We start from the raw sequence: 103,535 nt of genomic DNA, 5'->3' as shown, positions 1-103,535 counted from the left end.
ATCTTTTCCGCTAACTTTGAAGTGGTGAACTGGACGGAAAACTCTGAAACGATTGATCTGCCGACTGGCTGAATAGTAGGATGGGATGGCTTTTTTGCACCGGAGTCCATGAAGAACTATGTTATTGTGGATGCAAATATAGTAATTATGAGTAGATTCCAACTATCGATACGATTAATTATCAGGGGTTCTGTGTGTTTTTTTACTTCACAGAGCTCTTTTTGATACCCTTTTGTGCCTTCATGTGATACCAATACAGGATTTGTGGCCTTTCTTTTTTGCCTGCTTTAAAAGGAAAAACGTTGATAAAATAATACTTTTTTCGGTTCAATCCCTTGTATATACATAGGGGAACATAGTTCTTCATGGACTAATCTAAAACAAAATATCATGGCAACGAAAGAACCGAAAAAGCGAAGCGTCGTCGCAACACTAGTAGAAAACAAACTTACCGAGCGCGAAGACGACTTCACAGCCAACATTACCTATGTAGGCCGCCGCAGTATCAATGACCTTTGTTCCATCGCCGCCAAACAGAACGGCAAATACTCGGCATCCGAGTTATATGCGGCCTACGACATCCTGAAGACACAGGCCAAGGAAGAAATGTACTCAGGTGCTACCGTCGAGTTCGGGCTGGCCTACAACGCCCTCGGCGTAGACGGCCCCCTGATCAGCCGCAGTGCCCAGTTCAACCGGGCAGTCAACAGTCTGGTAGTACGCTGCACCCCGCTGGCAGAGCTCCGTCCCGAGCTCGACCTGATAGACGTAATTATTAACGGTGTGAAAGACGGCCTGCCAACCATCGGAACCCTGACCGACGTAGGCAGCAAGACGGTCAACCAGCGGATCACCCCGGGCAACACGCTCAACGGCAAAGGCGACCGCGTGAAGATTGTCGGCACCGAAGACAACACCGTCGGCTTCTTCTTCATCGACTCGACCGACGAGACAAAGATAGTGCCTGTCCCCGAAAGCGTCCTTTCGCGCAACGAGCCTTCCAATTTCTCCTTTATCATCCCCGCCCTGGCCGATGGCACCTACTATCTGGAGATCGCCACACAGTATGGCGGAAACAGTAAAACACTATTAAAGGATGTACGCCGCAGCCGTTTCCCTTACCTGCTCACAGTGGGCGACAGCGGCGGTGGAGGAGGGGACGACCGACCCGAAATCGAGTAACCCCGCTGTTACGACACTCATAACCGCCCGTTTACGATACCCGTAACTGAGCGTTTACGACACCGATAACCGTCCGTTTACGACACCCGTAACCGGGCGGTTACGGCACCCGTAAATTTTCGTTTCCTAAACAATCAACATAATTATCCATTTATGCATATGAAAACAATACGACAACAACTTCGCGCAGCCCCCCGTATCCTCGCCGGGCTGCTTTTTGCTTTTATGGCCGCAATGGCCTCCGTAGTACATGCTTCACCTTCTCCGCCTCTCTGGGATGGCCTACCGGCCGATGTAATCACAAATGCCGATGGCCACGACGGCTCGACCGCTGAAAAAGCGATCCTTATCAAAGACGCCGCCGAGCTGGCTTACTTCGCGCAGCAGGTGAATGCAGGAGGCTTGGAACTTAACGTTACGAAAGGAACCTCAATTGATAACAGTGACGATAAGGACAAAGGCTTCGCCGGCCTCTACTTTGCCCTTTCCAACGATATTGATCTCGAAGGGCATGACTGGACACCGATAGGAAGCGGTTATAATTACTTCCGTGGCCATTTCGATGGCGACGGGCATACTGTAAAAGGGCTGAAGGTGAATATTCAGGCATCGACTAATGTATACGCCGGATTATTCGGCCACGTGGTAGACGGTACGCTCCGCAATCTGGGCGTATGGCTGGCGCCGGATGGGATAGTGGTTTCTTCTTCAAGCGTATATAACGTCTGTGCCGGAGGACTGGTAGGACGTATATATGGTAACGGTTATACTACTGTCGCTATCCGCAACTGCTACGTGGAAGCGGAAGGGAACGGGGCGATCAGGATAACGGGAAATGGCAATCTCATGGCCGGAGGGATAGCTGGGGAGACGATTTCTGCCGGTATTAGTACCTACCTTATCACCCATTGTTACGCAACCGTGGATGTGGAAGCGAAGAGCAACGGGGGGGGTGTTCAGGTCGGTGGCATTGCCGGATCTGCCATAGATATTTCCTATGCCTATGCCACAGGAAAGGTGGAGGGACGTGCTCATGACTACTTATTTACAGGCGGTATCTGCGGGGCGGTTTTTGCTTCAATAAAAAACTGTCTGGCCCTGAATAAGGAGATTAGTTGTATTACGACTGGCGGGGGAGATGAATATAAGAACCGCATAGCAGGTTTTGCCAGCACTTCAGATTCCTTCTCCGACAACTACGCCACCCCCGGTATGAAGCTAAACGGCCAACCTGCCACCGGCGGTGCAACCGATAACAATAACGGAGCCGACACCTGGTCTAACAAATTAAAGAACGACCTGGATCCCTCCTCCGATAACGAATGGAATAACGCCTGGATATGGGAGGACGGAAAACTCCCGCAGTTGAAGAAGCTGGTAGATGCCGGGATGAACACATATGGCGACGCGCTGTCCGGACAAACGCCTTATTCGGTAGAAGACTACCTTTCCTTGTCCTGGAAGGATGCGGCTGCTAAGGAAATAGAGAATACAGGGGACGGCGACGGTTCTTCCCCCGGCAACCCCATCCTTATCAAAGACGCAGCCGAGCTGGCCTATTTGGCACAGCAGGTGAATGCAGGAGGGAATTTAAATCTTACTAATGGAGGAACTTTCCTGAACAACGACGGTTTTCCCGGTATATACTTCGCCCTCTCCGCCGACATCGACCTCGAAGGGGGGAACTGGACGCCGATAGGAAACTTCTATAATTCTTTCAAAGGCCACTTCGATGGTAGGGGGCATACTGTGAAGGGGCTGACGGTTAATGGTAACATGTTATACGCCGGATTATTCGGCTATGTTGTAAATGGCACGCTCTGTAACCTGGGTGTCAGCCTGCATGAAGATGGGATAAAGGTTAGTTCTGCTGGTGGAGTCTACGCCGGCGGAATTGTCGGACTGCTACAAGGATCTTCCGGCGATGTCTCCCTACGAAATTGTTACGTGGTAGGAAACGGGAAAGTGGAGGGAACATCAACAAGTAGTGATAGTTCTGTAGGAGGAATAGCAGGAGCGGTAGTGATCAGCGGATCTGGTACCGCTTCCTTCACCCATTGTTATGCAACGGTCGCTGTGGAAGCGGAAGCGGCTAACGGATGTGTAGCTGGCGGTATCGTCGGAAGATTCAATGGAACCCTTTCCTACACCTACGCCACCGGAAGCGTGAAAGCAAACGGAGGAGAAAGACAATATGCCGGAGGTATTTGCGGAATTAAAGGCGTTGGAGACTTAACCCACAACCTCGCCCTGAACAGCGAAGTGGCGGTTGAATCCGGCTCCGATTGCCACCGGATAGTTGGTTACGATGCTTTGGATGGTTTTCCTACTCCCGGCTCAATCTCTTCCAACCACGCCCGCCCCGCCATGTTGTTGAACGGCCAGCCTGTTATCTCCACCGACGCCAGTGACCGGAACGGCGCCACCACCACCTGGTCTAACAAATTAAAGAACGACCTGGATCCCTCCTCCGATAACGAATGGAATGACGCCTGGATATGGGAGGACGGAAAACTCCCGAAGTTGAAGAAGCTGGTAGATGCCGGGAAGAACACATATGAGGGTGAGCTGTCCGGACAAACGCCTTATTCGGTAGAAGACTACCTTTACTCGTCCTGGGCGGATGCGGCGGCTGATAGAATAGAGAATACAGGCGACGGCGACGGTTCTTCCCCCGGCACCCCGATCCTTATCAAAGACGCAGCCGAGCTGGCCTATTTGGCACAGCAGGTGAATGCAGGAGGGGATTTAAATCTTACTAATGGAGGAACTATCCCGAACAACGACGGTTTTTTCGGCAAATACTTCGCCCTCTCCGCCGACATCGACCTCGAAGGGGGGAACTGGACGCCGATAGGAATCGATAGTTATGGTTATGGTTATTTCAAAGGCCACTTCGATGGCAGGGGGTATACTGTGAAGGGACTGACGGTTAATGGCGAGATGTCATTCGCCGGATTATTTGGCCGTATTGTAAATGGCACGCTTTGTAACCTGGGTGTCAGCCTGCATGAAGATGGGATAAAGGTTAGTTCTGTTAATGGAGTCAACGCCGGCGGAATTGTCGGAGTGCTACAAGGATATACCGGCGATGTCTCCCTACGAAATTGTTACGTGGTAGGAAACGGGAAAGTGGAGGGAACAGGAACATCAACAGGTAGTGTTAGTTATGTAGGAGGAATAGCAGGAGTGGTATTGATCAGCGGATCTAGTACCGCTTCCTTCACCCATTGTTATGCAACGGTCGCTGTGGAAGCGGAAGCGACTGACAGATGTGTAGCTGGCGGTATCGTCGGAGGGTTCAGCGGAATGTCCAGCAGAATCCTTTCCCACACCTACGCCACCGGAAGCGTGAAAGCAAACGGAGGAGAAAACCAATATGCCGGAGGTATTTGCGGATTTAAAGGCGATGGAGACTTTACCCTAACCCACAACCTCGCCCTGAACAGCGAAGTGGCGGTTGAATCCGGTTCCGATTGCCACCGGATAATTGGTTTCGATGGTTTTCCTGATCTCGGCTCAATCTCCTCCAACCATGCCCGCCCCGCCATGTTGTTGAATGGCCAGCCTGTTACCTCGACCGATACCGACAGCTTCGACGGCTCCGATACCTGGCTCGATACCTACAAGGCCGACCTGGGCGGAGACCCCGCCAGCGATAACAGTTGGAAAAGCGGTAACTGGACATGGACGGATAGCAATCTCCCCCAACTCCGCAGGGTGATACTCGATGCTGGCGGCAACGTTACCGGTTACGGTGAGTGGCAATCCTCCACCCAGCCCAACCTGCCCGCAAGCAGCTTCCTGACAAATAAGCCCGCACCGACACCGCCGCCGGTGGAACCCGATCCCGAGCCCACGCCGCCGACGGTCTACTACACCGTCACCCTTCCCGCCGTGGAGGGCGTCATCACCGACCCTGCCGCCGGTACGTACGAAGTGGAGTCGTGGAGTACCTTCCGTTTCTACCTCACGCTTGACGCGGACTATTCGGAGTCGCAGCCCGTCATCACCACCAGCCGCTACGAAACGCTCGCGCCCCGCAGCAGCGACGGAGCCTACCAGGTGAAGTACGTCCGCAACGACGTGGAAGTCTACATCGACGGCATCGTGAAGAACCCCGACCCGGTGGCCAACGAAACGATAGAAGCCGGGTATCCGAAGGTTTGGAAGTCAGGGAATAACTTGCATATGCAAGCCGTTACCGACGAACCGGGCTATATCTATACCGCCGACGGCAAACTGCAAACGGTATGCCGTCTGATAGCCGGAGAGATCAGGACTATTCAGCTTCCGGCCGGTATCTATTTTGTACGAATCGGGAATGAACGGTTTAAAGTAATCTTGTAACTAATTATCCATTTATGCATATGAAAACAATACGACAACAACTTCGCGCAGTCCCCCGTATCCTCGCCGGGCTGCTTTTTGCTTTTATGGCCGCAATGGCCTCCGTAGTACATGCTTCACCTTCTCCTCCCCCCTGGAATGGCCGACCGGCCGATATAATCGTGAATGCCGATGGCCACGACGGCTTGACCGCTGAAAAAGCGATCCTTATCAAAGACGCCGCCGAGCTGGCTTACTTCGCGCAGCAGGTGAATGCGGGAGGATTGAAACTTGACGTTGCGAAAGGAACCTCAATCGATAACGGAGAGAAGGACAAAGGCTTCGCCGGCCTCTACTTTGCCCTTTCCAACGATATTGATCTCGAAGGGCATGACTGGACACCGATAGGAAGCGGTTATAATTCCTTCCAGGGCCATTTCGATGGCGACGGGTATACTGTAAAAGGGCTGAAGGTGAATATTCAGGCATCGAATACTGTATACGTCGGATTATTCGGCTGCGTGGTAAGCGGTACGCTCCGCAATCTGGGCGTATGGCTGGCGCCGGATGGGATAGTGGTTTCTTCAAGCGAAGATCACCTTCTCTATGCCGGAGGACTGGTAGGAGGTATATATAGTAGCGATTATACTACTATCGTTATCCGCAACTGCTACGTGGAAGCGGAAGGGAACGGGGCAATCAGGATAACGGGAAATCGCTATCTCAGGGCCGGAGGGATCGCTGGGATAAGTAGTGTCGGCCTTATCACCCATTGTTACGCAACCGTGGATGTGGAAGCTAAGAGCAACGATAGTTTTGTTCAGGTCGGTGGCATTGCCGGATATGCCCAGGATATTTCCTATGCCTATGCCACAGGAAAGGTGGAGGGACGTGGTTATAGCAACTCATTTACAGGCGGTATCTGCGGGTTTGTTTTTGCTTCAATAAAAAACTGTCTGGCCCTGAATAAGGAGATTAGTTGTATTACGACTGGCGGGGGAGATGAATATAAGAACCGCATAGCAGGTTATACCAGTTCAGGTGTCTGCTCCGACAACTACGCCACCCCCGGTATGAAGCTAAACGGCCAACCTGCCACCGGCGGCACAACCGGTGACTATAACGGCGCCGACACCTGGTCAGACACATTCGAGACTGCCCTGAAAAGTAACCCTTCCCCGGATAACGGTTGGGAAGAAGCTTGGACATGGACGCCCGGCCAACTCCCGCAGTTGCGAAAGGAGAATGCCGACGGCAACGGCTATAGCCAAGAACCGGTCCGTGGCCAGACCCCTCGCAAGGCAACCGACTACCTCGTATCCTTACCTTGGAATGGCTCAGCCGCTACTCAAATAGAGAGCACAGGCGACGGCACCTTCGACAACCCCATCCTTATCGGAACTGCCGCCGAGCTGGCTTACTTCGCGCAGCAGGTGAATGCAGGAGGCTTGCAACTTAACGTTGCGAACGGAACCTCAATTAATAACAGTGACAATAAGGACAAAGGCTTCGCCGGCCTCTACTTTGCCCTTTCCAACGATATTGATCTCGAAGGGTATAACTGGACACCGATAGGAAGCAGTTATAATCCCTTCCAAGGCCATTTCGATGGCAGGGGGCATACTGTGAAGGGGCTGACGGTTATTGGTGACATGTCATACGCCGGATTATTCGGCCGTATTGTAAATGGCACGCTTTGTAACCTGGGTGTCAGCCTACATGAAGATGGGATAAAGGTTAGTTCTGTTGCTGGAGTCCAAGCCGGCGGAATTGTCGGACTGCTAATTGGACTTTCCGGCGATGTCTCCCTACGAAATTGTTACGTGGTAGGAAACGGGAAAGTGGAGGGAACATCAACAGATTATATGAGTCATGTAGGAGGAATAGCAGGAGCGGTAGTGGTAGAGGTAGGAGATAATACCGCTTCCCTCACCCATTGTTATGCAACGGTCGCTGTGGAAGCGGAAGCGACTTACACATGTGGAGTTGGCGGTATCGTCGGAGTGTCCAATGGAACCCTTTCCCACACCTACGCCACCGGAAGCGTGAAAGCAAACAGAGGAGAAAACCAATATGCCGGAGGTATTTGCGGATTTAAAGGCGATGGAGACTTAATCCTAACCCACAACCTCGCCCTGAACAGCAAAGTGGCGGTTGAATCCGGTTCCGATTGCCACCGGATAGTTGGTTACGATGGTTTTCCTGATCTCGGCTCAATCTCCTCCAACTACGCCCGCCCCGCCATGTTGTTGAATGGCCGGCCTGTTACCTCCACCAATGCCGATGACCGGAACGGCGCCCCCACCTGGTCTAACAAATTAAAGGAAGACCTGGATCTCTCCTCCAACGAATGGAATAACGCCTGGATATGGGAGGACGGAAAACTCCCGAAGTTGAAGAAGCTGGTAGATGCCGGGAAGAACACATATGGCGACGCGCTGTCCGGACAAACGCCTTATTCGGTAGAAGACTACCTTTGCTTGTCCTGGAAGGATGCGGCTGCTAAGGAAATAGAGAATACAGGGGACGGCGACGGTTCTTCCCCCGGCAAAGCAATCCTGATCAAAGACGCAGCCGAGCTGGCTTATTTGGCACAGCAGGTGAATGCAAGAGGGGATTTAACTCTTACTGATGGAGGAACTATCCGGAACAACAGCGGTTTTCTCGGTATATACTTCGCCCTCTCCGCCGACATCGACCTCGAAGGGGGAAACTGGACGCCGATAGGAGGCGATAATCCTTTCAGAGGCCATTTCGATGGCAGGGGGTATACTGTGAAGGGGCTGACGGTTATTGGTGACATGCCATACGCCGGATTATTCGGCTATGTTACAGGTAGCACGCTTTGTAACCTGGGTGTCAGCCTGCATGAAGATGGGATAAAGGTTAGTTCTGTTGATGGAGTCTTCGCCGGCGGAATTGTCGGACTGCTAAATGGATTTTTGGGCGATGTCTCCCTACGAAATTGTTACGTGGTAGGAAACGGGAAAGTGGAGGGAACATCAACAGATGGTCAAAGTTATGTAGGAGGAATAGCAGGAAGGGTAATTCCCGAAAGAGATAATACCGCTTCCCTCACCCATTGTTATGCAACGGTCGCTGTGGAAGCGAAAGCGACTAACGCATGTCGCGCTGGCGGTATCGTCGGAGCATTCCAAGGAATCACCCTTTCCTACACCTACGCCACCGGAAGCGTGAAAGTAAACGGAGGAACAACCCAATATGCCGGAGGTATTTGCGGATTTAAAGACGATGGAGACTTAACCTACAACCTCGCCCTGAACAGCGAAGTGGCGGTTGAATCCGGTTCCTATTGCCACCGGATAGTTGGTTCCTATGCTACCGATGGTTTACCTTTTCCCAGCTCAATCTCTTCCAACTACGCCCGCCCCGTCATGTTGTTGAACGGCCAGCCTGTTACCTCGACCGATACCGACAGCTTCGACGGCTCCGATACCTGGCTCGATACCTACAAGGCCGACCTGGGCGGAGACCCCGCCAGCGACAACAGTTGGAGCAGCGGCAACTGGACATGGACGGACAGCAATCTCCCCCAACTCCGCAGGGTGATACTCGATGCTGGCGGCGACGTTACCGGTTACGGTGAGTGGCAATCCTCCACCCAGCCCAACCTGCCCGCAAGCAGCTTCCTGACAAATAAGCCCGCACCGGATCCCGATCCCGATCCCACGCCGCCGACGGTCTACTACACCGTCACCCTTCCCGCCGTGGAGGGTGCCATCACCGATCCGGTCGCCGGCACGTACGAAGTGGAGTCGTGGAGTACCTTCCGTTTCTACCTCACGCTTGACGCGGACTATTCGGAGTCGCAGTCCATCATCACCACCAGCCGCAACGAAACGCTCTTGCCCCGCCTGAGCGACGGAGCCTACCAGGTGAAGTACGTCCGCAACGACGTGGAAGTCTACATCGACGGCATCGTGAAGAACAACCCGGTGGCCAACGAAACCCTGGCGACCGTCCCCGCCACTGTCCGCGTCTTCGGCAGTGCCTTGTCGATCACTGTCCCGCAGGCCACGACCGCCATCATCTTCGACCTGGCCGGACGTCCGCAGCGCAACCTTCGCCTGCCTGACGGCGAGACGCGTGTGGAAGGTTTGCCTTCCGGTGCCTACATCGTCAAGTTTGAAAATGGGGAAGTGGTAAAGGTGATAGTAACCCGTTCCCGTACATAGCAAAAACCCCGCGTCTGTAACAGGCGCGGGGTTTTTCTTCTCTTATATATCTTTTACCTTCAACACATTGTAAGACGTCCCGATATCATACACATCACTTCCGTCCACTTTCTTGATATACTTCACCACGCGGATGGTGACAGGCAGGATCAGTACTTCATAAAGCGATTTCAGTACGGCCTGTGTCCCGATCATGATCAGCAGCTCTCTGGGCGGTATCAGTCCGAGGAAAGCGATCGGGAAGAAGATCAGTGAGTCGGCACTTTCACCCGCCAGTGTCGAAACGATGGCACGCAGCGAGAAGTTTTTCCCTTTGGAAGCGATCTTCATCTTGCTCATCACATACGCATTGAGGAACGAACCCACCAGAAACGCGATCAGGCTGGCAATGGCGATACGCGGCGCCATCCCGAATACGAAGTTGAACCCTTCTTCCCCTTCCCAGAACGGGGCGGCGGGAAGCATAACGGCCAGTTGGGCGAACCCGATCACGAGGAAATTCGAGGCAAAGCCGCTCCAGATAATCAGGCGCGCCTTTTTAAATCCCCATACCTCGGCGATACAGTCGTTGATGATATACGAGATAGGGAATACGATCAGCCCGGCAGTGGCAGTGATGCCGAATACCTGGACTACTTTGGTTTCCAAAAGGTTGGAAGCGACCAGGCATATATTGAACAGGATGCCCAGCAGCATGAAGGGGATTGAAACAGTTGTCTTCTGCATAATTCTTGTTTTTTACGAGGTTTATCAAGCACTCGGGAAAGCCGGGGCTTTCCGTATCAGGTCTTTTAATTTCGGGGGCAAAGATAAGTATTTTTTTAGAACCGGTGTGCATAGGTCAGGCCTATTGCATGTTTATAGTTCACCGGGTCGTATACATTAAATATATGGTAGCGGTAATACAGTTGCAGCGAGTTCTGTTTGTTTATCTTGTAGTCGCTTCCGGCGGACAGGCGTATCCGGTCGGCATGCATCCGCCCCTGGTACCCCGTATCGTTGAATACCTCGGCATAGGCGAAAGGGCAAATGCCTGTCTTCCGGATCTTGTAGGAGAGGGTGAGCATGCTGCGGAGATAGTTCTTGGGATGCTGGCCGCCTGTTTTGTATGTGCTCTGGAAACGTTCGCGGAGCGACAGGGTGAAGTTGCCGACCGGGTAGTTGGCCGAAGCGTAGACGTAGTAACGGTTCCGCAGCTCTTCGGATGCTTTATACCGGCAGAGCAGCATGTAGGCGATGCCTGTCTTGAAGTAGCGGTTGAAAGTGTAGTTCACCTCTCCGGTGGTCAGGAACCACTCCGCCTGCCGGAAGTCGCTTTGGGGACGTATGTCTTCTTCCACCAGGAAGGAGAAGCGGCGGTATATCTTCCCGGATAAACTGACCTTGAATGCCATTCCCGCCCCGTCCATGGCAGCGATAGGAGAGAGGGCTGTCGCGAAGAAGAGAATGCATAGAAGAAAGAAACGATTTCGTTTGAAATAGCTTTTCATAGGAATATGATGTGTTTTTAATTTAGATTTAGGGCAAAGATAAGGATAAAAGAATTATTTTTGTATCTCATGTAACTTAATAAAATCATGTTATGAAGAACTTTAAGAAATGGCTGATGCTGGTTGTGTGTGCATTGGCTGCCTCCTCTCTTTTAGGCCAGGAGAAAGATTGGGCCAATTTTGGCCGGTATGCCGAACTTAATAAAACGGTAGAACTCCCATCTAAAGTGGTATTCATGGGAAATTCGATTACGGAAGGCTGGTGGAATAACGATTCGCTTTTCTTTAAGAACAATGGCTTTATCGGCAGAGGTATCAGCGGACAAACGACGGCGCAAATGCTGGTGCGGTTTCGTGCAGATGTAATCAATCTCAAACCGAAGGCTGTTGTAATCCTGGCCGGGACCAATGACATTGCCCAAAACAACGGATATATCTCTCAGGAAAATATACTGGGAAATATCATATCTATGACCGAGTTGGCAAAAGCAAACCATATTGATGTGATTCTTTGTTCCGCCTTGCCGGCCTATGATTTCGGTTGGCGTAAAGGACTGGAACCTGCCGATAAAATTATCGAACTGAATAAAATGATTAAGGCTTATGCAGACCGTAACGGCTTTACTTATATTGACTATCATTCTCAATTGACGGATGGGCGAGGAGGTTTGCCGGAGAAATATTCCAAAGACGGCGTGCACCCTACTTTGGACGGATATAAGATCATGGAAAAGATACTTCTTCCGGCACTGAGTGGTTACTAACCGGATTATTTTGCTATATTTGCTCCCGAATTATAAAAACAGTTTTTTGAAAACACTACTTTCTACATCTATAAGTGCTTAATAACAGCCTATAACTCTTTATAGGCTGGCCACTTCAATTTTCCGGATATACATCTTTATCCGGACCTTATTATTATATCCTTTTTCATATAAAAATTGTTCCCATAAGGGAGCATAGTAACCATTTAATATATTATAGTCATGAATTTAAACGACGTGCAAGTCAGAAGGGCTACTTCTGACGATTTTAACGATGTAATGAACGTTGAACGACTCGCTTTCGGTGAAGATGACGAGGCCGTACTGGTGGAAGATCTTTTGGCAGATCAGACAGCAGAACCTATCGTCTCGTTGCTTGCCTGTTATCAGGGGGAGGCCATAGGCCATATCCTTTTTACAAAGGCCTCATTGGGGGGGAGCAATCCTTCACCTTCTGTTTATATCCTGGCTCCTCTGGCCGTAAAGCCGGAGTATCAAAAACAAGGTCTCGGAGGTTTGCTGATCCGGGAAGGCCATCGGATATTGAAGGAGATGGGAGTGGAGATGGTTTTTGTGCTGGGGCATAAAGAGTATTATCCCCGTCATGGTTTTAAAGGAAATGCAGAAGCAGCCGGTTATCCGCCTCCTTATCCGATTGAAGATATCTATGCTGATTGCTGGATGTATCAATCCCTTACTTCGGAAGCAGGGGATGTCCCTAAAGGAAAGGTAAGATGCGCTGACGCAATGGACAAGCCGGAGTATTGGCGTGAATAAAGAGAAGAAGGACTGTATCAAAAGACTTTTGATACGGCCCTTTTCATATATACTTTTTGTCTTTTATTCAATCTCCAATACCGCTGGGCAATGATCTGAATGCACGGCATCATTCAGAATATAAGCCGATTTCAGCAACGGTTTTACCGGTTCGCTGACCATGCAGTAATCGATACGCCAGCCTTTATTGTTTTTACGGGCATTGAAACGATAGCTCCACCATGTATATTGCTGCTTTTCCGGATTGAGATGGCGGAATGTGTCGATAAATCCCGCATCCAGGAACCGTGTCATCCATTCGCGTTCTTCGGGAAGGAAACCGCTATTGGTCGCATTGCGTACCGGATCATGAATGTCTATCGGTTCATGACAGATATTATAGTCGCCGCAAAGAATCAGATTCTTACGTGTTTTCTGTAATTCCACTACATACTTCTGGAAATCTTCCAGCCACTCCATTTTAAAGGCCTGGCGTTCATCACCACTGGTTCCGGAAGGATGGTAGACACTGACAATTGATAGGTCACCATAATCCGCACGGATAAAACGGCCTTCGTTATCATATTTCTCTATGCCCATTCCCGTTTCCACATGATCGGGTTCCTGGCGGGTGAGGATAGCTACTCCGCTATAACCTTTCTTTTGGGCACTGAACAGGTAAGGTTTATAACCTGAATCCGCAAAGGCATCTGCCGGGAACTGATCCGGCTGAAGTTTAGTTTCCTGCAGGCAGAGTACATCGGGCTGCTCTTGTTTTAACCATTCCGGAAAGCCTTTTCCCACAGCGGCGCGGAGGCCGTTTACATTGTATGTTATTATCTTCATATAACAGCTCTTTTAGATCGTTTAATAGGAATCCAAAGATACAATTTAACGGTTGGATGTGCTAATTTTACCGGAGAATTCTATTTTCCGAGGAAATGTGTTTCCAGATACAGGGTGAATTTATCTTTATACTGATTACCTATAGGGATATATACGTCTTTTCCGAAGATGATGCGGTTATTCGCTACGGCTGTGATCTTGGATAAATTCACCATATAGGAACGGTGTACCCGCATAAACTTATCCAGAGGAAGCCTTTCTTCCAGTAACTTCATACTGAGCAGGGACATAACCGGTTTCTGGTCTTCCGTAAAAATACGTACATATTCGTTCTGGCTTTCGATGTATATTATTTTATTCATATCTATGCGCACCATTTTATAGTCCGCCTTGATATAAAGAGCATTATTTTCAGGTTGGCCGTTTTCTTCCTTTACCGGAGGCGGTGAAGGAGGGGCATTCAGCAGTTCCATTTGCCGGAGCGCTTTATTGGCCGCTTTCAGGAAATCACTGTATCCGAAAGGCTTTAGCAGATAGTCGATGGCATCTACCCGGTAGCCTTCGATGGCATATTCGGAATAGGCGGTGGTGAAGATTACCAGCGGTTTCTTTACCAACGATTTGATAAAATCCATCCCACTCAGGTCCGGCATGTTTATATCGGCAAAGATCAGGTCGACAGGCTGCGAGGCAATCACGTCCAGCGCTTCGAGTGCATTGGAGCAGGCTTTCACCAGTTGGAGAAAAGGGACCTTGCTGATATAACCGGTTATTTGCGTGAGCGCTAGCGGCTCGTCATCAATGGCTATACATCTTATCATGATTGTATGGGTATTAGCAGTAAAACACGATATTCATTATTCTCACTCTTAATTTCCAGCGTATACTTATTATCATACAAAAGGCGGAGCCTTTTCTTCACATTTTCAAGACCGATACCTTTATGCTGTTCGTTGGCATTATCGAAACTGCTGTTGATTACCAAGCATTCCAGCTCATTATCTTTTATTTCCATAGAGAAATGGATAAATGATTTTTGCTGGTAGCTGATGCCATGCTTAAAGGCGTTTTCAATAAACGAGATAAACAATAGCGGCGGAATCTGTATATTGGGCACTTCTTCCGGCAACGAGACCTGAATCTCCACCTGGTCGGTATACCGGAGTTTCATCAAACCGATATAATTATTCAGGAAACCTATTTCTTTGGCCAGCGGAAGGGTTGGTTGGGCGGCATCATACAGGATATAACGCATCATCTTCGACAATTCAAGCACAGTCTCTTTCGCTTTTTCCGTATTCAGGTCAATCAGCGCATGGATATTATTCAACGTATTCATAAAGAAATGCGGGTTTATCTGATGTTTCAGATACTCCAGTTCAGTTTGCAGCGTATGTTTTTCGAGTTCCTTCATCCGGTGTTCGTCGCGTATGGATTTGAACAATAGCTTGATGGCGACATTTATCCCGAGTACCAGGATAGCAGTCAGAATATAATTTACCACCGGAGAGATTACACCCGGCATCAGCCATAACGGAGGACGCATCGACTGATGATGAGGCTCCTGCATCGACTGGCGGGGAGGCTCTTTCTCCATCGGAAATTTACGCATTTTCTCATTCAGCGGAGGACGGTCCATGACGAACTCACGAGGCGGACGCTTTCCCGGGTCTCCCGGCCGTTTAAACCGGACAAACGGGTTCAGGGCAAATATCAGACAGACGGTCATCAGAGTAAATAACAGGTAAAGCCACGACTTTTTCCGTATCAGCAACAACGGGATCAATACGTAATTGTTGATCAGGAAAAGGATGAAGAAAGGACAGATCATCTTCCAAGCGCGGAAAATATCGTTCCAGTTGATCGTTTCCCCATTATATTTATGTTCCAATAACGGAGAGACGAGAATAACTACCCAGATAATCAGGTAGATCAGATTCTCCAGTATCTTTTGTCTTTGTTCCTGTTTTTCCATTCCCATCAGAATTTATATGAATATCCTGCTCCAATCATATGTTTGCCATTCCCTTCATCATCATCTTTAAAATTGACATAGCGGTAGTAGAGTTGCAAAGAATTACGTTTGTTCAGCTTGTATTTGCTTCCCGCTGTATATTTGAGTTTATTCATCTTGTTTCCCTGCGGGTCATTCAAGGTGTTATATAACTCGACGGAGGCAAAAGGTTCGAACTTGCAATTCCTTATATCGTATTCCACTTCCAGGCGGCTTCGAAGATACAGCTTAGGATTGGCCCGTTTGCTTGTTTCTTTCACTCCGACACGGTAGGTACTCTGAAAACGCTCCCGTAAAGATACGGTAAAGCGGTTAAAACGGTAAGAACCGGTGGCAAAAAAATAATACCGGTGGCGTACTTCCCAACCTTTTGTATCATGATTGTAGTTGATCAGGTTGTAGGCTCCGCCCAGTTTCAGGAACTTCCAGGGTTTGTAACTTAATTCGAGCGTAGTCGAGAAACGGTCGACTTCACTCAGGTTGTCACGCAGGCGGAAGTCTTCTTCCAGCGACAGGTTTAATCTGGGGATGATCTTTTTCGTTATGTCGACACTCAGGGAGGAGCCGAGGTCATCCTGTGCCGAGAGCTGATTGACGGCCAGCAGGGATATTATGAGAAATATAGTCTTCAGGTGTTTCATAAATAATCTGTTTAAAAGAGGTTATTCTCCCTCCCGCGGGAAACGGGTTACTGTATCGACCGAGTTGATTTCGCGTACGTCGGATTCATAATAGACCTTAATGAAGGCGGCATCGCGCAGGAAATCAATATGTCCGATCTCTATCTTCCGGATATCCAGTCCGGTACGGTTGCGAAGGTCTGCCATCAGTTCTTCGCGCTTCTCCGGAACGATCAGTTGGATTTTATCATACAGGATCAGTTTACAGGAGATATGTTTTAGCCAACGTTCGCTTTCCAGCAGCCAGGTGACAAGGATAAAGATGCAGTTCGTCGCAATCAGTTCCGCATAACTGATCTGTACGGACAGAGCATTGATGACAGACAGGGCAATGATAATGAACAGGTAAGTCATTTCGCGGATAGGGACCGATTCCGTGCGGTAGCGGATAATCCCGAAGATAGCAAATATACCCAGTGCAAAACCGATTTTTAATTTCACGCTTCCCATCAGAATAATCAGGAAAAAGACGCTGACATTAATCAGGGAGAATGTGAAATAGTAATCCCTTCGGCGGCTTTTGGGATAATAAAAGAAGTGGATGATCAGTCCGACAACCACAAAGTTGAAAAGAAAGCGAAGGATCAGTTGTGTGAATGCCTCCGTATCCATGACAGGAGAACCCATCAACTGCGCTTCCTCTACGATATCAAAGAATGTATCCATAAGAATAGTTTGCTAGTTTATTTATTTGAGTAAGTTTCTTTTTGAAGCGGTTGCGTTTGGCATCCGGATTAGTCAGGAGTGTGCCCAGGCAATATTTACTGATGCTGACCGGATGGATATGCAACTGCGAAAGACAGGCTTTGGCATGGGAAGGGATGTTGCCGTCCTGCTTCAGTTCGATGATAACCAACCCGGGCAGCGATTGTTCTTTGCCGGAAGAGAGGTTACGGAAGGAGAGGCCGGTATCTATCGTCAGCCGTTCTGTTTTCTCTCGGTTCACCAGCGTGATGCGGTCGAATAGGTTTTCTACCTGTAATCTTAAATCATCCAACTGATAAGAGGCATGTTCACACAGGAACAGTTTGGCTTTCGTCAGAAGCCAGGCATTTATGGAAGGGAGGGGCATCCGTACTTTCCGGGTTCTTCCTTTGTTGTTTTTATCCTTTATTTCGAGGAAGGTCTGAGAGGAGTCCATGTAAGAACGCATACGTATTTTCTCACGGGTTTTATGTCCATTTTGATGGGCGAGGTACATGGCAAGTCCTGGGGTGTCCAGATAGACTGTCCGGTAAGGGCTGATCCGATTGCTGTTTATTTCCTGTACATAGTAGTCTTTTTGCAGCAGTATCAGTAGCTGTGCCAGCTGATCGGTAGTCGTGGTGAACTTCGTATCTATCCGGTTCATTAGCCGGACGCCCTCCATCTCAGCCAGGGAGATGGAGGGAAAGTTTTCCAGAAGAGAGTAGATAACCTTTTCTTTCATATTGCCTTTCGGACTGATAGTTATACTTGTTACATTTTAGTTTCAAAAGTAGAAGTAGTATTATACAATGAAAAAAATAATCAGTGAAGTAGAGGATTTATTCAATGAAATCAGTTTACAGATAAAAACGAGCTGTTTACTGATTCTTTTTTAACGGGATAGGAAAGAAGGATATTTTTGAAGGTCAAAAAGTCAATGTATTATAGTAATAGATATAACAATGTATATGATAAAGTATAATGTAATAAAAAGCTGTTTATTTATGGTATCCCTGGTTATGCCAGTGCTCTCTTTGCCGGCTTGCGGGACGGATAATATCTCTTCCGGTGAAGAAACGAAGGCTGTTCCCGATGATGAAAAAGACCAGGTGGAAAACTCTGACTTCTCCAGTACGGTTACCATCTCTTTTGATAATACGGTAAACATATCCAATCCGATGGCGGATAACGGTGTATCGGTCCAGGCCAGTGGCGATCAGGTAACGATTATTTCGACGGCGGAGGAAATCGAATATATCCTTTCCGGCTCGACCGCCAATGGCATGGTGAAGATATACAGCGATTATAAATTCAAGCTGACCCTCAACGGACTAACTATCACCAATCCATCCGGCCCCGCTATCAATATCCAATCCCATAAACGCGTTTTCGTGCAATTGAACGAGGGTACTCAAAACACATTAACCGACGGCTCTTCCTATGCAACAAACGGTAGCGAAGACCAGAAAGCCGCTTTCTTCAGCGAAGGACAGCTTATCTTCAACGGAAACGGCACACTGACCATAAACGGAAATAACAAACACGCCCTTTGCAGTGACGATTACGTACGTATCTACGAAGGCACTTTCAATCTCACCAGCAAAGTATCCGACGGCATCCATACCAACGATGCCGTAATCATAGACGGCGGAACCCTGACAATCAATGCTGCCACCGACGCTATCGAATGCGAAGAAGGATATATCCTTATTAAAGACGGCAACATCATAATCATCAGCGGCGACGAAGGCATCACCACCTCCTATGAAGGTTCCGACTCTTCCATCAACCCCTATATGGACATTGATGGCGGCACGATCAACATAACAACAACCGGCACCTCCGCCAAAGGCATCAAAAGCCTGGGCAACCTCACCATCAACGGGGGAGATATCCGCATAAAAACCTCCCGCTCCGAAGCCGAGGGCATCGAAAGCAAGAAAGAACTGACCATTAATGACGGATACATCATCGTCGAGGCATACGACGACTGTATCAATGCCGCCACCTCCATCGTTATCAACGGCGGCGATATTTATTGTTACAGTACGGCAAACGACGGTGTCGATTCCAACGGTACGCTCACCATCACCGGCGGCATCGTCATTGCCATCGGCACTTCTTCACCGGAAGAGGGCTTCGACTGCGACCAGAATACTTTCAAAATAACAGGCGGCACCCTCATCGGCATCGGCGGAAGCACCAGCACACCGACCTCTAACGTATGTACCCAACCTTCATTGATCTATGGCGGAAGCGGTACGCAAAACACATTATTCCATATAAGTGCCGCAGACGGGACAGACATACTGACTTTCAATATCCCGCGCACGCTCCAGCAAATGACGTTGTTATTCAGCAGTCCGGCATTGAAATCCGGTTCCGGTTATACGATCCATACCGGAGGGACTGTCGCCGGTGGCACTGATTTTTACGGGCTTTATTCCGGTGCAACCTACTCCGGCGGCACACAGGCCGCCACCTTTACCACCAGTTCGATGGTAACGACCATCGGCTCCTATTCCGGTAGACCAGGAGGCGGTGGCGGAGGCGGCAGACCGGGCGGCTGGTAAAAAAACTTCCGTTTTATATACTCCGAATGTAAATGAATCCTACATTTGTAGCGGCAAAAAGAAAATTACATTAGGAAAATACAGAATGGAAGAAAATAGTTTTGAAGCCCGTTTGCTTCATACGCCTTACGAGAAGCCGGACGCCTATGGCTCATTGGCAATGCCGGTCTATAACACTGCTGCTTACGAGTTCGAATCGGCGGAAGCGATGGAAGCCGCTTTCTGTGGCCGTACGTCCGACCATGCTTATTCGAGGATTACGAATCCGACCGTACAATATTTTGAAGATCGTGTGCTGTCCGTTACCGGAGCCATGAGTGTCACCGCCCTTAATTCCGGTATGGCCGCCATTTGCAACACGTTGATGACGATCGGGCGTGCAAAAGCCAATATCGTCACTTCCCCGCATCTGTTCGGCAATACCTGGTCATTGATGAAGACGACGCTGGCCGCCTTTGATATCGAGGCACGTTTCTGCAACCTGACCGATCCCGACGAGGTCCGCGCCCATATCGACTGCAACACCTGTGCGATCTTTCTCGAAGTGATTACCAATCCGCAGTTGGAAGTGGCCGACCTGAAGATGTTATCTTCTATCGCAAAGGAGGCGGGAGTACCTTTGATCGCCGACACGACGATCGTTCCTTTCTCCGTCTTCCACGGAAAAGATTTCGGTATAGATATCGAGATCGTATCCAGCACCAAATATATCTCCGGCGGGGCAACAAGCATAGGAGGTCTGATACTTGATAACGGGACCTTCGACTGGAGCCATTTTATCACACTGAAACATTGGTATGAACAGTTTGGCGAACGCGCTTTCACCGCCCGCCTCCGGAAGGAGATACACCGGAATCTGGGCGCTTATATGACTCCGCAGGTCGCCTACATGCAGACGCTGGGACTGGAAACCATGCCCCTCCGTTTCGAACGGCAGGGAGCAACTTGCCTGGAACTGGCTGGCCGGCTGCAAACGCAGGAAGGTATTGTGTCGGTCAATTACACCGGCCTGAAAGATAATCCTTATTATAAACTGAGCACTGCCCAGTTCGGAAAATATCCGGGAGCCATGCTGACATTCGACCTGTCTTCCCGTGAGGCTTGCTTTGCCTTTATGAATCGCCTGCAACTAATCTGCCGTGCCACGAACTTGTTCGACAACAAGACATTGGCTATCCATCCGGCAAGCACCATCTATGGCAGTTTCACCGAAATGCAACGGCAGGAAATGGATATCAGCCAGCAAACAATCCGCCTGTCAGTCGGACTCGAACCGGTCGACGATTTGTATAACGACATTAAACAGGCTTTAGCCATACGCTGATGCGGACGCTTATCATAGCCGATAACCAGGATATCACCAAAGCCGGCATCCTTTACCTGAGCGACAGGATGCCGGACCTTGGCCTTATGACCGAGGCTGCCGACAAACACGAGCTGCTTCAACTCCTCCAACAGCATCCGCAGGCTGTCATAATCCTCGACTACACGCTTTTCGATTTGACGGGTGCCGACGAACTTCTGATCTTGCAGGAACGTTTCAAACAGGTCTCCTGGATACTTTTCAGCGATGAACTGAGCGAAGATTTTATCCGCCGCATCCTCTTCAGCAGCGAGGCTTTCAGCATCGTCTTGAAAGATGCCCCGTCAGCAGAAATACGTGCGGCCCTGCAATCGGCTTTACATTCCGAACGTTTTATCTGTCAACGGATTCATAACCTGCTTTCAGAAAAGAAAATAGTCCATGAACCCAAAGAGCACCCCGTACTGACCTCGACAGAGAAAGAAATACTGAAATCCATCGCTTTAGGCAAGACAACCAAAGAAATTGCCTCCGAGCGTTTCTCCAGCATCCACACCATCACCACCCATCGCAAAAACATTTTCCGCAAACTGGAAGTAAATAATGTGCACGAGGCAACCAAATATGCCCTGCGCGCAGGGATAGTCGATGCAGCGGAATACTATATTTAGAAATAATTGAACTATTTACTGTATTGTTATGGCGACTGGTTGTATCTGGCTCCCCTCTTGAAAGGGGGTAGGGGGTGTGTTAAAGCCAGTCAATAAAACAAGCCTTGTTACAGGTTTATTTGCCGTCTGCAATAGTCAAGTAACTCTGATTATGGTGGTTGTGTAGGCGGAATATGACACACCCCCTTCCCCCTCTCGAGAGGGGAGCCAGGTACAACCAGTCACTATAAATAGCTCATATCTGACAATAACCAAAACATTCATATCCCCCCAAAGACCTCTTAATTATGCCTTTGCTGAATTTTAACAAATGGAAACCCCTCTACAATGCCTTTTAGAGGCATGCTGTATTATAAAATAGACTTTTTTGATGATTTGAAAAAACGTATTTGGTGATATGTATTTCAATGGATATATATCATTTTATATATGACTAGATTTAACGATCGTTTTTTCTAGTCACAAATGACGTTATTATTTTTTACATATCAAAACATTAATAGAATTATTTTGAAATTATATAAACCTATCGTTTAATTGAATATCAATCAAAGTATAAAATCAATAGTGTTAATTTGTGTAAAGTTGGTGATAGTTAAAATGACTAGAAAAAACGATCGTTTATTCTAGTCATTCTTAATAATAGCAAATATGAATGATACTATAAAAAAGCAAATTCAAAAAACAAAAAATGCGGTTTTTACTCACTCACCTATGAACATTTCTATAAAAAACATGGGTGATATTACTTTTCCTCTAAGCAGAGTTGCAAAAACCACGGTTTTTAATAAGATGTTTATGGAAAACAGTAAGACAATCGCAGTTTATTTAACATTTCCCTTATGCACAATACTAAAAACGATGGTTTTTGACCGTATGCGCAAGGATTATTTGTCAGAAACGATGGTTTTTGATGAAATGCGCAATGACAACGCACTGACACCCGCGGTTGTCAGAATTACATATCAAGCTGACGCATTAGTATCTATATTATAAACATTAAAACAAATGCATTATGGCCACAATTCAGAGTGTTCCTAAAACGAAGTTTACACAAAGCGAATGGTTGAACTTCTGTATTTTTATCGTCAATTATTTAAATGCTTCTAACTTCTCCGTCCTGAAGTTCGATAAAGAATCGAAATTATTTAATGCGAAGGTAGATCAATTCGATGGCAGTCTCAACAAAATCAGCAAAGCCGATTATTCATTGAGATCGAAAGAGTTGAAGAAAAAGATAAATGCTTCGCGTATAGGATTCTACAATCTTGTTAAAGGTGAATTATCCAGTGAAGACGCAGAAACTGCCGCTGCTGCCGCCATCATATTCGAGGTATTGAAAAAATATACCAATATGGGACGGATGAAATATAATGATATCCTGAAATTCCTCAATAACCTGATCAAAGAGTGTGAATCGGATAAATACAAGACATATATCGAAAAATTAAACCTCATGAAACGCGTTACCGGACTCAAAACATTATACAATGAAGCGATGGAACTCGAATCATCCCTATTTGACGATGAGGGCCTGAATAAGCGCAAGCGTAAAGCAACCATCACCCGTCTGGAATTGAATGACGCCTACGAAAAACTGGTGAAGCGCCTGAATGCGTTGGCTCTTATCGATGGCGATGCAGACTATCTGGAACTCTTTGGCTGGTGGAATGCCTTGATCGATAAATACCGTACCGTTATTTCCAGCCGCATCGGAACCGGCAAGGGCGGTAAAACCGATGACGGCGAAGAGGCGCAGCATGACCCCGATAGCGGTACTGAAGAAGGTGGCGGCAGCGGTGGCGGAGATCGTCCTGAAATAGAATAAATAAGAGAAAAGCATATGAAAATAAAAAATTGTCTATTTGGAATAATAATGGCTATAGTTTTATCGGGTTGCTACAACGATGATAAACTATGGAATGCATTGGACGAACAGGAGCAACGCATCGAAGCCCTGGAAAGTTGGCAGAAAGTAATGAACAGTAATATTGAAGCATTACAAAGTCTGGTCGACGGACAGGATTACATCACCAAGGTTACACCTGTTACTTTGAACGGTGAGGTCGTAGGTTATACTATTACATTCAAAAGCCAGTCACCCATTACCATTTATAATGGTGAAAAAGGTGACAAAGGCGATAAAGGCGATCAGGGTATCACAACCGATGTACCTGTCATCAGCGTCATCCGGGAGAAAGACGGGAATTGGTACTGGACGCTGAACGGTGAATTGCTGAAAGATGCGGATGGAAACTCCATACGTGCCAACGGTCAGGACGGCAAGGACGGACAAGACGGAAAACCCGGTGAAGACGGAAAACCCGGACAAGATGGAAGTTCCGGACAGGATGGTGCACCCGGACAAAATGCTCCGAAACCGGAATTAAAAACAGGAAAAGAGCTTATGGATGAGGGACTTGCCAAAGACTTAATTCCAGATGCAATCTATCTGAGTGTAGATAATAAAAAATCGTGGACAAAGGTTTCGGGCAACGATGGAAATGATGGAAACGATGGCGACACGATGTTTACGGAAGTAGATATCAAGACAAGTACGGATTATGTCATTTTCCATTTGGCAGGCGGAAGCCAGATAAAAGTTCCCACCTGGACATGGGCAGAATCAGTCAATCAGATATTGAATTCTATAAATGATGAAATAGAGGCCTTCCGGGTTTTGATTAGTGGAAAAATCTTTATTACTGACATTTCTGAAACGATCCATCCGAACAATCCGGACATAAAAGGACAGAAGATCAGTTACCAGGAAACAGACGACAATGGCACTTTATCTGACGAAATAAAATATGCTTACATCTGGGATGGTGAGAAAGGTAAATCAGGCGATACCCCACAAATAACCGTCGCTAAAGATGGAGACGATTATTATTGGAAATTAAACGGAAACTGGCTGACTGATCCGGATACCGGAGAGAAAATCCGTGCAAATGGCCATGATGGAATTTCTGCCGCTGCTCCTTTGTTGAAGTTAGGCAGTGACATAACGACAGGAACGATCAATCCCGAACCTAAAGAGAACAGTGCTTATTATTTGAGCATAGATAATGGAGCAAACTGGCAAAAAGTGACCGGAGATAAGGGAGATACCGGAGACAAAGGCGATACGGGTAGTACCGGTCCGGCAGGAACACCAGGTAGCGATGCCAACTGTATATTCAGTAGTATCAATAAAGATAATGCTGACTATGTTGAGTTTACTTTAGCAAATGGCAGTACTTTCCAGGTTTCCAAATATAAGAATCTTTCATTGAACATTACTACTGCTGATCGTGATTTTGAAGGTGACTATCCTTCTATCAGTTATACTATAGAAGGAGCAGATAAAGCAGGTGCAAAAGTTTCTGCAATGGTAGATAATAGTTGGAAAATTGTTTCAGTAACGGATACGGAAGTAAAAGTAAAAGCTGTCGACGGAACTTCTGCAAACTTATTGCTTTTTCTTATTGATAAGAATAATCAAACTTATACTTATAGATTAGAACTGAGTTTCAAGGCTAAGACCATTACTCCTAATGATGATACTCAGACTTTAAATAAGGGAGAATATCTGATAAAAGGCGACGGAACAGAAACACATGGACAAATTATTATAAAGGATGATGCTATTGTCACTCTGAGTAATGTGAATATAAAAATGAATACTGAGGAGGCACCTATTAAAATAGAACAGGGTACTCCTGTTATTCTTCTTACCGGAACAAATAAATTGACAGGTGATGGTGGAATATTCTTAACAAATGAGAATGCTAATATTATTATAAATGGGCAGGGTTCACTTATCATAAGAAATCCTTTTGATGATACATATGGAGCTGGAATAGGTTCCAATTCTAATTGTACATGTGGTAATATAACAATTCTTAATGGAACATTAGATATTGAGGGAAATAGCAATGCAGCTGGAATAGGTTCAGGAAGTTGGCTTTCTAGTTGTGGAGATATAACAATATCAGGAGGAACAGTCACTGCTATAAGTAAGGGAAATTGGGAGTGGGCTTATGCCATCGGATCGGGACGTAGATCTTCCTGCAGAAGTATAACTCTTTCTGACTGTATTTTATATCTGAATAAAGATAGTAAAGGTTCATCATATATAGGAGCCAGCACAATTACTCCCGATCCCAATAATCCCAATGCACTGACCGCAGCAAATGTCAAGTTATATAAAGATGGAGTATTATTCAATGATCCCAACCCATAACACTTCCATCCTTTTTTAAACCATATCTTCCCCAGTCTTTACAATCTCGACCTTCAAAGTCTTGTGGAAAGGCGTAAAGCGGGAGATAACCATCACCACAATCGCAAAGATGAGCACGTAGCCGATGATCGTTTTCAAGGCAAGCAACAGGCTTTGCGATTGCAGGATGGTGTAAAAGCTGTTTGTCGCCAGTTGCACGGCATCCGTCATGCTATGTCCCTGTGCCAGTGCATTATTGAGTGACTGGTTGTATTGCTGTGCTGCCAGCGGGTTATCGAGGCGCATATTCTCCGACAGGATCGCCATATCCCGCAATTGCAGGCGGTAAAGCATATTATTGAAGAAGGCCGACGACAGGGCAGGTGCTATCACCGAACGGCAGGTGATCAGGAAAAAGGCATTATATATCATCAGCTTCGGATTCATATCTTCCACCGCATACACACCGAAAGCGATAAACAAGATCATCATTCCCATTCCCCGGAGAAACATCGGAAGATATAACATTTCGTACCTCCCGTCCGGTGTGATCCCGAAATAGAGGATAGCCAGATAGATCACATAACACAGCATCCCTCCGGATATCAGTATCCTGAAACGCCACCGTTGCCAGCGGAACCACCAGAAACAGATCACCGCCCCGCAGATAAACCCCGGCAGCATCCATAGATTCAGAAAGTTGGCATGTACGCTGTCTACCCGTATGATATTATTCATATAACTGGTCACCAGCGAACTGGTGGAAGAAAAGAACATCACCAGCATCATGAAGAAATAGCCGATCAACGCCTTGCTGCTGTTCAGCACTTCCAGTTTCAGATACGGATTTTTCCGCGTCTTCTGCCGGAACAGGAATAACCAGACCAACACCGGCAGCGACAACACATACACCGTGATTTTAACGGACGAAAACCAGTCGAGTGTCTTCCCGTAGGTGGCCGACCAGATGGTGAAAAGCAGGATGGAGGCCATGAGCAGGATACTTTTCCAATCTATCTCTTTAAAAGGAAAATAAACGGGACGCCTGGCATACCGGAAGAACATCAGGATAAAAGAGATGGCAACCAGCAAGAGCAGGATAACGAAGTAATACATATACTGCCATTGGTAATAATAGGCCAACTGTGCCGTGACCGCCATCGAGACCTGGCCTGCCGAGAACACGATCGGGTAGAAGTAAGCATAAAATTCGCTGCGCACATTCTGCGGACTGAAAAGCGGACGTATCATCAGGATGATCTCCAGCATGGCGAAACCTTTCAGAAAACCGATAAAGAAGCTGCATACGATAATGATATCCATCTGGTTCACCTGCGCACAGATAAAGCTGAGGATCACCTGTAACAGGAGGTCGATCAGCAGGATCGTTTTAGTAGTCACAACCGGACGCACTTTCGGGATCAGCGGATAAGCAACCGCCATTCCCGCCGATGTCGCATAGTAAGCCATGCTGATGTCTTCGCTCAACACACCCAGCGTTCCCGAAACTTCGGTGATAGTCCCGGTATAGGCTCCGTTGATCAGGATGATCGGCAGCATGACGGTAAAAGCCGTAACGATCCCCAGCCAGCGGGGGACCCAGGGGCGGATAGGGACATTCAGGGGTGTTTGTGTAGCCATTATGCTGTATTATTCAATGTCTTTTCAATGCTTCCGTTTCCACCATCATGCCGGCACGGAGCAGGTTCATGTCTTCGGGCGAAACGTCTGTCAAGTCGATGCGCACAGGGATGCGCTGTTGTATCTTGACGAAGTTGCCGGCAGAGTTATCGGTCGGGACGAGGGAGTATTTGGAGCCGGTCGCTTCGGAGATCGCCGTCACGGTGCCGTGGAAAATGCGGTCGTCTACGGCATCTACTTTGATGCGTACTTGCTGGCCGATGTAGATATGGCTGATTTGTGTTTCCTTGTAATTGGCAGTTATCCATTTGTCGTTGTTGCGGACGAGGTAGCTGAGGGTTTGTCCGGCTTGAACCAGTTGTCCGGTTTCCAGTGTGCGGCGTCCCATGTATCCGTCGAAGGGGGCGGTGACGACTGTATACGACAGGTTGAGCTGCACCATCTCCAGGTCGGCTTCTTTGCGCAGGATGGCCGCCTTCACACTGCCGCTTTTCTTGCTCGTCTCCGAATATTGCGATTGGGCGGCACTCTTTTGGCGGAGCAGGGATTCGTAACGGGCTTTCATGGCTTCGTATTCAGCCTTGACCTGTTCGTATTGCTGTTGCGAGACGGACTCTTCGGCCAGGAGGTTGGCATAACGTCGATGGTCCTGTTCGAGTTGCCGAAGGCGGGCTTCCGTCTCGGCGATATTTGCCTCCTGTACGCTGATATTCACCTGGGAGGTTTCGATGCCGGAACTTAGTATGTCTTTAGAGGCCTGGGCGTCGAGGAGGGCGGCTTCGGCATCTTTCAGCTTGATACGGTATTCCCGGTCGTCGAGGATCAGAAGGGTGTCGCCTTCCTTTACCTGCTGGTGCTCGGTGAAACGGACTTCCCTGATGTAACCCGGTACGCGGATATTGACGGGGGTGATATATTGATCCACTACGGCGTCATTGGTGATTTCGTAGTTGACATATTTCCAGAAGTAGTTGACCGTCCATGATATGCCGCCGAAAGCGAGCAGGATACATACGGTGTTGAGGGTGATATTCCTTATTTTCAGTCTCCTCAGTTGTTTTCTTTTTCTATCTAGTCCGGACATATTTGTCTGTTTTTAATTGAGTTATAAATTGCCGCACGCATGCATCAGTTGATAATAACTGTAGATGGCCTCGGTGCGTGCATTGGTCAGTTGCAGTTCGGCTTCAAGCCTGACGCTGCTGGCATCGAGCAGGTCGGTCAGGATGGATAGCTGGTTGAGATAACGGTTGTTTACGATACGGTAGTTCTCCTCCGCTTGCCTGACCGACAGGATCAGTGCCTGTACGCGGTCGAGCGCTTCGTGATGCCTGATCCAGGCGCTTTTGACATTAATACGGATATTCTGGTGGATTTGTTCTTCCTTATTTTTTTGGATATTGACAACTTGTTTTACCTCATGCATCTTGTGTTTATTCTGATAGAGAGATGACAGGTTGTAGGAGAGGCTTAAAGCGATATTCCAGTTGTTGGAGAAGACGTCTTCCATCGTAGTGCTCAGCGGGCGTGCCAGGGTATTGGCGGCACGTATCGAGAGTGAAGGCAGATAGTCGGCTTTTGACAGGAATATATCGTTTTCGGCCAGCTTCGTATTGTAGCGGGCGATCTGTAATTCGGGATAGTTGAGGTAAGCCTGTTGGACGTAGGCATCATAGCTTTCCAGTGAAACAGCCGTGTAAAGCAATGCCGTGTCGGGTTGCAGGAGGAATGTTTCATCCAGTCCGAGCAGGACGTCGAGTTGCTGGGAGACGATTGCGATATTGTCGTCTGCTTCGCGGCAAGCCAGCTGGTCGTTGGTAAGTTGCAGTTCGCTACGCAACTCGTCGTTGCGGGTGACGATACCTTCTTTCTTCAGGCGGCGGATATCCTCAAGTCTGCGGGTGGACTCTTCCACGTTACGGGCAAATACATCTTTTTGTTTGTAGAGGCTGAAAAGGTCCATATACTGACGGAGCAGGAGCAGTTTGACTTCGGCTTTGCTACTGGCAGAATTGAGTGCTGCAATCTGTTTCTCCAACGAGGCACGTTTGATATTATAATGTATTTTACCTCCGCGATAGATGGGTTGGGTTACTTCTACATTATAATTATGTGACCAGTCGGGCAGGTCGGGATGAATCGGTTGCGTCAGTCCCTGACGGAAGACGGTGGACTGTCCGATGTATCCGGTCGTCGCACCGATACTGATACCGGGCAGGCGGGCCGTTTGCGCTGTTTTTTCCTTGTCGGCAGCGACGACTTCCTGCATGTGGGAGGCTTGCAGACGTAAGCTGTTTTCCGTACCCAGGTGGAAGAGTTCGTCGAGGGTAAGAGAATAAGCCTGTTGGGAACAAGTCGCAACAGGCTTTCCTATAAACAGTAACAATAAAAAACTATATTTGATCAAATATCTCATTCAGTTTGCTTAGATGTTTCATACAGGCTTCCATATGTTTGGTGTTCATTTGCTGCCCGACTTGGGTGTACATGTCTTTCAGGAGGGATTTGATCTTGGCGGCTACCTTTTCTCCTTCGGGGGTGAGGTATATTAGTTTATTACGGCGGTCGTTACAGTCTTCCTGCCGTATAACCCATCCTTTCTTCTCGAGATTATTGATCAGGTTGGTGAGGCATGCTTTGTCTTTCGCTGTTTTTTCGGCCAGCGATTGTTGGCTGACTCCCTGTTCTTTCCACAAACAATGCATTACCTGAAGCATTTCAAAGGTCATATCGACGTTGTTGCTTTTCAGTATTCGCTGAATGGTCTGGCGGAATGTCATGCGTGTCCTTAATACTAGTAGATTAAGTTCGTGAGCTAATTCACTATCTGTCATACTTGCTGTTTTTATCGGCGCAAAGATAGATATTTATCGGATATTAGTCAAATATTTGACTAATTATGTGTGAAAAACTAAGGGAAAGAAGCTGTTTTTGACGTCCTCATAAATGTTTTCGAGGGCCTCATAAATATTCACGAGGGCGTCAAAAACATTTATGAGGCCCTCGTGAACAGAAATTATAGCGGATATTCTTCGAATGCATATAATACGGTAGAAAGGTACCGCTCTCCGGTATCGGGTAATAAAGCGACGATTGTTTTGCCTGCATTTTCCGGCAGTTCCGCCAGTTTTAGAGCAGCATATACGGCAGCTCCGGAAGAGATACCTACCAGCAATCCTTCTTTTTGTGCCAGTTCACGGCTGGTACGAATGGCATCGTCGTTTTCTACCTGAATGATTTCATCGACGTATTTGCCGTTATATGTTTTAGGAATGAATCCGGCCCCGATACCCTGTATCTTATGCGATCCCGGTTTTCCACCGGAGAGGACAGGGGAGTCGCTCGGTTCTACCGCTACGATTTTCACATTCGGATTATGTGCTTTCAATCCTTCACCGACACCGCTGACTGTTCCGCCCGTACCGACACCGGCTACGAAAATATCGACTTTACCATCCGTATCGCGCCAGATTTCCTGTGCAGTAGTCTGTACGTGTTTAGCCGGATTGGCCGGATTCTCGAATTGTTGCAGGATGACGGAACCAGGTGTTTCATCACGTAATGATTCGGCTTTGGCGATAGCTCCCTTCATGCCATCGGCTCCGGGAGTTAATACTAGGTGGGCTCCAAGAGCTTTCAATAGGTTGCGGCGTTCTACGCTCATTGTTTCCGGCATTGTCAGAACCAGTTTATATCCTTTGGCGGCAGAAACGAAGGCAAGTCCTACCCCGGTATTCCCGCTTGTCGGTTCGATAATAGTCGCTCCCGGTTTCAGAAGTCCTTTCTGTTCTGCGTCTTCGATCATTGCCAGGGCGATGCGGTCTTTCACGCTGCCTGCCGGATTGAAATATTCCAGTTTACCGATCAGTTTTGCTTTTAATCCTTTACTTGCATTGAAGTTGGAAAACTCTAATAACGGAGTGTTACCAATCAGGTCTGTCAGTTTTTTTGCTACGTTTGCCATATCATTCTATATTTTAGTTGTTCTTATTTATGCAACAAAGATAAGAGGAGTATTGATTATGGGAAATACCATAAAGAGGGTATATTTTATTTTTTACTTTCTACCGGGTAAAATAAAATCTCTTATATTTGCATACATTCTGAATGTGGAAGATGGAGGATAACGAATTGATATTATTATTGAAGCAAAACAGTAAAGAGGCTTTTACTGCTTTATATAAAAAGTACTGGAGGCAGGTATACAACTTCAGCCGTCTTTACCTGACCAATCAGGATACAGCCGAGGAAGTCGTGCAGGAAGTTTTTATAAAAGTTTGGGAAGGGCGTGACTTTATGCGTGAAGACGATAATTTCAAAGGATTGATGTTTATCATCACCCGCAACCTGATATTTAATCAACACCGGAAAAATTTGAACGAAGATTTTTATAAAATGACCGTCCTCGCCGCTATGGAAGATTCATACGATATTGAAGAGGAGATAGAGGCTAAGAACCTGAGCGAATATATTGACATGCTTATAAACGAGTTGCCGCCACGCCGCCGGGAAATATTTAACCTGAGCCGGAAAGGAAACAAGAGCTATAAAGAAATAGCCGAATTATTGAATATATCGGAGAAGACTGTTGAAAATCAAATTAGTGAAGCACTTAAATATCTGCGGAAGAATATCACTCTACTTTCTCTTTTCCTGTAAAAACCGATTCCCTTTTTTCTTTTATTCTTAGAAAATTAAAAAAAACGATGGGCGGATAGGGGTAACCTATATGCTCGGGGGTATTTATTATAAAGCAGATAAAAAGAAATGGATCAGGATAATAAAAGATATATATTAAAAAAGCTGATGCAGGATGCATTGGGAGAGGAGGAACGTACTGCACTGAATGAGCGGGATGCAGTAAAAACACAAATGTTCAGTCAGTGGAACAATGCCCCGGATGCTGCGTATATTGACCGGGCTGACAGTATGCGGATATGGCATCGTATACGCCAAAGTCTTTGGGACAATGCATCTGTAAAAAGATATTTATTCTATAAAGTTTATAGTGTGGCAGCATCTGTTTTATTGTTGTTGGCTGTTGGAGGGATGGCTTATTATCTAGGAGAGAAAGATAATATTCCTGTTTATGTTGTTACGTCAGGTATTCAGAATATGCAATCGGTATCATTGCCGGACGGGACGGTCGTACAGTTGGGACCCGGTAGTAAATTGACCTATCCTGCTGCATTTACAGGGAAAACACGTGAAATACATTTAGACGGTCAGGCTTTTTTTGATATCCATAAAAATCCTCACAAACCTTTTATCGTACATACTTCGGAAATGGAAGTACAGGCTCTGGGGACGGCATTCGAGGTGTTTGATTATGATATAGAAAGTAAATCGGAGACTGTCCTGTTAAATGGGAAAGTCAAGATAGGAATAAATAATTCAAAAGGTGATAGAACTGAGTTTATTTTGTCGCCGAATGAAAAGATGGTATATGATCAGCAAGCAGATTCGGCCTATGTTTTAACTGTCGATGCAGATAAATATACTTCATGGCGAAAACAGAAGATAGTCAGTTTCGAAAATGAAAAACTATCAATGATTATTCCACGTCTGGAGCAATGGTACGGACGTAAGATTATGTGCCAGCAAGATCTGGCGGATAAATACCGCTTTACATTTAAGGTAAGGGATGAATCATTGGAACGGATATTGTTTATGTTGGGAGAATCATCTCCTTTAAAATATCAAAAGACAAGTAATGGAAATTATGTGTTAGTTCTCAAATAATTAATAATCTAAATCTATGGCCTATGGACATATCGAGCAGTTAACCTAAAAAAAATTGGAAGATACCTGCAAGTACCTTCCAATCCGTGAGTTTTCAAGAAAATGCACGTCATAAGGAGTCCAAGCCAACGACTTGCATTTATTATTCATTAAAAACAATACAAAGTTATGAAAAAAAACAATGACAGGGATTGTTGTGTCCCGTTATTAAGAAAAACAATTCGCATTATGAAGATCACAACCTTATTTTCATTGGCTGTTGCCTGTTGTATTTCTGCCTCTACCTATGCGCAGGATTATAAAGTTTCAATCAAAAAGAATAATGCCAGTATTATTGAAATTTTGAAAGAGATTGAGAAGGACAGCGAGTTTACTTTCTTTTTTAATGACAATCATGTGAATGTAAATAAGAAAGTAAGTGTAAATGCTAAGAATGTAACATTGGATGAAGTTCTTATGCAGATATTTAATAATACGGGATATGATTATCAGATTATCGATCGTCAGGTATTAATTAAGGCTTCTACAGAACCCAATCAGGCTACGGATGCAGCACAACAGAAGACGAAAATTGTATCGGGAGTTATCAATGATGAAACAGGTTTGCCTGTTATTGGTGCAAACGTGGTAGAAAAAGGGACAACAAACGGTACAATAACGGATGCCGAAGGGAGGTTCTCCCTTAACGTAGCGTCTGACGCTACGTTAGTTATCACTTATATTGGATATGTAACGAGTGAGATACCTGTCATTGGTAAGAACTCCGTAACAATCACCTTGAGAGAGGATACTGAAGTTTTGGATGAAGTTATCGTTGTTGGTTATGGTACCATGAAAAAGAAAGACCTGACAGGTTCTGTAGCCGCTATAAAAGGGGATGATTTGGCAGCCCGTAAGACAACACAATTATCTACTGCATTACAGGGTGCTATAGCCGGTGTGACGGTAACCCGTGATAACAATGCTCCGGGGGCAGCTGCCGGTAGTATCCGGGTTCGTGGTATTACGACGATTGGCGATACCAGTCCGTTAGTAATTATCGATGGTGTTCCCGGTAGTATTAATGATGTGAATCCGAATGATGTGGAAAGCATGTCTGTTTTGAAAGATGCAGCGTCATCTTCCATATATGGTTCACGTGCAGCGGCAGGCGTCATTTTAATTACGACTAAGCGAGCCCAGGAGAAAAGTCTGTCGATCGATTATAATTTTGAATATGGATTGGAGATACCAACCAAGCAACCGAAATACGTAGGGGTTAAACGTTTTTTGGAAACGACCAATGAGTTACGTTATAATGACAATAAATCCGGAGGCTGGAATCAGGCTTATTCGGATGATGATATAAATAATTGGGAAAAATATCACCAGACAAACCCTGATAAATATCCTATGACAGATTGGGTTGGAATGATTTTGAAAGGTTCGGCTCCGCGTCAGACTCATACGATTAGTGTAGCCGGAGGTTCTAAGACTGTAAAATCGAATGCCTCATTCGTCTATGATAAAGTGGACGGTTTATACGCAGACCGTGATTATGAGCGTTTTATGATTCGTGCCAATAATGATTTTACGGTAAATAAGTATTTGGGTGCGACATTGGATTTTAATTTTAAACGGACAAAAAATCATCAGCCTTATTACTCCCCCTTCTCTGATATGCGCTTAGCTCCTATGATTTATCCGGCTGTATGGGCTAACGGAGAGTATGCGAGCGGAAAGAATGGTAATAATCCCTATGCTGTAGTAAATTCCGGAGGTTTTAAAGATGAGTGGTATAATCAGATGGGAGGACGTGCTGCAATTAATATAACTCCGATTGAAGGTTTGAAAATTTCAGGAGTGATCGCACCTAATTATACATTCGAGAAAAAGAAACATTTCCGTAAGGCGGTACCTTATTCTTTGGAAAATGATCCGAATATGATTGGCGGTTACATGGAAGGCTATAATACAACAAAATTATCAGAAGAGAGGAATGACAGTTATAATATAACAATTCAAGGAATTGCCAATTATATGAAGACTTTTGGTAAGCATGATTTGAATTTGATGGCTGGTTATGAAACTTATTATTCATCCGGTGAGAATCTGGGTGCTTCCCGTGATCAATATGAATTGAGTAATTTCCCTTATTTGAATGTAGGTCCGTTGGATTTGCGTGATAATAGCGGAAGTGCTACGGAGCTGTCTTATAGATCCTGGTTTGGCCGTGTAGCTTATAGTTTTGATAACAGATATTTGTTTCAGGCGAATATTCGTTATGACGGGTCTTCCCGTTTTCATTCTGATTATCGTTGGGGAGTATTTCCGTCTTTCTCTGCCGGTTGGGTGTTAAGTGAAGAAGCATTTATGGAGAATGCGGATATTAATTGGTTGTCTTTCCTGAAATTGAGGGCTTCTTATGGTACGTTGGGTAATGAACGGATTACGGACAAAGATGGAAATGCCCTTTACTATCCGTATCAGGCTTTTATCAACTTCAGTGATGTCCTGTTCTATCAGAATGGAACGGTTGTTCCTGAGTTATCAGCGGCGCAGTGGGCTTATGCCGTTGAAAATATCTCCTGGGAAACAACAAGTTCGGTAGATATCGGTTTGGATGCTAATTTCTTTAATAATCGTTTGCGCTTTACGGCTGATTATTATAACAAGCAGACGAAGGATATGCTATTGGCTTTGGAAATCCCTGATTATGTCGGGTTTGATAATCCTCAGAGAAATACAGGTAAGATGTATACCAATGGATATGACATCGAATTAGCTTGGAATGACCGTATAGGGGATTTGACTTACGGAATTTCTGCGAATTTCTCCGACTTTGTTTCTAAGATGGGAGATTTGGGTGGAACGGAATTCCTGGGAGATCAGGTGAAATTGAAAGACAGTGAATTTAACGAATGGTATGGTTATTTGAGTGATGGTCTGATGCTGACGGAAGAGGATTTAAAAGGACCGAAATTGAATGATAACGTACAATTGGGCGATGTTAAATATAAAGATATTTCCGGACCAGACGGTGTACCTGATGGAAAGATTTCTCCTGAGTATGACCGTGTTTTATTAGGCGGATCTTTGCCGCGTTTTCAATATGGAGGAACGTTAAATCTGGGGTATAAAGGTTTTGATTTCTCTGTTGCAATTCAAGGAGTAGGCAGGCGAAATACCCGTCTATCCTCTGCAATGGTACAACCGCTACAAGCAAACTGGGGGAATACTCCGGCGATTATCGACGGTAAATATTGGAGTGAAAAAAATACGGAAGCACAGAATGCCGAGGCTATTTATCCTCGTCTGACATATTCTAATAATAGTATAAACTATGCCATGTCAGATTTCTGGTTATTTAATGGCCGTTATTTCCGTTTGAAAAATCTGACATTAGGTTACACATTACCAGCGGAGTGGACAGAGAAAGTGATGATCAAGCAAACTCGTATTTATGTGGCAGCCAATGATTTGTTCTGTATCAGTAAATATCCGAAAGGTTGGGACCCGGAGATGGGAAGTTCTGCTTATCCGATTACTACGTCTGTGTTATTTGGTTTGTCTGTAAAATTTTAAAAGAATAAAAAGATGAAACGTACATTTATCATATTATTAGGATGTTGTTTGGGCTTAAACTCTTGTTATGAGTTAGATTTAAATCCTCTGTCACAGGCATCCAGCGAAAATTGGTACTCCAATGAGACTGAAATAGAAATGTCGATCAAAGACTTTTATAGAGATGCATTCTGGCCATTGGACAATGAAGATAAGACCGATAATTTTATTTATAGGGAAACTCCCTCTGAAATTATAAAAGGGACCTTTAATGGTCAAAGCGGAGATGTTACAACGTTATGGGCCAATCAATACAAATCTATCGCACGAACGAATACTATTTTGTCCAATATGGATAAGGCGGCAGATATGGGTATTTCCGAAGAAAAGATAAAACGGTATGAGGCTGAGGCTTTGTTTCAAAGAGCATCTTGTTATGCCAGACTGGTCACTTATTTCGGAGATGTTGTTTACGTGACAAGTGTGGTCGATATTGAAGAGGCTTTTACACTTGGTCGTACTCCTAAATCGGAAATAGTACCGAAGATTTATGAAGATTACGATAAAGCGGCAGAAGGTTTGCCGGAGAAATATACCGGTGTATCTTCTTTGCGTGCAACAAAAGGAGCAGCCCTGGCATTGAAGGCTCGTTTTGCTCTTTATATGGGGGATTGGGAAATCGCGGCTGATGCTGCTAAAAAGTGTATGGATTTAGGACTTTATAAATTGCATGCGGACTATGCCGAACTTTTTTTGACGACTACTAAAAATTCAGAAGAGTCGATTTTCTTGTTACCCCGTTCTATCGAATATAAAGTGACGTTAGGAAACTGGACGGTTATGAATGAGGTATCAAGAAATCCGGGTGGTTGGGGCGCTTTTGCTCCGTCATGGGATTTACTTGCTGCTTATGAATGTACAGATGGTCTTCCGATAGATGAATCACCTTTGTTTGATCCTCAAAACCCATTTAAATATCGTGATCCGCGTTGTACGGCGACGATTGTTGAATTTGGAACCCGGCATTTGGGATTTGATTATAATCCGCATCCGGATGCAGTGGAGGTAATGAATTACAATACGGGTAAGATGCAGAAAAACAACGATGCACGTGTGAATGCTCAGTTTGCATCTTATAATGGATTATTATGGAAAAAAGGAATTGATGAAACATGGCTGGAGAATGGGAAGGATGTTGATCCCGATAAAATAATTATCCGTTATGCAGATGTTTTACTCATGTATGCTGAAGCAAAGATCGAGTTGAATCAGATAGATCAATCCGTATTAGATGCAATTAACAAGGTTCGTGCCAGAGCATATGGAGTAGATTATACAAATATAAATGCCTATCCGGCAATTACTACAACTTCTCAACAGAAGTTACGTACGATTATCCGTAACGAACGACGTGTGGAATTTGCAAAGGAAGGTTTGCGTTATATGGATTTGGTCAGATGGAAAATTGCAGGAAAAGCATTGACGCGTCCTAATTATGGAATGCTATATCCGGTAAGCTTATTGCGTGAAAAGATCATAGATAAAGGCCTATGGTTTTGGCCGGATGTTCCGCAGATTGACGAAGACGGTATTCCTGATTTCTCTGCGATGGAAAAAGCCGGACTGATAGCTCCAATGTCTCAGCGTATGTGGAACGATCGTCAATATTTATGGCCGATTCCTACGAAGGAAGTTCTTATCAATGAGAATTTAAAACAGAATCCCGGATATTAAATTCGTATAAATAATTCTTATATTGGCTCCTCTCTTGTCTTAATGCGTATAAGCGTTGAGAGGAGCCTTTATTGCTAATTTTATAACAGAAATAAAATGAAGATGAAATTAAACAGTACGATAGGCATATTGACAGTACTATCGATAATGAGTTGCTCGGCACAAAAAGAGTCTAAGAGAGTTCCGGATTCGGTATCCGGTATTTATCCTCGTTTGGCTTATTATAATAATGAAGGAGAATGTGGAACGGGAGCCGTGGTTCCCTGGGCAGACCGGTTATGGGTTATTACCTATGGGCCGCATTTACCTAATGGCTCTTCGGATAAATTGTATGAGGTAACATCCGATTATCGCCAGATTATACATGATGAGAGTATAGGAGGAACTCCGGCGAACCGCATGGTCCATAAAGAAAGTAACCAGCTTTTTATTGGTCCGTATGCCATTGATAAAACAGGAAAAGTTCGGGTGATACCTTATTCGGTAATGCCCGGACGTCATACCGGTAATGCCCGTCATTTGACGGATCCTGCCCATAAAATCTATTACGGTACGATGGAAGAGGGTTTTTATGAGGTGGATGTCAATACGTTGGAAGTAAAAGAATTATATCAGGATGGAAATAGAAAGAAAGGTATAAAGGATGATACGAATGATGTATTGCCAGGTGTACATGGAAAAGGTTTCTATTCGGGACAAGGCGTTGCTGTTTTTTCCAACAATGGAGAAGGTACGGCTGAAGCATTGAAAAAGTTTGATGTAAAAGCCGGTGTTTTAGCAGAATGGAATGGTAAAGACTGGAAAACGGTTCGGAGGAATCAATTTACGGAAGTAACAGGTCCGGGGGGCATTTATGGAAATACGAATCCAGAGACAGATCCGTTGTGGGCTACGGGTTGGGATCATAAGTCTGTTTTACTGGGAGTACGTGATGCGAAGAAAGGTTGGTCTTTCTATCGCCTTCCGAAAGCCAGTCATAGCTATGACGGAGCACACGGATGGAATACGGAATGGCCCCGTATCCGGAATGTCGGAACAGAATCCAATCCTGATTATCTGATGACGATGCATGGCATGTTCTGGCGTTTCCCCAGTCAGTTTACGGCAGATAACAGTGCCGGTATCCGTCCGCGTTCTGCTTATCTGAAGGTTATCGGTGATTTCACTCGTTGGAACGATCAGCTCGTTTTCGGATGTGATGACTCAGCTCAGAAAGAATTCCTGAATAAACGTAAGGCAAAAGGAAATATAGAAGGTCCCGGCCAATCTAATTCCAATCTGTGGTTTACCTCTTTTTCGAAACCGGCTGAATTAGGTCCGGCAACAGCCGAAGGGGCTGTTTGGGCAAAAGAGAGCATAAAGGCAAATGAAGCCTCCGAGCCTTTCCTGTTTGCCGGCTGGGCGAATCGTATCGGTTGGATTAAGAATGAGGGAAAACAACCGGTAACTTTTGCCTATGAAGTGGACGAAACTGGTACGAACGATTGGAAAACAATAAAATCCGTAACTGTAAGTCCGGGAAAGGCCGCCAGTGTTATATTTCCGGCAGAGGATAAAGGAGAATGGATTCGTGTGAAAGCAGACAAGAATACATTGGCAACAGCTAGTTTTTCTTATACGACACCTGATACCCGTTCTGTACAACCAGCAATGATTTATAAAGGTATGGCTTCTGCTACGGATAAAAATTTAACCGGTGGTTTATTGTACGGACTTGGAGATAACCGTCGTGCTTTGGGTTTGTTGGCTAATACCGTTGTAAATGGTAATACGGTTGAAACCGGCTATTATGAAATGGGCGATAAGTTGGAGTTGGTTCGCAAGGATGATGCTGAAACAGCCGGTTTGATCCGCTCAAAATTTGCTATTCCGCAACAAGTTGTTTCAATAGAAAATAGTTCGGTATTAATTGTCGACGACCTGGGACGCAGATGGCGCTTGCCATTAGGGGACAAGGCGTATACATCTTTGACGAATGAGGGGCAACTTCGTATTTGTCGCGAAGTGGCAACAGAGCGCGATTTATTTTCCTGTATGGGTACATTTTATGAACTTCCTGCCGAAAATGCAGATGGTTATGCAAAGATTCGCCCCGTTTCTACTCATAATTACCGGATAAATGATTATGCTTCCTATCGTGGAATGCTTGTCTTGACGGGGGTGAATCCGGAAGAAGGAAAGGATAATGAACATGTCATTGTTTCCAACGATGGTAAAGCGGCAGTATGGGTAGGTGTTATTGATGATTTGTGGCAGTTGGGTAAACCGCTCGGAAAAGGTGGTCCGTGGAAAGATACGTCAGTAAAAGCCGATATCCCGTCTGACCCTTATCTGATTGGATTTTATGATAGGAAAAAGTTAACCTTATCGCATCAGTCTACTGACGATATTACTTTTACTATTGAAGCAGACCCGACAGGAAACGGGGATTGGATGGAATATATGGTACGGAAAGTGAAAGCGGGAGAAAAATGGACATATGAGTTTCCGGCAGAGTTCCAGGCTCGTTGGATTCGTTTCTCCACAGATGTAGATACAAAAGCTACGGCGTGGCTGGAATATAAATAGACTTGGTAATTGATCAAAATAAAAGAGTTGTTATGAATAAGTATAGAGTATTGATTATCTGTTTGCTTTTTGGCCTGAATCTAAGAGGGCAGGGACAGACATGGAGAGAAATCCCGTATTATCTGAAAGGATACGAAGTCGAATACGCAAAATCACCTAAAGAGGCAGCTTTGGCATGGTTTAAGGATGCTCGTTTTGGCTTGTTTATCCATTGGGGACCAGCCTCTTTGTATGGAAAAGGAGAATGGGTGATGTATAATGACGCTATCCCTTATAAAGAATATGAGCAGAAAGCCAGAGAGTTTAAAGGAGAGAAATTTAATGCCCAGGATTATGTGGATTTGGCGGTCAGAGCTAAAATGAAATACATAACTTTTGTAGCAAAGCATCACGATGGTTATACCTTATGGGATACGAAAGCTACCGACTATAATAGTGTGGATTATCCTGCACAACGTGATTTTGTAAAGGAATTGGCTGTCGCTTGCCGGAAAGCCGGATTAGGTTTGTTCATTTATTATTCGATCGGTTTGGATTGGCACCATCCTTATTTTTTACCGAGTTCTATGTATAATCCGGCTCGTCCCCATTATAAGGAAATGCCCGACGAGTATGCTTTTAAAAAGGTGGAAGATTTTAAACATTATCTGAACTTTGCGAAAACGCAGATTATGGAATTGTGCACGCAATACGGACCGATTGCCGGGCTTTGGTTTGATACAGTCGGTGGTGTATATCAGCATTCCGATCTTTTTAATATACAGGAAGTTTATGATATGATTCATTCAATCCAGCCGCATGCACTGGTTGTGTTTAAAACAGGTGCAAATGGAAATGAGGATTTCATTACAGGTGAAAGAGAAATGGGCTCTTTGGCTTCGGTGTTTAAGAGCGCCGGCTTACCTCAGCAAGTGCAGGATGCTGCTGATCATTCGTGGGAAAGCAATAAAGGAAAACCGGCTGAATTGAATATTCCTATTCAAACATTGGGATGGGCTTATCATAGCTCTTCGCGACAGAGACAAAAGTCGAAGGATGAGGTTATGGACTTATTGAATTATTGTGCAAAGATAAATGCCAACTTGCTTTTGAATATAGGGCCACTCCCTGACGGCACAATTTTGGAAGAAAATGTGAAGACATTGGGTGAAGTTGGTGATTATCTTGAAAAGAACGGTTTCCCGACATTGAATACAAAAGATTATATGGATTATAGAACAAAGGCTGTCCAACAGATTGATAAGGAGAAAGAGAATCAAACTGCCAGGTAAATGTAATGATTTATGTGAAAAAACAGTAACTTTATCGCATCAAGTAACTATGTGGTTTATTTATAATCAGTAGAATAAATTTTATAAGCCTATATCAATGAGAACACGGACATTAATTACATTATTTCTATTCCTGAACCTGTTATCGGTAAGAGCCGCCGACCTTTTCGTTGAAGCTGAAAGTTTCAGTAACAAAGGAGGCTGGGTAGTCGACCAGCAGTTTATGGACCTGATGGGATCGCCGTATTTGCTGGCCCATGGTATGGGTGAACCAGTAGACGATGCTTATACTGAAGTTACTTTTCCTGAGAAGGGGGAATATTATGTATATGTCCGTACATATAACTGGACTTCTCCTTGGGAAAAAGGAGAAGGTCCCGGTAAATTCAGTTTGTTGGTAGGAGGTAAAAAGCTGGCGTCACCGTTAGGAACCGAAGGTACAGCCTGGATGTGGCAGGTCGCCGGTAAGGTGTCGGTGAAAAATCTCAGGACAGTGGTCAAGCTGCATGACCTGACAGGTTTTGACGGTCGTTGCGATGCTATTTATTTCACTACGGAAGAGGGGCGGATACCTCCGTCCGATATGAAACAACTGGAAGCCTTCCGCCGGAAAGCGCTGGGTTTTCCGGATGAAGCGCCGTTGGCGGGACAATATGACCTGGTTGTTGTCGGAGCCGGTATTGCCGGAATGAGTGCCGCTGTGTCGGCTGCCCGTTTAGGATGCAAGGTCGCTTTGATTAACGACCGTCCGGTTATTGGAGGTAATAATAGTTCGGAGATCCGTGTCCATTTGGGAGGACGTATCGAAGAAGGCGTCTATAAGGAATTGGGAGGTTTGCAAAAAGAATTCGGTCCGGAAAAGGGAGGAAATGCCCAACCTGCGGAAAACTACGAAGATCAGAAAAAACTGGATTGGCTGGCAAATGAAAAGAATGTGACTCTTTTCCTGAACTATCGTGCAATCGGCGTGACAAAAGATGGTAATAAAATAACATCCGTTACAGCCCGGCATATCGAAAGTGGTAAAGAACAGAAGTTTGAAGCCCCTCTCTTTTCAGATTGTACGGGAGACGGAACAATAGGCTATCTGGCCGGAGCCGATTTTCGTATGGGACGTGAAGCCAAGAGTGAATTCGGAGAAAGTATCGCTCCCGAAAAGGCCGATAAGATGACAATGGGTTCTTCTGTCCAATGGTATTCCGTAGACAATGGAAGAAGCTCGTCTTTTCCGGATTTCAGTTACGGCGTGGAGTTCAATGATAAGAATTGCGAGAAAGTCCTGATGGGTGAATGGACCTGGGAGACCGGAATGAACCTGGACCAGATTAAAGATTTTGAACGCATTCGTGACTATGGCATGCTGGTCGTTTATTCCAATTGGAGTTACCTGAAGAATCAGATGAAAGAGAATACTCAGTACCGCAACCGTAAACTGGGCTGGGTGGCCTATGTGGCAGGCAAACGGGAATCCCGTCGTTTGATGGGGGACTATATTCTGAAAGAAGATGACATTACAAAAAATGTCACCCATGAAGATGCTTCTTTTGCTACGACCTGGAGTATTGATCTGCATTGGCAGGATCCTGCAAACAGCGCCCATTTTCCGGGAAATGAATTTAAGGCGGTAACGAAACATATCCTGATCCATCCGTATCCGGTTCCTTATCGTTGTCTTTATTCCCGCAATATAGATAACCTGTTTATGGCCGGGCGTAATATCAGTGTTACGCATGTTGCACTGGGTACGGTCCGTGTGATGCGTACGACAGGGATGATGGGCGAGGTTGTCGGTATGGCCGTCTCTTTATGTAAGAAATACGGAGTGGAACCCCGCAAGGTGTACCAGTCTTATCTGGAAGAGCTCAAAATGCTGATGAAAGAGGGGGTAAATAAAAAAGGATTACCCAATAACCAGCGTTATAATGAAGGAGGAATATTAAAAGAAAAGCCTGTCGTTAAATAATATCCGGTTGAAAACTACGCAAACCTTTGCGTAGTTTTTTTTCGTATAAGCCGCAGCACTCAATATATAAAAGTTATACATTTGAAGCATTAAAAGCTTAATTCTTAATACAATGAAACTCTATTCTTTATTATTGTGTGCGTCAGCTGCCTGTTGGTTCGGTATGCAGGATATAAATGCCCAGATCACTGAAAGACCTCGTCCCGCCGAATGGGATCATCTGGTTGAAGGCGCCCGGTTTATAGACCGTTTTCTTCCGATGCCGGCGGGAAAACTGAGCAGTGATGTCTGGGGAGCCAAAGAGGTCGTTCCACGTTATGTCGATAACGGCATCGAAGACGATGTTCGTTCCTATTGGGGAGGAAATATCCTACTGGGAGAAGATAACCAATATCATTTATACGTCTGCGGCTGGCCGGAGAACTCTCCGAAAGGACATATGTTCTGGCCCAATTCGACAGTTTACCATGCCGTATGTAAAAATTCGGTCGGTCCTTTCATAATAAAAGATACGATAGGTCCGGGACATAATCCGGAAGCGTTCCGGTTAAAAGACGGACGTGTTGTTGTTTATGTAATCGACGGATATTATATTTCCGATGGCCTGAACGGTCCGTGGACTCGTAAGAAGTTTGATTTTGATAAACGTGACCGCCGTATCATAGAAGGTCTTTCCAACCTGACCTTTGCTCAACGGGAAGACGGTTCCTATCTGATGGTTTGCCGTGGAGGTGGTGTATGGATCAGCCAGACCGGACTTTCGCCTTACAACCAGATTTCCGATAAGCGGGCTTATCCTCCGGTAAAAGGGGAGTTTGAAGACCCTGTTGTCTGGCGTGACCACGTTCAATACCACTTGATTGTGAATGATTGGTTGGGGCGTATCGCCTTTTATCAACGTTCAAAAGATGGTGTCAATTGGATAACCGATCCGGGAGAGGCTTACCTGCCGGGAGTCTCTTTCCATGAAGATGGAAAAGTGGAGAACTGGTTCAAATACGAACGAATCAAAATCTTTCAGGATAAGTATGGCCGTGCCATCCAGGCAAACTTCGCTGTTATCGACACATTGAAGAACGAAGATTTGCCAAACGATAACCACAGTTCCAAAAATATCAGCATCCCCCTGAATCCGGGTGTATTGCTGACTGTTCTCGATACGAAGCCGATTACGGAGAAGACAAAGACTATTCGTGTTAAGATTGTAGCCGAAGAAGGATTTAATCCGCAAACGGATATCGACCTGAACTCTCTTCGTTTCGGTGCATCTACGGAGGTGAATTATGGTAAAGGTTGTAAAGTGCTCAGTACGAAGAATGAAGGAAAAGACCTGGTCGTTACTTTCGATGCGAAAGGAAATGGTATAACCGCAGAAGAATTTGCGCCCAAGTTGTTAGGGAAAACAACTTCCGGCAAATTACTTTTCGGATATGCCCGTTTGCCCTGGGTTAGCTATAATGACCCTATCCTTTCTGCCCGGATGCCGATTGTGTCACCAGATAGTCAGGATATGAATGTTGTGGTAGAGAATTTCGGTCAGGTGGCATCCAAACCTGCTATCCTGAAACTGGAATTATTACAGGATGGAAACAGGAAAGAAGTGGGACAGGCAAAGTTGTCTTCCCTGAATCCTTATGGTAAGACGAATGTGTCATTACCCGGTAAAATGAAGTTTGAGAAAGGAAAAGCATACGATTTTGTGCTTACTATCCAAACATCAGATAACGTAGTCTCTACTTTTAGTTATCAGACAACCCCGGTTGAATAGTTTATCCATACACCATAAAATAAATATAATATGAAAAAGTTATTTCTTTTGTCGCTCGCCGTTGTTGCGTTGACAGCATGCAATCAGACAACCTCAAAAGAACAGGCTGGAGATACTGCCTGTCAGGAAAAAGTAGTTTCAGAAACGATCTCGTTGAATTTCAACAATACAGACTTTTATACTTCGGACGGTAAGTTTAATGAGGAGGCTGCCAAAGATGCCGTGATCTCCTTGATGAAATATTATAACTATCCGGTTACAGATAAAACCCGCGAATTGATCTGGGTAAGCGATTACGGTACCGGACGGTATGCCGAGTTGGGACTGGCTTGTATCGGCTATGCAAATAATCTGGATGACGGTTATATGTTGCAGGATCTTTTTCTGTTGCCTAACCAGATGCTTCCCGAACATTGGCACGAAAAGATCAATAAATATCCGGCCAAGCTGGAAGGCTGGCTGGTCAGAAACGGCAAAAGCTATATTGTCGGAATAGGAGAAGATAATCTGGCCGGTTATCCGGATATTAAAATTCCCTTGTGTCATGAGAATGGGACCGTGACGGTAAAGAATGTAACTCCGGCCGGTGTCGGTGAATTTGTTCCCCTTAAACAGGTTTTGACGCACCATTGGCAATATGCCGGAAAAGAAGGGGCCATCATCACGGAAGTGGCAAACGGTCATGTCAATGAGGCTGTCCGTCATCTGGATAAAAGAATCAATGGCCATTTTCTAGGCAAGTAAGTGACTTTTTATTCTATCTAATTGAAATAATATAGAAAGAACAAAAACGATGAGATAAAAAATATCAAAATGTTATTTTAAGACTTTATGGATGCTCTATTTAGAGTTGAGGTAAGGAGTGGCGCTTTTTATTTGAATGTCATAAGGTTTGTATATATCAAATTGATGCGAATTGATATTGAATAATAGAGAAATGAATAAGTCGGACGTATAATATGTCTTTTTGTTTTGTGTAAGCGGAACAGTGAGTGATTTTGATATCTGTGGGATGATCGAGGTAAGATTCTAATTAGCTGCTTAAAACTGCTGTAAAACATAATAATGAGGAAGGGATATGTTTTTGAGCAGTGCTAAATTAACATATATTTACGCTGTTCTTCACTTAAAATAAATCCCCATCTCGTTTAAAATGAAAAAAAACTCGTTTTAAACGAGATGGGAATTTGTTTTAAATAAACACAAAGTTGGATATAGAAGATATGTGGTGTTAATTATTGTAATATTCGATTTTCTGGAAGGAGTATTTGAAGAATTTGTGGGTTAGTATAAGTTGTTGTTTTGGGATATTTTGATATGAAATACGTATAATTTTGAGCATTTTGTTTGTTGATGCGTTTTGACTTTCTATTTGGAAGCCTGGAGCAAAAAGTAAAGAATAAAAGAAATGTATATAATCTATTTACGGTTCTAATATGTTTTCTTCAAATAAGCATAGATTTTCTTGTAGGCAGTAGCAATATGTGCCTCCACTGTCTTTTGTGATATTTCCAGCAAAGTTGCAATTTCTTTTTGTTTGAGTCTGTCTGAAAGAAATAATCTGAATACTTCCCGGCATTTTTCCGGTAATGAGTTAATCGCTTTTTGTAAAAGTTCTCGTTGCTCCTGGTCTAATAAAGTCGATTCAGGGTTATTATTGTCTGCTATTAATTCTATATGATATAGATCCAAAGGACTACAATCAGGAACATTCGATCTTCTGATATAATGTAAAGACTGGTTCTTTACCGAAGTGTACAGATAACTTTCTATGTTGTCTATTCCATGAAGTGTCTCTCTTCTATTCCAGATTGTATAAAAAACGTCAGATACCACTTCTTCTGCCGATTCTTTAGAGGATAGATAGTAAATGGCCAAATGAAATAACTTTTGGTAATACATATCGAAAAGTAGGCGAAAGGCTTTTTCGTCTCCTTGGATAATGTTGGAAATCAAATCATTATCCTGATTTTTATATGTAACTTTCATCCCCATATATACAACCTCTCTCTGATAAATATTTAATAGTTCATGGAGAACTGTGGTCTTTTATAGACTTGAATTGTCCTTATTGGCTGTATAAACCTCCTTCTTTTGAAAAATAAGCACATTCAACCATATAAATTAGTACAAGAATCACCGTGAGTATAGGTTTTTTACCATTATTATGTAGAAGTTATGTGAATAAATACTATTTTTACGACGGAAATGGCATTAGTTCTCCATGTACTATGGTATATATTGTTAATAAAAGTCAATAGTGAAAAATCGGTATTAGGGTTTTTCTTTTTGGTTGTCATCTATATTTACAGAATGGATGAACAATGAATTTGAAAGAAGTACATAGAGAGCAGAAAAGAAAGTATCAGGAATGTGTAAACCGTATTCGCTTTAAGTCGATAGAGGTTGATACTGATGACGTCTATAATAAATTATGGAAGCGTATAGAAACATCTAAAAAGAAGATAGGTGTTTCTCCGATATGGAAATATATATCTATCGCAGCATGCATAGCCTTATTATGTGTATCTTCTTTTCTAATCCGGGATAGTTTTTTGATAAAACCTTTATCTTATTTGGAAGTGACAGCTTTAGCCGGCTCAAAAACACATGTCCTGTTACCGGATAGTACAGAAGTCTGGTTGAATGGAGATTCATGGATACGTTATCCGGAATCATTTGATGAGAAAAGCCGGCATATAGAATTGATAGGTGAGGGTTTTTTCAAGGTCACTAAAGATGCTCACCGTCCGTTTCTTGTAAATCTGGATGGTATGACTATACAAGTTTTGGGAACAGAATTTAATGTATTGGCTAAAAAACAATCGAATACTATTGAAACAACTTTGTTGGAAGGCTCTGTTGCTATATATAAAGAGAGCAATGAAACCTCATTGCCAGACAGACTTCTGATCCCAGGTGAACAGGCTATATATGATAAACAGAATGAAAGCATTCGGGTACATCCCGTTCAGACATCCTGTTTTGTCTCTTGGGTAACAGGTGATTATGTGTTTGAGAAAGTTACATTCGGACAGATAATAGATGCATTGGAACGTTCGTTTAATGTTAAGTTTCATTTGAAGGATAAAGCCTTAAAGAACGTTTATCTAACAGCCCAGTTTACACACAATGAATCATTAGATAATATACTATCGATTCTTCAGATCTCAATGAAATATAAATATGTAATCAAGGATAAAAATGTGTTTATAGAGTAGATTGTATAACAACCTTAAATCAATAAATTATGAACAGTACTTAAAGACTTACCAAAAAAATTGGGAATGCTACCAACACCCCCAATTCAATGCTTGCGCATAGATCATTTAATTAACACGGCAGCTACCAACTGCCTTAGTAAATAATCATTTATAGTTTGCAAATGTATGAATAAACATTTAATCAGAGTGTTACAGAGCTCTAAAAAGGCTTTGTTAGGGATTAATATTCCTCAAAAAACACATAGTCGAATCTTTATTGTTATGAGATTTTCCTTTTTGTTCTTCTTCATTAGTATCTGGGGAGCAACAGCAGCTTCTTCATATTCGCAGGTTACAAAATTGAACCTCGATATAAATGGAACAGTATTAGAAGCCCTCAAAGCTATCGAAGGCCAATCGGAATTTACTTTCGTTTATAAGCTGAATGAAGTAAATCTGAATGAAAAAGTATCAATTGATTTAGAAAATAAAACAATAGCGGAAGTTTTGGATGTTTTATTACGTAATAAATCGTTGGGATATAAAATAACGGACAGACATATTGTATTATTCAAAAAAGAAGAAGTAAAGCAACAGTCACAACCCACTACGATTGTTACCGGAACGATTGTAGATGACTTCGGCGAACCTGTTATCGGTGCCAATGTCCTGGTTAAGGATCAGGCGGGTATAGGTACAACGACCGATATGAACGGTAAATTTTCTCTGGACCTGAAAGATATCAAGTCACCGGTTCTAGTCATTTCTTTTATCGGTTACACGACACAGGAAGTGGTTGTCGGTAATAAAACAACATTGAATATTACACTAAAGGAAGACTCGAAAGCGCTGGAGGAAGTTGTTGTGATCGGTTATGGTACCAACTCGAAACGTAACCTTACTTCGGCGGTGTCTACTGTAAATACGGAGAAAATGAAAAACGTGCCGGTAGCCAATGTTACAGATGCGTTGGCGGGGCGTGCCACAGGTTTGATCGTTACTTCGGCTGGTGGTGGTTTGAATAAACAGTCTACCGTTTCTATTCGTGGTGGCGGAACACCTATTGTTGTTATCGATGGATTTGTTTCTGAGTATAATGACTTTGTTAATTTAAACTCAGACGATATCGAATCGATGTCTATTTTGAAGGATGCCGCTGCTGCTGCTGTATACGGACAACGTGCCGGAAATGGCGTATTGGTGGTAAAGACGAAGAACGGTTTGAAAGGGCTTCGTGTAGATTATAGTTTTAACCAGAGTTGGAGTGAACCGACCTATTTGGAAAAGAAACTGGATTCATACGAACGGGCATCATTCGATAATACTGTACGTAATCTGTATGGCCTGGAACCTCGCTGGACGGATGAGGAAATAGAAAAATATCGTACAGGGTCCGATCCGTATAATTATCCGAATACAGACTGGCAAAAAATAATGCTTCGTAATTTAACTCCTGAAACCAGGCATTCATTGGCTGTACGCGGTGGTTCGGAGTTCAATAAGTATTATGTTTCTTTTCAGGCATACGACCAGAAGTCGATGTACAAAGCCGATACAGAATGGTTTAAAAGATACAATGTCAGAATGAATGAAGTCTCGGAGTTTAAGGATTTGGGATTGAAACTGACTTTTGGTTTGGATGGTTATATTTCGACTATGCAAACTCCACGTTCTCAATATTCAACCGGATATTGGCAAACCTGGGGACACATCCAGAATCAGGGACCTATGGGATTAGCTTATAACAAAGACGGACAGATCTATGTGGGTTACGACAACCCCGTTGCAGAAGTATCATCTGAATCCGGTTATTTTAAGTTTGATAACAAGATGATTACCGGTCTTTTTAATGCTGAATGGAATGTATATGGTGTGGAAGGACTGAAGGTAAAAGTGGGAGGTAATTACCGTTATGGAATGTATGATACCAAAGAGTGGAATAAGACTGCTCCCCAATATGACTTAGAGGGAAATAAAGGTCCGGATTTTCCTGTTAGTTTGCAATATACAACTTCCAACAATCGTATGTGGACAATGCAGTACTTTGTGGATTACAATCGTTCCTTTTTAGACGAAACGCATAATGTGTCAGCGACATTAGGATATGAACAAAGTTACGCTTTTGGACGAGGTTTTGATGCCAAACGTAAAAATTATATTTTTATGATCGACCAAATGGGGGCCGGTCCTTCTGATACGATGGAGAACGGTGGTAGTGAATGGGAGAGAGGTAGTGCCGGTTTAGTGGCCAGGGCTTCTTATAATTATAAGAAAAAATATTATATTGAAGGGTCCTTGCGTCATGATGGAAGTGACTTGTTCCCGAAAGATCGTCGCTGGGGTAATTTCTTTTCCGGTTCCGCAGCCTGGGCTGTGTCGGAAGAAGGTTTTTTTCAACCGTTGAAGGAACGTAATATATTGAATTTCTTGAAACTTCGCGCCAGTTATGGTCAGGTCGGGATGGCGGATGTCAGTAGGTTTAGTTATTTGACATCTTATGGTTTGACAGAACGTGGTTATGTAATTGATGGTAAAATTGTTCCGACTTTTAGTGAAGGTAATTTGATTAGTGATGACATAACCTGGTATACGATTAATTCTACAGATATTGGTTTCGATTTTAATACTTTAGGCGAACGTTTATCCGGTAGTTTCGACTACTTCTATATGAAAACAACCGGTTATCTGACATCTCCGTCTAATGTAGGGTATGCTGATCCATTGGGATTATCTCTTCCGAAAGTTAAATCAAATGGTGAACATCGCCGTGCCGGTTATGAATTTAACCTCTCCTGGAAAGACCACGTGGGTGATTTCAATTATGAGGTGGGTGCTAACTTTACTTATTTTGACCAGCTTGTAGCTGTAGCCTGGGATGAAGATTTAGCGAACCAAAAAAATCCATATCTAAGACAGGTTCAACAAACGGGATATTATGGTACAGGTTATACCAATCTGGGATATTATCAAAATTCGGATCAGACATTGAATTTACCTCGTCGCGACGGTTCTTCCAATCTGGTTGCCGGTGATATCATTTATAAAGATATGAATGGTGACGGATTTATTGATGGTGCCGACCAGTGGCGTATCGGAAAAAACAGCTTTCCGCGCGGAAACTATGGTATATATGCCAATCTTTCCTATAAAGGATTTTCTGCCAATATCTTATTCCAGGGGGCAACTTCACGTGACATGTATATTGAAGATGTGGTACGTGGACAATCAACCGGCGGTTATACAATGGTGTATCCTTATCAGTTGGATTATTGGATGCCGGATAATACGGATGCTAAATTTCCGAGAATAGCAATGAACTCGAGTGTAAATGGAAATAATAACTATGTTACCTCCGACTTTTGGCTGGTCAACGGACGCTATATTCGTTTGAAATCACTTCAGTTGGGTTACGATTTCCGTTCAGTCTTATTGAAGAACATTAAATGGCTTTATAAATGTCAGGTAGTGTTAAGCGGTCAGAACTTATTTACGATTTCACCTGCTACGAAATATGGCTTTGACCCGGAAAATGGTAGTACAAACAACTATGATTATCCGATGCAACGTGTATATGCCATTAGTTTGAACCTTGGATTTTAATCATTAAATAAAGAATAGACTTATGAAACTAAAGAATATAGTATCATTGGCATCCTTGTCACTTTTACTGGGAGTTGCTTCTTGTAATGTGTTGGATACTCAACCCTTTGAAACGTATGATGAAGCAACCGTGTGGGGATCTAAATCTACAGCTGATGCTTTTGTTATCGGAACGATAAGTAATGTGATGTATGGCTATGTGAACGGAAACCAGACTACTTGGGAAGAACGTACAGGTAATGCTGTTCATTCTAACGGTGGAATAGGCTTCGTTCGTGAACAGATAGACCGGTACAGCGATGATGGAGGATTAGGGGATTTCGGGAATATTCGTCGCTGTAATCTGATTATCGAGAAAGCAGCTGAATATACGGGGCAAGGTCTTTCGGATGCAGATTCTAAAGACCTGATAGCGAAAGGCAAGTTATTGCGTGCATTACTTTATTATCGTCAGGCCCGTACGATGGGGCGTTTTGTATGGGTCGATCGTGTGTTGGCTCCGGCTGATACGGCCAGTAATGGAATGATGATGCCTACTACAAAAACAACAACTGAAAGTTATACTTATATATTGAACGATTTGGATGCTGCCATTCCTGATTTACCTACTTCTGTAAAAGCAGGGGAATTGTCTCGTAATATGGCTTATGCCTTTAAATCGGAAATAGCTCTACAGGCAGCCGCTTACGAAACAGATGTTGCAAAAAAGAAAGAATGGCTGAAAGCATCCATTGCTGCGGCTGATGCTGTGGAAGGTGCTTCTTTAGGAAGTAATTACGGGAATATCTTCAATGAAAAAGATCCTTATTCCAGTGAGATCATTTTTGCTATCTATCGAGATAAGGCAAATACGAATACGGATGCCATAGCACCGCTACAGAATGTGATGCCCAATACCAATAATGATAACCTGGTAAAGAATGGCTGCGGTCCGTTGTTCCAGACAAATGGCGGACAACCTTTTATCGGTTGGTTATGGTGGGCCCCTACACAAAATTTAGTAGACGGTTACGAAGTGATCGATGAGGCGACCGGACAAGGTGTGGTTTGGAGCGAATCGACTCAGTTTAAGAACAATGTAACGCTTGTCCAGGGTTCGGCCCCTGATTGGGCGATCGATCAGGAAAAGGCAGAAGTATTGTTTTATGGAAATACGAAAGGAGATAAGCCTATCAACGAGATTATGTATAGTAACCGTGATGCCCGTTTTTATGATACTTTCGTGTATGATGGGACGACCTGGTGGAATGAAGATATTCATTTAACCGTGAATGGTAACTTGTGGCGTAAGGTAAACGGTGGCTTAGGTCCTCATATGGGATTAACTAATTATTTCTGGCGTAAAGGTGTATATAATGTAGAACCTCGTGTTTTGGCCGGAACCCCGACCGATTATCATTTTGTGGTAACCCGTTACGGTCGCGTCCTGTTGAACAAAGCTGAAGCGATCTTGTGGTTGGCAGGAATGGGAGAGGGTAACTATGCCGATGCTGTAGCTATCTGTAACCAGACTCGTACTGTTCATGGTAAATTACCGGCTAAACAGGTTAATAATTTGCAGGAAGCCTGGAACTTCTATAAACAGGAACGCCGTTGCGAACTGCCGATGGAGAACGATTATTACTGGACTCTGTTACGCTGGGGTAAACACGGAGGATATGCCAATAACGGCGTAGCACCGGGTGGTAAGATTGCCGGATTTACGGAAATACCTACTTATGTAGAGATTACAAATGATCGTAAATCATTCTATGTCGGTAAAGTGACCCACGGTGACAATGATATTCGTGAATTCCGTGAAGACCGTCGCTATCTGCTTCCTATCCCACAGGGACAGATCGACCGTAATGCTAATTTAGGTCCCCAGAATCCGGGTTGGTAATAGATGATTAATCATTAATATAAATGAAGTATGAAAAAGAATATGATAAAACTGGTGAAGAATAGTCTGTTGTTAATGCTTGTTTTAGTATGCTCTTCATGTCTGAAAGGCAATTTGGAGGATCTACCTGCATTCGAGGAAGCGAACATCACCGATGTGAAGTTTGACTTCCGCTATAAAGATCCGACCGATGAATGGATCAACGGTGAGCCGATTGTAAAAGTCGTTACATTGACGGTCGGTGATAAGGTAATCAATACGGAAGCCGGAACGATCACTTGTACGGTTACGGTTCCTGCGGCCGACGGTCCTTTTACCGAAGCGATTCGCAATACGGTAGCACTGACTAATCTTGTGGGGAAATTCAATCTTTCTACAGCTGCGGTTATAGCACCGCAGGACGGAGCTCCGACATTAGGTACTCCCGGTGATTTTTCTACTACACGCAGATATGTGGTGACAGCTGCTAATGGTACGAAAAAAGATTGGACAATTCAAGTTACTGCTTTAAATAAGTAACTATATTTATACCCTTAGATCTGAAATCCTGAGGCTGTCCGTGTCTCCATATAGATCGGACAGCCTTTTCTATAATGTACTAATGTAAAATGAAGAAGATGATGAAAACTCATTTTTGGTTATTGTGTTTTGTATGTTTGTTCGTTAACCATTCATTATTTCCCCAGGGAATTTCGAACGAATCCTGGCGGAATATCACCGGAGAGAAATACGACTGGACGAAAACGATGCGTCCCGAACAACCTTATATGCATCCGTACCATCAGATGCAAGTAATGAAGATCATGTTGTCTTATCCGGATGAAAAAGGCGATCCGGTTATTTGTTATACTTTCGAGCAGGTCTTGTCTTTGGTTAAACAGATGGATGCTGTAACGAGAGGACTTCCGAAGACATTGTATCTGGTCGGATGGCAATATAACGGGCATGACGATAAGTATCCTGCCTGGTTTGAAGTGAATAATCACTTGAAAAGGGAATGCGATGCTACCGGACGTGAATCATTGTTGTGGCTGGCGAAAGAAGCGAGGAAATACAATACTTATATTAGCGTCCATGTGAATATGACGGATGCATATGAAGACAGTCCCCTTTGGGAAGAATATCTGTCCAAAGGTTTTATTTCCCGGAATACGGATGGAACACCGATGCAGATTGGAGTTTGGAATAACCGTAAAGCCTATCAGGTCTGTTATAAGAACGAGTGGGAGAGCGGCTATGCAGTAAAGAGGATTGATGCTTTGTTGGAACTATTGCCTTTTATTCAGGAAGCCGGATCGATTATGATAGATGCTTTCTTTGTGCGTGACAATCCTTATGAAAAGATCTCGTGGGCGGAAGAAGAAAACTATCAGCGAAGAATATTCCGGTATTTCAGAAGTAGGGGTATTGATGTCACCCACGAAAGTTTTAACCGCTTGCGGGAAGGAAAGGACCTGTTTATCGGCTTGACTCCCTGGTATCTGTGGTTTGAAGCAACTGAGGACGATTATATGAAATATCCGGCTTACCTTACCACAGGAGGGGCTTCGTATCTCTTTGCCAAACAATTTCCCGACCTGACCAAAGAACAGCTCCAACTGGGTTTCCTGTTCGGTATGAGCGGCCGGGGAGAGGACTGTTTCGGAGAGATAGACAATGGCTCTTTGCCTATAGCCAACTGGATCGATAAATACCGTTACCAGTTTTATACCGGAACACTTCCTTATGTTTACCTGAACCGTTATAAACGGGAAAAGCTGACCGGAAAAGGAGAAAACCGCATGGCTTATTATAACGACAACCTGATCGTATCCCTGAAAGATTCGACGATTACTCACCATAAACGGTTGCTGAGAGATAAAGACGATCTTTTTATGCCGGTCCTGTGGCGTGCCGGCCGTGAATATATGGCTTATTCCGTAAAAGGATACGAAAGTAAGGTCTGGCAATTGCCTACTGACTGGTCGGATGTGCATAGTGTAGATATTTATAAGATTACTTCTTCCGGTATTTTCTATAAAACCAGTATTGCGTGTGAAGACGGATATATTCGTTTTTCTCTTGAGCCGGATGAAGCGGTCTCTATCTTTCCGTCTACCGGACAATACAAATCTGAATTGTAATACACTTAAATTCTAACTTCATGAAACGTATATTATTTTTTGTACTATTAACCTGGGTTGGATTATCCTGCGCGAAAACATCCTCTCAGGCACCATATCCTTATGGCGTTGCCGAGAGTCCGTGGAGTGAAGCCTTAGGTAATCATAGGGCTGTATTGACTGTCGATGAACCGGCGGAAGCTGTTATGCTTTCTTTCGATTGGAGACGTCCGGATAAAGAAGTCGATAACCGTCGTTTTCTGGTCGTGAATGCCGTAACGGGTGATACGATTTCCAATATTAAACGGATAGCGGTCGACAACGAACAATGCAAACTGATTTTTGGCCCGGTTAAAACGAAAGGCACTTACTATTTTTATTATTTGCCTTACCAGGTACAACCCGGATATGGAAATTATAACCGGGGATATTATCCCAAGGAAGATGCTCCCGACCGGCAATGGGTTGAGACTTCTGCTTCAGCTGGTCAGTTGCCGGAAGCAAAGATTGTCCGGGTGGAATCGCGTACGGATTTCGACAGTTTTTATCCGATGGAGATTATTGCTTCTGCAAAGGAAAAGAATGATTATCGAAAAGCCCATCCCGGTCGCTTTCTGGTTTTTCCTGAAGACCGGGCTTTCCCGATACGAATGAAATCCCAGGTGCCGTATAAATGGTTTCAGACAAACGACCATTCTACATTCAAGGCTACAGCGATGCCAAACGAATATTATACTTTCCAGTTGGGGGTATGGAATGGTAAGGATGATTTGAAAAGTATCACGTATAAAACGGAAGGTTTGAAAAGTGGTAACCATATAATCCCGGCGAAAGCAATAACCTGCTTCAATCTGGAAGGCGTGAATCCGGCAGGAAAACCCTTTACGAAGATAGTGGGTGTTTCTTCTGATGCTGTTCAGCCACTTTGGTTCGGCATTGATTTGGAAGAGAACCAACCCTCCGGCACCTATAAAGGGGTGATTGCTGTTTCTGATGAAACGGGATATTCCGTTCCGGTAAATATAGAACTGAAAGTAAGCGGTAAGCCATTGGCCGACCGGGGAGATAACGAACTTTGGCGTCATAGCCGTTTGCGATGGCTCAATTCTACGCTGGGTATTACGGATAAACCGACAAGCGGCTATACTGATTTGTCTTTGGATGATAATCGTATTTCTTGTCTGGGACGTACTGTCGGTATCGATATGCAGACAGCTTTACCTTCTTCGATCGATTCCTGGGGGCATGAGTTGCTGGCTTCTCCGGTACGCTTTATCATTCAAACGTCTTCGGGTGAAAAGAAGTTGAACGGGACAATTGAGCAAACCGGCTTGTCGGAAGGTAAAGTTTCCGGTAGCTGGAAAGCTGAAGATGACGACCTTGCGTTGACTTGTCATGCAACAATGGAGTTTGACGGTTGGATTAATTATATTTATTCTATAGAACCCAAAAAAGAGTTGCTGGTTAAGGATATCCGTCTGGAAATACCGCTGAAAAGTGAAGCCTCCCCTTATTTTATGGGATTGGGGTTACCGGGGCAGGAAACGCCGGCTACCTATTCGGGCGGTTGGGAGACAAAAGGAAAGACGGTTCATGATTATGCCGTTTCTATTCCTACTTCCAAAAGTACCTCCTGGCTATGGCCTTTCGACAGTTTCTGGTGCGGTTCCGAGAAAGCCGGTATCCATTGTGAATTGCGCGGAGCCAGTTATACCGGACCGCTTTTGAATCTGTATCGACCTGCTTATCCCGAAAGCTGGTACAATAACGGTAAAGGCGGTTTCCGTATTCAGCGCAACGGAAGTCGTACACTTGCTACTGCTTACAGTGGAGAACGTACGCTCAACGCCGGAGAGAATCTGACATTCGATTTTGCGTTGCTGATAACTCCTGTCAAAAAACTGAATGCTCACAGTCAGTTTGCCGACCGTTATTACCACAATGGCGGAGCTCCGACACCGACTGAAGAGAATTTAAAAGCCGGCATCAAGATTATCAATGTCCATCATGCTAATGAATTGAATCCGTTCATCAACTATCCGTTTATCACAGCGGCCAGGATGAAAGACTTTGTGAACGAATGGCATGGCAAAGGTTGTAAGGTTAAGATTTACTATACTATCCGTGAACTGACGAATGTCGTCCCGGAGATATGGGCGTTGCGCAGTTTGGGAGATGAAATCCTGCAAGGTGGCAGAGGGGGTGGTTTCCCCTGGTGCCGGGAGCATTATGTAACGGATTATACCCCTCAATGGTATCAGCATCTCGATGACCAACATTTGGGGATTGCAGCCGATGCTTCTGTCCTGACAGCTACCGGAGATTCCCGTTGGTACAATTATTATATAGAAGGGTTGGCCTGGATGGTAAAACATGTCGATATCGACGGTCTTTACCTGGATGATGTCGCTTTCGGTCGTGATATGCTGAAACGTATGCGTCATGCGATGGATGATGTGAAGCCGGGGTGCATTATCGACCTGCATTCGAATACCGGGTTCTCGCGTGGTCCGGCCACTCAATATGCGGAGTATTTCCCGTATGTGGATAAAGTTTGGTTCGGTGAAAGTTTCATGTACGATGAGATGTCGCCTGCTAACTGGCTGGTGGAAGTTTCCGGTATTCCGTTCGGCCTGATGGGAGATATGTTGCATGGCGGTGGTAATAAATGGCTGGGTATGCAATATGGCATGACGGTTCGCCAACCTTGGGTGACGGAAGGAGTTTCCTGTGATCCGCGGTATATTTGGCAATTGTGGGATGATTTCGGAATCATGGATGCAAAAATGATCGGTTTCTGGGAAGAAAAGCCGGCAGTAACCTCTTCCGATAAAGAGGTGAAGGTTACGGCCTATGTCAATGAGGGGAAGACTTTATTATCGCTTGGTAATTATTCCGGTGATAAGAAACAGGTGAAATTGACTATCGACTGGAAACAATTGGGTCTGAACCCTTCTTCTGTCCGTATGGTTGCCCCAGCAATTACAGATTTTCAGGAAGCTCGTGAATTTACTCCGGATGAATCGATCCCGGTTGATCCAAAGCGAGGATGGTTGATTATTATTAAATAAAAGGACTTATTATCATGAAAATATTCTATTATATTCTAACAATCTTTTTCTTTTTGTCATGTAGCGATCAGAGGGCACTGGAGCGAATAGAGATTCAGTTGGATAAAGAGACTCTTAATCCGGTGCGTAATCCGGGTGAACGGGGAACGATCCGTATTATCGGTTGTGATTCGAAAGGTAATACATGGGATATTCCATTGTCTGATGTAGCCTTATCCGTCCGCACCGTCAATGCCAGTGGGAATGTCGAGGTTGCTGCATTGTCCGGTGACCAGTTGATTCCGAAAGATGGCGGATTGGCAGAAGTTACGGCTGTTTATCAGAAAGACGGAACTACTTATTCGGCTAAAAAGAAAGTGGTCGTGACCCCTTATTACCGCGACTATCATCAGACGCTGGTATTGAAACTTTTTATGGGGTATGATGGTGAACTGAATGAACCCGATCCGAATAATGTGATCTTTCAGCATAAAGACCCGTCCCGTCTCTGTACGTTCGCAGAAGCATTGGACGTCGTAAAACGGGTAGATCACCTGACACGCGGCATTCCTAAAATTATTTATCTGGTCGGTTGGCAACGCGGCGGTCACGATCATCTTTATCCCGACTGGAGCATCGTCAACCCTAAGCTGAAACGCGAAGAAGATGCTACAGCTCTCGAAAGTCTCCGTTGGCTGATCCGTGAAGCACGTGCTTATAATACGACTATCAGTCTGCACATCAATATGGTCGATGCTTTTGAGGAAAGTCCTCTTTGGGATACTTATATCAAAAATGATATTATTGCACGTGATGTCAATGGAAACCTGAAATCCATTTGGGAATATGTCAAAGGACATAAAGCTTATCATCTGAGCTATACGAAAGAGTGGGAGAAAGGCTTCGCCAAAACCCGTATCGACAACCTGATCGAGATGGTTCCCGAACTAAAGGAAGGCCATACCATTCATATCGACGCTTTTATGGCTTACTGGCAACCGGAAAACCGTCCGTTAAGTCCTTGGCATGCCAAACCGGAGAACGGAGGTATCGATATGTATAAAGAGGTAGTAACACAGCGGAAGATATTTAAGTACTGGCGTGAAAAAGGGTTCGATGTTACCGGTGAAGGTATTTTCTGGGCTCATCCGGCGGGAGAAGGTTTTGTCGGTTTGCAACCTATGTCGTGGTGGTTTCCGGCGGATATAAACTTCCAGATGGAAGTCCCCGAACGGTTATCGGCAAGGGGACGGACACATCGGGACGGACAAGGTGATTTTCGTTTCGGTTCCAGTATGCAAGGTGAGGAGATTTTTCAGAAAGACAAGGATAATCTTCCCGGTTTCCTGTCTCAGTTCTGTACGATGACGTTGCCTTGGTATTATCTGAGTCGTCTTGAACGTGTTGCTTTTATCGATGACGCATTGTATTACAGTGATGGTGTTGTAGCCCGTGTGGAAGATGGAAAGAAGATCATCTGCAAAGGTGATTTTATCCTGCGTGAGAACGATAATCTATTTGTTCCAGCTCTTTGGAATGAAAACGAGATCATCGCCTATTCCGCAGAAGGCTACGATAACCGCAGCTGGCGAATGCCGGAAGGTTGGGAAAAAGTCAGCTCTGTGGATATATATTCCATAACTATGAATGGTTCGACATTGAAACAATCCGCAGTGCCGGTGAAGAATGGCCTTCTTATGCTGACGTTGGAGAAAGAGGAAGCGGTTTCGATTGTTCCGGCAGGACAGCAACTGTTATAAGGAAATTGCTTGGATAGGAGCTGTATCAAAATCCTGTTGTCTGATTATTAAGTTCCGAACCGCGAAGTATCTACGGATTTCACCTTTTTCTCTTTGTAGCCGCCGAAGCTGTAACGGAGTGTCAGGGAGATAGAGCGTATATCCTGGAACAACTCCATACGGCTCTTCTGTCCTTGTTCGTCGATATGGGTGAGAGGTTTCTGGCTGTTTAGCAGGTCAGAACCTTTGAGCGTCAGGCGGAGTTGCTTTTTGGGGAGTGTCCATACCAGTGCGGCATCGAGGCTATACAGGGGGTCGATATCGTAAATGCCCTGGATCGCCGGTGAACTGTAATCGCCGCTGATGTCGAGCGAAAGGTTCTTGTCGCGTGTCAGAAAGATCGTATTTGTCAGCATTGCCCGCCCGAACAACTTCTTTCTGTCGAAGCTGATATCAACCAGTGTGCCTTTGTCGTGGATGCTGAACCCCATCAGCGTCAGCCGCGAACTGAGCACTTCGCCGGCACGAAAAGGGACAACAGCCATCAGTCCGTACATCGTATGCGTATCCAGGTTGATGGAATGGAAGACCGATTGCAGACGGTCGGGTTGCTGATACGATATCTGCTGTATCTTGTCGGGTTGGAAGTTAGCGAAAGCACCCAGTACATATTTATTCTTTATGACATATGTCAGTTGCATCGAATAGTTCAGTTCCGGTTTCAACTGCGGATTACCTTTTATCACGCTGTAGATATTCATATAATAGGTATTGGGAGTTGTTGCCCAATAGGAGGGATATTTTCTGTTACTCGACAAAGAGAACTGTAACATATTCGAACGGTCGATCCGGTAAACGGCGGAAAGCGACGGAAACAAGTCTGCCTGATCCCATAACGTACTCTTCTTTCCGGCAGAATCAACTGAAGCCTTGTAATAACGGACAGCCAGCGAAGCATTCAGCGTGAATTTCTTTCCGAACGAATGGGAGAAACCGCCGAATATACCCACCGAATGTTCTTTTTGCTTCATATAGAAGGTCCCTTCGCTTTCCTTTTCATTATTCAGAAGGGCGGAAGCCTCATTGGTCGTCCCCGATAAGGAGGCTTCTGCCCCGTAAGAAATCTTCCATCCTTCTCCTACGACAACGAAGTGGTTGATATATATATTAGCTCGCTGTGATTTTTGCTTGCTCTCGTTGCGTCTGTCCTGGTCATTGTTGTCTTCAAAATTATTAACCAGGTCCTGCAAAGATTTATCTTTGTAGAAGGTGTAGTCGATGCCTGCATTCAGGTTCTTATGTCCGTTGTAGTCGATTCGTGTGCTATGCAGAAACGAAGGACCTGTAGTCCGGCTGGCCGTATTAACGGTTTCGATACCCTTGAAATCTGTCTGTCCGCCCCTCAGGGATACTGGCTTGTCTTGTACATATTTTCCTATATAGGAGGCCGACAGCTTGTCTTTATTGCTGAAATCATATTCGAAGGCACCCCGCAGGTTATGGGAGATGCCTTTGTTTTCCGACCAGTTCTTTTGCAGAATATCGTATTTTGTACCGTTCACGGTCGGTTCTGCGTGCATATCTTCTGTCGAACGTCCGTGGCGGTAATTGGCCGAGTAGGAGAGGTCGGCGGCATACTTCTTTCCGGTATAGGACAGATTCATCAGTGCTGTAGGAGAAAAATACCAGGCCTGTTTTCCTGTCAGCGATATTTCTCCTTTCAGGATATCCGCCAGGCTCCGGTCGTTCTCAATAACTACATTGATCGATGCCCCCCTCACACCGTATTGGGGTGGAGTGCTGTACATCACTTCTATCTTTTTTACCTTGGACGAAGGAGTCGCTTTTAACATGTCGGCCAACTGTTCCGGTGTCATCGAACTTTTCCGGCCGTTGATGATGATGGTGGTTTCCGAGGTACCGAGCAGGGAGATATTGTCGCCGCTCTTGCCCACTCCCGGCAGTTCCCCCAATATATCGAACGCATTATCCACCGGTTTGCTTTTCATCAGGTTGGGAATGTCGTATTGCAGTTTTCCGTCGGCCACCTTTACCAGCGGCCGTTCCGCTTTGACGAATACTTCCGGCAGGTTCAGTGTGATGCTGTCGTTGACCAGGATGGTTTCGCTACCAGTCTGTTTTTGTGCCAGCATTTGTGTGGGAAGCGAGAGTAAGCCGGCTATCGGTAATAAGTAATAGATTCTTTTCATGGCCTTTTGTTTTTATACGAAAGGTAGGAAGGACGCCAGTGATTACCAAAAAAGGCTTTCATTTGGTAAGACTAAATAACATTCGGCGAAAACTGTGTTATTTTGATTTAAAGCGGGAAGCTGCATGGCGGAGATTCCTTATATTTGTTTGCATGAAATCATCGTTCAAGTATATCATTCTCTTGGTTATTCTGTCTTTGTCGGGAATCTTCGTCTACCAGTTGTTCTGGATAAACGGATTATACCATTCCCTGCAACAGCAGAACAGGGAGTACATTACGCAGGCTATCCGCAATGCCGACCATGTCGAACTGTTTAGTCGTGCTGACTTTATCAGCAAAAAGACGAATAAGCAACGGGTAACGATATCGCAGGCCGATGATCGGGGAGGTGTTGCCCTGACTACCCGTTTTTCAGATAAAGATTCGGTCATTCAACCGGTCAGCATCATTGAGAAGAAGGCTGCTCTCTCTTATGCAAGCGGAGTAGATGAGGATATGAAGAAAGTCCTGCAAAGCTACTCCGTCAAAGTGGGCGACGATTTCAAGTCATTGGGGGAGCTAGGTTTACAGATGCAGCGTAGCCTTCATGAAATCATCGACACGATCTCTCCTGTTAATATAGCAAAGTTCGATAGCCTGCTGGCAGCTAATCTACGGGAAAAGAACCTGGACCTCCGCCATTTCACGGAGATACGTCTGCTTACCGACAGCACGGTCATTGCCACTTCCGTCCCCGAAGGAGAAGATTTGTCACGCTATCACCTGTATACCTGGAAATACACTACTTTTACTCCAAGAGCTTTCTATGTCTATGTGGAATCCACCCGCATGGCTTCGCTGGCTGGTATGACGGGGATTCTGGTTTCTTCTTTCCTGATCCTGCTGATTCTTGTTTTATCGTTTGCCTATATGATTTGGTTTCTATTCCATCAGAAGACGGTGGAGCAGTTGAAAGATGATTTCACGCATAATGTTACTCACGAACTGAAAACACCGATCGCCATTTTGTATGCCGCCATTGAATCTATTATCCATTATAACCTGCTGGATAATAGAGAAAAGGCTGATAAATATCTGCACCTTTGCCATGAGGAACTGGAACGCCTGGGCGGGATGGTGGAACAAATCCTTTCGCTCAGTTTAGAGAAACGGAAAGATATCCGTCTGGTGATAGAAAAACTGTCTTTGAATGATTTGATAGCCAGGCTCGTGGAGCAACAGAAGATAAAATCGTCCCGCTCTTTCCGCATTCGGACAGAGTATCAGCCGGAGGAAATCACGCTGAAGGCAGACCGTATCCATTTGTACAGCATCATCAGCAACCTGGTGGATAATGCTATCAAATATGCGGATAAAGAACCGGAAATAACGATACGGGCGGTGGCGACGGAGGGAAAGACACAGATACGGGTACAGGACAATGGTCCTGGCATCCCCGAAGAATACCGCCGCCATATTTTTGATAAGTTCTACCGCATACCCTCTGTCCGTCAGTCATCGGTGAAAGGGTATGGCATCGGACTGTTCTATGTGAAGACTATGGTGGAGAAACATGGTGGGAGCGTCACAGTGGAATGCGAACCCGGTAAAGGCACCTGTTTTATAATTACATTACCTCAATAACCTGAGATTATGAACATACTATTAGTAGAAGACGAAGTCTCTCTGGCAATGATTGTAAAAGATGCCCTGGAAGAGGAAGGTTACGAAGTAGCTATTGCCCGCGACGGCCTGGAAGGGCTCGAACAGTATTTCAGGGAGCATCCCGCATTGATCATTGCCGACGTGATGATGCCGGAGGTGGACGGCTTCGAGATGGTACGCCGCATTCGCCGGATGGATAAGGAGGTGCCCGTACTGTTTCTGAGTGCCCGTTCTTCAGTGGACGATATCGTATTCGGTTTCGGGCTTGGGGCGAACGATTACCTGCGGAAGCCTTTCAGCCTCCGTGAACTGATTGCCCGGGTGAAGGCTTTGACAGTGAAAAGCCTGTCTGAACCGGTAGCCGTTATTTACCACGAACTGGGACTTTACACCTTTTACCCCTCTACCCAGACTTTGCAGATCGGCGGTGAGGAGATCGAACTGTCATTCAGGGAGTCGGAGTTGTTGCGGCTTCTTTGCGAGAGCGGAACTTTGCCGGTCGACACGAAGGATATCCTGCTGCAACTCTGGGGTAACGACAGCTTTTACAATACCCGCAGCCTGCATGTATTTATCACCAAACTACGCCATAAATTAGAGAAAGATCCCCGTATCAAAATATTAAATGTACGGGGGATCGGATATAAGCTGATTGGCGGGCGGCTGTAACTTTTAAAGGCTTATCACTTTCCCTTCTTTCCTGCTCCTTTCTGCCGCAAAGGCTATCAGATGGCTTTCCAGCGACTCGTCGAGTGGTGTGCTCATCAGGCTGGCATCCTGGCGGCGGATGGCTTCGATCCAGTCGCGGATCATACCGGCATCACCGCCACCGTGGCCTACGCCTTCGTAGTTGAGGGCGTCTTCGGCATTGGCATTGTATGTTTTTGAAACGCCGGTGGCGAAGTCGGTATGGGTGAACTCTTCCATGTCGCCGACGATGTCGCCACGCGTCCCCATGATGCGGGTACGGCGGCCGCCATACGATGTGAAAGCCTCTATCGAGAAGTTGACCGTTACGCCGCCTTCAAATTCCATCAGCATCATATAATGATCGGGCTGGTTGTTCTCGCAATGGTAGACGCATTTGCCGTACGGTCCTGTTTTTAGGTTTTCGAGGATGACGTCGCCCTGTTTGTCCGGGTCCTCCGGCAGGTCGAATACGTATAGCCAGGTGCGGTCGCGGTAGTAGATTTTCAGGGCGGAGAAAGGGCAGGTCGCTTCTGCCGGACAGCCGTCGGTACAACGGGCCGGAGCACCTTCGGGAGCGTTTTCCGCCTTAAAATGCGCCAGGTCACCGAAGGCTACCACTTTCTTACAAGGCTTGCCGATGATCCAGTGGAGGATATCCAGGTCGTGACTCGATTTGGCAAGGACCAATGGCGTACTCGCTTCTGCGTTGCGCCAGCTTCCGCGCACATACGAATGGCTCATATGTACATGTTCTATCGGTTCGAAATGCTGGATGCTGACCAGGTCGCCGATCGCTTTGCTGCTCACCATCTCTTTCAGCATTCCGAAATAAGGCGAGTAACGGAGCACATGCGTCAGGCCGACGATCTTTCCTTTTTCTTTGGCATAGGCTACCAGGCGACGGCATTCTTCGTCTGTCTGTGCGATCGGTTTTTCAAGGAGGATATCATATCCCAGGTCGAGCGCTTTCATACAGGGGGCATAATGCAGATGGTCGGGGGTAGCGATAATGACGGTATCGGCAAACTTGGGACGGCTGAGCATTTCTTCCCAGGTGGCGACTCGGTTTTCTTCGGGTACATGGTATTTGTCGCCATATATGTTGCGGCGCAGTTCCACCAACTCGGCAATGCCGGTGATTTGCAAATCTTCCGGGTGTTCCAGTGAATAATCGCCGTACAATTTTCCTCTTCCGCTGGCTCCCAGCACGATGGCTGTTACGGGAGTGGTCTTCTCTGTGTTCATGGTCTAAGATGATTATAAGTAAATATTCCCCAAATATAGGATAAAATCTTTATAAATCGTTCACCTGTTATTCTTTATCGGGCTTCGCCATTAGTTGCAGCCAGAGGAATAAGGCTCCCGGTACCATGATGATCGCGGCAGATGCCAGTAAGGCGATCCTGAGCGAATACATATCGTTCAGCCAGCCGATGAACGGAGCGATGGCGGCAAACATCAGGCGGATGATAAAGTTACGGATGGAAAGGACGGTGGCACGCATTTCCGAAAAGGTCATCTGGTTGATGTATCCTTTTAATATCGGGGTGGCAAAGCCTCTTATGATATAGAAAACGAACAGGATGGCTAGCCCTGCGTAGGTCAGGTTGAAGGCGAGTGCCACGTAACCGCCTGCCACGAATGTCAGGATCAGAATGCCCATCTTTTTGGGACCGAAATAGCTGTCCACACGGTCCGAATAAAGAGCGGCGATCCCTACGGTCAGGTTCAGCACCGTCCAGATTACGCCGAACCACGAAGTGGGCGTATTCATATACATCAGGTAAGGTTGTACGAACCACGCCATGGTGAGTGTGGCAGCTCCGATAATCCCTGAGAACATAATGTTGTAGCAGAGCCTTTTATTAGTGACCAGCGAGTACCTGATGATCCGTACGATCTCCTGTACAGGGCTTTGCACCTTACTTTTAATATTCAGTTCCTGTAGGGCGAAGGCTGCCGGAATGCCGCTGAATGCGATCAGTGCCTGTGCATAAAACGGATAACGCAGCGAGTAAGCCGCCAGCAATCCGCCGAAAATACCGGCAATGGCTTCGGCAAAGTTACCGATCATGGTGATACGCCCTTCGTAACGCAGATAAAGGTTTTCCTTCTTATATTGGACTGTCGTATCGTACAGCAAGGCGGAGTCTGCCCCGTTGACCAGCGTTTGCCCTGTTCCCAATAGTATCTCGGCTATGGCAAAGGCGGCGAAGGTGGAGGTGAACGAATAACAGAGATATCCGAAGAAGAAAAGAATACATCCGAGTATGAGGCATTTGCGCCGTCCCCACACGTCAGCCAGATATCCGGAGGGTATCTCAAGTGCCACGGCTGCGATTGAATAAACGCTCTTCAGTATAAATACATCCTGCAATCCCAGTCCATGATCTTCATAGAAAAGCACGATGATTGGCATGACCAGGGTGAACCATTTGGATAGTTTAATAATGTATAGTGCAAGTATGTTTCGTTTCATCTTGTCCGGAAATCTATCTTTAATCGTTGGGCAAAGGTACGTATATTATCACTCTTGCGTCTTACAGGGACGAACCATTTTTCTCCCGGCGGTTTGGAGTAGTCCATGTGAAATGTTAAATACAGGTATGTATACATTCATCTTCTTTGCTTTACGAATACAATGTATGTTTTACGAATTTATCGTAATATCCTTGCTTCTTTGAAATATTATCCCTTTATTTGCGCTATGTTGTATTAAATTCAAAGGGATTATGAAAAGGATATGTTTATGTGCTGTGGCAGTGATGTTGGTTGTGGGACTGAATGGATGTAAGAATGGAGCAAAGAATGAAGGCCCGTTGCCTGTATTGGATTTTCGTGCGGATATTCCGGACAGGGAGGCCGCTTTGCAGGATTTGGGAAAGGTACGTTATTTCCGTCTGCAAACGCCTGAAAACGTGTTGCTGGGCGACCAGATGAAACTTATTCCCAGCGAAGCCGGGTTGTTCTTTATCGGGTCTTCTACCGGCGACGTGATCGGTTTCAATAAGAAAGGAGAGATGATCAGCCGTTTTAATCGCAAGGGGCAAGGCGGTGAAGAATATGCCCGAATACGCCATATCCTGTATGATGAGAAACGTCAGGAACTCTTTTTAGATGGAATAACCCAGATGCAGGTTTATGGTTTGGACGGGACTTATAAAAGGTCTTTCAGTCTGCCGGATTCTTTACAGATGGATGTAATCGAATCGCTGGATGAGAATGCAATGGTCTTTCTGGATATGAAAGGCGCTCTTTTTGTGAAAGAAGGTGAGACCGCTAAAATAGATGATAACCCGGAAGCAAGTAACCAGCCTTATGTCCTGATGGATAAGGAAACCGGAAAGAAGATCGAACGTCTGCCTATCGTCTCCGACAATCGTTATCGCAGTATGATCGTAACTACCCGCGACGGACGTCCTTTTATTCTGCTGAACCGTATGAGAAACCTGCTATCCTGCGGCGACGGAGGATGCCTGATCAGCGAACCGGCTGCCGATACGTTATATCGGTTGTCGCCCGACCGCCAACTGAAACCGGTCTTTACCAAACTGCCGTTATCGACAGAGAAAGATGGAAAGATCGCTTGCGAGATCCGGGCATTGACTCCGAATCAGATGCTTGTCAACGCCGTCTTCCTGAAAGATGAAGGTCAAATGAAACTGCGTGACGAACTCTATTTATATAATGTGGCAGAAAACTCTTTCTCGCATGTCAAGCTGACAAATAAAGACTGGCAGAACGGCGACATGATGAACTTTGTCTTCAATAATAACAAGCTCTATTATACCTTATATCCTTTTACTTTGCTGGAAGCAATGGAAAAGAACGAACTGGGCGGAGACCTGCTGGAGATAACCAAAACATTGGACGAGGACGAAAATTTGATCCTTATGGAAGTAAGTCTCGATTGATTTGGCGTTATTATTTATTGTCAGTTAGTAAAAAAGTTATTACTTTGCGACAGTTTTACACTACTAACAATTAAATGATAACAAACTGATACCATGATTTGGAACGAAACTATTGAATGTATGGACCGCGAAGAAATGCGGAAATTACAGAGCATCCGGTTGAAACGGGTTGTCGAACACGTTTATCATAATACTCCTTTCTATCGCAAGAAAATGCAGGAGATGGGTATTACTCCGGATGATATTCAATCAATTGAAGATATTTCCAAGCTGCCGTTTACGGTAAAGCAGGATTTAAGAGATAATTACCCGTTCGGACTGATGGCTGTGCCGATGTCCGAGATTGTTCGTTTGCATGCCTCTTCCGGTACGACCGGAAAACCCATTGTTGTGGGATATACCCGTAAGGACCTGTCGATCTGGTCGGAAGTGGTGGCACGCTGTCTGACAGCTTACGGACTTACGAAGAATGACTCTGTGCAGGTATCTTACGGTTACGGTTTATTTACCGGAGGTCTGGGTGCTCATGCTGGCGTGGAAAATATCGGTGGTACCGTAATTCCGATGAGTAGTGGTAACACGCAAAAACAGATTCAGTTGATGCACGACTTCGGAGCGAAAGGTCTGGCTTGTACGCCTTCCTATGCTCTGTATCTGGCGGAAACGATCCATAACTCGGGCATTCCTTTGGAAGAATTCCAACTAAGGGTAGGAGCGTTCGGCGCGGAACCCTGGACGGAAAATATGCGTAAGGAACTGGAGCAGAAACTGAATATTAAAGCATACGATATCTACGGATTAACAGAAATCTGCGGTCCCGGTGTCGGTGGCGAATGCGAATGCCAGAACGGTACCCACCTGTGGGAAGACCATTTCTTCCCGGAAATCGTTGATCCGGTAACTTTGCAACCTGTGCCTGAAGGTGAACAAGGCGAGTTGGTATTTACTACCCTGACCAAGGAAGGTATGCCGATGATCCGTTACCGTACGCGTGACCTGACGCACCTAATCTATGAAAAGTGCGAATGCGGCCGTACCGCTGTCCGTATGGGACGTATCCTCGGACGTAGCGACGATATGATGATCATCCGTGGTGTCAACGTATTCCCGTCGCAGGTAGAATCCGTATTGCTGGAAATGCCGGAATTCGAACCGCATTACCTGATTGTGGTGGACCGTGTGAACAATACCGATACTTTCCAGATCCAGGTGGAAGTACGACCGGATTATTATTCGGATGAAATGAACAAGATGATCGCGCTGAAAAAGAAGATCGCCGCCCGTATGCAGAGCGTGATCGGCATTCAGCCTGATATAAAGATTGTGGAACCGCGTAGCCTTGAACGCAGTATGGGTAAGGCAAAACACGTGATCGACAATCGTAAGTTAGTTTAAACCCTAAAAATAGTAAAGTGCTATGCTAATTAAACAATTATCAATCTTTCTTGAAAACAAGAAAGGCCGTTTTACGGAAGTGGCAAAGATTTTGGGTGAAGCCGGAGTGAACATGTCAGCCTTTACGGTGGCAGAGAATTCCGATTTTGGTATCCTGCGTCTGATCGTCTCGGACACAGATAAAGCAATTCAGGTACTTCGTGAAAAATTATATGCGGTGAGTGTGGCTGATGTGGTGTGCCTGCATTGCCCCAACCAGCCTGGTGCATTGGCTAAGGCGATGGAGATCATAACTTCGGCAGGTATATTTGTCGAATATATGTATGCTTTCTCGCAAGGAGAGGCGGCTAATGTAATCATCCGCCCCGACAATGTGGAGAAGTGTGCGGAGGTTCTGAAAGCCAACAAACTGGAGCTTATTGCTGCCAGCGATTTATATAAGTTGTAAATATTAACGTTATGCGCTTCGTTATTTTGCAATAAAAAATGTAACTTTGCGCGCTAAAAGTATGTGAATGAAAAAGGTTGTATTTTTATTGATGATGATTACGGTCTTGTTATCCTCCTGTGGGGAATATAACAAGATATTGAAAAGTACGGACTATGAGTTGAAGTATTCGTATGCAAAGAAGTATTTCAATGCAAAGCAATACAACAAGTCTGCTACCCTGCTGGATGAACTGGTTACAATCTTTAAAGGAACTGCTTATGCCGAAGAATCCTTGTACCTGCTGGCTCAGAGCTATTATGGACAAAAAGATTATCAGACGGCTTCGCAATACTTTAATACGTATTACACCACCTATCCGAAAGGCGAGTACACGGAATTGGCCCGCTATTATTCGGGATATGGTTTGTATCTGGACTCTCCCGATCCGCGGTTAGACCAGACGCAGACGTATGAAGCTATTAACCAGTTGCAGCTCTATCTGGAGTATTATCCGCAGAGCGAACGTGCCGCCGAAGCCCAGAAGATCATGTTTGAATTGCAGGAGAAACTGGCTTACAAGGAATTACTGGCTGTAAGATTGTATTATAACCTGGGTACTTACATGCGCGACAATAACTATTTGTCTGCCGTGATCACTGCCGAGAATGCCTTGAAGAACTATCCTTATTCCAAATACAGGGAAGAGTTTATGTTCTATGTTTTGCGTTCGAAGTATGAACAGGCTATTGCCAGTGTGGAAGAAAAGTTGCAGGGTCGTTATCGTGAGGTAGTGGATGAATACTACACTTACATGAACGAATATCCGGAAGGCAAATACGTAAAACAGGCACAGAAGTTCTACGATTATGCCAGCAAGAGAATAACAGATGCGTATTAACGATATTATTTAATCAATAAAGTAAAATGGATTACAGAAAGTCTAACGCCCCTTCGAATACGGTAACCCGTGACATGATGAAGTTGTCAGCCGACACGGGAAATGTATATGAAACAGTAATGATCATCGGAAAACGGGCTAACCAGATTAGTGTTGAAATGAAGCAGGACCTGGAAAAGAAACTTCAGGAATTTGCTTCTTATAACGATAACCTGGAAGAAGTTTTCGAAAACAGAGAGCAGATCGAGATCTCCCGTTATTATGAAAAGCTTCCGAAGCCGACTCTGATCGCTGCTCAGGAATATGAAGAAGGTAAGGTTTACTATAAGAACCCTGCTAAAGAAAAGAATAACTTTTGAGAATTGAAAATTGAAAATTGAGAATTGAAAATTATATTCTCGATTTAAGATATAGGAGCAATTGTTCAACGGGCGGGTAATACGTGCTTTGTTTAAACAATTGCTCTTTTGTTCTCAATTTTCAATTTTCAATTCTCAATTTTCAATTAAAAAGATTATGTTACAAAGAATACAAACAGTTTACTTGCTTATTATCGTGGCCTTAATGGTCGCAACATTGTTTTTACCTCTTGCCATGTTGCAGGCGGGAGACCAGTTTTACTCTTTTGATGCAACAGGCGTAAGCACGATCGCTGCTGAACCGGAACTCGTTTATCCGACTTGGGGGCTTTTTGCTTTGACGGCAGTAATCTCCATCCTGTCATTGATAACGATCTTCTTATTTAAGAAGAGGATGTTGCAGATCCGTCTTTGTATCTTTAACGGGATTCTGATGTTGGGTTTCTATGCCCTGTTCGGCTTCTTTGTATGGATTTTGAAAGATCAGCTGGCTGGTGCAGCGCTGAGTGTGAAGATTGCCCTTTCTTTCCCGATAATCGCATTGATCCTGGATTATCTGGCTATCCGTAACATCGGTGCGGATGAAGCATTGGTTCGTTCGCTCGACCGCTTGAGATAAGAATAAAATACCATCCTGTTGAAGGGTGGAGGATATATGTCAGACGCAGTCACGTTATTTGAAAACGTGGCTGCGTTTTTTTTGTTTGTTAACAAGACCATGATTTAACCGGAATAATGTCATGTATTATCCTTGAGTGTTCTACATAGGCTGTTTAATAAGAGATTTATTAAAAAACGAACATTCTTTATCTGATATTGGATATCGAACCATTCCCATATCACTTCTTTTGCTGTGTGAAATTATTAAAAAAATGCCTATGATTTAAAAAAGAGAACACAGTTCAGGAAAAGGAATTAAAAACCATCCTTAGAGATCTATCAGAGTAAAAAAATTATCAAGGAAAAAACTTAAAAGAAAAATGACATTTAACATGAAGAAAGAAAACTTCCGAGGAATGAAAAACTGGAATGTGGCGTTTGCCCTTCTTTTTTTATTCTCTGCCGCTTCATCGAAAGCGGACACAGGAAAAGGCTTGGAAGCCTCTGATCCTACTATTAAAGAAAGTGCCGGAAACCTTATTGCCCAACAGAGCGAGCGGACAATAAAAGGCGTTGTGAAAGATGCTACCGGCGAAACTGTCATTGGTGCGAATGTGGCGGTTGTAGGTACGACGATTGGTACTATAACCGATGTGAACGGTAGTTTCTCATTGAATGTACCGGTGGGAGCTACCCTGAAAGTCTCATTTATCGGTTATAAAGATGTAACGATTAAAATCACGAACCAACAAAATCTGGACATTGTTTTGCAGGATGACTCGCAGGCTTTGGATGAAGTTGTTGTCGTGGGTTTCGGTACACAGAAGAAAGTGAACCTGACCGGTTCTGTTTCGGTTGTTAATGCAGATGAACTGGCTTCACGTCCGGTATCTAATGTTACGCAAGCCTTGCAGGGATTGGTTCCGGGTATGAACTTCAGTTACGGAGGCCAGGGTGCAAAAGTTGGAAGTACAATGGATATCAATATCCGTGGTACAGGTACACTGGATACCAAGGTGACAAAAGCTTCTCCATTGGTTTTGATTGACGGCATGGAAGGCGATATGAATATGTTGAATCCAAATGACATAGAGAATATCTCTGTTTTGAAGGATGCCGCCGCTTCTTCTATTTATGGTTCACGTGCTCCTTATGGGGTAGTTTTAGTAACGACCAAAAAAGGTAAGAGCGGAAAAGTGAGTGTTAACTATAATAATAGTCTCCGTTGGTCTAATGCAATCAATATGCCGAAAATGGTAAATTCTTATGATTATGCCAAGTTTATTAATCAGATCAATCTGAATGATGGGGCGACCCCGACTTTTAATGCTGAGCATCTGACACGTATTGAAGGTTTTTTGAACGGAACAAATACGAATACAACTATTCCAGATTCAAATACTCCGACTATATGGGATTGGCGAGGTAATGATAACAATGACTGGCTAAAAGAAATTTTTGGGGGAACAGGCTTTTCTCATGAACATTCTTTGAGTGTGAATGGTGGCAATGATAAATATCAATATTATCTCTCTGCTAATTATATGAAGCAGGATGGTATTGTCCGTTACGGGGATGAAGATATGAAGCGGTATAATTTTACTGCAAAAATCAATGCGCAACTGGCTTCCTGGTTAAAAACGAATTATAGTACTAAATTTATCCGTAAGGATTTAGATCAACCGAACACGTTGAACGACCATCTTTTCTATTATAATACACAACGTCGTTGGCCGACTGAACCTGTATTTGATCCGAATGGAAATTATCTGGTTGGACTTACTAAAGAATTGATGTGGGGCGGTAACAATAAACACCAGACAGATTGGATGTACCAGCAATTACAGTTTGAAATCGAACCGATCAAGAATTGGAAGACTTTTGTTGAATTCAATTATAAAACCATCAATCTGATGGCTGACGAACCCAGATACAAGGTTCCGAACTGGAATGTAGCCGGGGATGTTTATTATTCATCAGGAGCAAAGTCGAGCATGAATACTTATTCGGAACGTACTAATTTCTTCAATACGAATATATACAGTGAATATACGTATCTGCTGAAAGACCATACATTTAAGGCAATGGTCGGTTATCAGTCCGAATCTAATTACTGGAGGAAAATAGGTGCACAAAAAGACGATTTGATTTCTGAAAGTGTAACAGATATTACGGTTGCAACAGGAAAAGAATATCTTACTGGAGGCCGTAACCATTGGGCGACAGCCGGTTTTTTTGGACGTATCAATTATGACTATGCCGGACGTTATCTGGCTGAAGTAAATTTGCGTTATGACGGGACTTCCCGTTTCGCAAGCGATCAGCGCTGGAACCTGTTTCCTTCTTTCTCTGCAGGCTGGAATATTGCACGTGAAGCATTTATGGAGCCGTATACGGATATTATCAATAATTTGAAACTGCGTGGTTCCTGGGGACAGTTAGGTAATCAGAATACGGTAAATCTTTATCCGTACATTCAGACAATGCCTTTCTACCCTTCTTCCAATACGAACGAAAATACATGGTTAATAAATGGGGGACGCCAGAACAGTTCAAAAGCTCCTGATTTGATTTCCGCTTTGCTGACTTGGGAAACAATGAGTTCCTGGAATGTCGGCTTTGACTTGGGGATGTTGCGTAATCGTTTGACTATGAGTTTTGATTACTTCGTTAGAAAAACGTTTGATATGGTGGGACCGGCTCCTGAACTTCCGGTTATTTTGGGTACTGCCGTGCCGAAAGCTAATAATGCGGATATGCAATCTGCCGGTTTTGAGCTGGATGTTGCCTGGAGGGATCAGATAAACGATTTTCGTTATGGCGTGCATGTCTTGTTGTCTGATGACCGCCAGAAAGTATTGAAATATCCGAATGAAAGCGGTTCACTTTCAACTTGGCGTGAAGGACAATATCTGAACGAGATTTGGGGATTGACAACTATCGGTATTGCTAAATCACAGGAAGAGATGGATGCTCATATCGCCTCTTTGCCGAATGGCGGACAAGGTGGATTGGGTACTTCTACTTGGTTGGAAGGTGATGTTATGTATGCCGATCTGAATGGTGACGGTAAGATAACGAAAGGAAATACCGTGGATGATCCGGGTGACCGTACAATTATCGGAAACAGTACGCCGCGCTTCAAATTCGGACTTGATCTGGATGCTGCATGGAAAGGATTCGACTTGCGTTTGTTCTTCCAGGGAGTCGCAAAGAGAGACTGGGCTTTTGGTGGCGGACACTTGGTTTATTGGGGGAATGCCGGAGGTATCTGGAACTCAGCTATGTTTGAGACAAACTATGATTTCTACCGTCCCGATGGCGACACTTGGTTGGGGGCAAATAAGGGTGCCAAATTCCCGCGTCTGACGTCGAGTGGAAAGAACAGGGAAACACAGACTGCCTATATTGAAAATGCCGCTTACATCCGTTTGAAAAATCTACAATTGGGATACACATTGCCAAATACATGGACACAAAAAGTGGGGATCTCAAATTTGAGAATATTCTTCTCCGGTGAAAATTTGTTTACAATAACCGGTATTCCCGATGGTATTGATCCTGAAACGCTTGGTATTGGAGATTACGGAAATGGTTCCGGTTCTTATCCGCTGACTCGTACGTATTCAGCAGGTGTTAGTGTTAACTTTTAATTAGAAGACAGATATGAAATTATTTAATAAATATGCCATTTTATTGGCTGGTAGTTTGATGTTATTGCCATCTTGTAACGATTTTCTGGATAAAACTCCGATTGCTGCTGTTACACCGGATACTTATCTGTGGTCGGATGCAGATTTGGGAGCTTATGCATTAAAACAATATAGTTTTACGACACATCAAGGAGCTGGAATCGGTATTTGGGCTAATGATAATCATACTGATAACCAGGCTACAAGTTCGTATGACAATCGGTGGGTACCGGGAGAATGGAGAGTGAAAGATCATTATGATAAAGATTCCGATGATCCTTATTATTTTTCTGGGATTTATAATTGCAATTACTTTTTAGAAACAGTTGTACCTCGTTATGAGGAAGGTACCTTGACCGGTTCTGTAGATATGGTGAAACATTATATCGGAGAGGTATATTTCCTGCGTGCCTGGAACTATTTCAGCAAATTACAGACTTTCGGTGATTTTCCGATCGTGAAGGAAACATTGCCGGATGAGAAAGGAGTATTGGTTGAGGCTAGCAAACGTCAGCCACGCCATCAGGTTGCCCGTTTTATTTTGGAGGATTTGGACAAAGCGATCGGATTCTTGTCTGATAATCCGACTGGAGGAACTAATCGCATTACGAAAAAGGCAGCTTACCTGGTAAAATCGCGTGTCGCATTGTATGAAGCCAGCTGGGAAACTTACCATGCCAACACGGCATTTGTTCCGAACGGACCAGGTTATCCGGGGCCACAAAGCGATTATAACGCCCAAAGTGAAATCGCATTTTTCCTGAAAGAATGTAAGGATGCGGCGGCGGCGGTTGCTGATAATGTTCCTTTGGCAACAAACAGCCATGTATGGGCGGATGGTGCTGCAAAGATGAATAATCCTTATTTTGCCCAGTTTTCTGTCAATGATATGAGTGGTTATCCTGAAATCCTTTTATGGAGAGATTATAGTATTGATTTGAATATAAGACATTCTGCTGGTTTTTATATTCGTGTAGGGGGAAACAGTGGTTTTACCCGCCAGTTTGTAGAAACATTCCTTATGAAGAACGGATTACCTGTTTATGCAAACGGAAGTGGTTATAAGGGCGATATGAGTATAGGGGATGTTCGTGCCGATCGTGATGAACGTTTACAACTTTTCATGATGACTCCGAGCGAAGTATTGACAGAAGGACAGGTTGAATTTGTGGATACATTGTCCTCACTGCCCAATATCCTTGCTAAGGAAGAAAGCCGTAATGTTACCGGATATCAGCTGCGTAAAGGGTTGTCTAATAACTGGAGCCGCGACTGGGACGAATCGGAAGAGGGTTCTCCGATCTTCCGCGCTACCGAAGCATATCTGAACTATATTGAGGCTTCCTGTATCGAAAACAATGGTAGCAGCATTGACGGTAAAGCACAGGGATACTGGAGACAGTTACGCGAAAGAGCCGGTTTGCCGAGTGATTATAATGTAACAGTCGCAGCTACAGACTTAGGTAAGGAAAGCGACTGGGCAGTGTATTCTGCTGGTCAACAGGTTACTCCGTTACTGTATAACATTCGCCGCGAACGTCGTTGTGAATTGATGGAAGAAGGCTTGCGCATGTTCGACCTGAAACGCTGGAGAGCATTAGATCAATTGAATGCGACCTGGCAACCGGAAGGTGTCAACCTGTGGAAATCTGGATTATCCCAGAGATATGTTGATCGAGGGATAAACCTTGTTTCCGACGGATCTGATGTGGCTAATGTCTCTTCTCCGGACAAAAGTGCTTACCTGCGTCCTTACGAGATCATAAACAAAGTATCTAACCTGATGTATGGAAAAGGTTATGATTGGTGTGATGCACATTATCTGAGTCCTATTTCGATCGTACATTTCCGTAATACGGCTGAGAATCCGGGCGACCTGACAACTTCCGTGATTTATCAGAATCCGGGATGGCCTCTTGTTGCCGATGAAGGTCCGAAGGTTAAATAAAATATATAAACTTTGGATTAATGGCAGAGTTTAGATTTTGTCATAGGTATTCAGCATAATTGATGTGAAAGGTTTCCTCCTCCGTGACGGAGGGGGAGCCTTTAAGTTAGTATCTGTTGAATTTTCTGATATTTCAAGCTATAATTTAAAAACTATTTATTATGTCAATATTAATTAAAGCAATCCAGCGTGCTAATCCGCGGGACAAGAATGCACCCAAAAAATGGTATGTCGTTCAAAACTCCACCGGATTGATCGGGGAGACCGAAGTTGCCGACCTCATTGCTGATGAGACGACACTTAATCCGGCAGAGGCTTTGATGTCTCTTCGTCAATTTCGAAAAATATTGCAACGTCTGATGTCGGACGGGCATAGTGTGAAACTCGGTAATTGGGGTACGTTTTCTCCATCCCTTAACAGTAAGGGTAAGGATAAGAAAGAAGATCTGAAGGCTACGGACATTAATTGTGTAAATATTAATTTCCAGCCCGGTGAAGAATTGAAGACAGTTATGCAAAAAGTGGACTTTGTATGGATCGACAAGCTGGTTGAAGGCAAGACAAATACCGGTGGCGGTTCTGGCGAGTCTGGTGGTGACCGTCCGGAGATTGAATAATTTCTATTTTCTGAATGATTAAAATTTCCTCTCCGGTTTTCCGGAGGGGATTTTTATTTCGGCTTTTCGGGTAGAAGAACTCTGTTTCGCAACATGAAGGAGTAAACTCCGCAACATGAAGAGACTTGCTTTGAAACATCAAGAAGTCTTTTCCGAAACTTGAAGAAGTCAGTATCGTGAGATGAAGAGGTTGGCTTTGCGAGATGAAGAAGTCAACTTCATGAGATGAAGAAGTCGGAATTTCGAGATGAGGAACTTATAAGTTTTCCCTTATTCAGGTGCAGGTTTTGGTATATTTTACATTTATATATAATTTGTTTTTTATTCCGAAAAAGATTTTTACCTTTGGCACATCGTTCACTATCGGACGTCCAACCATTTAAAACCTTGTACTATGGAACAGTACGTAAACATTATGTTAGATCGCGGCTTCAAAGCCGTATTCGGTAACAAACAAGTAGCTATCGACTTTATCAATGCCGCCTTGGAGGGCGAGCGACAAGTTAAAGACTTGACTTACCTGGATAAAGAAATTTTACCCGAGTCATTGGACCAGCGCACAGTTATTTTCGATTGTCTTTGTGAAGATGTAGATGGCACGAAGTTTATTTTGGAGATGCAGAATTGTCCCCAACGCTATTTTTTTAACCGTGGATTTTATTATATTTGCCGAATGATCTCCCGTCAGGGACAGATAGGTTCGGGGTGGAAGTATGAACTTCTTCCCGTGTATGGTATCTACTTGTTGAACTTCAGCTTGCCGGAGTTTTATTCCTGGCGAACGAACGTAGTCTTGGCGAATGAAGAAACAGGTGAATCTTTTGGTGAAGTCAAACTGAAACAGATTTATATTTCGTTTGAGTTGTTTAATTTGAGTAAAGAGGAATGCGTAACTCCTTTTGAGAATCTGATTTATATATTGAAGAATATGGATATATTTGATATGTCTCCTTTCAAGGAGGAAAATGAAGCGTTTCGTCGTATACTCGATGCTGCAAACGTGAATGCAATGACATCCCATGAACGTGACGTGTATGACGAAGTCCTGAAGCGTTATCGTGATTGGCGATGTACGACCGAATATGCTATCGAACAAGCCGAGGAGAAAGGTTTGAAGAGAGGCATGGAAAAGGGCCTGGAAGAAGGTATTGAAAAAGGTCAGCAAGAAGCTTTGCAAAGAACTGTTCAAAACATGAAAGCGATGCAAATATCGACTGATGTCATAATGAAAGCAACTGGTATGACTTCCGAAGAGATCGAACAGCTTTAAAGATTTATATTAAGAAGATAGCCATAAAAAATCCCGGGGAATTTTTCTCTCCGGGATTTTTTGTAATATGAATAAGGTTTGCAACAGTCTGTTACTTTATCGGCCGGATAATAAACTCGAACGTTGCCTTCTTTACCGGGACGAGGTATTGAGGCAATACACCCGGGCCGCAGGTAGCTGTTCCTACGCCGGCCTGTTCAGCATCCATATGGACGGTGACTGTGCCGCTTCGTTTCAGTTGGTTGATATGCGTGGATGCATCGATATTGCTGTCCGCGAAAGGAACGATACTGAATTGCCATGGGTGGGCAGCCGTTACGTGCAGGCCGTTACCGGTTTCGTTGGTGATTGTTGCCCAGCGCATATCCGTGCGGTTACCTGTCGATTGCGGTTTGACGTAATAATGGAACATACGTTCCGCGTCTGTCCGGTCGATGGCGATACGGCCGCTTTGGATACGGTCTGTGTAGGTTTCTCCGGTACGTCCCAGATAGGAAACCTGTGCATATTCGGCAGGCATTTCAAAGGTCAGTCCGATGCGTGCCAACGATTTGACGATGGTGGTGTCCGGGGTAAAGGTAGTCGCTATCTTTACTGTGCCGTCAGGGTTGACATTATAGTGCTGTGTCGCTGTCCCTACTGTTTCGGATTTGTCATTCAGTAGTGCCAGGGTTGTCTGTACGCTGTTCTTGCCTGTGCGGAAAGCTGTTGCTTGCTGGCTGAGTTTGTCGAGGCCGGCGGTTTTCCAGAGGCGGGTACCATTGTGGTCGCGGTTATCGTTGTCGGTAATCGGACGGTACAGGCTGATGGTGAGAGGGGTTGAAAGTAACTCTTTACCATCGAGTTTGTAAGATGTCATGGCTCCTGTCTCCGGGGAGAAAGAGATGCTTATACGGTCGTTGTTGAACGTGTTGCCGTCCTGTTTCAACGCTGATGCTTTCAGACCCGGATATTTCGGCTGATAGTTTTTATTGGCTGCCAATACAAACTGGTCGTAAGCAACTTCTTGAGTAGTCGGCAGGAACGGACGTGTCTGCTTAGGTGTCCAGCTCAGGTTCAGGAAGACTTCTTTGCAGTCTTTCGGTAAAACGGTTTTACCCAGTGTCAAAGTAGCTGTCTCGTGAGGGAGGCAATCGACGGTTTCCGTTCCCTGGCGGACAGTGCGGCCGTCGTCTGTAACCAACTGCCAGTTTAAGGAATATTCGTTCAGGTTGCTGAAGTCGTACCAGTTTTTAATGGAGAGGGTCAGATTGCGTTCGTCTGTCAGTTTTGTCTTGATATACTGGTAGACTTTTTTCACTTCGTTCAGATGCGGATGCGGTTCACGGTCGGCGCTGACCAGGCCGTTACAGCAGAAGTTGTCGAAACTGGGGATACCTTTAGGACCGTAATCGCCGCCATACGACCAATACCAGTTGCCATTTTCATCCAGTTCGCGGAAAGACTGGTCCACCCAATCCCAGACGCAACCACCCTGTGCCATCGGTTCGTTTTCGAATACGTCCCAATATTCTTTCAGGCCGCCGACACTGTTACCCATCGCATGCACATATTCACAGAGGATAAAAGGACGGTAGATTTTCGGTTCCTTCTGGTTCAGATATTCTTTGATTACGTCTACGCTGCGGTACATGCGGCAATAGATGTCGGTATTGTAGTTTTGTTCGGCACGTTCGTACTGTACGGGGCGGTTCTTCTCGACCGATTTCAGCCAGTCGTAGGTACGTTCGAAGTTGATGCCGTTGCCAGCTTCGTTGCCCAGCGACCAGATTACGATGCAGGGATGGTTCTTGGAACGTTCGTACATCCGGCGGGTGCGGTCCATATGGGCCGGGAGCCAGGTACTGTCTTTAGCCAGCGATTCGGGACCGTATCCCATTCCGTGCGATTCGATGTTGGCTTCGTCGATCATATAGAGGCCGTATTCGTCGCAAAGTTCGTACCATAACGGGTCGGTCGGGTAGTGGGAGTTGCGTACGGTGTTGATGTTGTACTGCTTCATCAACTCGATATCTTTCAGCATCAGTTCGCGGCTGACCGTACGGCCCAGTTGCGAATGTTCATGACGGTTGGTCCCTTTCACCAATGTCGGTACGCCGTTCACACAGAAGCGACCGTCTTTGATTTCGGACGTGCGGAAACCTACTCTGCCTCCGGTCAGTTCGGTTTCTTTGCCACCAGCGTCTTTCAGGGAGAGGATAAGCGTATACAGGTTCGGATGTTCGGCACTCCAGGCTTTTATACCGGGGATTGTCGCTTCTTTGAATGTAATCCGGCTGTTTTCTCCGGCAGGGATTTTTGCTTCCTCTTTCAGGATGGTTTTGCCGTCGGCATCTTTCAGTTGGTAAGCGATGCGGGCGTCCGGATTGGCCGGACCGGCAATCTGAACGTCCAGATTGAAGATTCCGTCTTTGTAAGTATTCTTGTCGAGAGTGGAAACTACCTTGTAGTCGGCAATATACTGCCGGGGCGTGCTGTAAAGGTAGACGCTCCGTTCGATACCGCTCAGGCGCCACATGTCCTGGCATTCCAGGTAGGAGCCGCTGCTCCAGCGATAGACTTCCAAGGCTACGGTGTTCTCGCCCGGTTTTAGCTTATCGGTAATATCCCATTCTGCCGGGGTTTTAGACCCCTGGTTATATCCTAGTTTTTCCCCGTTCACCCATACATAATAGAAAGAGATGACGCCTTCGCAGCAGAGAACCACGCGGCGACCGTCCCAGTCTGTCGGAACGGTAAAGGTGCGGCGGTAAGAGCCGACTTCATTTTCTTCATAAGGGACGAAAGGCGGATTCTTCTTGAAGTTGAACATCGGGTCGTCGAACTCATACGTTTCGTTTACGTAAATGGCGGTACCATATCCCTGCCGTTCCCAGTTGCCGGGAACGTTGATATCTGCCCATCCTCCGGTATAGAAAGAAGGCTTGTAGAAATCTTTCGGGCGGTTGTCCGGGTTCTTTGTCCAATGGAATTTCCATTTTCCGTTCAGGCTTTGGTACCAGGGGGACGATTCGTGGTCGCGTACGGACACGGCTTTCTCGTTCTCAAAAGGCCAGACGTAAGCATGCGGTTCCAGTTTGTTGAGTCCGGTTGCGTACTGGCTTTGCCACTCGGGCTTGTTGTTGTCTGTCGACCCTGTAGCCGCCTGGAGCATCCCCAGGCAGCACAGAGCGAAAATAGATAACCTCGTTTTTCTCATTTGTATTTTAGATTGATATGTTTCATTGTACTGTGACTTCATCTATATACATCCAGGTTCCTTGTCCGGGACGTGTATGGTCGTCCGGGCATTTACCGGGATTTTTCAGGGCGACTCTCAGGTAACGGCCTGTTGCTTTCAGATTGTCGAATGTCTTGTCTTCGATGCGGATTCCTTCGCGGAATATTTCTTCCGGAGTAAAACTGCGTTCTGCAACCTGCGTATATGCCTGGTTGTCGTCTGAGACGGACAACGTAATCCGGCTGGGGATATGTGCGCCCATTCCGTAATTGGTGATGCAGCCGATTGTTATTCCATTCATTGCCTCCGTTTTTCCCAGGTCGATCGTAAAGGTTGCATCTTCATCGTACCAGCCGCACCATTCGAAGTCAGATTGTTTGTTGCTGCCCCGTAATCCGTTGGTCAGGCGGTATGTCTGGCTGTTTCCGTCCTGAACGGGGCGGGCGGTGGCCTTGTTCCAATGGAGCGGGAGGGTCAGGTTTTTTCCCATTTGTTTGCCGTTGGCAAAGGTTGCAGCGTTGATTGTGATATCGTTGGTGACAACCAGTGAGTCGGTGTACAGGGATGATGTGGCGACCGGCTCGTTCCCGTCGGTCGTATAACGTATCTCCATATCCGGTCGGATACAGGTGAGGGCAACTTTCAATGTATCGTTGTTGCCTGTTACCAGATGGTCGATGTTGAACATGGAACGGGCGTGGTTTACTCCCAGATAATCATAATGTTGTGTTAATACATCCAGGCGTTTCAGGAAGCCGGGCCAGTCTTTCCGGTCTTTTCCCGACCAGGCTATTTCGGCAACGGCGGCCAGACGGGGGAAAAGCAGGTATTCGACATCTTCTGCCGAATAGCAGAATTCCGTCCACATACATCCTTGCACGCCTATCAGGTTGGCGGCAACTTTCGGATCCCAATCCGGCTGTATAGGTTCATAGTCGTATACGCCTTTTAAGGTATTGTTTCCGAAATAAGTACGTGGTTCAAACCATTGCGGGCCCTGATAGCGAATCAGGTAGAGGACGCGTGCCGGGGTCATAATAAACTTATGTCCCAGTTGCCCTGCCTCATATCCGGCCGTCCCCATTCCTTGCCATCCCAGGATTGTGGCGCCGTCGGGTATTTTGCTGTTGATGAGTTCGTCCCATCCGATGACCTGCTTGCCTTTACTTTTTACATAATCGGACATGCGATTCATGAAATATCCCTGTAAATCTTCAATGTCCGTGTATCCTTCGGCTTTCATCCGTGCCTGGCAAAGCGGGCATTTCTTCCAGTTCTTTTTAGAGGCTTCATCGCCTCCCAGATTGATATAGGAAGAGGGGAAAAGGTCGGCCACTTCGTCTATCACATCTTCCAGAAAAGAAAATACTTTGTCGTTGCCGGCGCAATAGACGATTTCAGAGGCATGTGTACCCATTCCCGGAATGACGCTGATAAAATCTTTTACTATGGGGCATGCCAGTTCCGGGTAAGCGGCCAGCGAGGAATTGGTATGTGCCGGCATCTCTATTTCCGGAATGATTTCGACCTGGCGGGCATTCGCATAGGCAATAATCTCTTTCATATCCTCCTGTGTGTAAAATCCGCCTACGGGTGTCGGTTCACCCGGTTTAGCATTTTTGCGTTGGGAGAAATCCCCTTCGCGTGCAACCCGCCAGGCACCGACTTCCGTTAACCGGGGATATTTCTTTATTTCCAGTCGCCAGCCGTTTCCGTCGACGAGATGCAAATTTAGTCTGTTCAGTTTCAGCATAGCCATGTAATCAATGATTTTGATTACATTTTCTTTAGGAATGAAACAGCGGGAGACATCGAGTAATAATCCGCGGTAGGGGAAACGCGGACTATCCTGTACGTTTAATGCCGGTACGTTCCATTGGATATTACTAACCGGTTCTTTGTTTTCTATGGCGGGAGGAAGCAACTGGCGGATTGACTGCACGGCATAGAAGAATCCTTCTTTGCCGGCTGCCTGGATAGAGATACGGGATGGGGTTATATCCAGTTTATAGCATTCTTTTACGAGTGTTGTGTCGGTAGAAAAAATGACGGAGGCGGAAGCGGCGGACGAGCCAGTGTTTACCACAGGTGTAAATCCGGCAGAAGAGGTAAACAAATCAGCTAATAATCCGGCAATCGGTTCCTGTTCCCGGTTCTCGACCTGGATGACAGTATTCTTGCTGAATGTGAAATGGCTGTTTCCGGCTACTTGTTGTTCCGGTAGCGGGATGATATTCATTTCAGCCGGACCGGAGGTGGTGCATCCGGTAACTAACCAGCCAATAAATAAAAAAAGAAGGAGTTTGCCTTTTGCCATTTGATATACTTTTAGTGTTAACAATTTCGCTTTTATACTACCGGAGTATGCTGTTACAAATGTAGATGTATAGTTGGTGGTTAATGTCAGGATTTGTACAAAAAACTTCAATATTTGTCCAGAAAAGGGGAGAAATGTTGATTCCTAAGTGTTATTGGAGGAATATTAGTTCCGTAAGAACTCATGTTCTCTTATTTATTCAGCAAAGATATAAAAAGATTTTTTTACACAAAGATGCTTCTCTTATAGTTTATGGGCCAGGATTTTATTTCTTACTTAATTCTAACAAGTATACGGTAAAATTTAGTGAAGCGATATATAGTGTTTTATAGTCAGGCTGTACACCCTAGATTCTAAAACAGTAACTATTCCTCTGGTTATTCGTTATAATAAGCTACCTGTAAACTACCGAAGTATTTAATTCAATGACTAATTCTTTAATAATCTATTGATTAAGATACAATGGCATGAGTTCTTACGGAACACTGGTATTAATCTATTAATCAAACATTGAAGGTGTTGGCTACAAGAGTGTATATATATTTATTTTATGTCTTTTTTTGTTATTCGGCTCATACAAGCGTTATATCAGGAATGACCTGGTTCATGTTCTGTTGTAGCTTATTGGTTATAATAGGGCTGTTCTTTGTTTTCTGTCTGATCGTGAAAAAGCGGAAAAAGAAATCATCAGTTACACGTCTGCATTGGGCAGGGAAAGTGGTTGATGCCAATCTGCACAGGTTATTCACGGACTTTTCTGTAGGAAAGTATTCCGTTCTGATTATGGAGGATGAACCGGAACTTCTGAATTATCTGAAGATTTCATTGAAAACACATTTCAGGCAAGTGTATGTGGCGGAAGAAGGGGGAGAAGCATTGAATATCGCTGTGCATTGTGTACCCGATATTGTTGTTTGTGACATGATGATGTCTCGTATGAATGGCTTTGAATTTTGCCGGCAATTAAAAAGCACGCCGGAAGTCAGCCATATCCCGGTTATTTTGTTGACTGCCAGGGCAGACCAGGGTAGTACGATACAAGGATATAAAGAAGGAGTAGATTTTTATTTGCCGAAACCGTTTGATCTGGAGTTCTTGCTGGTAATGATCTGTAATCTTTTAAAGAACAGGGAAGCGGTTAAGCAACGTTATAAAAGCGATATTGCAGTCATTTCTCTTAAAGAAGATACGATTAGCAATGCGGATGAGGTATTTATGAAGAAACTGAATGAATTGATCGGGAGACAGTTGGAAAACCCAGACCTGGATGTGAACTATGTCGCCACGCAAATGGCAATGAGCCGTGCCTCCCTGTATAATAAGCTGAAGGCATTGACCGATATCAGTATCGGCGATTATATTAATAAATTCAGAATGACCCGTGTGATGGAACTGCTGGCGGATAAGAATCTCAGCATCCTGGAGGTTTCAGAGAAGGCAGGGTTCGCCAACCAGCGTTATTTTAGTACGGTATTTAAACAGGCGTACGGAACGACTCCGTCCAAATACCGTCAGGAACATTTCAGTTGAAAATTCTTATTTCAGGATGGGCAGCAGGTAGATGATACGTGCGGAGATTACCTGGCTGGACGATTTGTTGAAGTAATCGCTTTTGCGGCTACCGTAAATATCACCCAGCGCATAATAATAGCGTCCTTCCAGGAGGAAATAACCGATGCCGGTACGCAGTTCAAGCCCCGGACCACCACATAATCCCCAATCGAATTTTTTCTGGATGGCCATGTTGTGTTGCTCATTGGAACCGGCGTTCGTATTTGTCTCGTTCGGGTTTGTTTCCGTCTTTTCGCTGAAGGCATAACCTATTTTGGGACCCAGGTTAAAATAAAACTTGAATCTGTTGCTGCCGAAATAGATATGGGTGAAGAACGGAATTTCGAAATAATTGATCGTACGACTGTATTTATAGGTCGGATGTTCTTCGAATTCCTCGTCCCATCCCTGTTGGCTGAAATTCAGTTCGGTTTGTAACCCCAGATTCTTTTCCGTGTTCCAGCGCAGCACCAGTCCGGCATTGTACCCCTGTTTCATTTTCGTATATACCTTGGGATTGAAACTTACGGACGAGAAGTTCATTCCGAAGGAAGCACCAACGGAGACCTCCTGAGGAAACCTGTTTTGCTGTGCCATGGCGCTTATAATAATGGCCAGGCACAAAAAGGATGTGATTATACTCTTTCTAATCATCTTACTTCGCTACGTGTTACGTTAAAATCACTCTGGTAGTGAACGATAAATATATTGGTATTGATGAATCCGCCCCAATTATTTACCCGTTCAAAATCGAATCCGGTTTGTATGCTCTTATAACGGATCTTGTCCAGGTTGTTTTCGAAATTGGAACCATATTTTTTGATGGCATCAAAAAAGAACATACCAGTGTCGAATCCTAATATACCGTATTTAGGGAACGTATTGATCAGGTTCTTACTATACCATGTCTTATATTTTGAATAGAAATCAGCAACTTCGGGCGAAAGGTTGTCGGCATAGAAGTTACTATATATATATGTATTCAAGGCAAAGAAATCATCAAGGCATTCGCGGGTATACGTTTGCCATTCCGGATAACCAAACATGGTGATATTGCATTCGGGTTTAGACTCAGCCAGCATGCGTAAAGGCGATTTGAGTTTATTCAGTGCATCCAGTGAGCCGGAAGTCGGAACGATCACGCTTCGTTTATCTGTACTGAGCATAGCTTCCATCTCGACCGGGAATGTTTCGGCTGAGTAGGTCAGTTCACGCCAGGCGATATTTCGTTGTTTCATTTCTGCTTTGAAGGCTTTGATGAAATCCGTTTTCTCTTCTGTGCCGGGTACTTTTACCAGGATGATATTATCGTTCCCAAACAGGTCGCAACCAGCTTGGGATGCTTTGGCATACAAATAGGAGTGAGGCGTATTAACTTGGTATACATGCGCATTGGATAATACATCGTCATTTTTGGAAGTGAATGGGATCACGTATTTGATATTATTCTTTTCTGCAAATTCGGCAACGGGAGCGATCTGGTCGTTTTGTACGGCTCCGATGATCAGGTTGGCTTCCTTCAAAGCATCTTCTTTCAGGATTTCTTTCACCTTCTTGGTTCCGTTGCCAGTATCGAAGACGGAAAGTTCGATCGAACAACCGCTGTTACGAAGGCTGTCGACAGCCAGCAGCATACCTTCGTAATATTCAATAAAACGCAACGTGTTTGCAGATGGAGTTGCTTCGTTTGTCATGAACGGCAATAACAAAGCTACCTTGATCATATTGACGCGCTTGATCTCTTGGGGGATCGACAAAAGGGCATTGACGTCTCTTTCATGCATGGCAGGAGCTGTTTCAGTCACTGTCTCTTTAGTCTCTACCGGTATTTTAATGACCATACCGGCTTTTACTCCGTTTTTCAGTTCGGGGTTCCTTTTGATCAGTTCTGCACTGGACACATTGAATTTCCGGCAAATGCGGTACATCGTTTCTTTCTTGGCGATCGTATATTCGATTTCCTTGGTTACGGTCTTTACTTCTTTGGTCGGCAGTGTTTCTATAGGAGTTGCCGGGATACGGATCGTCTTGCCAATGGTAAAGGTGGAAACGGATAATCCCGGGTTTGCCGCGATAATATCAGGACCGGGCACTTTGTACCGGATAGATAATGAATACAGCGTTTCTTTAGGTTGTATAGTATGATACAGATAATTATCTTCAGCGTTTCCCATCGGAGCGGAACTTACATCCTTTTGCGGGATTTTTAAGGTGGCTCCGGCCTTTATTGATTCGCGACTTTCGGGATTCAGGTGATAAATGTCGTCGACAGTTACTCCGTACATGGTAGCGATCGAGTAGACTGTTTGTCCCCGTTCAATCGTATGATAAAATATATTATCATTTAATTCGTTAGTAGTAATGATCCGTGCTCTGTTGTTTTGTGAATACAAGGAGACAGCGGAAAAACTCAGGCATAACGTCAATACGTATATACTAATCTTATTCATTTGCTGATTCGAATATTTGCAGCAAAGATAGTGTATGTCCGTATAAAATACTAATTTTGGAAGCTAATTAGGTTATAATATATGCAAAGGAATTGTTTAAGAAGAGTGATCGGGACGCTCTGTTTTTTGTTATTGATACTTGCAGCACATGCTCAAAAATATACGGTAACAGGGGGGAGAGATACGCCTTTGTTAGTGGATGCAGGTGTAGATATGAACAAGAATCAGCATTTGGAAGTCTATCTTGTTTATGGTATGGATAACGTACAAATCAGTTATACTTCATCTTCTACTTCGCATCAATGGTATAAGTATAAGACCAAAAGGCTGGAAGCAGAGAAGATTCCGTCTGTTCAGAATGGAACAACTTCTGTGGTAAGTAATTTGGAAGAAGGATATGGGTATTATGTTGAAGAAACCGGTCTTTCGGAAGCATATGTTTGGCTTATAGATTATAGTAAATATGTGTTTGAGATATCAAGTTTTTATATAGATACACAACGTAGTAATTGTACTAATATGTATTTGGGTGGTATTGCAGAAATGCCGGAAATGAGGTATAATTATCCTCAGACAGGTACTTCAAAAATATTAAACCGTGAGTTTGAGGTTATTTATCAGACAGAGAAGATGAGAGAAGATAAGACTTCTTTTCTTTCTGAAACTGTAATTGAAACAATTAATAATCCTTTTAAAGATCCTGTTCCAGCTCCGCTTTGTGACACAGACGTTACTTTAAAAGGTGACCTCTTCGCTCGTCATTTCGGTGTGGAGAAAACAATGACGACTGATGTCTATCAGGCCATCGCCGTTGAAGCTGTTATGAAAATAGATACTTTGTCTTATGCCTCTGATGTGCCTAATATGGTCGTAAAAGGCGACAGTCTCTCTGCTCCGGTCGAGTTTAATTTTACGGCAATTGCTAATACGCCGGTTGCTGCTATGTTTAATTGGAAGATATACAGGAAAGATGAAGGCGGAGGCGGAGGAAGCAGTGAAGGTAATGAAGAAGGCGAAGAGAATTACGGTACGTTATTGGGAGATTTTAGCGGAGAGGAAACCTCTTTTGTTTTCAACCAAAACGGTACTTATGTGGTTAGATTAACAGTGAACGACCGGACTGGCCAATGCCAGGCAAATCCCCCTGATGTTACGGTAAACATTTCGGATTCTTACCTTGATGTCCCGAATGCTTTTTCGCCCGGTACATCGCCCGGTATCAACGACGAGTTCAGGGTGGCCTATCGCTCTCTGACCCGTTTCAAATGTTGGATATTCAATCGGTGGGGAGTGGAAATGTATCATTGGACGGACCCGTCGAAAGGCTGGGACGGCAAAAAGGGAGGCAAGTATGTGGCCCCCGGTGTTTATTTTTATGTGATTGAGGCTACCGGCTCGGACGGTAAACCTATAAAGAGAAAAGGTTCTATTAACATACTTAGATCAAAACAAATTCAGGATGAGATTATCGAAGAATAGTATATTCAGTTTTTTGTCAGGCGGTCTGATCTGCCTGACTGCTTGTTTGTCTATCGGCTCGAGCGATTCGGAAAAAGTAATGGACGGGCGTCCGGTGGTGATGTCGATGACATCGTCGCCCGATATACCGGCGTCGGTTACTTTCTGTGGTAAACCTATTGATCTGACCCGCTATAATATGCGCGAAGGGTTCGACCGTGAAATGAGTAGTTTTACTTATTTCCATTCGACCACCATGTTATTGATCAAGCGAGCCAACCGCTATTTCCCGGTTATCGAACCTATATTGAAAGCAAACGGTATCCCCGATGACTTCAAGTATCTGGCTGTGATAGAGAGTCATCTGGACCCGCGTGTGTCGTCGCCGGCACGTGCCGTGGGAATGTGGCAGTTTCTGGAAGGGACAGGTAAACAATATGGTCTGACTGTTACTCCGACGGTCGATGAACGTTGCCATGTAGCCAAGGCGACCGAGGCTGCCTGCAAATACCTGAAAGCTGCCTACGACAAATATGGCGACTGGGCGAATGTGGCCGCTTCTTATAATGCGGGCATGGGACGTATCTCCGGCGAACTGACCAAACAGGAAGCCGACAGCACCTTCGACCTTTGGCTGGTAGAGGAAACAAGCCGTTACGTCTATCGTATCATGGCGATCAAACAGATATTTGAGAACCCGTATAAATATGGTTTCGTGCTCCGGGCGGAAGACCTGTACAAGCCGGTTGCCTGCGAAGATGTGGCTGTCTCGTCAGATATTCCCGATTTGTCTGCTTTTGCACAGAAGTATGATATAACCTATGCCGACCTGAAACGCTTCAACCCCTGGTTGCGCGACCGGAAATTGCAGACATTGGGGAAGACTTATACGCTTCAGGTTCCCAAACAAAGTGATATGTATTACAAGACACCAAACACGTACGTGCATAACCCGGTTTGGGTGGTAAGATAAATTCCTTCCGGGTGTAATCGGAGTTCCATTCGGATGGAACAGGATTTTCTCCCGGATGAAAAAGAAAACAGTGATAAGAAGTATGAATGATAAGAATGCATTGGAAGGCGGACGTATTTCCGTTTTAGGCGCCCGCGTTCACAATTTGAAGAATATAGACGTCGAGATACCGAGAAACAAACTTACCGTGATAACGGGTATGAGTGGTAGTGGTAAGTCGTCATTGGCTTTTGATACGATTTTTGCGGAAGGACAACGCCGGTATGTGGAGACATTCTCTGCCTATGCCCGTAACTTTCTCGGAAATATGGAACGTCCGGATGTGGATAAGATCACCGGATTGAGTCCGGTCATCTCGATCGAACAGAAAACGACCAACAAGAATCCCCGTTCTACCGTCGGCACGACGACAGAGATCTACGACTTTTTCCGTCTGCTTTATGCAAGGGCAGGAGAGGCGTACTCGTATCTGAGCGGAGAGAAGATGGTGAAATACACCGAAGAGCAGGTGCTCGACCTGATTCTGGAACATTATGAGGGAAAGAAAACATACCTCCTGGCTCCGCTGGTCCGCAACCGTAAGGGACATTATAAGGAACTGTTCGAGCAGGTCCGTAAGAAAGGCTATCTGACCGTCCGTGTCGATGGAGAGATCAAGGAGATATTCCACGGCATGAAGCTGGACCGCTACAAGATGCACAGCATCGAAGTGGTGATCGACAAAATGGTTGTCTCGGCTTCTGACGAACGCCGCCTGAAAGAAAGCCTGCGTACAGCCATGAAGCAGGGTGACGGACTGGTCATGCTGCTGGATGCCGATACGGACGAGTTGCGCCATTACAGCCGTCGCCTGATGGACCCGGCAACCGGACTTTCCTACAGCGAACCGGCTCCGCATAACTTTTCCTTTAACTCCCCGCAAGGTGCATGCCCCAAATGTAAGGGATTGGGACAGGTGAACCTGCTGGATATGGAAAAGATCGTGCCGGATCCTTCCCTCAGTATCTATAACGGCGGGATCGTGGCCCTCGGGAAATATAAGAACTCGCTTATCTTTTGGCAGATCGAAGCCCTTTGCGAGAAGCATGGGGTAACGATCAAGACGCCGATCAAGGATATTCCGGCGGAGGCGATTGACGAGATCATGAACGGAACGGACGAACGGCTCCAGATCAAGAACGAATCCCTGGGTTCTTCCAATTATTTCCTGTCTTATGAAGGCGTTGCCAAATATATCCTGATGCAGCAGGAGAGCGAGGCATCCGCTTCCGCACAGAAATGGGCGGGACAGTTTATTAAAATGACTACATGTCCGGAATGTAACGGCCAGCGTCTGAACAAAGAGGCATTGCATTACCGGATTGCCGATAAGAATATTGCGGAGATATCTTCTTATGATATATCTGAACTGTATGATTGGCTGGACGGTATCGAAGACCGTCTGGACCAGAAGCAGAAACAGATAGCGATAGAGATATTGAAGGAGATACGTTCGCGCCTGAAATTCCTGCTGGATGTGGGACTGGATTATCTCTCTCTTAACCGTGCTTCGGCAAGCCTTTCCGGCGGTGAAAGCCAGCGTATCCGCCTGGCAACCCAGATCGGCAGCCAGCTGGTCAATGTGCTTTATATCCTCGACGAGCCGAGTATCGGGTTGCATCAGCGTGATAATGTCCGTCTGATCAACTCTTTGAAAGAACTTCGTGATACTGGAAACTCGGTCGTTGTCGTAGAACATGACAAGGATATGATGCTGAATGCCGATTACGTGATCGACATGGGCCCGAAAGCCGGCCGTTTGGGCGGAGAGGTCGTGTACGAAGGTACGCCTCAGGAGATGCTGAAAGTAAATACATTGACATCTGCCTATTTGAACGGAGAGACTGAAATCACTATTCCCACCGAGCGCCGGAAAGGAAATGGTAAATTTATCACGATAAAAGGTGCCAGCGGGAACAATCTGAAAAATGTGAATGCAACTTTCCCGCTGGGAACGCTGATTTGTGTGACAGGCGTGTCGGGGAGCGGCAAATCAACGTTGATCAACCGTACCCTGCAACCGATCCTGAGCCAGCATTTCTATCGTTCGTTGGAAGATCCGTTGCCTTATAAGTCGATCGAGGGCATTGACAATGTGGATAAGATCGTCAATGTCGACCAGTCGCCTATCGGACGTTCGCCACGAAGCAATCCGGCTACTTATACGGGTGTGTTTTCCGATATCCGTAACCTCTTTGTCGATCTTCCCGAATCGAAGGTGAGGGGATATAAACCGGGGCGCTTCTCATTCAATGTGTCCGGCGGTCGTTGCGAAACCTGCAAAGGGAATGGTTACAAGACCATCGAGATGAACTTCCTGCCCGACGTTTTGGTGCCTTGCGAGGACTGTCATGGCAAACGTTACAACCGCGAAACACTGGAAGTGCGTTTCCGTGGTAAATCCATCGCGGATGTATTGGATATGACGATCAACATGGCGGTGGAGTTCTTCGAGAATATCCCGACCATCCTGTCCAAGATCAAGGTCTTGCAGGATGTGGGCCTGGGTTATATTAAACTGGGGCAGCCTTCCACCACGTTGTCCGGCGGCGAAAGCCAGCGTGTGAAGCTGGCGACCGAACTGGCTAAAAAGGATACAGGCAATACCTTATATGTACTGGACGAACCGACAACCGGTCTTCATTTCGAAGACATCCGCGTTCTTCTGGGTGTCCTGAACAAGCTGGTGGAAAAGGGCAACACCATCATCGTCATCGAGCATAACCTCGACGTCATCAAATGCGCCGACTACCTGATCGACATGGGCCCCGAAGGCGGTCGTAAAGGCGGTCAGGTCCTGTTTACCGGCACGCCGGAAGAAATGGTGAAGAAGAAAACGAAGAGCTATACCGCTCCGTTCTTGAAAGAGGAACTGAAGAAATAGACTGTGCATAATTCCAAAAGGATTGGCATGTACGAAAGGAATCATTATTATAGTATCTGATAATGATTCCTTTTTTATATATTTGCACTTAGTTAGGTCTAATCCAATTGTAAATAGAAGTAATAATTATGCAATCATTAGTCATTAATAATTATAAGAATTTTGAGAATCTGACATTAGGTAATCTGGCTAATGTAAATCTGATTGTAGGAAAAAATAATGTAGGTAAATCTACATTATTGGAAGCTATATCTATTGTTGCGTCAAATGGAGATGTCAACTGGATTAGAGAACTGTTGGAGATACGTGGAGAAAGTGTTCGTTTTTCTTCCAGAGAAAATAATATAGAGAAAGAAATAGAACGTTTCACTTCTTTATATCATAATAGAGATATGGATGCTTTTTTCCATACACCGATAGAGATAAAAGTGACCAGTTCTCTTTTGCCTGAAACATTTCTCTTTAAATTGGTGAGATATATCGTTGCAACGGAGACGGATAACAGTGGCTTGGAAAGATCTGTGCGTAGATTTTTGGATGAAGCAGAAGAGCAGGATATAGAATATGCAAATGCTAAAATCGGTTTTTTGTCTTTGTTAGGAGATAAGAAGTCTTTATATACTTTCAATGGAGGCAGGCTTCCCGTGCCAATCGCAGATAAACAACTCCCTTTTGAATATGTTCGTACGAACCAGATTTTGAGTGACAAGAATCCGGCCCTCTTTGATCGACTGGCATTGACTCCTCTTGAAAAGTATATAATTAAAGCCCTTCAGATCATTGAGCCCAGAATAGATGCTCTGAATTATTTGAAAGACGATGTTATACTTTCTTCTTCGCGAAGAGATGAAAGAGTGCCTGTCGTTGTGTTGCGTGATAGTGCAAAGCGTTATCGGTTAAGTTCTATGGGAGATGGGATCAATCGTGTCTTAACTATTATTTTAGCCCTGTTAAATTGTAAAGATGGCATTTTACTGATAGATGAGTTCGAGAATGGTCTTCATCATTCAGTGCAAAGTCAGTTGTGGAAGATAATTTTTGAGTTATCAGAGGAATTAAATATCCAGGTGTTTGCCACAACACATAGTGAAGACGCTATTAAAAGCTTTTCAGAAAATGCACAGGCAAACCAGAATGGGAAAATAATAAGACTTGAAAATCGTAATAACTCAATCCGGGTTGTTGAATATCAGGAAAAAGAAGAACTGGCTTATATTGGTCAGAACGATATTGAAATTCGTTAACTATGGAAACACCGACATCTTTACTTTTAGTTGAAGGGCGTAGTGAAGAAAACGCCATAAGGGAATTTTATAAACAGTGGAAAATAGATCTCAATTTTGATATAAGTAGTGAAGGTTCTATTACTAAGCTGAAAACTTCCTTTAAGATGCATTTGAAAAGTTCCAATATCCTTAGAAAATTATGGGTCATTATCGATGCAGATACATCTTATGCTTGTGCGTGGCAATCTATAAGGGATATTCTGGAAAGAAGCGGTAAGTATAATCCTCCGTTACAGTTATGTCCGAATGGTTTGATTTTAACACCTATAGATGAAAATGACCTGGTCGTAGGCGTATGGATTATGCCAAATAATCAGGAAGTCGGCATGTTGGAGGATTTTATGATGGGAATAATTCCCGAAGATAATATGTTGCTTCATGAAGCTGAAACTGTACTAACAAATCTTGAAAAGAAGAATATTCAAAAATATAAAAATGTACATCGGGCAAAAGCGAAACTTCATACCTGGCTTGCGTGGCATGATGAACCGGGCGATTCTGTAAATGTAGCTATAAGAAAGCATTTATTCAGTCAGGATAAAGAATTAGTTATTGCTTTCAAAGCCTGGTTAATGGAGTTAAACAAATAAGACAAACGCGTTTGTCCTTTTATAATATGTAATTAATTTAAGATGAAGAATCCTATCCAGATGATCAAACAATGCGTAGAGAAGGAAGAACCTTATTTCCTGCTGCGCGGACAAGATATATGTGCCCTGGCGGCCATTGAAACCTATTACGAAGAGGTGAAGAAAAATGTGAAAGATCCCTACTTTATCGAGGAGATCGAAGAGATCATGAAAGACTTCCGGGCCTTCCGCGAAGAACAGCAAACCCATATACCGGATTGACCGATGGCGGACGACAGTTACAGAACCATTAAACAAGTAGCCGAGGGCTATTACACGGAGAAGCGCAGCCGCTTTATCTCGTATGCCATCCCCGTGCGTACGGTCGAAGAGGTGAAGGAGCAACTGGACCGGTACCGTAAACAATATTATGATGCACGCCATGTCTGCTGGGCTTATATGCTGGGACCGGACCGCCTGACGTTTCGTGCAAACGATGACGGCGAACCGTCTTCCACTGCCGGGAAACCGATCCTCGGACAGATTAATTCCAATGAACTGACGGATATCCTGATTCTCGTAGTCCGTTATTTCGGAGGTATCGAGTTGGGTACCAGCGGGCTGATCGTCGCCTATCGTACGGCCGCTGCCGAAGCGATTGCTGCCGCCGAAATTGAGGAACGTACGGTGGATGAAGATATCACAGTTGCTTTCGAATATCCCTACCTGAACGGGATCATGCGCATAGTGAAAGAAGATAACCCCCTTATTGTATCTCAGAAATTCGAAATGGACTGTGAGATGACACTACGTATCCGAAAAGGGGAGGCGGAAAAGCTGAAGAACCGCTTATTGAAAGTGGAGTCGGCCTATCTGAAGTAATTTATTAATAATCTGAAACATGAGTTACCTGCTATTTTCGATTTGAGAGGATTTCCTTATTTTTGTACTCTGAAATCTAAACAAGCAAATAGTGGTAATATAATGAAGAAGATTCTGTTATTTTCTTTTTTCTTAGTGATTGGTTTGGTTGTCTCGCAGTTTCTTCCCGCTATGGTGGGAGAGAACTATTCGATGGTGAAGACGATCTCCAACACGTTGTTGTATGTGTGCCTGGCCTTTATTATGATCAACGTGGGTCGGGAGTTTGAAATGGACAAAACCCGTTGGAAATCTTATACGGAGGATTACTTTATTGCGATGGCAACCGCAGCCTTTCCCTGGATCTTTGTAGCGTTGTATTATATGTTCGTCCTGCTTCCCGAGATCTATTGGTCGAGTGGTGAAGCCTGGAAGGAAAACCTGTTGCTGAGCCGTTTTGCAGCGCCTACCTCCGCCGGTATTCTCTTTACAATGCTTGCAGCTGCCGGACTGAAGGCTTCATGGGTATATAAAAAGGTGCAGGTTCTGGCTATTTTCGACGACCTCGATACGATCCTGCTGATGATACCGCTTCAGATCATGATGGTGGGACTGCGTTGGCAGTTGGGTGTTATCATCCTGATCGTGATGGTGCTGCTTATGCTCGGATGGAAGAAGATGGGCACTTATAATATGCGTCAGGACTGGAAAGCGATCCTGCTCTATGCAATTGTAACGCTGGCTATTACGCAGGGAGTTTATCTGGTGTCCAAACATTTCTATGGTGAAGACGCCAGTATTCATATTGAAGTGCTGCTGCCTGCTTTCGTCCTGGGTATGATCATGAAGCATAAGCATATCGACACGAAGGTCGAGCACAATGTGGCTACAGCCATATCTTTCCTGTTCATGTTCCTTGTGGGAGTGAGTATGCCGGTATTCTTTGGCATTGATTTTGCCAAACAATCGGCTGAGGCGGCAACCATTACCGGGGCGCAGCCGATGATGTCGTGGCCGATGATCCTGTTGCACGTTCTTATTGTCTCTTTCCTTTCTAATATAGGAAAACTTTTCCCGCTGTTCTTCTATCGCGACCGGCGTAAGCGTGAGCGTCTGGCATTGTCGATCGGTATGTTTACGCGTGGTGAGGTAGGAGCAGGTATTATTTTCATCGCTCTCGGATACAATTTAGGTGGACCGGCCCTGATGATTTCTGTCCTTACTATTGTGTTTAATTTAATTTTAACTGGTATCTTTGTGGTCTGGGTAGAAAAGTTGACCCGTAGCGCCTATCTGCTTGAAATGGCAGAGAAGCAAAGACAATAACACAGTTAGGAATTACGGAGACAGGTCAGCAAGCTGTCTCCGCAAATATTTTAAACACAATGGATCGTACTATTAATGTTATCCTGAAACCATTGCGCCGTTTCGCTACACAGAAGTCGAGCGCCAGTTTTCTATTGTTTATGGCCACCATACTGGCTATGATACTGGCCAATTCCCCTTGGGCGTATGCTTATCATCATATACTATCTTATCCCATAGATCTTCAGATCGGTAAATTCAATTTGTTCTCGCATCACGGAGAGCCGATGCCGATGTTGGCTTTTGTGAATGATGCCCTGATGGCTGTATTCTTCTTTGTGATAGGGTTGGAGATCAAGCAGGAGGTTTTGATCGGCGAACTCAGTTCGGTCCGTAAGGCGATCCTTCCGGTAATTGCCGCCTGTGGTGGTATGATCGCGCCGGTCCTTTTCTTTCTTCTGGTGTGTAATACGGGGCCGGAAGCACGCGGGGCTGCTATCCCGATGGCTACCGATATCGCTTTTGCCCTTGCCGTCCTGGGATTGTTGGGGAGGCGGGTTCCCCTGAGTATGCGGATTTTCCTGACGGCGTTGGCTGTTGTCGATGATATCGGCGGTATAATTATTATCGCTTTGTTTTATAGTGGGCATATTGCCTATCAGCCGTTGCTGATTTCCCTGGCCCTGTTGGCGTTATTGTATGCCGGTGGAAAGATGCGGGTCAATAATAACCTGTTCTATTATATTGTCGGTTTCTTTGTCTGGATTTTGTTCCTGGAATCGGGTATCCATCCTACCATTGCAGGGGTATTGGTTGCCTTCACTGTTCCCGCCCGTCCGAAGATCAACCTGAACGATTTCACCTGTGATATGACCGGCTATCTGAATATGCTGGACTATACGGAGGTGCGCCAGTCTAAAAAGGCCGCCGTGCTGACTCCGACGCAGATACAGGTATTGAACAATATCCATTCGCTGGCGGATAGAACGATCAGTCCGTTGCAAAGCATTGCCGACAAACTGCATCCGATGGTAAATTACCTGATCCTTCCGCTGTTTGCCTTTGTGAATGCCGGTGTCACGTTCGGCGATATACAGCCTGCGTCTCTGGTCAATGTGCCGTTGGCAGTCTTCCTGGGATTGTTTGTCGGAAAGACATTGGGTATTTTCTCTTTTACCTATTTCTTTGCCCGTACAAGCCTCGCCTCTATGCCGGCAGGAATGACACGTTGGAATCTGTTTGGTGTGTCGATGTTAGGAGGTATTGGTTTCACAGTTGCACTGTTCATCGCCAACCTGTCGTTTAACAGTACGGATGCTGTAGGCATGGATTTGCTGAACCAGGCTAAACTTGGCGTATTTACGGGATCGTTTGTTTCTGGACTTTGCGGATACTTATTGCTGAAAAAGGTGCTGCCGAAGGCGGCAAATGGGTGATAACATACATTTGACGCATCTTTCTGCAATCAGATTCTTATACTTCCCAAATCTTATACCCCTTATTCGCAACGACATAAATAACAAATTGGCGAATATGGAAATCCGGCAATAATTCTTTAGCGTCGGTGGCATAGCGGCATACCTGTTCGACATCTTCCGGATGCGGTACATTCACGTATAGCATAGGGTATCTTATAACTTCTCATAGCGAAACATGTTAATCATTCTGACAAAGGTAGTTCATTTTCTGTTATATTCCTGCCAATATTAATTTAAATAAGAAACAGTATGGATGAAATGACTTTGATTAGGAAAGGGGTTGCACGTAATGGGTTCGTGCTTTATGCACTGAATATTATTGACCAGGTGGAACAGGAAGGACGGTTCGGGACGGCACATGCCTATATGAGTAGCCTGAAGTCGCTGGTGCAGTTTACCGGGAACCAGCGGATACCCTTCCGGCTGTTCCGGTCGGGGATGCTGAATAGTTATGAGAACTGGTTGTTGGGACAAGGCTGTTGTGAGAATACGGCACATTTCTATCTGCGTAATTTACGCGCCCTTTACAACAAGGCTGTGGCGGAGAAAGTGATCCGCCCGCGCGAAAACCCTTTTGCCGGCATGTCGCTGGAATCGATGCCGACACGTAAGCGGGCATTGCCTAAAAGATGGGTGAAACGGATAAAGAACCTCAAATTGGATGAAGGAACCAGCCTGGCTATGGCACGTGATATGTTCCTTTTCAGTTTTTACACCTGCGGTATGGGATTTGCTGATATGATTCTATTGAAACATGAGCAATTGCAACGGGAGATGATCCATTATGAGCGGGTGAAGACCGGACGACCCGTCTCTGTTTTTGCAAATGGAGACTTGTTGAAGATTATTGAAAAATATCGTACCGATAGTTGTTACATCTGGCCTGTGCTGTCGGATGGGGCGAGTGAGGAAGCCCATTATAAATGTTATCGGAGTGCCTTATGCTCATTCAATCGTCATCTGAAGATCATTGCGGAGAAAGCGAATATCCCCGAATCACTGTCGTCATATATGGCCCGTCACTCTTGGGCAACTGCTGCCCGCAACCAATTGATGCCTACTGCGGTGATTAGTTCCTGCCTGGGACATGCCAACGAAAAAACGACACAGATCTATCTCGACTCGTTCAACGAAGGGTTGGTGAAGCGGATAAATAATAAAGTGATCAATCTGGATTGATAGTTGTCATTACAACTGAAAGAAAGTTTCCATTCTGAATGGAAACTTTCTTTCAGTTGACAATTAAGTGAATAAACTACAATTTGTCTATTTCTTCGACAGACAGACCGGTACACTGGGCGATCGTTTCGATATTAACTCCCTGCTTTTTAAAATTTGCAGCAATCTGGCGTTGTTCTTCTACTTTACCCTCAGCTTTACCTTTTGTCACCCCTTTCATTTCAGCTTCCTCTACCGCATATTCCAGCGTATTGCGCCAGTCGCGATAAATCTTCAGGTTTTCATCATAGACAGCCCGCTCGTGAGAAGTCATCGCTTCCAGGTTGGCTACGTCGAGCAAACGTTTGAAAGCATTGTTTTTCTCCTTAAACGGAGACATATCAAATAAATTCATATTTTTCAATATATAAACCATATTCTCCAGAGGCGTTTTGCATTCCTCTTCTCTTAGATTGAACAGATCGAACGACAGATAAATCTGTTTCAGCTTGACCTCGCCAAAAGTTTTCCCTGTCGCCTCATTGGTTTTAGCTGTTGTATTACCCGATAGCAGGTAAGGGAACAAATGTAGGTAATATTTTATTTATTCCAAATGGAGAAGGGGATTATTTGATTTAGATGTAGAATGTGAACTATCTATTTAAGTGACAGGTTGTACCTGTCTCCCCTCTGGAGAGACTGTGTAAAAACTAGTCTTTGAAAAAGTTCTTTGAAATTTTGTTAAGTAGTAGAAAGAAATTAACTTCGGCTATTCAAAAGCATGAGTTATGAACTATCGCGAGTTATCACCAAGAA

The 103,535-nt window shown here is 44.9% G+C and carries 73 protein-coding genes; 50 read left to right on the top strand and 23 right to left on the bottom strand.

Translation table 11 applies throughout. The annotated features are described in order from the left end of the window. The first annotated feature begins 390 nt into the window (after positions 1–390). The 3 genes from NBH14_RS19550 to NBH14_RS19540 all read left to right on the top strand — a co-directional run bounded on the left by NBH14_RS19550 (position 391) and on the right by NBH14_RS19540 (position 9,707). Entirely contained in the window at positions 391–1,182 is a 792-nt protein-coding gene (locus tag NBH14_RS19550) for a DUF4469 domain-containing protein (protein ID WP_186959201.1), read from the top strand. A 159-nt stretch (positions 1,183–1,341) separates the two neighbouring features. Then, complete coding sequence (locus tag NBH14_RS19545) at positions 1,342–5,532, top strand: T9SS C-terminal target domain-containing protein (protein ID WP_186959202.1); 4,191 nt, start codon at positions 1,342–1,344, stop codon at positions 5,530–5,532. A 20-nt stretch (positions 5,533–5,552) separates the two neighbouring features. Then, a complete protein-coding gene (locus NBH14_RS19540; RefSeq protein ID WP_186959203.1) occupies positions 5,553–9,707 on the top strand; it encodes a T9SS type A sorting domain-containing protein in 4,155 nt (1,384 codons plus the stop codon). Positions 9,708–9,749: 42 nt separating this feature from the next. On the opposite strand, the gene NBH14_RS19535 is transcribed toward NBH14_RS19540, so the two are convergent. Continuing rightward, positions 9,750–10,433: a queuosine precursor transporter gene (locus NBH14_RS19535; protein WP_186959204.1), complete on the bottom strand. Its 684-nt coding sequence runs from the start codon at positions 10,431–10,433 to the stop codon at positions 9,750–9,752. Positions 10,434–10,528: 95 nt separating this feature from the next. Continuing rightward, positions 10,529–11,197 carry a DUF2490 domain-containing protein gene (locus NBH14_RS19530; RefSeq protein ID WP_186959205.1) on the bottom strand — a complete coding sequence of 223 codons (669 nt, stop codon included), beginning with the start codon at positions 11,195–11,197 and terminating at the stop codon, positions 10,529–10,531. A gap of 92 nt (positions 11,198–11,289) precedes the next feature. Between NBH14_RS19530 and NBH14_RS19525 the strand changes: the two genes are divergently transcribed. After that, positions 11,290–11,961 (top strand): SGNH/GDSL hydrolase family protein, encoded by a 672-nt coding sequence (locus tag NBH14_RS19525; RefSeq protein WP_186959206.1) that lies wholly within the window; start codon positions 11,290–11,292, stop codon positions 11,959–11,961. A 222-nt stretch (positions 11,962–12,183) separates the two neighbouring features. After that, positions 12,184–12,738, top strand: coding sequence for a GNAT family N-acetyltransferase (locus NBH14_RS19520; protein ID WP_186959207.1), 555 nt, complete (start codon positions 12,184–12,186; stop codon positions 12,736–12,738). Between the two features lie 63 nt (positions 12,739–12,801). On the opposite strand, the gene NBH14_RS19515 is transcribed toward NBH14_RS19520, so the two are convergent. From NBH14_RS19515 to NBH14_RS19490, 6 genes are all read right to left on the bottom strand, one after another. Beyond that, positions 12,802–13,563, bottom strand: a complete 762-nt coding sequence (locus NBH14_RS19515; protein WP_186959208.1) for an exodeoxyribonuclease III — start codon at positions 13,561–13,563, stop codon at positions 12,802–12,804. A gap of 80 nt (positions 13,564–13,643) precedes the next feature. Then, entirely contained in the window at positions 13,644–14,384 is a 741-nt protein-coding gene (locus NBH14_RS19510; protein WP_186959209.1) for a LytR/AlgR family response regulator transcription factor, read from the bottom strand. Further along, positions 14,381–15,538: a sensor histidine kinase gene (locus tag NBH14_RS19505; protein WP_186959210.1), complete on the bottom strand. Its 1,158-nt coding sequence runs from the start codon at positions 15,536–15,538 to the stop codon at positions 14,381–14,383. The genes NBH14_RS19510 and NBH14_RS19505 overlap by 4 nt, the downstream gene beginning before the upstream one ends. Positions 15,539–15,543: 5 nt before the next feature. Next, positions 15,544–16,218: a DUF2490 domain-containing protein gene (locus tag NBH14_RS19500; RefSeq protein ID WP_186959211.1), complete on the bottom strand. Its 675-nt coding sequence runs from the start codon at positions 16,216–16,218 to the stop codon at positions 15,544–15,546. A gap of 21 nt (positions 16,219–16,239) precedes the next feature. Beyond that, complete coding sequence (locus tag NBH14_RS19495; RefSeq protein ID WP_186959212.1) at positions 16,240–16,923, bottom strand: DUF4956 domain-containing protein; 684 nt, start codon at positions 16,921–16,923, stop codon at positions 16,240–16,242. Further along, entirely contained in the window at positions 16,907–17,686 is a 780-nt protein-coding gene (locus NBH14_RS19490) for a polyphosphate polymerase domain-containing protein (protein WP_186959213.1), read from the bottom strand. The genes NBH14_RS19495 and NBH14_RS19490 overlap by 17 nt, the downstream gene beginning before the upstream one ends. Before the next feature lie 226 nt (positions 17,687–17,912). Here NBH14_RS19490 and NBH14_RS19485 point away from each other — a divergent pair, with 226 nt between their 5' ends. The 6 genes from NBH14_RS19485 (at position 17,913) to NBH14_RS19455 (ending at position 25,716) form a co-directional block, all read left to right on the top strand. Next, on the top strand, positions 17,913–19,517 hold the full coding sequence (locus NBH14_RS19485) for a carbohydrate-binding domain-containing protein (protein ID WP_250817715.1): 1,605 nt from the start codon (positions 17,913–17,915) through the stop codon (positions 19,515–19,517). Positions 19,518–19,602: 85 nt separating this feature from the next. Next, positions 19,603–20,841: a PLP-dependent transferase gene (locus tag NBH14_RS19480; RefSeq protein ID WP_186959215.1), complete on the top strand. Its 1,239-nt coding sequence runs from the start codon at positions 19,603–19,605 to the stop codon at positions 20,839–20,841. Continuing rightward, complete coding sequence (locus NBH14_RS19475; protein WP_186959216.1) at positions 20,841–21,491, top strand: LuxR C-terminal-related transcriptional regulator; 651 nt, start codon at positions 20,841–20,843, stop codon at positions 21,489–21,491. The genes NBH14_RS19480 and NBH14_RS19475 overlap by 1 nt, the downstream gene beginning before the upstream one ends. Positions 21,492–22,142: 651 nt before the next feature. Then, positions 22,143–22,487: a hypothetical protein gene (locus tag NBH14_RS19470; protein ID WP_186959217.1), complete on the top strand. Its 345-nt coding sequence runs from the start codon at positions 22,143–22,145 to the stop codon at positions 22,485–22,487. A 19-nt stretch (positions 22,488–22,506) separates the two neighbouring features. Continuing rightward, on the top strand, positions 22,507–23,319 hold the full coding sequence (locus NBH14_RS19465; protein WP_186959218.1) for a DUF6261 family protein: 813 nt from the start codon (positions 22,507–22,509) through the stop codon (positions 23,317–23,319). 48 nt (positions 23,320–23,367) lie between these two features. Beyond that, positions 23,368–25,716 (top strand): PL29 family lyase N-terminal domain-containing protein, encoded by a 2,349-nt coding sequence (locus tag NBH14_RS19455; RefSeq protein ID WP_186959219.1) that lies wholly within the window; start codon positions 23,368–23,370, stop codon positions 25,714–25,716. Between the two features lie 15 nt (positions 25,717–25,731). Here NBH14_RS19455 and NBH14_RS19450 read toward each other — a convergent pair whose 3' ends face one another. The 5 genes from NBH14_RS19450 to cysK all read right to left on the bottom strand — a co-directional run bounded on the left by NBH14_RS19450 (position 25,732) and on the right by cysK (position 31,300). Beyond that, on the bottom strand, positions 25,732–27,336 hold the full coding sequence (locus tag NBH14_RS19450; RefSeq protein ID WP_186959220.1) for an MFS transporter: 1,605 nt from the start codon (positions 27,334–27,336) through the stop codon (positions 25,732–25,734). A 13-nt stretch (positions 27,337–27,349) separates the two neighbouring features. Next, a complete protein-coding gene (locus NBH14_RS19445) occupies positions 27,350–28,420 on the bottom strand; it encodes an HlyD family secretion protein (protein ID WP_186959221.1) in 1,071 nt (356 codons plus the stop codon). A gap of 21 nt (positions 28,421–28,441) precedes the next feature. Then, complete coding sequence (locus NBH14_RS19440; RefSeq protein ID WP_186959222.1) at positions 28,442–29,752, bottom strand: TolC family protein; 1,311 nt, start codon at positions 29,750–29,752, stop codon at positions 28,442–28,444. After that, the gene (locus NBH14_RS19435) at positions 29,730–30,170 is read right to left on the bottom strand and encodes a MarR family winged helix-turn-helix transcriptional regulator (protein WP_010802698.1); all 441 of its coding nucleotides are present in this window, start codon (positions 30,168–30,170) and stop codon (positions 29,730–29,732) included. Before NBH14_RS19435 ends, NBH14_RS19440 begins: the two co-directional genes overlap by 23 nt. Before the next feature lie 182 nt (positions 30,171–30,352). Further along, entirely contained in the window at positions 30,353–31,300 is a 948-nt protein-coding gene (gene cysK / locus NBH14_RS19430) for a cysteine synthase A (RefSeq protein ID WP_186959223.1), read from the bottom strand. Positions 31,301–31,452: 152 nt separating this feature from the next. Here cysK and NBH14_RS19425 point away from each other — a divergent pair, with 152 nt between their 5' ends. From NBH14_RS19425 to NBH14_RS19385, 9 genes are all read left to right on the top strand, one after another. Beyond that, complete coding sequence (locus tag NBH14_RS19425; RefSeq protein WP_007658203.1) at positions 31,453–31,995, top strand: RNA polymerase sigma-70 factor; 543 nt, start codon at positions 31,453–31,455, stop codon at positions 31,993–31,995. A 108-nt stretch (positions 31,996–32,103) separates the two neighbouring features. Then, on the top strand, positions 32,104–33,078 hold the full coding sequence (locus tag NBH14_RS19420) for a FecR family protein (protein ID WP_186959224.1): 975 nt from the start codon (positions 32,104–32,106) through the stop codon (positions 33,076–33,078). 168 nt (positions 33,079–33,246) lie between these two features. Further along, complete coding sequence (locus NBH14_RS19415; RefSeq protein WP_186959225.1) at positions 33,247–36,642, top strand: TonB-dependent receptor; 3,396 nt, start codon at positions 33,247–33,249, stop codon at positions 36,640–36,642. A 12-nt stretch (positions 36,643–36,654) separates the two neighbouring features. Beyond that, positions 36,655–38,355: a RagB/SusD family nutrient uptake outer membrane protein gene (locus tag NBH14_RS19410; RefSeq protein WP_186959226.1), complete on the top strand. Its 1,701-nt coding sequence runs from the start codon at positions 36,655–36,657 to the stop codon at positions 38,353–38,355. Between the two features lie 102 nt (positions 38,356–38,457). Further along, positions 38,458–40,923 (top strand): hypothetical protein, encoded by a 2,466-nt coding sequence (locus NBH14_RS19405; protein WP_186959265.1) that lies wholly within the window; start codon positions 38,458–38,460, stop codon positions 40,921–40,923. Between the two features lie 32 nt (positions 40,924–40,955). After that, positions 40,956–42,194, top strand: coding sequence for an alpha-L-fucosidase (locus NBH14_RS19400; RefSeq protein WP_186959227.1), 1,239 nt, complete (start codon positions 40,956–40,958; stop codon positions 42,192–42,194). Positions 42,195–42,291: 97 nt separating this feature from the next. Further along, positions 42,292–44,157, top strand: a complete 1,866-nt coding sequence (locus tag NBH14_RS19395) for an FAD-dependent oxidoreductase (protein ID WP_186959228.1) — start codon at positions 42,292–42,294, stop codon at positions 44,155–44,157. 112 nt (positions 44,158–44,269) lie between these two features. Then, entirely contained in the window at positions 44,270–45,925 is a 1,656-nt protein-coding gene (locus tag NBH14_RS19390; protein ID WP_186959229.1) for a glycoside hydrolase family protein, read from the top strand. A gap of 30 nt (positions 45,926–45,955) precedes the next feature. Next, positions 45,956–46,669 (top strand): cupin domain-containing protein, encoded by a 714-nt coding sequence (locus NBH14_RS19385; protein WP_186959230.1) that lies wholly within the window; start codon positions 45,956–45,958, stop codon positions 46,667–46,669. A 687-nt stretch (positions 46,670–47,356) separates the two neighbouring features. On the opposite strand, the gene NBH14_RS19380 is transcribed toward NBH14_RS19385, so the two are convergent. Then, complete coding sequence (locus NBH14_RS19380; RefSeq protein WP_186959231.1) at positions 47,357–47,920, bottom strand: RNA polymerase sigma-70 factor; 564 nt, start codon at positions 47,918–47,920, stop codon at positions 47,357–47,359. A 329-nt stretch (positions 47,921–48,249) separates the two neighbouring features. Here NBH14_RS19380 and NBH14_RS19375 point away from each other — a divergent pair, with 329 nt between their 5' ends. The 7 genes from NBH14_RS19375 (at position 48,250) to NBH14_RS19345 (ending at position 61,522) form a co-directional block, all read left to right on the top strand. Beyond that, a complete protein-coding gene (locus NBH14_RS19375) occupies positions 48,250–49,146 on the top strand; it encodes a FecR family protein (protein ID WP_186959232.1) in 897 nt (298 codons plus the stop codon). A gap of 264 nt (positions 49,147–49,410) precedes the next feature. Then, the gene (locus NBH14_RS19370; protein WP_250817714.1) at positions 49,411–52,728 is read left to right on the top strand and encodes a TonB-dependent receptor; all 3,318 of its coding nucleotides are present in this window, start codon (positions 49,411–49,413) and stop codon (positions 52,726–52,728) included. 22 nt (positions 52,729–52,750) lie between these two features. Beyond that, entirely contained in the window at positions 52,751–54,610 is a 1,860-nt protein-coding gene (locus tag NBH14_RS19365; protein WP_186959234.1) for a RagB/SusD family nutrient uptake outer membrane protein, read from the top strand. A gap of 30 nt (positions 54,611–54,640) precedes the next feature. Next, positions 54,641–55,129 (top strand): DUF5018-related domain-containing protein, encoded by a 489-nt coding sequence (locus NBH14_RS19360; protein WP_007658170.1) that lies wholly within the window; start codon positions 54,641–54,643, stop codon positions 55,127–55,129. 98 nt (positions 55,130–55,227) lie between these two features. Next, entirely contained in the window at positions 55,228–56,733 is a 1,506-nt protein-coding gene (locus NBH14_RS19355; RefSeq protein ID WP_250817713.1) for an endo-alpha-N-acetylgalactosaminidase family protein, read from the top strand. 20 nt (positions 56,734–56,753) lie between these two features. After that, positions 56,754–59,783 (top strand): glycoside hydrolase domain-containing protein, encoded by a 3,030-nt coding sequence (locus NBH14_RS19350; protein WP_186959236.1) that lies wholly within the window; start codon positions 56,754–56,756, stop codon positions 59,781–59,783. A 14-nt stretch (positions 59,784–59,797) separates the two neighbouring features. Beyond that, positions 59,798–61,522, top strand: coding sequence for an endo-alpha-N-acetylgalactosaminidase family protein (locus tag NBH14_RS19345; protein ID WP_186959237.1), 1,725 nt, complete (start codon positions 59,798–59,800; stop codon positions 61,520–61,522). Between the two features lie 47 nt (positions 61,523–61,569). On the opposite strand, the gene NBH14_RS19340 is transcribed toward NBH14_RS19345, so the two are convergent. Beyond that, positions 61,570–63,711, bottom strand: a complete 2,142-nt coding sequence (locus tag NBH14_RS19340; protein WP_186959238.1) for an outer membrane beta-barrel family protein — start codon at positions 63,709–63,711, stop codon at positions 61,570–61,572. 152 nt (positions 63,712–63,863) lie between these two features. Here NBH14_RS19340 and NBH14_RS19335 point away from each other — a divergent pair, with 152 nt between their 5' ends. Next, positions 63,864–65,336, top strand: a complete 1,473-nt coding sequence (locus NBH14_RS19335; protein ID WP_186959239.1) for a sensor histidine kinase — start codon at positions 63,864–63,866, stop codon at positions 65,334–65,336. A gap of 9 nt (positions 65,337–65,345) precedes the next feature. Then, complete coding sequence (locus tag NBH14_RS19330; protein ID WP_186959240.1) at positions 65,346–66,026, top strand: response regulator transcription factor; 681 nt, start codon at positions 65,346–65,348, stop codon at positions 66,024–66,026. A 3-nt stretch (positions 66,027–66,029) separates the two neighbouring features. Here the strand turns inward: NBH14_RS19330 and NBH14_RS19325 are convergent, their stop codons facing one another. Beyond that, positions 66,030–67,292: a Gfo/Idh/MocA family protein gene (locus tag NBH14_RS19325; protein WP_186959241.1), complete on the bottom strand. Its 1,263-nt coding sequence runs from the start codon at positions 67,290–67,292 to the stop codon at positions 66,030–66,032. A 67-nt stretch (positions 67,293–67,359) separates the two neighbouring features. Then, positions 67,360–68,526: an MFS transporter gene (locus tag NBH14_RS19320; RefSeq protein ID WP_186959242.1), complete on the bottom strand. Its 1,167-nt coding sequence runs from the start codon at positions 68,524–68,526 to the stop codon at positions 67,360–67,362. 253 nt (positions 68,527–68,779) lie between these two features. Here NBH14_RS19320 and NBH14_RS19315 point away from each other — a divergent pair, with 253 nt between their 5' ends. From NBH14_RS19315 to NBH14_RS19270, 10 genes are all read left to right on the top strand, one after another. Continuing rightward, positions 68,780–69,961 carry a DUF4934 domain-containing protein gene (locus tag NBH14_RS19315; RefSeq protein WP_186959243.1) on the top strand — a complete coding sequence of 394 codons (1,182 nt, stop codon included), beginning with the start codon at positions 68,780–68,782 and terminating at the stop codon, positions 69,959–69,961. 93 nt (positions 69,962–70,054) lie between these two features. Continuing rightward, entirely contained in the window at positions 70,055–71,356 is a 1,302-nt protein-coding gene (locus NBH14_RS19310; RefSeq protein WP_128134662.1) for a phenylacetate--CoA ligase family protein, read from the top strand. Positions 71,357–71,378: 22 nt separating this feature from the next. Continuing rightward, positions 71,379–71,804 (top strand): ACT domain-containing protein, encoded by a 426-nt coding sequence (locus tag NBH14_RS19305; protein WP_007658150.1) that lies wholly within the window; start codon positions 71,379–71,381, stop codon positions 71,802–71,804. A 67-nt stretch (positions 71,805–71,871) separates the two neighbouring features. Continuing rightward, complete coding sequence (locus tag NBH14_RS19300) at positions 71,872–72,684, top strand: outer membrane protein assembly factor BamD (protein ID WP_007658148.1); 813 nt, start codon at positions 71,872–71,874, stop codon at positions 72,682–72,684. Between the two features lie 26 nt (positions 72,685–72,710). Continuing rightward, on the top strand, positions 72,711–73,043 hold the full coding sequence (locus NBH14_RS19295; protein ID WP_122363083.1) for a DNA-directed RNA polymerase subunit omega: 333 nt from the start codon (positions 72,711–72,713) through the stop codon (positions 73,041–73,043). Positions 73,044–73,200: 157 nt separating this feature from the next. Continuing rightward, the gene (locus NBH14_RS19290) at positions 73,201–73,662 is read left to right on the top strand and encodes a DUF4293 domain-containing protein (protein ID WP_128134661.1); all 462 of its coding nucleotides are present in this window, start codon (positions 73,201–73,203) and stop codon (positions 73,660–73,662) included. A 373-nt stretch (positions 73,663–74,035) separates the two neighbouring features. Beyond that, positions 74,036–77,296: a SusC/RagA family TonB-linked outer membrane protein gene (locus NBH14_RS19285; protein WP_250817712.1), complete on the top strand. Its 3,261-nt coding sequence runs from the start codon at positions 74,036–74,038 to the stop codon at positions 77,294–77,296. Positions 77,297–77,309: 13 nt separating this feature from the next. Then, a complete protein-coding gene (locus NBH14_RS19280; protein WP_186959245.1) occupies positions 77,310–79,283 on the top strand; it encodes a RagB/SusD family nutrient uptake outer membrane protein in 1,974 nt (657 codons plus the stop codon). Between the two features lie 161 nt (positions 79,284–79,444). Next, the gene (locus NBH14_RS19275) at positions 79,445–79,900 is read left to right on the top strand and encodes an HU family DNA-binding protein (RefSeq protein WP_186959246.1); all 456 of its coding nucleotides are present in this window, start codon (positions 79,445–79,447) and stop codon (positions 79,898–79,900) included. Positions 79,901–80,294: 394 nt separating this feature from the next. Beyond that, the gene (locus NBH14_RS19270) at positions 80,295–81,170 is read left to right on the top strand and encodes an Rpn family recombination-promoting nuclease/putative transposase (protein WP_186959247.1); all 876 of its coding nucleotides are present in this window, start codon (positions 80,295–80,297) and stop codon (positions 81,168–81,170) included. Positions 81,171–81,261: 91 nt separating this feature from the next. On the opposite strand, the gene NBH14_RS19265 is transcribed toward NBH14_RS19270, so the two are convergent. Together NBH14_RS19265 and NBH14_RS19260 are read right to left on the bottom strand one after the other, a co-directional pair. Then, positions 81,262–84,369: a glycoside hydrolase family 2 TIM barrel-domain containing protein gene (locus tag NBH14_RS19265; protein WP_186959248.1), complete on the bottom strand. Its 3,108-nt coding sequence runs from the start codon at positions 84,367–84,369 to the stop codon at positions 81,262–81,264. A 22-nt stretch (positions 84,370–84,391) separates the two neighbouring features. After that, entirely contained in the window at positions 84,392–86,707 is a 2,316-nt protein-coding gene (locus tag NBH14_RS19260; RefSeq protein WP_250817711.1) for a family 20 glycosylhydrolase, read from the bottom strand. A 663-nt stretch (positions 86,708–87,370) separates the two neighbouring features. On the opposite strand from NBH14_RS19260, the gene NBH14_RS19255 reads away from it, so the two are divergent. Next, the gene (locus NBH14_RS19255; protein WP_233567190.1) at positions 87,371–88,237 is read left to right on the top strand and encodes a response regulator; all 867 of its coding nucleotides are present in this window, start codon (positions 87,371–87,373) and stop codon (positions 88,235–88,237) included. A 6-nt stretch (positions 88,238–88,243) separates the two neighbouring features. On the opposite strand, the gene NBH14_RS19250 is transcribed toward NBH14_RS19255, so the two are convergent. Further along, positions 88,244–88,912, bottom strand: a complete 669-nt coding sequence (locus NBH14_RS19250) for a porin family protein (RefSeq protein ID WP_186959250.1) — start codon at positions 88,910–88,912, stop codon at positions 88,244–88,246. Continuing rightward, complete coding sequence (locus NBH14_RS19245) at positions 88,909–90,708, bottom strand: LysM peptidoglycan-binding domain-containing protein (protein WP_186959251.1); 1,800 nt, start codon at positions 90,706–90,708, stop codon at positions 88,909–88,911. Before NBH14_RS19245 ends, NBH14_RS19250 begins: the two co-directional genes overlap by 4 nt. A gap of 81 nt (positions 90,709–90,789) precedes the next feature. On the opposite strand from NBH14_RS19245, the gene NBH14_RS19240 reads away from it, so the two are divergent. The 9 genes from NBH14_RS19240 (at position 90,790) to nhaA (ending at position 101,519) form a co-directional block, all read left to right on the top strand. After that, on the top strand, positions 90,790–92,187 hold the full coding sequence (locus NBH14_RS19240; RefSeq protein WP_186959252.1) for a T9SS type B sorting domain-containing protein: 1,398 nt from the start codon (positions 90,790–90,792) through the stop codon (positions 92,185–92,187). Next, positions 92,168–93,139, top strand: a complete 972-nt coding sequence (locus tag NBH14_RS19235) for a lytic transglycosylase domain-containing protein (RefSeq protein ID WP_186959253.1) — start codon at positions 92,168–92,170, stop codon at positions 93,137–93,139. Before NBH14_RS19240 ends, NBH14_RS19235 begins: the two co-directional genes overlap by 20 nt. A gap of 82 nt (positions 93,140–93,221) precedes the next feature. Next, positions 93,222–96,062, top strand: a complete 2,841-nt coding sequence (gene uvrA, locus NBH14_RS19230) for an excinuclease ABC subunit UvrA (protein ID WP_186959254.1) — start codon at positions 93,222–93,224, stop codon at positions 96,060–96,062. 128 nt (positions 96,063–96,190) lie between these two features. Beyond that, a complete protein-coding gene (locus NBH14_RS19225; RefSeq protein WP_186959255.1) occupies positions 96,191–97,306 on the top strand; it encodes an AAA family ATPase in 1,116 nt (371 codons plus the stop codon). Between the two features lie 2 nt (positions 97,307–97,308). After that, a complete protein-coding gene (locus NBH14_RS19220; protein ID WP_186959256.1) occupies positions 97,309–97,938 on the top strand; it encodes a DUF3226 domain-containing protein in 630 nt (209 codons plus the stop codon). Between the two features lie 42 nt (positions 97,939–97,980). Then, positions 97,981–98,199, top strand: a complete 219-nt coding sequence (locus NBH14_RS19215) for a hypothetical protein (RefSeq protein ID WP_007658121.1) — start codon at positions 97,981–97,983, stop codon at positions 98,197–98,199. Positions 98,200–98,202: 3 nt separating this feature from the next. Continuing rightward, positions 98,203–98,799 (top strand): IMPACT family protein, encoded by a 597-nt coding sequence (locus NBH14_RS19210; protein WP_046147368.1) that lies wholly within the window; start codon positions 98,203–98,205, stop codon positions 98,797–98,799. A gap of 102 nt (positions 98,800–98,901) precedes the next feature. Continuing rightward, positions 98,902–100,104, top strand: a complete 1,203-nt coding sequence (locus NBH14_RS19205; protein WP_186959257.1) for a cation:proton antiporter family protein — start codon at positions 98,902–98,904, stop codon at positions 100,102–100,104. Between the two features lie 59 nt (positions 100,105–100,163). Beyond that, complete coding sequence (nhaA, locus tag NBH14_RS19200; protein ID WP_186959258.1) at positions 100,164–101,519, top strand: Na+/H+ antiporter NhaA; 1,356 nt, start codon at positions 100,164–100,166, stop codon at positions 101,517–101,519. A 37-nt stretch (positions 101,520–101,556) separates the two neighbouring features. On the opposite strand, the gene NBH14_RS19195 is transcribed toward nhaA, so the two are convergent. After that, positions 101,557–101,706 carry a hypothetical protein gene (locus NBH14_RS19195; RefSeq protein WP_186959259.1) on the bottom strand — a complete coding sequence of 50 codons (150 nt, stop codon included), beginning with the start codon at positions 101,704–101,706 and terminating at the stop codon, positions 101,557–101,559. Positions 101,707–101,810: 104 nt separating this feature from the next. Here NBH14_RS19195 and NBH14_RS19190 point away from each other — a divergent pair, with 104 nt between their 5' ends. Then, positions 101,811–102,740, top strand: a complete 930-nt coding sequence (locus NBH14_RS19190) for a tyrosine-type recombinase/integrase (RefSeq protein ID WP_186959260.1) — start codon at positions 101,811–101,813, stop codon at positions 102,738–102,740. A 76-nt stretch (positions 102,741–102,816) separates the two neighbouring features. On the opposite strand, the gene NBH14_RS19185 is transcribed toward NBH14_RS19190, so the two are convergent. After that, on the bottom strand, positions 102,817–103,305 hold the full coding sequence (locus NBH14_RS19185; RefSeq protein ID WP_250817710.1) for a PD-(D/E)XK nuclease family transposase: 489 nt from the start codon (positions 103,303–103,305) through the stop codon (positions 102,817–102,819). Positions 103,306–103,535 lie beyond the last annotated feature (230 nt).

The organism is Parabacteroides caecihominis, from assembly GCF_023656785.1.
Taxonomy (GTDB): Bacteria; Bacteroidota; Bacteroidia; order Bacteroidales; family Tannerellaceae; genus Parabacteroides; species Parabacteroides segnis.
Note: the sequence above shows the minus strand (reverse complement) of the source record. Positions and strands in the feature narration are given on the sequence as shown.

Coding starts and splice junctions, on each gene's coding strand:
- NBH14_RS19440 (WP_186959222.1), bottom strand. CDS start 29,752: ATGAGATATTTGATCAAATATAGTTTTTTATTGTTACTGTTTATAGGA.
- NBH14_RS19455 (WP_186959219.1), top strand. CDS start 23,368: ATGGCTATAGTTTTATCGGGTTGCTACAACGATGATAAACTATGGAAT.
- NBH14_RS19500 (WP_186959211.1), bottom strand. CDS start 16,218: ATGAAACACCTGAAGACTATATTTCTCATAATATCCCTGCTGGCCGTC.
- NBH14_RS19225 (WP_186959255.1), top strand. CDS start 96,191: ATGCAATCATTAGTCATTAATAATTATAAGAATTTTGAGAATCTGACA.
- NBH14_RS19445 (WP_186959221.1), bottom strand. CDS start 28,420: ATGTCCGGACTAGATAGAAAAAGAAAACAACTGAGGAGACTGAAAATA.
- NBH14_RS19365 (WP_186959234.1), top strand. CDS start 52,751: ATGAAACTAAAGAATATAGTATCATTGGCATCCTTGTCACTTTTACTG.
- NBH14_RS19320 (WP_186959242.1), bottom strand. CDS start 68,526: ATGAAACGAAACATACTTGCACTATACATTATTAAACTATCCAAATGG.
- NBH14_RS19355 (WP_250817713.1), top strand. CDS start 55,228: ATGATGAAAACTCATTTTTGGTTATTGTGTTTTGTATGTTTGTTCGTT.
- NBH14_RS19250 (WP_186959250.1), bottom strand. CDS start 88,912: ATGATTAGAAAGAGTATAATCACATCCTTTTTGTGCCTGGCCATTATT.
- NBH14_RS19485 (WP_250817715.1), top strand. CDS start 17,913: ATGATAAAGTATAATGTAATAAAAAGCTGTTTATTTATGGTATCCCTG.
- NBH14_RS19270 (WP_186959247.1), top strand. CDS start 80,295: ATGGAACAGTACGTAAACATTATGTTAGATCGCGGCTTCAAAGCCGTA.
- NBH14_RS19325 (WP_186959241.1), bottom strand. CDS start 67,292: ATGAACACAGAGAAGACCACTCCCGTAACAGCCATCGTGCTGGGAGCC.
- NBH14_RS19400 (WP_186959227.1), top strand. CDS start 40,956: ATGAATAAGTATAGAGTATTGATTATCTGTTTGCTTTTTGGCCTGAAT.
- NBH14_RS19275 (WP_186959246.1), top strand. CDS start 79,445: ATGTCAATATTAATTAAAGCAATCCAGCGTGCTAATCCGCGGGACAAG.
- NBH14_RS19530 (WP_186959205.1), bottom strand. CDS start 11,197: ATGAAAAGCTATTTCAAACGAAATCGTTTCTTTCTTCTATGCATTCTC.
- NBH14_RS19550 (WP_186959201.1), top strand. CDS start 391: ATGGCAACGAAAGAACCGAAAAAGCGAAGCGTCGTCGCAACACTAGTA.
- NBH14_RS19525 (WP_186959206.1), top strand. CDS start 11,290: ATGAAGAACTTTAAGAAATGGCTGATGCTGGTTGTGTGTGCATTGGCT.
- NBH14_RS19285 (WP_250817712.1), top strand. CDS start 74,036: ATGAAGAAAGAAAACTTCCGAGGAATGAAAAACTGGAATGTGGCGTTT.
- NBH14_RS19380 (WP_186959231.1), bottom strand. CDS start 47,920: ATGGGGATGAAAGTTACATATAAAAATCAGGATAATGATTTGATTTCC.
- NBH14_RS19425 (WP_007658203.1), top strand. CDS start 31,453: ATGGAGGATAACGAATTGATATTATTATTGAAGCAAAACAGTAAAGAG.
- NBH14_RS19350 (WP_186959236.1), top strand. CDS start 56,754: ATGAAACGTATATTATTTTTTGTACTATTAACCTGGGTTGGATTATCC.
- NBH14_RS19205 (WP_186959257.1), top strand. CDS start 98,902: ATGAAGAAGATTCTGTTATTTTCTTTTTTCTTAGTGATTGGTTTGGTT.
- nhaA (WP_186959258.1), top strand. CDS start 100,164: ATGGATCGTACTATTAATGTTATCCTGAAACCATTGCGCCGTTTCGCT.
- NBH14_RS19335 (WP_186959239.1), top strand. CDS start 63,864: ATGAAATCATCGTTCAAGTATATCATTCTCTTGGTTATTCTGTCTTTG.
- NBH14_RS19510 (WP_186959209.1), bottom strand. CDS start 14,384: ATGATAAGATGTATAGCCATTGATGACGAGCCGCTAGCGCTCACGCAA.
- NBH14_RS19410 (WP_186959226.1), top strand. CDS start 36,655: ATGAAACGTACATTTATCATATTATTAGGATGTTGTTTGGGCTTAAAC.
- NBH14_RS19415 (WP_186959225.1), top strand. CDS start 33,247: ATGAAAAAAAACAATGACAGGGATTGTTGTGTCCCGTTATTAAGAAAA.
- NBH14_RS19540 (WP_186959203.1), top strand. CDS start 5,553: ATGAAAACAATACGACAACAACTTCGCGCAGTCCCCCGTATCCTCGCC.
- NBH14_RS19265 (WP_186959248.1), bottom strand. CDS start 84,369: ATGAGAAAAACGAGGTTATCTATTTTCGCTCTGTGCTGCCTGGGGATG.
- NBH14_RS19220 (WP_186959256.1), top strand. CDS start 97,309: ATGGAAACACCGACATCTTTACTTTTAGTTGAAGGGCGTAGTGAAGAA.
- NBH14_RS19405 (WP_186959265.1), top strand. CDS start 38,458: ATGAAATTAAACAGTACGATAGGCATATTGACAGTACTATCGATAATG.
- cysK (WP_186959223.1), bottom strand. CDS start 31,300: ATGGCAAACGTAGCAAAAAAACTGACAGACCTGATTGGTAACACTCCG.
- NBH14_RS19375 (WP_186959232.1), top strand. CDS start 48,250: ATGAATTTGAAAGAAGTACATAGAGAGCAGAAAAGAAAGTATCAGGAA.
- NBH14_RS19435 (WP_010802698.1), bottom strand. CDS start 30,170: ATGACAGATAGTGAATTAGCTCACGAACTTAATCTACTAGTATTAAGG.
- NBH14_RS19210 (WP_046147368.1), top strand. CDS start 98,203: ATGGCGGACGACAGTTACAGAACCATTAAACAAGTAGCCGAGGGCTAT.
- NBH14_RS19370 (WP_250817714.1), top strand. CDS start 49,411: ATGAGATTTTCCTTTTTGTTCTTCTTCATTAGTATCTGGGGAGCAACA.
- NBH14_RS19520 (WP_186959207.1), top strand. CDS start 12,184: ATGAATTTAAACGACGTGCAAGTCAGAAGGGCTACTTCTGACGATTTT.
- NBH14_RS19450 (WP_186959220.1), bottom strand. CDS start 27,336: ATGGCTACACAAACACCCCTGAATGTCCCTATCCGCCCCTGGGTCCCC.
- NBH14_RS19195 (WP_186959259.1), bottom strand. CDS start 101,706: ATGCTATACGTGAATGTACCGCATCCGGAAGATGTCGAACAGGTATGC.
- NBH14_RS19330 (WP_186959240.1), top strand. CDS start 65,346: ATGAACATACTATTAGTAGAAGACGAAGTCTCTCTGGCAATGATTGTA.
- NBH14_RS19465 (WP_186959218.1), top strand. CDS start 22,507: ATGGCCACAATTCAGAGTGTTCCTAAAACGAAGTTTACACAAAGCGAA.
- NBH14_RS19235 (WP_186959253.1), top strand. CDS start 92,168: ATGAGATTATCGAAGAATAGTATATTCAGTTTTTTGTCAGGCGGTCTG.
- NBH14_RS19480 (WP_186959215.1), top strand. CDS start 19,603: ATGGAAGAAAATAGTTTTGAAGCCCGTTTGCTTCATACGCCTTACGAG.
- NBH14_RS19475 (WP_186959216.1), top strand. CDS start 20,841: ATGCGGACGCTTATCATAGCCGATAACCAGGATATCACCAAAGCCGGC.
- NBH14_RS19545 (WP_186959202.1), top strand. CDS start 1,342: ATGAAAACAATACGACAACAACTTCGCGCAGCCCCCCGTATCCTCGCC.
- uvrA (WP_186959254.1), top strand. CDS start 93,222: ATGAATGATAAGAATGCATTGGAAGGCGGACGTATTTCCGTTTTAGGC.
- NBH14_RS19515 (WP_186959208.1), bottom strand. CDS start 13,563: ATGAAGATAATAACATACAATGTAAACGGCCTCCGCGCCGCTGTGGGA.
- NBH14_RS19295 (WP_122363083.1), top strand. CDS start 72,711: ATGGATTACAGAAAGTCTAACGCCCCTTCGAATACGGTAACCCGTGAC.
- NBH14_RS19215 (WP_007658121.1), top strand. CDS start 97,981: ATGAAGAATCCTATCCAGATGATCAAACAATGCGTAGAGAAGGAAGAA.
- NBH14_RS19245 (WP_186959251.1), bottom strand. CDS start 90,708: ATGAATAAGATTAGTATATACGTATTGACGTTATGCCTGAGTTTTTCC.
- NBH14_RS19345 (WP_186959237.1), top strand. CDS start 59,798: ATGAAAATATTCTATTATATTCTAACAATCTTTTTCTTTTTGTCATGT.
- NBH14_RS19290 (WP_128134661.1), top strand. CDS start 73,201: ATGTTACAAAGAATACAAACAGTTTACTTGCTTATTATCGTGGCCTTA.
- NBH14_RS19505 (WP_186959210.1), bottom strand. CDS start 15,538: ATGGAAAAACAGGAACAAAGACAAAAGATACTGGAGAATCTGATCTAC.
- NBH14_RS19340 (WP_186959238.1), bottom strand. CDS start 63,711: ATGAAAAGAATCTATTACTTATTACCGATAGCCGGCTTACTCTCGCTT.
- NBH14_RS19420 (WP_186959224.1), top strand. CDS start 32,104: ATGGATCAGGATAATAAAAGATATATATTAAAAAAGCTGATGCAGGAT.
- NBH14_RS19300 (WP_007658148.1), top strand. CDS start 71,872: ATGAAAAAGGTTGTATTTTTATTGATGATGATTACGGTCTTGTTATCC.
- NBH14_RS19385 (WP_186959230.1), top strand. CDS start 45,956: ATGAAAAAGTTATTTCTTTTGTCGCTCGCCGTTGTTGCGTTGACAGCA.
- NBH14_RS19395 (WP_186959228.1), top strand. CDS start 42,292: ATGAGAACACGGACATTAATTACATTATTTCTATTCCTGAACCTGTTA.
- NBH14_RS19305 (WP_007658150.1), top strand. CDS start 71,379: ATGCTAATTAAACAATTATCAATCTTTCTTGAAAACAAGAAAGGCCGT.
- NBH14_RS19535 (WP_186959204.1), bottom strand. CDS start 10,433: ATGCAGAAGACAACTGTTTCAATCCCCTTCATGCTGCTGGGCATCCTG.
- NBH14_RS19495 (WP_186959212.1), bottom strand. CDS start 16,923: ATGGATACATTCTTTGATATCGTAGAGGAAGCGCAGTTGATGGGTTCT.
- NBH14_RS19310 (WP_128134662.1), top strand. CDS start 70,055: ATGATTTGGAACGAAACTATTGAATGTATGGACCGCGAAGAAATGCGG.
- NBH14_RS19315 (WP_186959243.1), top strand. CDS start 68,780: ATGAAAAGGATATGTTTATGTGCTGTGGCAGTGATGTTGGTTGTGGGA.
- NBH14_RS19280 (WP_186959245.1), top strand. CDS start 77,310: ATGAAATTATTTAATAAATATGCCATTTTATTGGCTGGTAGTTTGATG.
- NBH14_RS19360 (WP_007658170.1), top strand. CDS start 54,641: ATGAAAAAGAATATGATAAAACTGGTGAAGAATAGTCTGTTGTTAATG.
- NBH14_RS19490 (WP_186959213.1), bottom strand. CDS start 17,686: ATGAAAGAAAAGGTTATCTACTCTCTTCTGGAAAACTTTCCCTCCATC.
- NBH14_RS19260 (WP_250817711.1), bottom strand. CDS start 86,707: ATGGCAAAAGGCAAACTCCTTCTTTTTTTATTTATTGGCTGGTTAGTT.
- NBH14_RS19240 (WP_186959252.1), top strand. CDS start 90,790: ATGCAAAGGAATTGTTTAAGAAGAGTGATCGGGACGCTCTGTTTTTTG.
- NBH14_RS19190 (WP_186959260.1), top strand. CDS start 101,811: ATGGATGAAATGACTTTGATTAGGAAAGGGGTTGCACGTAATGGGTTC.
- NBH14_RS19390 (WP_186959229.1), top strand. CDS start 44,270: ATGAAACTCTATTCTTTATTATTGTGTGCGTCAGCTGCCTGTTGGTTC.
- NBH14_RS19470 (WP_186959217.1), top strand. CDS start 22,143: ATGAATGATACTATAAAAAAGCAAATTCAAAAAACAAAAAATGCGGTT.